The sequence below is a fragment of the Streptomyces sp. VRA16 Mangrove soil genome, from assembly GCF_017377775.1.
In the GTDB taxonomy this organism is placed as follows: domain Bacteria; phylum Actinomycetota; class Actinomycetes; order Streptomycetales; family Streptomycetaceae; genus Streptomyces.
This window is the reverse complement of the sequence record NZ_JAFVLN010000012.1, coordinates 1-112771: the sequence shown is the minus strand read 5'-3', so window position 1 is coordinate 112771 and position 112771 is coordinate 1. Positions and strand designations below refer to the sequence as shown.

General features: G+C 72.0%; 111 protein-coding genes, 2 pseudogenes and 1 riboswitch (1 of these 114 cut by a window edge). Of the genes and pseudogenes, 69 read left to right on the top strand and 44 right to left on the bottom strand.

Annotation, left to right across the window (positions count from 1 at the left end):
• The 17 genes and pseudogenes from J3486_RS28980 to J3486_RS28900 all read left to right on the top strand — a co-directional run.
• Nucleotides 1-463: the 3' portion of a TIGR03086 family metal-binding protein gene (locus tag J3486_RS28980; protein WP_207825527.1), read on the top strand. It extends 122 nt beyond the left edge of the window; 463 of the gene's 585 nt are visible here — the last part of the coding sequence; the start codon falls outside the window, past its left edge; the stop codon is at nt 461-463.
• An 843-nt stretch (nt 464-1306) separates the two neighbouring features.
• A complete protein-coding gene (locus J3486_RS28975; protein WP_207825525.1) occupies nt 1307-1978 on the top strand; it encodes a GntR family transcriptional regulator in 672 nt (223 codons plus the stop codon).
• On the top strand, nt 1975-2883 hold the full coding sequence (locus J3486_RS28970) for a dihydrodipicolinate synthase family protein (protein WP_207825523.1): 909 nt from the start codon (nt 1975-1977) through the stop codon (nt 2881-2883). The genes J3486_RS28975 and J3486_RS28970 overlap by 4 nt, the downstream gene beginning before the upstream one ends.
• A complete protein-coding gene (araD, locus tag J3486_RS28965; protein ID WP_207825521.1) occupies nt 2880-4616 on the top strand; it encodes an L-arabinonate dehydratase in 1737 nt (578 codons plus the stop codon). The genes J3486_RS28970 and araD overlap by 4 nt, the downstream gene beginning before the upstream one ends.
• Nucleotides 4617-4770: 154 nt before the next feature.
• The gene (locus tag J3486_RS28960; RefSeq protein WP_207825519.1) at nt 4771-5712 is read left to right on the top strand and encodes a carbohydrate ABC transporter permease; all 942 of its coding nucleotides are present in this window, start codon (nt 4771-4773) and stop codon (nt 5710-5712) included.
• Nucleotides 5709-6623, top strand: coding sequence for a carbohydrate ABC transporter permease (locus tag J3486_RS28955; protein WP_207825518.1), 915 nt, complete (start codon nt 5709-5711; stop codon nt 6621-6623). The genes J3486_RS28960 and J3486_RS28955 overlap by 4 nt, the downstream gene beginning before the upstream one ends.
• Nucleotides 6620-6811, top strand: a complete 192-nt coding sequence (locus J3486_RS28950) for a hypothetical protein (protein ID WP_207825516.1) — start codon at nt 6620-6622, stop codon at nt 6809-6811. The genes J3486_RS28955 and J3486_RS28950 overlap by 4 nt, the downstream gene beginning before the upstream one ends.
• On the top strand, nt 6808-8022 hold the full coding sequence (locus J3486_RS28945) for a Gfo/Idh/MocA family protein (protein ID WP_207825507.1): 1215 nt from the start codon (nt 6808-6810) through the stop codon (nt 8020-8022). Before J3486_RS28950 ends, J3486_RS28945 begins: the two co-directional genes overlap by 4 nt.
• A complete protein-coding gene (locus J3486_RS28940; protein WP_207825506.1) occupies nt 8019-8873 on the top strand; it encodes a PmoA family protein in 855 nt (284 codons plus the stop codon). Before J3486_RS28945 ends, J3486_RS28940 begins: the two co-directional genes overlap by 4 nt.
• A complete protein-coding gene (locus J3486_RS28935; protein ID WP_207825504.1) occupies nt 8870-10453 on the top strand; it encodes a glycoside hydrolase 43 family protein in 1584 nt (527 codons plus the stop codon). The genes J3486_RS28940 and J3486_RS28935 overlap by 4 nt, the downstream gene beginning before the upstream one ends.
• Before the next feature lie 155 nt (nt 10454-10608).
• Nucleotides 10609-10902, top strand: a pseudogene (locus J3486_RS28930) (pectin esterase); the annotation flags it as partial.
• A 67-nt stretch (nt 10903-10969) separates the two neighbouring features.
• Nucleotides 10970-12319, top strand: coding sequence for a sugar ABC transporter substrate-binding protein (locus J3486_RS28925; protein WP_207825502.1), 1350 nt, complete (start codon nt 10970-10972; stop codon nt 12317-12319).
• Nucleotides 12320-12472: 153 nt separating this feature from the next.
• Complete coding sequence (locus tag J3486_RS28920) at nt 12473-13297, top strand: rhamnogalacturonan acetylesterase (RefSeq protein WP_207825500.1); 825 nt, start codon at nt 12473-12475, stop codon at nt 13295-13297.
• A gap of 68 nt (nt 13298-13365) precedes the next feature.
• Nucleotides 13366-14682, top strand: a complete 1317-nt coding sequence (locus tag J3486_RS28915) for a polysaccharide lyase family 1 protein (RefSeq protein WP_207825498.1) — start codon at nt 13366-13368, stop codon at nt 14680-14682.
• 158 nt (nt 14683-14840) lie between these two features.
• The gene (locus J3486_RS28910; RefSeq protein WP_207825495.1) at nt 14841-15962 is read left to right on the top strand and encodes a pectinesterase family protein; all 1122 of its coding nucleotides are present in this window, start codon (nt 14841-14843) and stop codon (nt 15960-15962) included.
• Nucleotides 15959-16315 (top strand): hypothetical protein, encoded by a 357-nt coding sequence (locus J3486_RS28905; RefSeq protein ID WP_207825493.1) that lies wholly within the window; start codon nt 15959-15961, stop codon nt 16313-16315. Before J3486_RS28910 ends, J3486_RS28905 begins: the two co-directional genes overlap by 4 nt.
• A gap of 42 nt (nt 16316-16357) precedes the next feature.
• Nucleotides 16358-17473 carry a chondroitinase-B domain-containing protein gene (locus tag J3486_RS28900; RefSeq protein WP_207825491.1) on the top strand — a complete coding sequence of 372 codons (1116 nt, stop codon included), beginning with the start codon at nt 16358-16360 and terminating at the stop codon, nt 17471-17473.
• Between the two features lie 54 nt (nt 17474-17527).
• Here the strand turns inward: J3486_RS28900 and J3486_RS28895 are convergent, their stop codons facing one another.
• Nucleotides 17528-17851, bottom strand: a complete 324-nt coding sequence (locus tag J3486_RS28895; protein WP_307804971.1) for a hypothetical protein — start codon at nt 17849-17851, stop codon at nt 17528-17530.
• 255 nt (nt 17852-18106) lie between these two features.
• Here J3486_RS28895 and J3486_RS28890 point away from each other — a divergent pair, with 255 nt between their 5' ends.
• A complete protein-coding gene (locus J3486_RS28890) occupies nt 18107-18901 on the top strand; it encodes an HAD family acid phosphatase (RefSeq protein ID WP_207825489.1) in 795 nt (264 codons plus the stop codon).
• A 106-nt stretch (nt 18902-19007) separates the two neighbouring features.
• Here J3486_RS28890 and J3486_RS28885 read toward each other — a convergent pair whose 3' ends face one another.
• From J3486_RS28885 to J3486_RS28875, 3 genes are all read right to left on the bottom strand, one after another.
• On the bottom strand, nt 19008-19841 hold the full coding sequence (locus J3486_RS28885) for a pectate lyase (RefSeq protein ID WP_207825487.1): 834 nt from the start codon (nt 19839-19841) through the stop codon (nt 19008-19010).
• Between the two features lie 68 nt (nt 19842-19909).
• Complete coding sequence (locus J3486_RS28880) at nt 19910-20740, bottom strand: hypothetical protein (protein ID WP_207825484.1); 831 nt, start codon at nt 20738-20740, stop codon at nt 19910-19912.
• A complete protein-coding gene (locus J3486_RS28875) occupies nt 20737-21327 on the bottom strand; it encodes a SigE family RNA polymerase sigma factor (RefSeq protein WP_207825482.1) in 591 nt (196 codons plus the stop codon). The genes J3486_RS28880 and J3486_RS28875 overlap by 4 nt, the downstream gene beginning before the upstream one ends.
• Nucleotides 21328-21530: 203 nt before the next feature.
• Between J3486_RS28875 and J3486_RS28870 the strand changes: the two genes are divergently transcribed.
• Genes J3486_RS28870 through J3486_RS28860 form a run of 3 tightly spaced genes read left to right on the top strand, consistent with a single transcriptional unit; the run spans nt 21531 to nt 23313 of the window.
• Complete coding sequence (locus J3486_RS28870) at nt 21531-22262, top strand: type II CAAX prenyl endopeptidase Rce1 family protein (protein WP_207825479.1); 732 nt, start codon at nt 21531-21533, stop codon at nt 22260-22262.
• A complete protein-coding gene (locus tag J3486_RS28865; protein WP_207825478.1) occupies nt 22259-22594 on the top strand; it encodes a PadR family transcriptional regulator in 336 nt (111 codons plus the stop codon). Before J3486_RS28870 ends, J3486_RS28865 begins: the two co-directional genes overlap by 4 nt.
• A complete protein-coding gene (locus J3486_RS28860; RefSeq protein WP_207825476.1) occupies nt 22591-23313 on the top strand; it encodes a hypothetical protein in 723 nt (240 codons plus the stop codon). The genes J3486_RS28865 and J3486_RS28860 overlap by 4 nt, the downstream gene beginning before the upstream one ends.
• A 28-nt stretch (nt 23314-23341) precedes the next feature.
• On the opposite strand, the gene J3486_RS28855 is transcribed toward J3486_RS28860, so the two are convergent.
• Both J3486_RS28855 and J3486_RS28850 read right to left on the bottom strand, forming a co-directional pair.
• Complete coding sequence (locus J3486_RS28855) at nt 23342-24799, bottom strand: penicillin-binding protein 2 (protein ID WP_207825474.1); 1458 nt, start codon at nt 24797-24799, stop codon at nt 23342-23344.
• Between the two features lie 149 nt (nt 24800-24948).
• On the bottom strand, nt 24949-25734 hold the full coding sequence (locus tag J3486_RS28850; protein WP_207825473.1) for an IclR family transcriptional regulator: 786 nt from the start codon (nt 25732-25734) through the stop codon (nt 24949-24951).
• 129 nt (nt 25735-25863) lie between these two features.
• Here J3486_RS28850 and J3486_RS28845 point away from each other — a divergent pair, with 129 nt between their 5' ends.
• The 11 genes and pseudogenes from J3486_RS28845 to J3486_RS28795 all read left to right on the top strand — a co-directional run bounded on the left by J3486_RS28845 (nt 25864) and on the right by J3486_RS28795 (nt 35597).
• On the top strand, nt 25864-27396 hold the full coding sequence (locus tag J3486_RS28845) for an aldehyde dehydrogenase (NADP(+)) (RefSeq protein ID WP_207825471.1): 1533 nt from the start codon (nt 25864-25866) through the stop codon (nt 27394-27396).
• A 4-nt stretch (nt 27397-27400) separates the two neighbouring features.
• Nucleotides 27401-28009 (top strand): DUF1349 domain-containing protein, encoded by a 609-nt coding sequence (locus tag J3486_RS28840; RefSeq protein ID WP_207825469.1) that lies wholly within the window; start codon nt 27401-27403, stop codon nt 28007-28009.
• Between the two features lie 491 nt (nt 28010-28500).
• A complete protein-coding gene (locus tag J3486_RS28835) occupies nt 28501-29004 on the top strand; it encodes a GNAT family N-acetyltransferase (protein WP_207825466.1) in 504 nt (167 codons plus the stop codon).
• 70 nt (nt 29005-29074) lie between these two features.
• The gene (locus J3486_RS28830; protein WP_207825461.1) at nt 29075-29794 is read left to right on the top strand and encodes a DsbA family oxidoreductase; all 720 of its coding nucleotides are present in this window, start codon (nt 29075-29077) and stop codon (nt 29792-29794) included.
• Between the two features lie 82 nt (nt 29795-29876).
• Nucleotides 29877-30935 carry an aminotransferase class V-fold PLP-dependent enzyme gene (locus J3486_RS28825; protein WP_207825459.1) on the top strand — a complete coding sequence of 353 codons (1059 nt, stop codon included), beginning with the start codon at nt 29877-29879 and terminating at the stop codon, nt 30933-30935.
• A gap of 45 nt (nt 30936-30980) precedes the next feature.
• Entirely contained in the window at nt 30981-31580 is a 600-nt protein-coding gene (locus tag J3486_RS28820; protein ID WP_207825457.1) for an RNA polymerase sigma factor, read from the top strand.
• Nucleotides 31577-31690, top strand: a pseudogene (locus J3486_RS45260) (zf-HC2 domain-containing protein); the annotation flags it as partial. The gene J3486_RS28820 and the pseudogene J3486_RS45260, both read left to right, overlap by 4 nt.
• Before the next feature lie 555 nt (nt 31691-32245).
• A complete protein-coding gene (locus J3486_RS45030) occupies nt 32246-33043 on the top strand; it encodes a maleylpyruvate isomerase family mycothiol-dependent enzyme (protein WP_307804970.1) in 798 nt (265 codons plus the stop codon).
• A gap of 96 nt (nt 33044-33139) precedes the next feature.
• Nucleotides 33140-33832 carry a VanZ family protein gene (locus tag J3486_RS28805; RefSeq protein ID WP_207825455.1) on the top strand — a complete coding sequence of 231 codons (693 nt, stop codon included), beginning with the start codon at nt 33140-33142 and terminating at the stop codon, nt 33830-33832.
• 9 nt (nt 33833-33841) lie between these two features.
• Nucleotides 33842-34525, top strand: a complete 684-nt coding sequence (locus J3486_RS28800) for a response regulator transcription factor (protein ID WP_207825453.1) — start codon at nt 33842-33844, stop codon at nt 34523-34525.
• Nucleotides 34518-35597 (top strand): HAMP domain-containing sensor histidine kinase, encoded by a 1080-nt coding sequence (locus J3486_RS28795; RefSeq protein WP_207825452.1) that lies wholly within the window; start codon nt 34518-34520, stop codon nt 35595-35597. The genes J3486_RS28800 and J3486_RS28795 overlap by 8 nt, the downstream gene beginning before the upstream one ends.
• 4 nt (nt 35598-35601) lie before the next feature.
• On the opposite strand, the gene J3486_RS28790 is transcribed toward J3486_RS28795, so the two are convergent.
• Entirely contained in the window at nt 35602-36090 is a 489-nt protein-coding gene (locus tag J3486_RS28790) for a MarR family winged helix-turn-helix transcriptional regulator (RefSeq protein WP_207825450.1), read from the bottom strand.
• A 141-nt stretch (nt 36091-36231) separates the two neighbouring features.
• Between J3486_RS28790 and J3486_RS28785 the strand changes: the two genes are divergently transcribed.
• Nucleotides 36232-37296 (top strand): alkene reductase, encoded by a 1065-nt coding sequence (locus J3486_RS28785; RefSeq protein WP_207825448.1) that lies wholly within the window; start codon nt 36232-36234, stop codon nt 37294-37296.
• 56 nt (nt 37297-37352) lie between these two features.
• On the opposite strand, the gene thpD is transcribed toward J3486_RS28785, so the two are convergent.
• The 5 genes from thpD to J3486_RS28760 form a co-directional block, all read right to left on the bottom strand.
• Complete coding sequence (gene thpD / locus J3486_RS28780) at nt 37353-38240, bottom strand: ectoine hydroxylase (protein ID WP_207825446.1); 888 nt, start codon at nt 38238-38240, stop codon at nt 37353-37355.
• Nucleotides 38241-38245: 5 nt separating this feature from the next.
• Entirely contained in the window at nt 38246-38650 is a 405-nt protein-coding gene (locus tag J3486_RS28775) for an ectoine synthase (RefSeq protein ID WP_188339637.1), read from the bottom strand.
• A 42-nt stretch (nt 38651-38692) separates the two neighbouring features.
• A complete protein-coding gene (ectB, locus tag J3486_RS28770; protein WP_207825444.1) occupies nt 38693-39964 on the bottom strand; it encodes a diaminobutyrate--2-oxoglutarate transaminase in 1272 nt (423 codons plus the stop codon).
• 67 nt (nt 39965-40031) lie between these two features.
• Complete coding sequence (gene ectA, locus J3486_RS28765) at nt 40032-40541, bottom strand: diaminobutyrate acetyltransferase (RefSeq protein ID WP_207825442.1); 510 nt, start codon at nt 40539-40541, stop codon at nt 40032-40034.
• A gap of 374 nt (nt 40542-40915) precedes the next feature.
• Nucleotides 40916-42016, bottom strand: coding sequence for an aminotransferase class V-fold PLP-dependent enzyme (locus J3486_RS28760; RefSeq protein WP_207825440.1), 1101 nt, complete (start codon nt 42014-42016; stop codon nt 40916-40918).
• A gap of 77 nt (nt 42017-42093) precedes the next feature.
• Between J3486_RS28760 and J3486_RS28755 the strand changes: the two genes are divergently transcribed.
• On the top strand, nt 42094-43188 hold the full coding sequence (locus J3486_RS28755) for an amidohydrolase family protein (protein WP_207825439.1): 1095 nt from the start codon (nt 42094-42096) through the stop codon (nt 43186-43188).
• Nucleotides 43189-43277: 89 nt separating this feature from the next.
• On the opposite strand, the gene J3486_RS28750 is transcribed toward J3486_RS28755, so the two are convergent.
• The gene (locus J3486_RS28750) at nt 43278-44708 is read right to left on the bottom strand and encodes an arylsulfatase (protein WP_207825432.1); all 1431 of its coding nucleotides are present in this window, start codon (nt 44706-44708) and stop codon (nt 43278-43280) included.
• A gap of 377 nt (nt 44709-45085) precedes the next feature.
• Here J3486_RS28750 and J3486_RS28745 point away from each other — a divergent pair, with 377 nt between their 5' ends.
• Together J3486_RS28745 and J3486_RS28740 are read left to right on the top strand one after the other, a co-directional pair.
• A complete protein-coding gene (locus tag J3486_RS28745; protein ID WP_207825429.1) occupies nt 45086-46057 on the top strand; it encodes an SCO1860 family LAETG-anchored protein in 972 nt (323 codons plus the stop codon).
• A 26-nt stretch (nt 46058-46083) separates the two neighbouring features.
• Nucleotides 46084-46449, top strand: coding sequence for a group 1 truncated hemoglobin (locus tag J3486_RS28740; protein ID WP_229378761.1), 366 nt, complete (start codon nt 46084-46086; stop codon nt 46447-46449).
• Nucleotides 46450-46503: 54 nt separating this feature from the next.
• On the opposite strand, the gene cobC is transcribed toward J3486_RS28740, so the two are convergent.
• A complete protein-coding gene (gene cobC / locus J3486_RS28735; RefSeq protein ID WP_374194787.1) occupies nt 46504-47865 on the bottom strand; it encodes an Rv2231c family pyridoxal phosphate-dependent protein CobC in 1362 nt (453 codons plus the stop codon).
• A 383-nt stretch (nt 47866-48248) separates the two neighbouring features.
• Nucleotides 48249-48641: a cobalamin biosynthesis protein gene (locus J3486_RS28730; RefSeq protein ID WP_207825424.1), complete on the bottom strand. Its 393-nt coding sequence runs from the start codon at nt 48639-48641 to the stop codon at nt 48249-48251.
• Between the two features lie 39 nt (nt 48642-48680).
• Between J3486_RS28730 and J3486_RS28725 the strand changes: the two genes are divergently transcribed.
• A complete protein-coding gene (locus J3486_RS28725; protein WP_207825422.1) occupies nt 48681-49412 on the top strand; it encodes a ZIP family metal transporter in 732 nt (243 codons plus the stop codon).
• Between the two features lie 41 nt (nt 49413-49453).
• On the opposite strand, the gene J3486_RS28720 is transcribed toward J3486_RS28725, so the two are convergent.
• The 8 genes from J3486_RS28720 to J3486_RS28685 all read right to left on the bottom strand — a co-directional run bounded on the left by J3486_RS28720 (nt 49454) and on the right by J3486_RS28685 (nt 58872).
• Nucleotides 49454-50812 (bottom strand): cobyrinate a,c-diamide synthase, encoded by a 1359-nt coding sequence (locus J3486_RS28720; protein ID WP_207825412.1) that lies wholly within the window; start codon nt 50810-50812, stop codon nt 49454-49456.
• On the bottom strand, nt 50806-51414 hold the full coding sequence (gene cobO / locus J3486_RS28715; protein ID WP_207825410.1) for a cob(I)yrinic acid a,c-diamide adenosyltransferase: 609 nt from the start codon (nt 51412-51414) through the stop codon (nt 50806-50808). Before cobO ends, J3486_RS28720 begins: the two co-directional genes overlap by 7 nt.
• Entirely contained in the window at nt 51414-53471 is a 2058-nt protein-coding gene (locus J3486_RS28710; protein WP_207825408.1) for a putative cobaltochelatase, read from the bottom strand. The genes cobO and J3486_RS28710 overlap by 1 nt, the downstream gene beginning before the upstream one ends.
• 149 nt (nt 53472-53620) lie before the next feature.
• Nucleotides 53621-55129, bottom strand: a complete 1509-nt coding sequence (locus tag J3486_RS28705; RefSeq protein ID WP_207825405.1) for a cobyric acid synthase — start codon at nt 55127-55129, stop codon at nt 53621-53623.
• Nucleotides 55126-56094 (bottom strand): cobalamin biosynthesis protein, encoded by a 969-nt coding sequence (locus J3486_RS28700; protein ID WP_207825404.1) that lies wholly within the window; start codon nt 56092-56094, stop codon nt 55126-55128. Before J3486_RS28700 ends, J3486_RS28705 begins: the two co-directional genes overlap by 4 nt.
• 58 nt (nt 56095-56152) lie before the next feature.
• Nucleotides 56153-56224, bottom strand: a riboswitch (cobalamin riboswitch).
• A gap of 171 nt (nt 56225-56395) precedes the next feature.
• Nucleotides 56396-56617 (bottom strand): hypothetical protein, encoded by a 222-nt coding sequence (locus tag J3486_RS28695; protein WP_207825401.1) that lies wholly within the window; start codon nt 56615-56617, stop codon nt 56396-56398.
• Nucleotides 56618-56633: 16 nt separating this feature from the next.
• On the bottom strand, nt 56634-57914 hold the full coding sequence (locus tag J3486_RS28690) for an inorganic phosphate transporter (RefSeq protein ID WP_207825399.1): 1281 nt from the start codon (nt 57912-57914) through the stop codon (nt 56634-56636).
• Between the two features lie 214 nt (nt 57915-58128).
• On the bottom strand, nt 58129-58872 hold the full coding sequence (locus J3486_RS28685) for a lysozyme (RefSeq protein ID WP_207825398.1): 744 nt from the start codon (nt 58870-58872) through the stop codon (nt 58129-58131).
• 179 nt (nt 58873-59051) lie between these two features.
• On the opposite strand from J3486_RS28685, the gene J3486_RS28680 reads away from it, so the two are divergent.
• The 3 genes from J3486_RS28680 (at nt 59052) to J3486_RS28670 (ending at nt 62904) form a co-directional block, all read left to right on the top strand.
• On the top strand, nt 59052-59741 hold the full coding sequence (locus J3486_RS28680) for a class II aldolase/adducin family protein (RefSeq protein WP_229378759.1): 690 nt from the start codon (nt 59052-59054) through the stop codon (nt 59739-59741).
• 549 nt (nt 59742-60290) lie between these two features.
• The gene (locus tag J3486_RS28675; RefSeq protein ID WP_207825393.1) at nt 60291-61418 is read left to right on the top strand and encodes an alpha/beta fold hydrolase; all 1128 of its coding nucleotides are present in this window, start codon (nt 60291-60293) and stop codon (nt 61416-61418) included.
• Between the two features lie 100 nt (nt 61419-61518).
• Nucleotides 61519-62904 (top strand): hypothetical protein, encoded by a 1386-nt coding sequence (locus J3486_RS28670; RefSeq protein ID WP_207825391.1) that lies wholly within the window; start codon nt 61519-61521, stop codon nt 62902-62904.
• A gap of 4 nt (nt 62905-62908) precedes the next feature.
• On the opposite strand, the gene J3486_RS28665 is transcribed toward J3486_RS28670, so the two are convergent.
• On the bottom strand, nt 62909-63796 hold the full coding sequence (locus J3486_RS28665; RefSeq protein WP_207825388.1) for a neutral zinc metallopeptidase: 888 nt from the start codon (nt 63794-63796) through the stop codon (nt 62909-62911).
• 200 nt (nt 63797-63996) lie between these two features.
• On the opposite strand from J3486_RS28665, the gene J3486_RS28660 reads away from it, so the two are divergent.
• The 4 genes from J3486_RS28660 (at nt 63997) to J3486_RS28645 (ending at nt 68083) form a co-directional block, all read left to right on the top strand.
• Complete coding sequence (locus J3486_RS28660; protein WP_229378758.1) at nt 63997-64824, top strand: hypothetical protein; 828 nt, start codon at nt 63997-63999, stop codon at nt 64822-64824.
• Between the two features lie 94 nt (nt 64825-64918).
• Nucleotides 64919-66517 carry a ribosomal protection-like ABC-F family protein gene (abc-f, locus tag J3486_RS28655; protein WP_207825386.1) on the top strand — a complete coding sequence of 533 codons (1599 nt, stop codon included), beginning with the start codon at nt 64919-64921 and terminating at the stop codon, nt 66515-66517.
• Nucleotides 66518-66890: 373 nt separating this feature from the next.
• Nucleotides 66891-67112: a helix-turn-helix domain-containing protein gene (locus J3486_RS28650; RefSeq protein WP_018533414.1), complete on the top strand. Its 222-nt coding sequence runs from the start codon at nt 66891-66893 to the stop codon at nt 67110-67112.
• Nucleotides 67113-67285: 173 nt separating this feature from the next.
• Nucleotides 67286-68083, top strand: a complete 798-nt coding sequence (locus tag J3486_RS28645) for an enoyl-CoA hydratase/isomerase family protein (protein ID WP_374194786.1) — start codon at nt 67286-67288, stop codon at nt 68081-68083.
• A 19-nt stretch (nt 68084-68102) separates the two neighbouring features.
• Here J3486_RS28645 and J3486_RS28640 read toward each other — a convergent pair whose 3' ends face one another.
• On the bottom strand, nt 68103-68834 hold the full coding sequence (locus J3486_RS28640; protein WP_207825384.1) for a nucleopolyhedrovirus P10 family protein: 732 nt from the start codon (nt 68832-68834) through the stop codon (nt 68103-68105).
• Nucleotides 68835-68944: 110 nt separating this feature from the next.
• Here J3486_RS28640 and J3486_RS28635 point away from each other — a divergent pair, with 110 nt between their 5' ends.
• The 5 genes from J3486_RS28635 to amaP all read left to right on the top strand — a co-directional run bounded on the left by J3486_RS28635 (nt 68945) and on the right by amaP (nt 71286).
• Nucleotides 68945-69418 (top strand): Asp23/Gls24 family envelope stress response protein, encoded by a 474-nt coding sequence (locus J3486_RS28635; RefSeq protein ID WP_207825380.1) that lies wholly within the window; start codon nt 68945-68947, stop codon nt 69416-69418.
• A 97-nt stretch (nt 69419-69515) separates the two neighbouring features.
• Entirely contained in the window at nt 69516-69701 is a 186-nt protein-coding gene (locus J3486_RS28630; protein WP_026246397.1) for a hypothetical protein, read from the top strand.
• Between the two features lie 3 nt (nt 69702-69704).
• The gene (locus J3486_RS28625; protein WP_207825378.1) at nt 69705-70043 is read left to right on the top strand and encodes an iron-sulfur cluster assembly protein; all 339 of its coding nucleotides are present in this window, start codon (nt 69705-69707) and stop codon (nt 70041-70043) included.
• Nucleotides 70040-70702 carry a DUF6286 domain-containing protein gene (locus tag J3486_RS28620; RefSeq protein WP_207825376.1) on the top strand — a complete coding sequence of 221 codons (663 nt, stop codon included), beginning with the start codon at nt 70040-70042 and terminating at the stop codon, nt 70700-70702. Before J3486_RS28625 ends, J3486_RS28620 begins: the two co-directional genes overlap by 4 nt.
• Nucleotides 70699-71286: an alkaline shock response membrane anchor protein AmaP gene (amaP, locus tag J3486_RS28615; protein WP_207825374.1), complete on the top strand. Its 588-nt coding sequence runs from the start codon at nt 70699-70701 to the stop codon at nt 71284-71286. Before J3486_RS28620 ends, amaP begins: the two co-directional genes overlap by 4 nt.
• An 81-nt stretch (nt 71287-71367) precedes the next feature.
• Here the strand turns inward: amaP and J3486_RS28610 are convergent, their stop codons facing one another.
• From J3486_RS28610 to J3486_RS28585, 6 genes are all read right to left on the bottom strand, one after another.
• Entirely contained in the window at nt 71368-72123 is a 756-nt protein-coding gene (locus J3486_RS28610; protein ID WP_207825371.1) for an SDR family oxidoreductase, read from the bottom strand.
• Between the two features lie 4 nt (nt 72124-72127).
• Entirely contained in the window at nt 72128-73921 is a 1794-nt protein-coding gene (locus tag J3486_RS28605) for a glycoside hydrolase family 15 protein (protein WP_207825369.1), read from the bottom strand.
• Nucleotides 73922-74034: 113 nt separating this feature from the next.
• Complete coding sequence (locus J3486_RS28600) at nt 74035-74832, bottom strand: SURF1 family protein (RefSeq protein ID WP_307804988.1); 798 nt, start codon at nt 74830-74832, stop codon at nt 74035-74037.
• A gap of 77 nt (nt 74833-74909) precedes the next feature.
• A complete protein-coding gene (locus tag J3486_RS28595) occupies nt 74910-75143 on the bottom strand; it encodes a hypothetical protein (RefSeq protein WP_078506612.1) in 234 nt (77 codons plus the stop codon).
• Nucleotides 75144-75235: 92 nt separating this feature from the next.
• The gene (locus J3486_RS28590; RefSeq protein WP_207825364.1) at nt 75236-76222 is read right to left on the bottom strand and encodes a DEDDh family exonuclease; all 987 of its coding nucleotides are present in this window, start codon (nt 76220-76222) and stop codon (nt 75236-75238) included.
• A gap of 57 nt (nt 76223-76279) precedes the next feature.
• A complete protein-coding gene (locus tag J3486_RS28585) occupies nt 76280-76912 on the bottom strand; it encodes a TetR/AcrR family transcriptional regulator (protein ID WP_207825362.1) in 633 nt (210 codons plus the stop codon).
• A 131-nt stretch (nt 76913-77043) separates the two neighbouring features.
• Here J3486_RS28585 and J3486_RS28580 point away from each other — a divergent pair, with 131 nt between their 5' ends.
• The 8 genes from J3486_RS28580 to J3486_RS28545 all read left to right on the top strand — a co-directional run bounded on the left by J3486_RS28580 (nt 77044) and on the right by J3486_RS28545 (nt 84951).
• Nucleotides 77044-77841, top strand: coding sequence for an acetoacetate decarboxylase family protein (locus J3486_RS28580; RefSeq protein WP_207825360.1), 798 nt, complete (start codon nt 77044-77046; stop codon nt 77839-77841).
• Between the two features lies 1 nt (nt 77842).
• Nucleotides 77843-78727: an SDR family NAD(P)-dependent oxidoreductase gene (locus tag J3486_RS28575; protein ID WP_207825358.1), complete on the top strand. Its 885-nt coding sequence runs from the start codon at nt 77843-77845 to the stop codon at nt 78725-78727.
• 13 nt (nt 78728-78740) lie between these two features.
• The gene (locus tag J3486_RS28570; protein WP_207825350.1) at nt 78741-80030 is read left to right on the top strand and encodes an amidohydrolase family protein; all 1290 of its coding nucleotides are present in this window, start codon (nt 78741-78743) and stop codon (nt 80028-80030) included.
• Nucleotides 80027-81277 carry an amidohydrolase family protein gene (locus J3486_RS28565; RefSeq protein ID WP_207825348.1) on the top strand — a complete coding sequence of 417 codons (1251 nt, stop codon included), beginning with the start codon at nt 80027-80029 and terminating at the stop codon, nt 81275-81277. The genes J3486_RS28570 and J3486_RS28565 overlap by 4 nt, the downstream gene beginning before the upstream one ends.
• 25 nt (nt 81278-81302) lie before the next feature.
• A complete protein-coding gene (locus tag J3486_RS28560) occupies nt 81303-82025 on the top strand; it encodes a VIT family protein (protein WP_207825346.1) in 723 nt (240 codons plus the stop codon).
• Between the two features lie 298 nt (nt 82026-82323).
• Nucleotides 82324-83214 (top strand): sterol desaturase family protein, encoded by an 891-nt coding sequence (locus J3486_RS28555; RefSeq protein ID WP_207825344.1) that lies wholly within the window; start codon nt 82324-82326, stop codon nt 83212-83214.
• A complete protein-coding gene (locus J3486_RS28550; RefSeq protein ID WP_207825342.1) occupies nt 83211-83885 on the top strand; it encodes a lysoplasmalogenase in 675 nt (224 codons plus the stop codon). Before J3486_RS28555 ends, J3486_RS28550 begins: the two co-directional genes overlap by 4 nt.
• A 22-nt stretch (nt 83886-83907) precedes the next feature.
• Entirely contained in the window at nt 83908-84951 is a 1044-nt protein-coding gene (locus J3486_RS28545) for a zinc-dependent alcohol dehydrogenase family protein (protein WP_207825340.1), read from the top strand.
• Between the two features lie 24 nt (nt 84952-84975).
• Here J3486_RS28545 and J3486_RS28540 read toward each other — a convergent pair whose 3' ends face one another.
• The 5 genes from J3486_RS28540 to J3486_RS28520 form a co-directional block, all read right to left on the bottom strand.
• A complete protein-coding gene (locus J3486_RS28540) occupies nt 84976-85995 on the bottom strand; it encodes a CopD family protein (protein WP_374194779.1) in 1020 nt (339 codons plus the stop codon).
• Nucleotides 85996-86079: 84 nt separating this feature from the next.
• Nucleotides 86080-87432 carry a CoA transferase gene (locus J3486_RS28535; protein WP_207825339.1) on the bottom strand — a complete coding sequence of 451 codons (1353 nt, stop codon included), beginning with the start codon at nt 87430-87432 and terminating at the stop codon, nt 86080-86082.
• Between the two features lie 64 nt (nt 87433-87496).
• On the bottom strand, nt 87497-89020 hold the full coding sequence (locus J3486_RS28530) for a S8 family serine peptidase (protein ID WP_207825338.1): 1524 nt from the start codon (nt 89018-89020) through the stop codon (nt 87497-87499).
• A 45-nt stretch (nt 89021-89065) separates the two neighbouring features.
• Nucleotides 89066-90574, bottom strand: coding sequence for a S8 family serine peptidase (locus tag J3486_RS28525; RefSeq protein WP_207825337.1), 1509 nt, complete (start codon nt 90572-90574; stop codon nt 89066-89068).
• A gap of 13 nt (nt 90575-90587) precedes the next feature.
• The gene (locus J3486_RS28520) at nt 90588-92111 is read right to left on the bottom strand and encodes a S8 family serine peptidase (protein ID WP_207825336.1); all 1524 of its coding nucleotides are present in this window, start codon (nt 92109-92111) and stop codon (nt 90588-90590) included.
• Between the two features lie 338 nt (nt 92112-92449).
• On the opposite strand from J3486_RS28520, the gene J3486_RS28515 reads away from it, so the two are divergent.
• The 3 genes from J3486_RS28515 to moaA all read left to right on the top strand — a co-directional run bounded on the left by J3486_RS28515 (nt 92450) and on the right by moaA (nt 95592).
• Nucleotides 92450-92818, top strand: coding sequence for a DUF485 domain-containing protein (locus tag J3486_RS28515; protein ID WP_207825335.1), 369 nt, complete (start codon nt 92450-92452; stop codon nt 92816-92818).
• Entirely contained in the window at nt 92815-94437 is a 1623-nt protein-coding gene (locus J3486_RS28510) for a cation acetate symporter (RefSeq protein ID WP_207825334.1), read from the top strand. The genes J3486_RS28515 and J3486_RS28510 overlap by 4 nt, the downstream gene beginning before the upstream one ends.
• A gap of 165 nt (nt 94438-94602) precedes the next feature.
• Nucleotides 94603-95592 carry a GTP 3',8-cyclase MoaA gene (moaA, locus tag J3486_RS28505; protein ID WP_207825333.1) on the top strand — a complete coding sequence of 330 codons (990 nt, stop codon included), beginning with the start codon at nt 94603-94605 and terminating at the stop codon, nt 95590-95592.
• 4 nt (nt 95593-95596) lie between these two features.
• Here the strand turns inward: moaA and J3486_RS28500 are convergent, their stop codons facing one another.
• On the bottom strand, nt 95597-95851 hold the full coding sequence (locus J3486_RS28500; protein WP_207825331.1) for a hypothetical protein: 255 nt from the start codon (nt 95849-95851) through the stop codon (nt 95597-95599).
• Nucleotides 95852-96093: 242 nt separating this feature from the next.
• Nucleotides 96094-96444 (bottom strand): DUF3099 domain-containing protein, encoded by a 351-nt coding sequence (locus J3486_RS28495; RefSeq protein WP_207825329.1) that lies wholly within the window; start codon nt 96442-96444, stop codon nt 96094-96096.
• A 228-nt stretch (nt 96445-96672) separates the two neighbouring features.
• Here J3486_RS28495 and J3486_RS28490 point away from each other — a divergent pair, with 228 nt between their 5' ends.
• Entirely contained in the window at nt 96673-96945 is a 273-nt protein-coding gene (locus J3486_RS28490; protein WP_207825327.1) for a GlsB/YeaQ/YmgE family stress response membrane protein, read from the top strand.
• Nucleotides 96946-97042: 97 nt separating this feature from the next.
• Here the strand turns inward: J3486_RS28490 and tyrS are convergent, their stop codons facing one another.
• The 3 genes from tyrS to J3486_RS28475 form a co-directional block, all read right to left on the bottom strand.
• Nucleotides 97043-98308 (bottom strand): tyrosine--tRNA ligase, encoded by a 1266-nt coding sequence (gene tyrS / locus J3486_RS28485; RefSeq protein ID WP_207825325.1) that lies wholly within the window; start codon nt 98306-98308, stop codon nt 97043-97045.
• Between the two features lie 63 nt (nt 98309-98371).
• The gene (locus J3486_RS28480; RefSeq protein WP_207825323.1) at nt 98372-99772 is read right to left on the bottom strand and encodes a metallopeptidase TldD-related protein; all 1401 of its coding nucleotides are present in this window, start codon (nt 99770-99772) and stop codon (nt 98372-98374) included.
• Nucleotides 99769-101292 carry a TldD/PmbA family protein gene (locus J3486_RS28475; RefSeq protein ID WP_207825321.1) on the bottom strand — a complete coding sequence of 508 codons (1524 nt, stop codon included), beginning with the start codon at nt 101290-101292 and terminating at the stop codon, nt 99769-99771. Before J3486_RS28475 ends, J3486_RS28480 begins: the two co-directional genes overlap by 4 nt.
• A gap of 206 nt (nt 101293-101498) precedes the next feature.
• Here J3486_RS28475 and fabG point away from each other — a divergent pair, with 206 nt between their 5' ends.
• The 3 genes from fabG (at nt 101499) to J3486_RS28460 (ending at nt 103462) form a co-directional block, all read left to right on the top strand.
• Entirely contained in the window at nt 101499-102215 is a 717-nt protein-coding gene (gene fabG / locus J3486_RS28470) for a 3-oxoacyl-[acyl-carrier-protein] reductase (protein ID WP_207825318.1), read from the top strand.
• 5 nt (nt 102216-102220) lie between these two features.
• Entirely contained in the window at nt 102221-102997 is a 777-nt protein-coding gene (gene fabI, locus J3486_RS28465; RefSeq protein WP_207825315.1) for an enoyl-ACP reductase FabI, read from the top strand.
• Nucleotides 102998-103111: 114 nt separating this feature from the next.
• Nucleotides 103112-103462, top strand: coding sequence for a hypothetical protein (locus J3486_RS28460; RefSeq protein ID WP_307804969.1), 351 nt, complete (start codon nt 103112-103114; stop codon nt 103460-103462).
• Here the strand turns inward: J3486_RS28460 and J3486_RS28455 are convergent.
• Complete coding sequence (locus J3486_RS28455; RefSeq protein ID WP_207825311.1) at nt 103437-104132, bottom strand: FadR/GntR family transcriptional regulator; 696 nt, start codon at nt 104130-104132, stop codon at nt 103437-103439. The two genes, J3486_RS28460 and J3486_RS28455, sit on opposite strands and share 26 nt — an antisense overlap.
• Nucleotides 104133-104282: 150 nt before the next feature.
• Between J3486_RS28455 and J3486_RS28450 the strand changes: the two genes are divergently transcribed.
• From J3486_RS28450 to J3486_RS28440, 4 genes are all read left to right on the top strand, one after another.
• A complete protein-coding gene (locus J3486_RS28450; protein ID WP_374194785.1) occupies nt 104283-105524 on the top strand; it encodes a CynX/NimT family MFS transporter in 1242 nt (413 codons plus the stop codon).
• Between the two features lie 29 nt (nt 105525-105553).
• Entirely contained in the window at nt 105554-105673 is a 120-nt protein-coding gene (locus J3486_RS44765; RefSeq protein WP_267878242.1) for an SGM_5486 family transporter-associated protein, read from the top strand.
• A 164-nt stretch (nt 105674-105837) separates the two neighbouring features.
• Entirely contained in the window at nt 105838-106059 is a 222-nt protein-coding gene (locus J3486_RS28445) for a hypothetical protein (protein WP_207825298.1), read from the top strand.
• A gap of 74 nt (nt 106060-106133) precedes the next feature.
• Nucleotides 106134-106652, top strand: coding sequence for a histidine phosphatase family protein (locus J3486_RS28440; protein ID WP_207825296.1), 519 nt, complete (start codon nt 106134-106136; stop codon nt 106650-106652).
• A gap of 108 nt (nt 106653-106760) precedes the next feature.
• Here J3486_RS28440 and serB read toward each other — a convergent pair whose 3' ends face one another.
• Both serB and J3486_RS28430 read right to left on the bottom strand, forming a co-directional pair.
• On the bottom strand, nt 106761-108008 hold the full coding sequence (gene serB, locus J3486_RS28435; RefSeq protein ID WP_207825294.1) for a phosphoserine phosphatase SerB: 1248 nt from the start codon (nt 108006-108008) through the stop codon (nt 106761-106763).
• 200 nt (nt 108009-108208) lie between these two features.
• Nucleotides 108209-109888 carry a streptophobe family protein gene (locus J3486_RS28430; RefSeq protein WP_229378756.1) on the bottom strand — a complete coding sequence of 560 codons (1680 nt, stop codon included), beginning with the start codon at nt 109886-109888 and terminating at the stop codon, nt 108209-108211.
• Nucleotides 109889-110187: 299 nt separating this feature from the next.
• Here J3486_RS28430 and J3486_RS28425 point away from each other — a divergent pair, with 299 nt between their 5' ends.
• Nucleotides 110188-112719 (top strand): FHA domain-containing protein, encoded by a 2532-nt coding sequence (locus J3486_RS28425; protein ID WP_207825292.1) that lies wholly within the window; start codon nt 110188-110190, stop codon nt 112717-112719.
• Nucleotides 112720-112771 lie beyond the last annotated feature (52 nt).

Genomic DNA, 112771 nt, shown 5'->3' with positions numbered 1-112771 from the left:
CCTCGGCCACTTCCTGGGGCTTTCCGAGGGGCTGCGGGCGACGGCCCGCAAGGAGCGCGACACCAGGAACGAGGCGACGCCCGGCAGTGCGCTGCCCGATCTCGCGCCGGACTGGCGGGCGGCCCTGCCCAAGGCGCTGGACGCTCTGGTCGAGGCCTGGCAGGACCCTGCCGCGTGGGACGGCATGACGCACGCGGGCGGCGTCGACCTGCCGGGTTCCGTCGCGGGACTCGTCACCGCCGACGAGCTCGTCGTCCACGGCTGGGACCTGGCCCGCGCCACCGGCCAGGAGTACACCCCCGACGAACCGGCCCTGTGGGCCGCCCACGCCCTGCTCGCCCCCGCCGCGGACGACAGCGGCGGAGGCGGCCTGTTCGGGCCGGTCGTCCCCGTGCCGGCCGAGGCGTCCTTCGTGGACCGGGTCGTCGGGCTCAGCGGGCGGGACCCGGGGTGGCGGCCCTGAAAAGCGCGTCCGGGGGCTGAGCCCGGCCCGGGTTCGGCCCCGCCCGATCCGCCACGCGTCAAGACGCACCGCCCACGCCGGAACCGGGCCGTGCGGCCTGCCCAGGACGATCCAGAACGTGCCCTCCGGGCCCGGGGCCGCATTGAAGTCCTGGGTGAGCACGTGCCCTCCGGGCCCGGGGTCGCATTGAAGTCCTGGGTGAGGAGGGCGAGTTCGGCGCGGCCGCCCGGACCCGGACTCGCCGAACCGCCCAGAACCAGGGCGAGTTGGGCCTCTCGCAGTGCGCCGGGCCTCCTGAAGTCGGCCTTCAGCAGCAGATCGTGGTGGCCGTCGCCGTCGAAGTCGTCCACGCTCGGCGGGCGCCGGGGACCCGAGGGGGCGGGCGCCGGCGCCGGGGGCGCGGCCGCCGGTGTCGCGCAGCGGCCCGCCCGCCCGCGCCCGGTCGGCGTCGCCGCCGCCCCCCGCCGCCGTCGGTGCAGGGCCCGAAGGGCAGGACGAACGCGCAGGTCGCCGCGCGGGAACGCGGTGATGCGCGGGAGATCGGGTCAGGCCATGCAGTCAACCCCCGCACGCAGAAGCCGCGTTGGGCTCACGGGGCGATGACCATCGGGCCCCACACGCGCGCGGCCGGGTCGCCCGTGCGGATACGTGAAGGGATCAACTGACTTCTTTTGCCGGAAGCGTTGACGAAACAAGGCTGTGCTTCTAGCTTCAACGCGTCGTACTTCGTACGTCATATATGAGACGCGATACGCGGTACGCCAGACATCAGATGCCCCACACCGGACATCAGACGCGAGACAGGCCCCGCCGGGCCGGCCAAGACCAGACCGAGAGGCGCGCATGACCTCTGTGCCCACCCCGATCCCCTCCCGCACCCAGTACGTCCAGGAGGAGATCAAGCGCCGCATCCTGACCGGGCAGCTCAGACCCGGACAGGCCCTGGTCGAGACCGACCTGGCCGCGCAGTTCGGTGTCTCCAAGACGCCGGTGCGCGAGGCGCTCAAGACACTGGCCGGGACCGGGCTCGTCGTGATGAGCCAGTACAAGGGCGTCACGGTGCGGATGGTGGACGCCGACATGGCCCGCGAGGTCTACGACGTGCGTCTGCTGCTCGAACCGGAGGCGCTGCGCCGCACCGTGCGGCGCCGGGCCTCCCTCGACGCCGCCCGCGACGCCCTGCGCGCCGCCGACACCGCGGGAGACACGGCCCAACGCTCCCTCGCCAACCGGGAGTTCCACCGCGCCCTCTACGTCCCGTGCGGCAACCCGCTGCTCGGCAAGATGCTCGACGAGGTCCGTGACCAGGCCGCCCTGGTCTCCGCGGTGGCCTGGGCCGCCGATCCGTCCTGGGAGCGGGAGGCGGCCGAGCACCGGGAGATCCTGGAGCTCGCGCTCGCCGGCGACGCGCAGGGCGCCTCGCGCGCGCTGCGGGACCACATCGCGTCGTTCGTACAGCGGGCCTTCCCCGAAACGGCGGAGGACCGGGAGGAAAAGGGTGAGCAGCTCTCATGACAGCCACGTTCGAGACCCAGCGGGCCGCGCTCGCCGACGTCGTCGCGATCCCGGTGACGCCGTTCGCCGAGGACGGATCCGTCGCGGAGGCGACCTTCAGGTCCCTGCTGCGACGGCTGCTCGACGGCGGCGTGCGCATCCTCACCCCGAACGGCAACACCGGTGAGTTCTACGCACTGACCCCCGGCGAACGCCGCCGGATCACCGAGCTGACCCTCGACGAGGCGGGCGACGCCGCGGCGGTCCTCGTCGGCGTCGGCCACGACCTGCCGACCGCGATCGACGCCGCCCGGCACGCCCGTGAGCTCGGCGCCCACATGGTGATGGTGCACCAGCCCGTGCACCCGTACATCTCCGAGGGCGGCTGGGTCGACTACCACCGCGCCATCGCCGAGGCCGTGCCCGAGCTCGGCGTCGTCCCCTACATCAAGAACGCCTCGCTGTCCGGCGCCCGCCTCGCCGAACTGGGCGCGGCCTGCCCCAACGTGATCGGCGTGAAGTACGCCGTGCCGGACGCCGCACGCTTCGCCGGCTTCGCCCGGGACGCGGGCCTCGACCGCTTCGTGTGGGTGGCCGGGCTCGCCGAGCCGTACGCCCCGTCCTACTTCTCCGCGGGCGCCACCGGCTTCACCTCCGGCCTGGTGAACGTCTCCCCGAGCGTCTCGCTGTCCATGATCGAAGCGCTTCGATCCGGCGACTACCCGGCCGCCATGAAGGTCTGGGAGCAGATCCGCCGCTTCGAGGAGCTGCGCGGCGCCGACGCCTCCGCCAACAACGTCTCCGTCGTCAAGGAGGCCCTCGCCTCGCTCGGCCTGTGCCGCCGCGAAGTCCGGCCCCCGAGCCAGGAGGTGCCGGAGGCGGAGCGCGCCGAGGTCGCCGAGATCGCGGCGGGGTGGGCCATATGACCGGCCGGCCCCGGCTCGCCCCCGAAGAGCTCCGCTCGCACCAGTGGTACGGCACCGAGGGCGCCCTGCGCATCTGGTCGCACAACGCCCGGATGCGTCAGCTCGGCTACGAGGCCGAGGAGTACAAGGGCCGCCCGGTCGTCGCGGTGCTCAACACCTGGTCCGACATCAACCCCTGCCACGTCCACCTGCGCGAGCGCGCCGAGGCCGTCAAGCGGGGCGTGTGGCAGGCCGGCGGTTTCCCGCTGGAGTTCCCCGTCTCCACGCTCTCGGAGACGTATCAGAAGCCGACCCCGATGCTGTACCGGAACATGCTCGCCATGGAGACGGAGGAGCTGCTGCGCTCCTACCCGGTCGACGCGGCCGTGCTGCTCGGCGGCTGCGACAAGTCCACGCCCGCGCTGCTCATGGGCGCCACCTCCGCCGACGTGCCCTCCCTCTTCGTGCCCGCGGGCCCGATGCTGCCGGGGCACTGGAGGGGTGAGACGCTCGGCTCCGGCACGGACATGTGGAAGTACTGGGACGAGCACCGCGCCGGGAATCTGACGGACTGTGAACTGCGGGAGCTACAGGGCGGGTTGGCGCGTTCACCCGGTCACTGCATGACCATGGGGACCGCCTCCACCATGACGGCGGCCGCCGAGGCCCTCGGCATGACCCTGCCCGGCGCCTCCTCCGTCCCCGCCGTCGACTCCGCGCACGAGCGGATGGCCGCTGCGTCCGGGCGCCGCGCCGTCGACCTGGCGTGGACCGCGCTCAAGCCGTCCGAGATCCTCACCCGCCAGGCCTTCGACGACGCCGTCACCACCGTGCTCGGCCTCGGCGGATCCACCAACGCCGTCATCCACCTGATCGCGATGGCCGGCCGCGCGGGCATCCCGCTCACCCTCGACGACTTCGACCGCATCGCCCGCACCGTACCGGTGCTCGCGAACGTACGGCCCGGCGGACAGACGTACCTCATGGAGGACTTCCACTTCGCCGGCGGCCTGCCCGCGTTCCTGTCCCGCATCACCGACCTGCTGCACCTCGAACGGCCCACGGTGAACGGGACGTTGGGGGAGCAGATCGAGGGTGCGGTCGTGCACGACGACGACGTCATCCGTCCCCGCGAGAACCCGGTCGCGGCCGAGGGCGGGGTCGCCGTGCTGCGCGGCAACCTCTGCCCCGACGGCGCCGTCATCAAGCACATCGCCGCCGAGCGGCACCTGCTCAAGCACACCGGCACCGCGGTCGTCTTCGACGACTACAAGACCATGCAGCGCACCATCGACGACCCGGAGCTCGGCATCACCGCCGACAGCGTCCTGGTGCTGCGCAACTCCGGTCCCAAGGGCGGCCCGGGGATGCCCGAGTACGGCATGCTGCCGATCCCCGACCACCTGCTCAAGCAGGGGGTGCGGGACATGGTGCGGATCTCCGACGCCCGGATGAGCGGCACCAGTTACGGGGCGTGCGTGCTGCACGTCGCGCCCGAGTCGTACATCGGCGGTCCGCTCGCCCTGGTGCGCACCGGCGACAGCATCACCCTCGACGTCTCGGCCCGGGCACTGCAACTGAATGTCTCCGAGGACGAGTTGGAGCGGCGGCGGGCCGAGTGGACCGCTCCGCCCGAGCGGTACGAGCGCGGCTACGGCGCGCTCTACAACGAGCAGATCACGCAGGCCGACACCGGCTGCGACTTCGCCTTCCTGGCCAGGCCGGGCAAGGTGCCGGATCCGTACGCGAGCTGAGCCGCCACCGTGCGGGGCGGTACCCGCCCCGCATGCCCGAGATGTCGAACCGCGTCTGCGAAGCGCTTCAAGATCGCCGATGGGACAACGGTCGCCCTCGTAGAAAGCGCTTCCTCCAGCATCAACCTGAGCCACCGAGAACGGAGTTCACGTCATGGCCCAAGCCGCTGCCGTGGCCAAAGCCCCGCCGGCCACCCCGCCCGCCCGGCGCCGCAGGTCGGCCACCCCGCGCAGGCTCCCGTACCTGCTGATCGCGCCCGCCGGTCTGCTGATGCTGGGCTTCATCGCGTACCCCGTCATCAGCGTCTTCTACTACAGCCTGCAGAACTACAACCCCACCAAGCCGTGGCGCAACGGATTCGCGGGCCTCGACAACTTCGTCACCGCGTTCACCAGCGACCCCGACTTCTGGCGGACGCTGGGCTTCAGCCTCCAGTGGGTCGTGGTGCAGGTCGTCCTGCAGCTGCTGCTCGGTCTCGGGCTCGCCCTGGTCGTGAACCAGACCTTCATCGGCCGCGGTCTGGCCCGTGCGCTGGTCTTCTCGCCGTGGGCCGTCTCGGGTGTGCTCACGTCCTCCATCTGGATGCTGCTCTACAACTCCCAGACGGGCATCACCCGTTACCTCGCGGACGCCGGCATCGGCTCGTACGGCACGTCGTGGCTCTCCGACACCGCGACCGTCTTCCCGGCCGTCGTCACCGCCGAACTCTGGCGCGGTGTCCCCTTCTTCGCGATCCTCATCCTCGCCGACCTCCAGTCCGTCTCGAAGGACCTGTACGAGGCCGCCGAGGTCGACGGCGCGAGCCGGCTGGGGCAGTTCTTCCACATCACGCTGCCGCACCTGAAGGACGCGATCGTCCTCTCCACGCTGCTGCGCGCCGTGTGGGAGTTCAACAACGTGGACCTGCTCTACACCCTCACCGGCGGCGGACCCGCGGGTGAGACGACCACCCTGCCGCTGCGCATCGCCTCCATCGCCGTCGACAGCCACGACTTCGGCTACGCGTCCGCGCTGACGTCCATCGCCTTCGTGATCCTCCTGTTCTGCTCGATGATCTATCTCCGCCTGAGCAAGTTCGGGGGCGAGGACAAGTGACCGTCAAGGAAGCCCAGTTGACCGCCACCGCCACCGCACCCGTGAAGCGGGCTCCCGGCCGCCACCGCATCGACGTCAAGCCGTCCAAGGAGGGCAGCTCCTGGGAGCATGTGCCGCGCTGGCAGATCTACGTCCCGCTCTGCGTGTACCTGCTGTTCACGCTGGTCCCCTTCTACTGGATGCTGCTCTTCGCGTTCCGCCCCGCGGGCTCCACGTCCCTCGTGCCGTGGCCGCTCACCTTCGAGCACTTCGACAAGGTGTGGAACGAGCGGGCCTTCGGCACCTTCTTCCAGAACAGCCTGCTCGTCGGCGTCGCCTCGATGTTCATGACGACCGTCGTCGCCCTGGCGGGCGGCTACGCGCTCGCCCGCTTCAACTTCAGGATCAAGCGCGGCTTCATGCTGGCGCTGCTGTGCTCGCAGTTCATCCCGGGCGCCCTGATGCTCGTACCGCTCTTCGAGATCTTCGCCAACCTGAAGATGATCAACTCGCTGGGCAGCGTCATCATCGCCGAGACCGTCTTCCAGCTCCCGCTGACGATGATCCTCATCAGCGGCTTCATCAAGAACGTGCCGGCCTCCCTGGAGGAGGCCGCCTGGGTCGACGGCTGCGGACGGTTCCGCGCCTTCTGCGCCGTGGTGCTCCCGCTGCTGCGGCCGGGACTCATCGCCGTCGGCTCGTTCGCCTTCGTGCACAGCTGGAACCACTTCCTGTTCGCCCTGATGTTCCTCTCCGACCAGAGCAAGCAGACGATCCCGGTCGGCCTCGCCACCCTCATGGGCGCCGACTCCGTCGACCTGGGCGCGCTCGCCGCCGGCGGTGTCGTGGCCGCGCTGCCCGTCGTCATCGTCTTCGCCTTCATTCAGAAGTGGCTGGTCACGGGGTTCAGCGCTGGGGCGGTGAAGGGATGAGAACCGTACGCGGCAGAGTCCTCCAGGGCGCCGTCGTCCGCGGGCTGCTCGCCGGCGGGCTCGTCGCCTCCGGCCCGGCCGGGGCCGCGCCCCGCGACATCAGCCGCGACGTCCTCGCCGCGAACGACGGCTGGGCGCGCGCCGACCGGGACGTGGCGCGCGGCGCCGGGGCGGGGAGGATCCGGTGAGCGCACGCACACCCCACGCAAGGCCGGCCGAGCCGGTGCCCGTCGTCCTCGCGGGCGCCCGCGGCCACGGCCACTGGCACCTGAACAACCTGCGACGGCTGGCCGACGCGGGCCGCGTCACCCTCGCCGGCGTCTGCGAACTGAAGCCGCTGGACGACAGCGAACTGCAGGGCTTCACCGGCGTCGCCCAGTGCGCCGACTTCGGTGACCTGCTCGACCGCACCGGCGCCCGGGTCGCGATCATCTGCACCCCGATCCCGACCCACACCGACCTGGCGCTCACCGCCGCCGCGCGCGGCGTCCACCTGCTCCTGGAGAAGCCGCCCGCGCCGTCGTACGCGGAGTACGAGCGGATGGCGGCCGGGGTGGCCGAGGCCGGAACCGCCTGTCAGGTCGGCTTCCAGTCGCTCGGCTCGCACGCGGTGTCCCATGTCCGCGATCTCGTACGGGACGGACTCATCGGCGAACCCCTCGGCATCGGCGCCGCCGGAGCCTGGGCCCGCGGCGAGGCCTACTTCCGGCGCGCCCCCTGGGCGGGCCGGCGCCGGCTGCCCGGCGGCCGGGGCGGCAGCGTGGACGTCGTCGACGGCGTCCTCACCAACCCGCTCGCGCACGCCGTCGCCACCGGCCTCGCCCTCGACGGCGCGACCGGTGCCGACGACCTCGCCGACATCCGCCCCGAGCTGTTCCGCGCCAACGACATCGAGGCCGACGACACCTCGTACCTCGGCCTGACCACCCGCACCGGCTCGCGCGTCACCGTCGCCGCGACCCTGTGCGCGGAGCGGGCCGACGAGCCGTACGTCATCGTGCACGGCAGCCGCGGCCGGATCACCTTCTGGTACAAGCAGGACCGCGTCCTCGTGCAGCGCGCGGGCCACGGCCCCGAGGAGACCGTGCACGGCCGCACGGACCTCCTGGAGAACCTCCTCGACCACCTCACCGACCCGGCCGGCGCCACCGAGCTGCTGGTCACGCCCGCGTCGACCGGTGCCTTCATGCGCGTCGTCGAGGCGATCCGGCTCGCCCCCGAACCGGTCGCCCTGCCCGACGAGGCGTGGAGCGCGCGCCCCGTCGACGGCGGCGACGGCGGCGTACGCCGTGTCGTGCACGGCATCGACGGGCTCGTCGCCGCCAGCGCCGACTCCCTCACCGGCTACACCGAGCTCGGCGCGTCCTGGGCCCGGACAGGACAGGAGGCCGCCACATGAACCGTCTCGCCACCGCACCCCTGACCCTGCGCTGCGCGGGCCGCCCGGTCGCCCGCTACGAGATCCGCCCGGACGTCGAGCGGCGGCTCTCCAGCCGCCCCTACCTGCACCCGGTCGCGACCCTCTCCGGCACCCCCGTCACCGAGCGCGCGCCCGCCGACCATCCGCACCACCTCGGGGTGAGCGTCGCCGTGCCCGACGTCGAGGGCCGCAACTTCTGGGGCGGCCGCACCTATGTGCGCGACCAGGGCCCGACCGAGCTCGACAACCACGGCGAGCAGCGGCACCGCGAGTTCAAGCTCTGCGACCCCGACGGCTTCGTCGAGGACCTGGACTGGGTCGCCGGAGCGAGCGTGCTGCTGCGCGAGCGCCGCACCGTCGCCGCGACCCGGCTCGCCGACGACAGCTGGGCGTTGGACGTCACGTTCGCGCTCACCAACCCCTCCGCCGCCGAGCCCGTCACCCTCGGCAGCCCCGCCACCAACGGCCGCCCCGGCGCCGCCTACGGAGGCTTCTTCTGGCGGGCGCCGAGGGAGACCACGGCTCCCGCCGTGTTCACGGCCACCGACGAGGGCGAGGAGGCGGTGCACGGCCGCCCCGCCGACTGGCTGGCGATGGCCGGCGGCGGCTGGACCCTCGTCTTCGCCGGGGCCACCGCCGAGACCCGCCGCGACCCCTGGTTCGTGCGGGCCGCCGAGTACCCGGGCGTCGGCTCCTCGCTCGCCCCGGCCGAGCGCCTCGCGATCGCCCCCGGCGACACCGCCGTGCGCCGCATCGTCACGGTCGTCGCCGACGGCCGGCTCGACCGCAAGCGGGCTTCGGCCCTGGTCAGGAAGGCAGTGTCCGCATGAGCCGCGCACCACGCACCGGTGACCTCGGGGACGGCACCTACCGCAACCCCGTCCTCGCCGCCGACTGGTCCGACCCCGACGTGTGCCGGGTCGGCGACGACTTCTACCTCACCGCGTCCAGCTTCGGCCGGGTCCCCGGGCTGCCCCTGCTGCACTCCCGCGACCTCGTCAACTGGACCCTGATCGGCCACGCCCTCGACCGCCTCGAACCCACCGAGGCGTTCGCGACCCCGCGCCACGACTGCGGCGTGTGGGCGCCCGCGATCCGTCACCACGACGGCCGCTTCTGGATCTTCTGGGGCGACCCCGACCACGGCGTCTACCAGATCAACTCCACCTCCATCAGGGGACCCTGGAGCGCGCCGCACCTGCTCAAGGCGGGCAAGGGCCTGATCGACGCCTGCCCGATGTGGGACGAGGAGACCGGCGAGGCGTTCCTCGTGCACGCCTACGCCAAGTCCCGCGCCGGCATCAAGAACCGCCTCACCGGCCACCGGATGAGCGCCGACGCCACCGAACTCCTCGACGAGGGCAGCCTGTTGATCGACGGGGACACCCTCCCCGGCTGGTTCACCATCGAGGGGCCCAAGCTCCATCAGCGCGACGGCTGGTACTGGATCCTCGCCCCCGCCGGAGGCGTGGAGACCGGCTGGCAGGGCGCCTTCCGCTCCCGCTCCTTCTTCGGCCCCTACGAGGAGCGCGTCGTGCTCGAACAGGGCGACACCGACATCAACGGCCCCCACCAGGGCGGCTGGGTGGACACCCCCACGGGCGAGGACTGGTTCCTCCACTTCCAGCAGCGCGGACCGTACGGGCGTGTCGTGCACCTCCAGCCGATGCGCTGGGACGCGCAGGGCTGGCCGGTGCTCGGCGAGGCGAGCGAGCCCGGAATCCCCGGCACCCCCGTGCACGTGTACAAGAAGCCGGCGCTCCCCGCGCAGCCGGTCGCCGCGCCCGCCACCGACGACGACTTCCCCGGCGGCCGGTTCGGACGGCAGTGGCAGTGGACCGCCAACCCCCGCGACGGCTGGGCCACTTCGCACGCCGGGGACGGACTGCGGCTCACCTGTGTGCGCTCCGCGGACGGGGTGCGCGACCTGCGCAAGGTCCCGCACCTGCTCACCCAGCGCCTCCCGCTGCTGCCCTCCCGCGTCGAGGTCGGCCTCCGGCTCAACTCGACGACCCCCGGCGCACGGGCGGGACTCGTCGTCCTCGGCGACGCCTACTCCTGGATCGGCCTGGAGTGCGGCACGGACGGCACCGCCCACGTCGTGCACCGGTTCGTCGAGGGCCCGGTCGCCGAGGCCGAGCGCGACGCCGCCCACCCGCGCCCGGCGCCCGAGGGGACCGCCCGGCTGCGCATCGACATCTCCGACGGGGCGCGCTGCCGCTTCTCCGTCGACACCGGCGACGGATTCCGGCCCTCGGGCCAGGTGTTCGCCGCACTGCCGTGGCGCTGGGTCGGAGCACTGCTCGGCCTGTTCGCCGCGGCCCCCGACGGGGCGGTTCCCGGCGGTACGGGACCCGCCGGGACCGCCCTCTTCACCCACTTCCGCCACACCGATCCGCCCACCGACTGACCTTCACCGCACGCCTGTCGGGAGCCGCAATGTCGCACCTCCAGCACAGCAGCAAGCGTCACGGAAAGCGGGCCGCGCTCGCGGCGCTCGTCACCGCGGTCGGCCTCACCACCATGGCCCCCTCCGCCCGCGCGGAGCAGGACCCCGGCCGCCTCCTGTCCGAGCAGCCGACGGACGGCGACCCCGTGCGGGCGTACGGGAACTGGTCGCGCGGCCGGACCGAGATGGTCATCGAGAACAGCTACTGCGACGGGCTCCAGCACCCCTACCAGGCCGACGACACGGCCGAGTTGGTGCAGCGCGGCTCGATCCTGAAGCACACCACCGGGCGCACCGACGCCCACGGCGCCGCCTTCGACCCGCGCGCCCTCTACCGCTACCACCTCGACCCGGCGGCCGCCGTGCCCGCCCTGGTCACCCACTTCTCCGGGCCCCAGCCGTCCATCGGCCGGCTGCCCTCGCCCGGATGACCCTCCCGCACCACCTCCCGTTGGATCCAGAAGAAGAGAGCCGATCATGAACATCCGTATGCGCAAAGGCGCGCTCCGCACCGGTTCCGCCGTGGCGCTGACCACAGCGCTCGCCCTCACCGCCACCGCCTGCGGCGACGACGGCTCCAGTGCCGGCGGGGACAAGGGCGACGAGGGCTCCGGCAAGGGCACGATCACCTTCTGGGACAACAACACGGCCGTGCGCCGGGATGTCTGGATGGAGATCATCAAGGACTTCGAGAAGAAGTACCCCGACATCAAGGTCAAGTACGTCGGCATCCCCGCCGAGAACGTGCAGTCCAAGTACGACACGGCGATCCAGGGCGGCGGCCTGCCCGACGTCGGCGGTGTCGGCACCGCGATGCTCGCCACCCTCACCGCGCAGAACGTCCTCGAACCGGTCGAGGACCGGATCGCGTCCGGTCCCCTCAACGGCAAGCTGAACAGCAAGTTCGTCGAGTCGGTGAAGGCGGCGGGCGGCACCCACGACCTGTTCACCGTCCCGACGTCCGCGAACAACGGCGTCCTGTACTACCGCACCGACCTGTTCAAGAAGGCGGGCCTGGACGCGCCGACGACCTGGTCGAAGTTCTTCGACGCGGCGACCAGGCTCACCGACTCCTCGAAGAACCGGTTCGGTTACACCATCCGCGGCGGCGAGGGCTCCATCGCCCAGGCCCTCGACGCGATGTACGGGCAGAGCGGCATCACGTCGTTCTGGGACGCGAACAGCGAGAAGACCACGGTCAACGACCCCAAGAACGTGGCCGCCCTGGAGAAGTACGCGGGCCTGTACAAGAAGGCCACCCCGTCCGCCGACGTCAACAACGACTTCACCAAGATGGTCAGCCAGTGGGACAGCGGCACCATCGGGATGCTCAACCACAACCTGGGCTCCTACGCGGGCCATGTGAAGGCGCTGGGCGAGGAGAAGTTCAAGGGCCTGCCGAACCCGACCAGTGACGCGGGCATCCGCGTCCAGGTCTCCAACCCGGTCGACGGCCTCGGCCTGTTCAAGGCGAGCAAGAACAAGACCGCCGCCTGGAAGTTCATGGAGTTCGCCGCCTCGCACGCGGAGAACAGCAAGTGGAACGAGTCGGCCGGCCAGATCCCGGCCAACACCGAGGCCGCCAAGGACGTCTGGGTGCAGAAGGCCGAGCCTACCAAGCTCGCCGCCGAGGCACTGGAGTCCGGCTCCACCAAGATCGTGCAGCTGCCGTACTACCTGCCCGACTGGAACACCATCTCCAAGACCGACAACGAGGCCAACTTCCAGAAGGTCCTGCTCGGCAAGGAGAGCGCCAAGAAGTTCCTCGACACCATGGCCGACCAGCTCAACAAGGCCCAGGCGGAGTGGAAGCAGCAGGCCGGCTGAGCCCACGGGCCGTACCCGGCCACCCCTGACCGGGCCGGCGGCGGGACGACATCCGTCGCGCCGCTCCCGCCGCCGGCCCGCACCACCCCCACCACCCCGCCATCCCCATCGGTGCCATCCCACCCGCACTTCACGAAAGGACGGCACACCGCCGTGTCGACCACTCGAAGAGCAACGCTGGCCGCGCTCGCGGCCCTGCCGCTGGCTGCCTCGTTCGCCTCGCCGGCCGCCGCCCGGTCCCACCGCACGGACCGCCGCACCCTCTACGTCGCCGGTGACTCCACCGCCGCCCAGAAGTACGTGGACGCCGAGCCCGAGACCGGCTGGGGCATGGCCCTGCCGTTCTTCCTCGCCGACCGCATCGAGGTCGCCAACCACGCGGTCAACGGCCGCAGTTCGAAGAGCTTCGTCGACGAGGGCCGCCTGGACGCCGTCCTCGCCACGATCCGCCCCGGCGACTTCATGCTGATCCAGTTCGCGCACAACGACGAGAAGCGCGCCGACCCCACGCGCTACACCGAGCCCTGGTCGACGTACCAGCAGTATCTGAAGCTCTACATCGACGGGGCCCGCGCCAAGGGCGCCCGGCCGGTCCTCGCCACTTCCGTCGAGCGCCGGAAGTTCGACGCCGACGGCAACGCCGTGCCCACGCACGGCGACTACCCGGCGGCGATGCGCGCGCTCGCCGAGGAGGAGGGGGTCGCGCTGCTCGACGTCGAGGCGCTCTCGCTCGCGCTGTGGCAACGACTGGGCGTGGAGGAGACCAAGGTCTACTTCAACTGGACCGCCACCGAGCAGGACAACACGCATTTCAATCCGCCCGGCGCCATCGCCGTGGCCCGGCTCGTCGCCCGCGAGCTGCTGCACGCCGGGGTGCTGCCCGCCCGTGACGTGCGCCGCATCGGCGACGAGATCGACGAGCTCGCGGACGTCTGGGCCTCCCGGCTCACCTGGCTGCCCGGCACGACGCCCGCCTGACCGCTGCCCCGACTCACCTCTGAACACCCGTCCGAACACCCGCACTTGCACGGTTTGAGGAGCGCACAGTGAGCACACAGAAATGTCATGGACGCGTCATAGCGAGCCTGGTCGGCTGCACCGCGCTGGTTCTGGCCGTCACCGGAATGTCCGGTACCGCCCAGGCCCACGGCCGGGACGCCGCGCGCCGGACCCTCGCCGCGAACGACGGCTGGGCCTCGTCCGGCACCGGCACCACGGGCGGCGCCGCCGCCGACGCCGACCACGTCTCCACCGTGACGACCTGGGACGAGTTCCAGCGGGCCCTCGCCGACGGCGGCACCGCACCGAAGATCATCAAGGTCAGGGGGACGCTCGACGCCGACGGCTCGACCTGCGCCGACTTCGCCGTCGACGGCTACGACTTCGACCAGTACCTCGCCGACTACGACCCCGCGGTGTGGGGCTGGGACGAGGACCTGGAGGGCCAGAAGAAGATCCCCGGCACCCAGGAGTACCTGCGCAACCTCTCCGCCGCCGCACAGGCCAAGGCCATCAAGGCGACGATCCCCGCCAACACCACGATCATCGGGGTCGGCAAGGACGCCGGCATCGTCGGCGGCAGCCTCCAGATCACCGGCGTCGACAACGTCATCGTGCGCGGCCTCACGATGGAGTCCCCGCTCGACTGCTTCCCGCAGTGGGACCCGACCGACGGCGACACCGGCAACTGGAACTCCGAGTACGACGCGGCCGTCGTCCACGGCTCCACGCACGTCTGGCTCGACCACAACACGTTCACCGACGGCACCCACCCGGACTCGACCCTGCCGTCGTACTACGGCCGGATCTTCCAGCAGCACGACGGCGAGCTCGACATCGTCAAGGGCGCCGACCTCGTCACCGCGTCCTGGAACGTCTTCGAGGACCACGACAAGACCCTCATGATCGGCAACAGCGACAGCGCCGCCGCCACCGACGAGGGCAAGCTGCGCGTCACCCTGCACCACAACCTCTTCAAGAACCTGGTCGAGCGGGCGCCGCGGGTGCGGTTCGGGCAGGTCGACGCGTACAACAACTCGTACGTCGGGAACGCCGACTACAACTACTCCTTCGGCATCGGCTACAAGTCCCGGCTCTTCGCCGAGAAGAACTCCTTCACGCTGCCCGAGGGGATCGGGGCCGGGGCGATCCTGCACCGCTGGAACGACTATCCGCTCACCGCGAAGGGGAACGTCGTCAACGGTGTGGCGACGGACATCATCGCCGCGTACAACGCCGCGAACGCGGCCGCGCCGCTGCAGTCGGGCGCCGGGTGGACGCCCACGCTCCGGCTCCGCGTGGACCCGGCCGAGGCGGTGGGCCCGATCGTCGCCCGGGGCGCCGGGGCCACGCGGCTGCGCTGAGGGACACGGCCCCGCGCCCCTGAGCGAGCACAGCTCGCTTCGGGGGCGCGGGGAACCGCGCGAGAAGCCCCGCCGGGCCCGCAGACACCCACCAACCGCGACCCGGCGGACGAGACGGCACCCCACCCGCACCGAGCCGCACCCCAAGGAGCACCCGCATGACCCCACCCCTGACGCGCCGCAGGTTCCTCGCCGCGAGCGCGGGCGCCGCGCCGGCGCTCGGCCTGAGTGCCACCCCGGCCCTCGCCGACGACCGCCGCTCCCGCCCCTTCGGCCCCTACGGCGACCCCGCCCGCAGACGCGACCCCCTCACCCTCTACGTCGACCAGCGGGGCCGCGGCGACTTCACCACCGTCCAGGCCGCGGTGACCGCCGCGACCGCCGCCGGGCAGACCCTCGTCATCGCCCCCGGCGTCTACCGCGAGACCGTCTCCGCCCCCGCCACCGCCACCGGCATGACCTGGATCGGCGCCGGCGGCGACGCCCGCGACACCGTGATCGTCCACGACAACGCGGCCGGCACGCCGAAGCCGGACGGCTCGGGCACGTACGGCACCACCGGCTCCGCCACCGTCACCCTGCGCGGCGACGGCTTCACCGCGCAGGGCATCACGTTCGCCAACGACTGGCTGCGCGCCGACCACCCCGGCATCAGCGGCACCCAGGCCGTCGCCCTGAAGGTGATGGGGGACAGGTCCGCGTTCTTCGGCTGCCGGTTCCTCGGCCACCAGGACACCCTGTACGCCGACTCGCTCGCGCTGACCGCCTTCGCCCGCCAGTACTTCCGCGACTGCTACGCCGAGGGCGACGTCGACTTCGTCTTCGGGCGCGCCACCGCCGTCTTCGACCACTGCCACTTCCGCACCCTGGACCGCACCGACCTGGCCGCGGCCCCGTACGGCTTCGTCTTCGCCCCCTCGACCGCCGCCGCCGACCCGAACGGCTACCTCGTCACCCGGTCCCGGTTCACCAGCACCGCGCCGGACGCGTCCTACAAGCTGGCCCGCCCCTGGGTGCCCAGCTCCGACACCACGGCCAGGCCGTCCCTCGTGGTCCGCGACAGCCAGCTGTCCGCGGGCATCGACGCGGTCGCGCCCTACACGAACATGTCGGACAGCTTCCCGTGGCAGCGGCAGCGGTTCGCCGAGTACCACAACAGCGGGCCCGGCGCCGCCGTCTCCGTACCGGAGAACCGGCCCCAACTCACCGACGCGCAGGCCGAGTCGGCGACCCGGACCGGCTACCTCGGCGACTGGACACCACGGCCGGTGCGGCCATGACACCCAGCCGCCGCCCCCTGCTCGCCGCCGCCGGCGGAGCCCTCGCCGCGCCGGCCTTCGCCGCCACCCCGGTCCGCCCGCGCACCCCGCACGTACGCCCCGGCGACTCCGTCCAGGCCGCGACCCCCTCGGTGGTGTGGGCGGGCGGCGGCACCGCCTTCCACGACCGTGGCTCCTGGATCGACGGCCGCCGCGCCGACCTGGACGCGCAGGCCGCGTCCGCCATCGGCGCCGCGTACACCTCCGACGCCGGCTGGGACCCGGCCGAACTCCCGGGCTGCACCTACCGGTTGTTGCCGAGCGCCGCCTCGGTCACCTCGTACGTCACCCGTCACACGGGCCCGCGCCACTGACCCGCATCCCCCCATGTACCCCCTCGACGAAAGGACCCGCACATGCTTCGTCGTACCACTCGCCTCGCCCTGGCCTGCGCGACGGCCGCCGGCGCGGCCGTGCTCGTGCTGCCCGCCCCGGCGCAGGCCGCCACCGTCACGGTCTCCACCACGGCCGCCCTGGACGCGGCGATCTCCGGCGCGTCCGCCGGCGACGTCATCCAGGTCAGGGCGGGCACGTACTACCCGACCGAGACCCTGCAGTCGACGGCGAACGGCACCTCCTCGTCGCCCATCACGCTCAAGCCGTACGGCTCGGAGACCGTGAAGATCGACGGATCGTCGCTGCCCTCGGGCGACTGGATCTTCAAGCTGACGGCCGACTACTGGAACGTCTCCGGCATCACCTTCCAGAACTCCCCGGACAGCGCCGTCGTCTGCCAGTCCTGCACCGGCACGACCTGGAACAACATCAAGACCGTCGACAACGGCGACTCCGGCTTCACCCTCACCGGGGACGCGACCGTGAACAACACGGTCAGGAACATCGACTCCTACGGCAACTACGACGCCGCCAACCACGGCGAGAACGCCGACGGCATCGCCATCAAGTACGGCTCCGGCACCGGCAACCTGGTCACCGGCGCCCGGATGTACAACAACTCGGACGACGGCATCGACCTGTGGTCCTTCGCCTCGCCCGTCACCATCGAGCACTCCTGGTCCTTCGGCAACGGCCAGAACCGCTGGTCCGACTCGGCCTTCGCGGGCGACGGCAACGGCTACAAGCTGGGCGGCGACGGCGACACCGTCGCCCACGTCGTCAACAACTCCGCGGCCTGGGACAACGAGGGCAACGGCTTCACCGAGAACTCCAACACCGGTGCCATCGTCATCAACCGCACCACCGCCTACGCCAACGCCAAGTGGGGCTACTACTTCGCCACCGGCTCCGCGAAACTCGGCAAGAACCTCGCGGTGAGCAACGGTTCGGGGCTGGTCAGCAAGAGCTCCGCGGTCACCTCGGCCGGAAACAACTGGGACGCGGGCATCTCGACGCCGTCGTTCGTCTCCACGGACGCGTCGACGACGTACAACGCCCGCTCGTCGAGCGGCACCCTGCCGGCGACGACGTTCCTGACGACGGGCTCGACGACGATCGGCGCCACGATGAACTGACCGAGGCGCAGCGGGAGGTGGGGTGGGGGGGGAGGGGGCGAAGGGCTGCGCGCCTTACCCCAGTTCCCACAGCGCGTACGTGACCAGGATCAGCAGCAGTCCCGCCACCGCCATCACCGCGCCCAGGAACCGCAGGTATCCGGGGCGCGCCAGCAGGTTCCCCGACGCGTCCAGGCCGTTCGCCGCGTCCGGCGTCACGTCCCAGGTCTCCGCGCGCCGCTGACGGATCCGGACGCAGCGCCGGGTGGTGAGGCCGCGGAGGTCGAACGCCCAGTGCATCCCGGTCCAGATCGCGATGACGCCGCCCACGAGAAAAGCGCCCAGGATCACGGGCGAGGGGCCGTGTCCCGCGGCGGCGAGGGGTGATCCGGCAGTCACGGCGGTCCATCCTTGCTCCATCGGCGGTACGTGTGTCAGACGACCCTATGGCTACGGGTTCAACACCAGGTCAAGCGAGGTTCACACCTGGGCAATGGCCATGAATGCGGCGGAGTCGGAAGAGGGCGGGCGCCGGAGGGCTGTGGATCGGATATCGATCGAGTAAAGCTGCTCGCTCTCCGTGTGTGATGCGCGTAGACAGTGCGTGACCTGGCGCGCTCCCTGCGTGCCCCGGCCAGATTCCGGAGACATCACATGCGGAGATCCATCCAGATCACGGGCCTCGCCGCGGCCTGCGCCCTCGCCGGCGGAGTCCTGTACGGAGCCGGTGCGGCCAGTGCCGGTCACCCGGACGGGACCACGACCGCCGAACCGCACAACATCGGGCTCCTCGTCAAGGAGATCAAGAGCTACTACGGCGCCACCCAGGACGCCGAAGGCGTCTGGCAGGCCTCGGCGGACAGCGCGTACGCCGACGACATGGCCCACATCGAGGCCGCCGCGAAGAAGGACATCGACAAGGCCGCCAAGAAGGCGAGGAAGCACGGCGAGAAGCCCGCCGTCGTCTTCGACATCGACGACACGCTGCTGCTCAGCCTCGACTACGAGATCAAGACCAACTACGTCTACAACAGCGCCAGCTGGGCCTCCTACGTCGCCCAGGCCGACCGCCCGGCCGTGCCCGGCACCCCCGGTCTCGTCGACTACGCCACGCGCAAGGGCGTCGAGGTCTTCTACAACTCGGGCCTGAAGGAGTCGCAGCGCGCCTCCGCCGTCGAGAACCTGAAGAAGGTCGGCATCGACGTCAACCTCGACGCCGACCACATCTTCCTCAAGGACACGGCCAACCCGCCCGCGTACCTGAGCGCGTGCGCCACCGCTGCCGCCTGGAACTGCACCACCGTGCAGTACAAGTCGGGCACCCGTCAGCACATCGAGGACCAGGGCTACGACATCGTCGGCAACTTCGGCGACCAGTACTCCGACCTCCAGGGCGGCCACGCCGACAAGACGTACAAGTTCCCGAACCCCACGTACTACGTGGAGTAGAGCGCGCGGCGACAGGGCGCACAGCCTGGGCACAGCGGTGAAATGGAAGCCCCCTCCGGGTCCCGCCGGAGGGGGCTCCGTCCGTTCCGCGCTGATGGCTCAGGATTTAGTCGTACGTCAGATCAGAGGCCGTGTAACGGCAGTACGTGCCGTCCGGGCCGCTGCCGAGTTCGGAGGGCTCGGCGCCGGTGTCGTTGCCCTGGTAGCGGACGCACGGCTTGATCTTCTTGCTGCTGTCGCCGTGGATGCGGACGTTGCGCAGGGCCGCCGTGTCTCCGTAGTTGGAGTTGATCCCGACGATCGCCTTGCCCGGCGCGGTGACGTCCACGTCGTTGATGATGATGTTGCGGTTCTTGTACTGCGTCGAGCAGTTGCCGCACGACCGGACCAGCTTGCCGAAGTTCTCCACCTGGAACTTGGTGACGACGAGCTTGCCCGCGCCGTTGAACTGGAACACCTTGTCCGAGGCCGACCTGGCGCCACCGCCGTACACCGTGTACACGGACGACGAGGACTTCCCCTTGAAGGTGGCCGCGTCCTCGCCGACGTCCTCCCACCACACGTTCTGCAGCGTGCAGCTGCCCGCGCAGTGGATGCCGTCGGCGGCGGGGGAGCCGATGATGACGTTCTTGAGGACGGCGCCGTCCTTCAGGCTGAAGATCGGGTCCTGGCCCTCGTCCTGGCCGTCGCCGCCCAGGTCGCCGGAGCCGTAGTAGCGCTTGGACCCGCCGTCCAGCGTGCCGGACACCGAGATCGTGCTGCTCACCGCCTGCTCGCCCTTCGCGGTCGGCCAGGCGGACGCGGCGCCGGCGGAGCCGATCAGGCTCGTCGTGGCGAGAGCGCCGCCGGTGAGGGCGAGCGCGGCGACACCGCCGATGGTGGTGCGCCTCCTGGCGATTCGGCGACGGTGGCGTGGGGGTTGTCGGGGCTTTCTTGTCATGCCCCGTAGTGGTCGCCCCGCGCGCGAAGGTTGCCGGGCGGCCGGAGAATCTTCCGGCCCGCGCCGACCTACGCGAAGTCGCCGCCCACCGCGGCCCGTTCGCCCTTCTTCGTGCGCGCGGTCACCGTGTACGTGTCGTCCTGCGCGTCCCGCCCGCCGTCGGCGTGGTTGTACTGCCCCGCGAAGACGAACTCGCCCGTGGGCACCGTCTTCCCCGGCTTCAGCTCCCAGCGGTACACCAGGAAACCGTCGTGCTCGCCGACGGAGACCGTGAAGTCGTCCGCGGGCAACGAGCGCCAGTTGCCGGTGTCGGCGACCTTCCCGGTCTGCGCGATGCGCAACTCGACGGTGAGGGAGGTGAGTTGTTCCCTAGTTCTGAACGTGACGTCGCTCTGGCCCCAGTAGTCGTTGGACCCCGGGTCGACCGAGCCGTCCGACCACAGCGGACCGTCGGAGGTGTCCTGCGGGTCGGGGGCGGCCGGGGGCTTGGCGTCGGAGCTCTTCGACGGCGTCGCCGACGGCGAGGGGGAGCTCTTGTGCCCCTCGGGCGCCGGGCGTGACGGCGCGCCGCTCGCCGGGGCCGACGGCGCCGGCTCGCGCGACGTGGCGGCGGGCGACGGGGTGCTGGGCGTCGGCGAGGCGGCGACGGTCTGCCGCGGCTTCTCGTCGGGGCGCAGCGCGGCGCCGACCGCGAACCCGCCCACGGCGAGCACTCCGGCGACCCCCGCGGTCACCCCGGCGATCCGGGTCCAGCCCACGGCGGGCCTGCGCCGCGCGGGGCGCACGTCGGGCGACGGGGGCTGGGCCATGCCGCGCTCGATCCGGGCCAGCATCCGCGCACGGTCGGGCTGGTGCGCGTCGGCGGCCTCGCGCAGCCGCTGCCGCAGATCGTCGCTCATCGTCGCCCCCCTTCCGCGGCATCAAGGGCCGTCGCACCGACCGTCCTCACGCGCCGCGGCGCGATGCCGTTCACTCCGTCCTGGCCGAGCCGGCGCTCCAGCTCGGCCAGGCCCTTCGACGTCTGGCTCTTCACCGTACCCACCGAGATCCCGAGGGCCAGCGCGGTGTCCTTCTCCGACAGATCGAACGCGTGCCGCAGCACGACACACGCACGCTTGCGGAACGGCAGTTCCCGCAGGGCGCCCTGGACGTCGACGACGGCCAGTATGTCCGGGCCGTCCGTGCGGTCCTCGCGGCCCGACCAGAAGAGCGCCACCCGTCGCCGCTCACGGACCGCGCTTCGGATACGGCTGCGCGCGAGATTGGCGACGACTCCCCGCGCGTACGCCACCGGGTGCTCGGCCGCGCGGACCCGGTCCCAGCGGTGCCAGAGCGCCAGCAGCGCATCGGCGGCGAGGTCGTCCGCGGCGTCCGCCTCGCCTGTCAACAGGCGTGCCAGGCGGGCGAGTTCGGCATGATGGCGTTCGAAGAAGGCATGGAACTCGGCGGAGGCCGTGCCGTCCTCGGCGTCCACGACGATGCCCACGCTGCTTCCTCCCTCGCTGTGCGGCCCGGCGGGATGCGAGAGCGTACCAGCGTTACGTACGGCGGTTCGAAGGGCGTCCGTGGCGCCGGACATGTCGGAGGGCGGGATTCCGCCAAGGTCGCGTTCGGCGGCGCGACCTAGGTTGTAATCCTGACTAGGTAGCCTTACGGTCTAGAGGACCAGCAGCAACAACAGGGGGACTCATGGACGTACTGGCCGTCTCGCCGGAATTCACCGCGCCCGCGCTCGCGCTCTCCGCCGCGGCCGCGCTCTGGCTCGCCGTCGGTGAACCGTTCGCCGGGCGCCGCATGTACGCCTCGCTCGCCCGTCGTCGCGAGACCCAACCCCGCGCGCTGGTGCGGTACTTCAGGGTGACGCTGCTGTTCTGGGCAGCGGCCGCCGCGCTGGTGTGGGGCGTGTGGGCGCTGTCGCCGGGGATCACCGCGGCCGACCTCGGCCTCACCGCGGGGGACCGCTCCGTCGCGGCGGTGGGCGCGGTCGCCGCGGTCGCCGCCGGGGTGCTGTGGAGCCGCCGCCTGGGCGCCCTGGCCCGTGAGGGCAGGCATGTGCCCGGCCTGGACGAGATCGCGGCGATGCTGCCCCGCACCCGCCCCGAGCGCCGCTGGGCCGTCGCGGTCGCGGTCGCCGACGCGCTCGGCTCCGAACTGCTCTACCGCGGCCTGCTCATCGCGTTCGGTGTCGGCGCGCTCGGCCTGAACCTGTACGGGGCGGCCGCCCTCGCCCTGCTGATCTACGCTGGGGCGGGTCTCTACCAGGGACGCGCCGGCTGTGCGGCCTTCGGGGCCGTCGGGTTCATGACCACGTGGCTGTATCTGTTCACGGGCAGCCTGCTCCTCCCCGTGGTCGTCCACCTGGTGCTGTCCCTGCGGGACCTCGTGTACGTACCGACTCTCCTGAAGGGCACGACCGCGTGACCGACCGCCGCGCCAGCTGGTTCAAGGGCGTTCTCGACCTGCTCGTCCTCGCCGCGCTCACCGACGGCGAGAGCTACGGCTACGAGATCGCCAAGACCCTCGACGGCGCGGGCTTCGGGCAGATCAAGGGCGGCACCCTCTACCCCGTGCTCAACCGGCTCGAAGAGGCCGGCCTGGTCGCGGCCGAGTTCCGCGCCACGGAGAAGGGGCCCGGCCGCCGCTACTACACGCTCACCGGCGACGGCCGCGCCACCCTCGCCGAACAGGGCTCCCTGTGGCTGGAGTTCGACGGGTCCGTGCGCCGGATGCTGGGCCAGGGAGGAGTCCGATGACGACGTACTGGGGTGAACTGTCCGAGCTGCTGCGCGCCCGCGGCCTGCCGGACGACCATGTCACGGCGACGATCGCGGACCTCGCCGCGCACGCCGCCGAGAGCGGCGCCACCGACCCGGCCGACGAGTTCGGGCCGGCCGGGGAGTTCGCCCGGCATCTGGCCCCCGAGCCGGCCGCGGCCGACGGGCCGCCGGACGAGCACGTCGAGACCTGGCGCTGGACCGCCGACACCTACGCCGACGAGGCGCTCCTCGACCGTTTCGGCGACGAGGGCTGGGAGGTGGAGCGCATCGACGCCCTGGGCCGCTTCGTCAGTCACCGTGACCCCGAGAATCCCCAACGCTGGGAGTACCGGCGGGAGTTGGTGACCCGAGGCCGGGCCGCGGTGGACGCGAAGCTGGCCCCCGAGGGGTGGGAGCCGTGCGGCACCTGGGTCGTGTACGGCTGGTACAAGCGGCCCAGGGCGGCGACGCTCGGCCCGGCGGCGCGACTGGCGAGCACCCCGCCGGTCCCCGCCCGCAGCACGTTCCTCAGCCGCCGCTTCTACGTGACCGTGGCGGTGGCCGTGCTCGCCCTGGTGACGGTCGGCCTGCTCATGGCGGTGTCGGAGGGGGATGCGAGCACGGGCGCGGGCTTCATCACCGGCGCCCTGGCCGGGGCGATCGTGCCGATCCTGCTGATCTGGCTGGTGAAGGTGGTGGGGGACAGGCGCCGCTGAAGCGCCCGCCCCCACCGGCGTCGGGGCCTCAGCCCTTCAGTGCGGCCTGCATCATCGCCTTGGCGATGGGCGCCGCCAGACCGTTGCCGCTGACCTCGGAGCGCGCCGCGTCCGACTGCTCCACGACCACCGCGACGGCGACGGACTTCCCGGTCGAGTCGTCCTTCGCGTACGACGTGAACCAGGCGTACGGCGTCTTGCTGTTGTTCTCGCCGTGCTGTGCGGTACCCGTCTTGCCGCCGACCGTGGCTCCGCTGATCTTGGCGTTCGTCCCCGTGCCCTCGTTGACCACCGTCTCCATCGCGGACTGCAGCTGCGAGGCCGTCGACGAGCTGATCACCTGCGTGGTGTCGGAGTCGGCGTACGACTTGACGGTGTCGCCGTCCGCGTTCGTCACCTGGGAGACCATGTGCGGCGCGGCCTGCTTGCCGCCGTCGGCGATCGTGGCCGAGACCATCGCCATCTGCAGCGGGGTGGCCGTGACGTCGAACTGGCCGATGCCGGTCAGCGCGGTCTGCGCCTGGTCCATGTCGGACGGGTAGACGCTCTGCGCGGCCCGCACCGGTACGTCCTGCGTCGCGTCGTTGAAACCGAACTTCTCGGCCATCGCCTTGACCTTGTCCTGCCCCAGCGTGGCGGCGATCTTGCCGAAGACGTTGTTGCAGGAGTACTGGAGCGCGGTCCTGAGCGACGCGTTCTCGCACGGCGCCGTCGAGCTCTCGTTCTTCAGGTACGTGCTGGTGCCGGGGAGCAGATACGGGTTCGGCGAGTCGGTCTTCTCGTCCACCGACGCGTACAGCCCGTTCTCCAGCGCCGCCGCGGCGACCACCAGCTTGAAGGTCGAGCCGGGCGGCAGCGCCTGCTTCAGGGCCCGGTTCAGCGTCGGCTGGTCCTTGTCCTGCGCGAGCGCCTTCCACGCCGAGGCGTCCGATGAGCCCGAACCGCTGATCGTCGACGGGTCGAACGAGGGCGTCGACACCATGCCGAGGATCTTCCCGGTGTCCGGGTCGATGGCGACCGCGGCGCCCTTCTTGTCGCCGAGCGCCTGGTACGCGGCCTTCTGCACGCCCGGGTCGATCGTCGTGATCACGTCACCGGGATCGGTGCTCTTGCCGGTGAGGGCGTCGACGGGGTTCTTCAGCTTGTTGTCCGTGCCGTCCAGCACGTCCTGGTAGATCGACTCCAGCTGGGTGGAGCCGTACACCTGTGAGGTGTATCCCGTCACCGCCGAGTACAGTGAGCCGTCCTTGTAGCTCCGCTTGTACGCGAGGTCACCGCCACTCGTTCTCTTGGAGCCCGTCACCGCCTCTCCGCCCACGATGATGTCACCGAGCGGGTTGGCGTACTGCGCCATCACGTTCCGCCGGTTGTTCTTGTCGTCCGCGAGGGCCTGGCCGTCGTAGAACTGCACCCATGTCACCCTGACCAGCAGGGCGAGTATGAGCAGCAGACTGAAGACCGAGGCGCGCCTGATCGTCTTGTTCATCCCGCTCAGGAGACGAGCGGGGCGCAGCGATTCGTTCCATTGGTGGGCCTTTTCACAGGTTTTCTCAGGAAGCTCTCATCCCTCACCGTCAGGAGCCGGACCGCAGGAATCCGCACCCGGGCGGCGATCGCCGCCCGATCTTGAGGTGCTCAGAGCCGGCGCGTGGCCAGGGTCAGCCGGTCCCTGGCGTCGAACAGGGCGTCCTTCACCATCTGCTCGTGCGCCGGCGTCAGGCGGGCCACCGGGACCGAGCAGGAGATCGCGTCCCGGGCCGGGGTCCGGTAGGGGATCGCCACGCCGAAGCAGCGCAGCCCCAGCGTGTTCTCCTCACGGTCCACCGCGAAGCCCTGCTCGCGCACCGTGTGCAGCTCCTCGATGAGCTTCTCGCGGTCCGTGATGGTGTGCTCGGTGAGCGCCGGCAGCGTCTCCGGGAGCATCTTGCGGACCTGCTCGTCGGTGTGGGTGGCCAGCAGCGCCTTGCCGAGCGAGGTGGAGTGCGCGGGGAGGCGGCGGCCCACCCGCGTGAACGGGCGCAGGTAGTGCTGCGACTGCCGGGTGGCGAGATAGACGACGTTCGTGCCGTCCAGGCGCGCGAGGTGGATGGTCTCCGTGGTGTCGTCGGAGAGCCGGTCCAGGGTCGGCCGGGCCGCGACCACGACCTCGTCCCCGTCGATGTACGAGGTGCCGACGAGCAGCGCCCGCACCCCGATCCCGTACCGCGTGCCGGTCGCGTCGGTCTCCACCCAGCCCAGCTCCACGAGCGTGCGCAGCAGCATGTACAGGCTCGACTTGGGGTATCCGACGGCCTCCTGGACCGCCGCGAGGGAGTGCATTCCGGGGCGGCCCGCGAAGTACTCGAGCAACTCCACCGTCCGTACGGCGGATTTCACCTGCGCGCCGCCGCCCGCAGCGGCCCCCGTCTCGCCAGCCGACATCGCCCTTGACCCCTTCGTTCGACGAGAAATAGTCTCCGTAGAGTTCATCATCAGAGACAGCGTTCAGTATATCGAACGACTCTTGCCGCTCGTCCGTCGAGCTGCGAGAAAAGCTGGAGGAAATCCGTCGTGGCAGCAGCACCAGTCTGGAGTGTGGACCCCCGAACCGGGAAGCAGCGGGAGCAGGTTGCGGTCGAAGCCACGGCCCAGGAGGTCGACCAGGCGGTGCGCGCCGCCGAGGCCGCCCGCCCGGCCCTCGCCGACCGCGCCGTGCGCGCCGCCTTCCTGCGCACCGCCGCCGACCGGCTCGACGAGGCCAAGGACCACCTGGTCGAGGCCGCCGACGCCGAGACGGCCCTCGGCCCGGTCCGGCTCACCGGTGAACTCGCCCGTACCTGCTTCCAGTTGAGGAAGTTCGCGGACATCGTCGACGAGGGCGCCTTCCTCGGCGTCGTCATCGACCACCCCGACGACACGGCGACGCCGCCCATCCCGGACCTGCGCCGCTACAAGATCCCGCTGGGCGTCGTCGCGGTCTACTCCGCCTCCAACTTCCCGTTCGCCTTCTCCGTCCCCGGCGGCGACACGGCGAGCGCCCTCGCGGCCGGCTGCCCGGTCGTCGTCAAGGCGCACCCCGACCACCCGGCCACCTCCGAGCTGGTCGCCTCCGTGATCCGCAGGGCCGCTGTCGAGCACGGCATCCCCGAGGGCGTCCTCGGCCTGGTCCACGGCTTCGAGGCGGGCGTCGAGCTGGTCAAGCACCCGATCGTCGCGGCGGCCGGTTTCACCGGTTCCGTGCGCGGCGGCCGCGCCCTCTTCGACGCGGCGGCCTCGCGCCCGGTGCCGATCCCGTTCCACGGCGAACTGGGCTCGCTCAACCCCGTCGTGATCACCGAGGCCGCCGCCACCGAGCGCGCGGAGGCCATCGGCGCCGGGCTCGCGGGCTCCATGACGCTGGGCGTCGGCCAGTTCTGCGTCAAGCCGGGCCTGGTCTTCGCGCCGGCCGGCGAGGCGGGCGACAGCCTGGTCAAGTCCCTCACGGCGGCCGTCAGCGACACCGCCGCCGGGGTCCTGCTCGACCACCGGATGCGCGACAACTTCATCGCCGGGGTCGCCGAGCGCGCCGGGCTCCCGGACGTGGAGGCGCCGGTGACGCCGGGCGCGGGCGGCGAGCACACCGTGTCGCCCGGCTTCCTCACGGTCCCGGCCGCGCGCCTCGCCGTCGAGGGCGGCGCGCACGACCTGCTCCTGGAGGAGTGCTTCGGCCCGGTCACCGTCGTCGCCCGGTACTCCTCGGCCGACGAGATCACCGCCGTCGTCTCCCGGCTCCCCGGCAACCTCACCGCCACCGTCCAGCTCTCCTCCGCCGAGGCGGCGGGCGAGGGGCGCGGCGCCGAGCTGCTCACCGAGCTGACCCCGATCGCGGGCCGCGTCCTGGTCAACGGCTGGCCGACCGGCGTCGCCGTCGCCCCGGCCCAGCACCACGGCGGCCCGTACCCGGCCACCACCTCCACCTCCACCTCGGTCGGCGGCACGGCGATCGAGCGCTGGCTGCGCCCGGTCACGTACCAGACGACGCCGGAGGCGCTGCTGCCGCAGGAGCTGCGCGACGACAACCCCCTGGGGCTCCCGCGGCGCTACAACGGCCGCCTGGAAAACTGACCTCATGGACCTTCAACTCCCCGAGCTCCCCTTCTCGTTGCGCACCTACGGCCCGGACGGGCACTGGACGTACGAGGAGGGGGTGCTCACCGGCTGGGCGGGCGCCCGGCAGGATCGCTTCGTGCCGCCCACCGGCGACGCCCTCGACCCCGCCTCCGACGCGCCGCGCCTGCTCGGTGCGCCGGAGGGCGACTTCCAGCTGATCGCGCGGGTCACGGTCGGCTTCGAGGCGGCGTTCGACGCGGGTGTGCTCTATCTCCATGTGGGGGACCGGGAGTGGGCGAAGCTCTGCTTCGAGCGCTCCCCGGACGAGCCGACCATCTGCACGGTCGTCACGCGCGGGCACTCCGACGATGCCAACGCCTTTGTGGTGGCGGGGCGTTCGGTGTGGCTGCGGATCAGCCGTACGGGTTCGGCGTTCGCGTTCCACGCCTCGACGGACGGGGCGACGTGGACCTTCGTCCGTATCTTCTCCCTCGGGGACGAGAAGTCCGCGGGGGCGGCGCTGGTCGGGTTCCTCGCGCAGTCGCCGGTCGGCGAGGGCTGCGTCGTCACCTACGACCACATCGAATTCCGCCCGAACTGGCCCAAGGCCCTCCGCGACGGCTCCTGACCCATCCCGCCGGGGCCACCCAGCCCCGGCACCCTGCCGCCCCGCCCGGCCTTGGGCAATCCGCCGCCGCCCGCCACGGCCGCCTTGGGCAATCCGCCGCCTTGGGCTTTCCCGCCCTGGTCGGCTGCCGCGCCGCCTTGGGCAATCTGCCGCCTTGGGCTTTCCCGCCCTGGTCGGCTGCCGCGCCGCCTTGGGCAATCTGCCGCCATGGGCTTTCCCGCCCTGGTCGGCTGCCGCGCCGCCTTGGGCAATCTGCCGCCTTGGGCGGCAGGGTGGGCAAGGCGGCACCCCGGCGCGGGGTGAGCGCTCCCGGGCGGCGTCCAGCTCGGTCCCGGGCGCGCCATCGCCGGGTGCAGCGCCGTGTCGGCTGGTCGCGCAGTTCCCCGCGCCCCTACGGGGCACGACCACCATCGGCGGAGCCGTAGATTGATACAGCCCCGCGGCGAGATCGCCCAGGGAACCGGCGCGCCCGGCGTGCCGTCTTCCCGTTCATGATCCGCAGCGCCGTCCTCGCCGACGCCCCCGCCGTCACCGCCCTCCACCAGCGCGCCCGCGCCACCTACTACCCCGACGGCTTCCCCGAGGGCGACCTCCCCGAGCTCTGGCTCGACCGGTGGGCGCAGGTCATAGCGCGGCCCCGCGCCCACGTCCTGGTCTGCGTACGGAACGGCGAGATCGTCGGCCTCGCCTCCTTCCGCCGCCCCGACGAGGCCCCGGACGACAGCAGCACGGTCAAGCTCTTCCAGTTCCACACCGACCCCGCCCACTGGCGCCGCGGCATCGGCACGGAGCTGCACGCCGCCTGCGTCGAACAGTGGCAGGCGGACGGCATGACCGAGGCCGTCCTGGAGGTGCACCGGGACAACACCCGGGCCCAGGCCTTCTACGCCGCCCACGGCTGGCGCGGCCGGCCCGGCGCAGGCGCAGGCGCAGGCGCAGGCGGAGAGAGTGACGACCACCACCACGAGCTGCGGCTCGACCTGCCCCGGGAATGACCGGAGGCGGCATCCGGTTGTACTCCGGGAACGCCCACACGCACGTCATCAGCCGGAACGAGAGAACCCCATGCGCGTCGAGATCTGGACCGACATCAACTGCCCCTTCTGCTACATCGGCAAGTCCCGGTTCGAGCAGGCCCTCGACGCCTTCCCGCACAAGGACGAGGTCGAGGTCGTCCACCGCTCCTTCGAGCTGGACCCGACGATCAAGAAGGGCGACACCGGCCCCGTGATCGCGAAGATCGCCCAGAAGTACGGCATCAGCGAGGCCCAGGCCGCCGCCAACGAGCAGGGCCTCGGCCGGCAGGCCGGCGCGCTCGGTCTGCCGTACCTCACCGAGGGCCGCGACTACGGCAACAGCTTCGACCTGCACCGGCTGCTCCACCTGGCCCAGGAGAAGGGCCTGCAGAACGCGCTGATCGACGCCCTCTACAAGGGCAACTTCGTCGACAAGGAGTCGGTCTTCGCCGATGACGAGCACGTCGTACGGCTCGCCGTCGAGGCGGGCCTGGACGAGGCCGACGTACGCGGCGTCCTGGCCGACCCGGACGCGTACGCCGACGCCGTGCGCGCCGACGAGCGCGAGGCCGCCGAGCTGGGCGCGACCGGCGTGCCGTTCTTCGTGCTCGACCGCAAGTACGGCGTCTCCGGCGCCCAGCCCGCCGAGGTCTTCACGCAGGCCCTCACCCAGGCGTGGGGCGCCCGCTCCCCGCTGACCGTCATCGACACGGCGGGCGAGGGCGGCGACGTCTGCGGCCCCGACGGATGCGCGGTCCCGCAGGCCTGAGCGGCACTTATAAGCGTTCCTTAGCGGTACTGCTCAAACATCCGCAATAGACGGGTAGTTGGCGGTCCGGCACAGTGATGTCATGGAACTCGACCTGGACCTCGTCCGTGCTCAGTACCGTCCGGCCGTCACCTACCTGAACACCGCAAGCTCGGGTCTGCTGCCCGAGCGGGCGGCGAGCGCCATGCGTGACGCGATCACCGCGATGACCGAGGGCCGCCCCATCGACTCCCTCTTCACCGACGTGGAGGAGGCGCGGGCGGCCTTCGCGCGTCTCGCGGGCGTCCCGGTGGCCCGGGTCGCGACCGGCTCGTCCGTCGCCGTGCACACCGGACTGATCGCCGCCTCGCTGCCCGACGGCGCCGAAGTCCTCGTCGCCGAGGGCGAGTTCAGCTCCACCATCAACCCCTTCCATGTGCGCGGGAACCTCAAGGTGCGCACCGTCCCGCTGGAGGCGCTGGCCGAGTCCGTGCGCCCCGGCACAGCGCTCGTCGCGGTCAGCGCGGCCCAGTCGGCGGACGGCCGGGTCACCGACCTCACGGAGCTGCGGGCCGTCACGCGCGCACACGGCGCCCGGCTCTACGTCGACGCGTCCCAGGCGGCGGGCTGGTTCCCGCTCGCCGAGCATGCCGCGGCGGCCGACTACGTCTCCTCCGTCGCCTTCAAGTGGCTCACCTGCCCGCGCGGCGCCGCCTTCTTCATCGGCCCGGACGACCCCGACGAGCTGACGCCCGTCTTCGCCGGCTGGGTCGCGGGGGAGAAGCCCTGGGACAGCTGCTACGGACCGGTCACCGAGCCGGCCCGCTCCGCCCGCCGCTTCGACGAGACCCCCGGCCTCATCGCGTTCGCCGGCGCCCGTCGATCCCTCGCTCTGGTGGAGGAGTTGGGTGTCGACGCGATCCGCGCCCACGACCTGGCGCTCGCCGACCGGTTCCGCGCGGGCCTCGCCGGACTCGGCCGCGAACCGGTTCCGTCCCCCGGCTCCCCGATCGTGTCCGTGCCCGGACTCGGCGTCCGGCAGGGCGAGTTGCATGCCGCGGGCATCGAACTCTCCAACCGCGCGGGCAATCTGAGGGCGTCCTTCCACCTGTACAACACCGTCGACGACGTCGACCGCCTCCTGGACGCCCTCTCCGGCTGACCCCTGGCGTCCGGGCCCGTCGGCCGCTAGGAAAGGCACTACGAGGTGGTGGTGCCAGTGGCTCGCACGGACCCGACCGCGTCCGACGCGGAACTGCACCGACGCCTGATCTACGGCGACGAGACGGCGCTCACCGAGGTCTACGACGCCTACGGCGGACTCGTCCGGCACGTCGCCGCCCGGGTGACCCGTACGACGGGCGCCGCCGACGACGTCGCGCAGGAGGTCTTCGCCCAGCTGTGGGCCAGGCCGTACGCCTTCGACGCGCGCCGCGGCACGCTGCGCACCTGGCTCGGCATGCTCGCGCACCGGCGCGCCGTCGACTGGGTGCGCAGCGAGGCCCGGCACCGCAAGGCGGGCGCGGCGGACGACGAGGTGCTGCACGCCATCCCCGCCGAGGAGCCGGGCCCCGACGAACGCGTCGTCGACCGCGAACGCTCCCTGCTGCTCCACTCCGCCCTCGCTCAACTCCCGCCGCCGCAAAGGGAAGTGGTGCACCTCGCCTATTTCGCGGGCCGCACCTATCGTCAGGCGGCACAGGAGCTCGGCATCCCCGAGGGCACCGCCAAGACCCGGCTGCGCACGGCCCTGCACCGGCTGGCCGAGGCCCTGGACGACGACACGGCGAAAGGGGCGCGCGCATGACACCGGACCCGCACGACCACGAGTCGGTACGCGACCTCCTCGGGGCCTGGGCCGCCGGCGCGCTGCCGCCCGGCGAGGAACGGCTGGTTCCCCGCCACCTGGCCGACTGCGAGTCCTGCGCGACGGAGGCGGAGCGGCTGCGCGCGGTGGTGCGCCTACTGAACGGCCCACCCGGAGCCCCGGAGACCTCTGGTGCCCCGGAGGCCCCTGGCTCCCCGGACAGCTCTCGCGCCCCGGGGGTTCCTGGCGTTCTGGAGACTCCTGGCTCCCCGGACAGCTCTCGCGCTGCGGAGGCTTCTGGCGTTCTGGAGGCCCCTGGTGCCCCGGGCAGCTCTGGTGCCCCGGAGGCTTCTGGCGTTCTGGAGACTCCTGGCTTCCCGGACAGCTCTCGCGCCCCGGGGGTTCCTGGCGTTCTGGAGACTCCTGGCTTCCCGGACAGCTCTCGCGTCGCGGAGACTCCTGGTGCTCCGGAGACTCCTGGCTCCCCGGACAGCTCCCGCGCCCCGGAGGCCCCTGGTGCTCCGGAGGCCCTTGGTGCCCCGGAGGCCCCTGGCTCCCCGGGCAGCTCTCGCGTCCCGGAGTCCCCTCGCGTTTCGGACGCCCCTGGTACCCCGGGCGCATCGGCGGCCCTGGACCTCTCCCGGATCCTGGCCGGCCGCGCCCCGGTGCCCCGCGTCACCACCCCGCACGCCGAGCCGTACGCCGCCGCCGTCAGCGCGCTGCAGGCCCTCCTCGCCGAGGCGGACGCCCAGGAGGGCTCCTGGCACACGCCGGTGATCCACGACTGGAGCGTGCAGGACACCGTCGCCCACCTCATCGCCGCCGATGAACACCTCGCCGCGCACCTGGGCCTGCCCCCGGCCGGGGCCCCGGCGCCGGCCGAGCCGCCGGAAGACACCCGCTGGCGTGCCGCCTGGGCCGGCCGCACCCAGGCCGTGATCACCCGTGAACGCGGCCGCGCCCCGCAGCAGACGATGGCCTCCTGGCGCGCCCAGGCCACCGCCCTGCTCGGCACCGAAGCCGCCCGCGACCCCGAACTGGCCGCCCGCGCCACGACGTTGCTCGGCCTCCGGCTGCCCGTCGCCGACCACTTCCTGATCCGCGCCTTCGAGACCTGGATCCACGCCGACGACATCGGCCGCGCCCTGCGCCATCCCGTGCCCCCGCCGCCCGCGGCGCACCTGTGGCGCCTGGTCCGCCTCGCCGTGCGCATGCTGGGCCTGGCCCTGGGGCCCGAGGCCCCGCCGGTCGCGCTCACGGTCACCGACGACACGCACAGCACCGAGTGGATCCTCGGCTCGGAGGACGAACCGGTCCGCGGTGAACTCGCCCTGGAAGCCGTCGACTTCTGCCTCCTGGTCGGCGGCCGCGCCGCCGCCGACACCGTGCCGCGCGGCACCGGCGGCGACGCACGGACCGTGCAGGACGTACTCGACCGCGCCGCACGGCTCGCCTGGCTGTGACGCCGGCGGGCGGCGCAGGATACGCCGCGGGGCATATCGCGGGTGTATCGAAAACCGGATACGCGCGGGCAACGGCCCGTCGTCTTCCCTGGGCGCATGGACCACAGCACCTCCCTGCCCGCGCCCCCGCCGCACCGCGCGCGCCGCACCGTGATCACCGCCCTGGTGGTCCTCGCCTCGGCGGCAGCCCTGCTCGTGCCGCGCCGGATGCTCCTCATGCCGGCGTCGAGCTGTGTGGCGGGGCGCTGGCACGGCTGCTTCGACACGTTCAACGGCGTGGTGCTGATGACCCTGGTGACGATGCCGCTGTCCGCGCTCGTCGTGGCCGCGCTCGCCCTGTGGCGGCGGTCCACGGGCGCCGTCGCGCCGTGGCGCAGGTCGCTGGCCGAGGTGGGCATGGTGCACGGCACGGTGCCGTTCCTGTGGCTGACCCTGATGCCCGGCGCCGAGCCGGGCGTCGCGCCGCCCCGGGTGAGCCTGGTGCCGCTGCGCGACCTGGTGACCATGGGCACGCTGGGGATCGTGGGCAACCTGCTGGTCTTCGCCGCACTCGGCGCCTTCGCCCCGGTCCGCTTCCCGAAGCTGGCCTCCCTGCCCCGGATCCTCGCGCTGGGGGCGGGCTGCTCGGTCCTGGTTGAGACGGCGCAGTACGTCTTCCGCCTGGACCGGGTCTCCTCCGTGGACGACGTCCTGGTCAACGCCGCCGGCGCGCTGCTCGCCGGCCTGGCCTCGCGCCCCTGGTGGCGGGGGACGGCGCCGCACGCGTCGCCGCCGCGGACCGCTGCGTAGGGTGCTGACATGCGCGTACTGATCGTGGAGGACGAGCCCTACCTGGCCGAGGCCGTCCGGGACGGACTGCGGCTCGAAGCGATCGCCGCCGACATCGCGGGCGACGGCGACACCGCCCTGGAGCTGCTCGGCGTCAACACGTACGACCTCGCGGTCCTCGACCGGGACATCCCGGGCCCCTCCGGCGACGAGATCGCCCGCCGCATCGTCGCCTCCGGCAGTGGCATCCCGATCCTCATGCTCACCGCCGCCGACCGGATCGACGACAAGGCCTCCGGCTTCGAGCTCGGCGCCGACGACTACCTGACGAAACCGTTCGAGCTGCGTGAACTGGTGCTGCGGCTGCGGGCGTTGGACCGCAGGCGCGCGTACGCCAGACCTCCGGTCAGGGAGCTCGCGGGGCTGCGCGTCGACCCGTTCCGCCGCGAGGTGTTCCGCGACGGCCGCTATGTCGCGCTGACCCGCAAGCAGTTCGCCGTCCTCGAAGTCCTGGTGGCCGCCGACGGCGGGGTCGTCAGTGCGGAGGAGCTCCTGGAGCGGGCCTGGGACGAGAACGCGGACCCGTTCACCAACGCCGTCCGGATCACCGTCTCCGCCCTGCGCAAACGGCTCGGCGAACCCTGGATCATCGCCACCGTGCCCGGGGTCGGCTACCGGATCGACGTCACCGCCCCCGGCGACCCCCGTGGATAGGCGCCCGGGCCTCAGCGTCCGGCTCAGGCTCACCCTCAGCTACGCCGGTTTCCTCGCCGTGGCCGGTGCGCTGCTGATCGCCGTGGTGTGGCTGTACATCCTGCGGTACGTGCCCGACAACCCGAAGGGCCTGCTGGGCATCTCGCCCAACCGCTATCTGCTGGTGCACACCTTCTTCCCCGCCGCGGCCGTGGCGATGGCCTTCCTGCTGGTGTTCGGGCTCGTCGGGGGCTGGCTGCTGGCCGGCCGGATGCTGGCGCCGCTGCACCGGATCACGGACGCGGCCCGGCTCGCCGGGGCCGGATCGCTGTCCCACCGGATCCGCCTCGAAGGCCGCGGGGACGAGTTCCGGGAACTCGCCGACACCTTCGACGCGATGCTGGAGCGCCTGGAGTCGCACGTCGCCGAGCAGCGGCGGTTCGCCGCCAACGCCTCCCACGAACTGCGCACCCCGCTGGCCGTCCTGCGTACGCTCCTGGACGTCGCCCGCAAGGACCCGCAGCGTGATCAGGGAGAACTCATCGAGCGCCTGGACGCCGTCAGCACGCGGGCGATCGACCTCACCGAGGCGCTGCTGATCCTCGGCCGGGGCGAGCGCGGGGACTTCCCCCGCGAGCCCGTCGACCTCTCCCTGCTCGCCGAGGAGGCGGGGGAGACGCTGCTCCCGCTCGCCGAGCAGCGCCAAATCGCGCTCGACGTCGACGGCACGGCGGCCCCCACCACCGGCTCCCCGGAACTCCTGCTGCGGATGGTGACGAACCTCGTCCAGAACGCCGTCGTGCACAACCTCCCCGCCGGTGGCACCGTGACGGTGCGCACCGAGGAGCACGGCGCGACGAGCGTGCTCCGGGTCGAGAACACCGGCCGCCCGCTCCCGCCCGACCTGGTGCCCACGCTCACCGAGCCCTTCCAGCGCGGATCGGAGCGCATCCGCACCGACGAGCACGCCGGGGCGGGCCTCGGCCTCGCCATCGTGCACAGCATCGTCCGTGCCCACGACGGCACCCTCGACCTCACGCCCCGCCCCGGCGGCGGCCTCACCGTCACGGTCCGGCTGCCCGTCGGCACATAGCCGATCAGAGGCAGTCCTGCGCCGCCTCGGCGCAGAGATTCCCCTCCACCATGCCGAGCAGCCGGACGAACTCCGCCTGCTCCGACGCGGAGAGCCCGGTGAGAGTGCGCTCCTCCAGGGTGACCCACGCCGCGGCCACCTCCTCCAGCAGACCGCAGCTCTTCTCGGTCGCCTCGACGCGCACCGCGCGCCGGTCGTCCGGGTCGGGGGAGCGGCGCACGTGCCCGGCCTGCTCCAGGCGCTGGAGCATCTTGGTCACCGTCGACGGATCCAGCTCGACGGCCTTGATCAGCTCCGACTGCCGGACCGGCCCCTTGTCCCACAGGTGCATCATCACGAACTCCTGCCCCGGGTAGAGTCCGGCTCCGCGCAGCAGCCGGCCCGCCGCGATGCGGTGCAGCCGGGCCACGCGCGCCAGCGCCATGCTGGCCGGGCCGCCGCGCGCGGCCGTCGGCACATGGGCGGTACAGAGGGGCTCTGCGTCGTCGGTCATGGGGCGCTCCCGCGGCTCGTCCTGCTGATTCCCCGAGATTACCTTGGCCGGCCAAGTAATGAGCTACAGTGACATCGCGCAATTGATTGGCCGACCACATAAACCCCCGGCGGTTCTGCACCGCCGTTGATGGGAGTAGTCATGACCACCGCATTCGACGCGCTCGACCTGTCCGGCAACCGCCTCGCCAACCGCATAGCGATGGCCCCGATGACCCGCAGCCGGGCCGGTGACGGCGGCACCGCCACCGATCTGACCGTCGAGTACTACGCGCAGCGGGCCTCCGCGGGCCTGATCGTCACCGAGGGCATCCAGCCCTCCGAGGTGGGCCAGGGCTACGCCTGGACGCCGGGTCTGCACAGCGCCGAGCAGATCGCGTCCTGGCGCAGGGTCACCGACGCCGTGCACGCCGAGGGCGGCGTGATCTTCGCCCAGCTCATGCACGCCGGCCGGATCAGCCACCCCTCGCTCCAGCCGGACGGCGGCCTTCCCGTGGCGCCGTCCGCCGTGGCCCCCGAGGGCAAGGCCTTCACGAACGACGGCTTCCAGGACTTCGTCACGCCGCGCGCCCTGACCGGCGACGAGATCCGCGCCACGATCACCGACTTCGCCGACGCCGCGCGAGCCGCGATCGAGGCCGGCTTCGACGGGGTCGAACTGCACGGCGCCAACGGCTACTTGATCCACCAGTTCCTGGCCCCGGGCTCCAACGAGCGCACCGACGAGTGGGGCGGCAGCGCCGAGCACCGCGCCCGGTTCGCCGTCGAGACGGTCAAGGCCGTCGCCGAGGCCGTCGGCGCCGAGCGCACCGCGCTGCGCATCTCGCCGCAGAACCCGTACAACTCCATGTCCGGCGCCGACACCGTCGAGGTGTACGAGGCCCTGCTCGCCGGGATCGAGCCGCTCGGCATCGCCTACCTGCACGTTCTGGAGGCCGCCGACGGACTCCGGGACATCACCACCGACCTGCGCAAGCGGTTCGGCGGCACCTTCCTGCTCAACGCCTTCACCGAGACCCCGACCGACCACCGGGCGCTCGCCCTCGTCGAGGACGGCGTCGCCGACGTCATCACCTTCGGCGCCCTCTTCCTCGCCAACCCGGACCTGCCGGCCCGGCTGCGCACCGAGGGTCCGTACAACACCCCGGACCCGTCCTCGTTCTTCGGCGGCGACGCGAAGGGCTACACGGACTACCCCTCCCTGTGACACCGGTCGGGGCGGAGCCGATCACGGCCCCGCCCCGACTCACCGGCGTAGGAAGGTCACTTCACCGGGGTGAAGTCCCGCGCCCCGATGAACTCCGGCCGGCGCACCGGCGCCGCGAACGGCTCCACCGCCGTGTTCTCCACGCTGTTGAACACGATGAAGACGTTCGAGCGCGGGTACGGGGTGATGTTGTCCCCGGAGCCGTGCATCGCGTTGCAGTCGAACCAGGTCGCCGAGCCGGCCCGGCCGGTGAACAGCTTGATGCCGTGCCGGTCGGCGAACTTGGTCAGCGCCTCGTCGCTCGGCGTGCCCGCGTCCTGCATCTGCAGCGACTTCTTGTAGTTGTCCTTCGGCGTCTCGCCCGCGCAGCCGAGGAACGTCTTGTGCGAGCCGGGCATGATCATGAGCCCGCCGTTGGTGTCGTAGTTCTCCGTCAGCGCGATGGAGACGGACACCGTCCGCATGTTCGGCAGCCCGTCCTCGGCGTGCCAGGTCTCGAAGTCCGAGTGCCAGTAGAAGCCGCTCGCCCCGAAACCGGGCTTGACGTTGATCCGCGACTGGTGGACGTAGACGTCCGAGCCGAGGATCTGGCGGGCCCGGCCCACGACGCGCTCGTCGCGGACCAGGTTCGCGAACACCTCGCTGATCCGGTGCACCTCGAAGACCGAGCGGATCTCCTGGGACGTCGGCTCGACGACGGAACGCTCGTCCGCACGCATCGCCGGGTCGGAGACCAGCCGGTTCAGCTCGGCCTGGTAGACGCCGATCTCGTCGGGGCCGATCAGCTCCTCGATGGCGAGGAAGCCGTTCTGCTCGAACGAGGCGAGGTCCGACTCCCGGATCGGGCCGCGCTCACCCGGCTTCGACCAGACGACCGGGTCGACCCGCGGGGTGGCCACCTCGGAGGCGCCGCGGGTGGGGTACAGATCGGTGACGGTGCTCATACGGTTCAGACCTCCTCGGGCTCGGTCAGCAGCGGGTAGACGCCGTTCTCGTCGTGGTCCTCCCGTCCGGTCACGGGCGGGTTGAACACGCACACACAGCGGAAGTCCGTCTTGGGGCGCAGCGTGTGCCGCTCGTGGCCGTTCAGGAGGTACATCGTGCCCGGTTCGATCCAGTGCTTCTCCCCGGTCTCCCGGTTCTCGAGCTCGGCCTCGCCCTCCACGCAGAGCACGGCCTCGATGTGGTTGGCGTACCACATGTCGGTCTCCGTGCCCGCGTAGAGGATCGTCTCGTGCAGGGAGAAGCCGACCTTCTCCTTCGCGAGGACGATGCGCTTGCTCTCCCAGGTGCCGGACGCGGACTTCACGTGCCGGTCGGTGTTCTCGATCTCCTTGAACGAACGGACGATCACGGTGAGTTGCTGCCTTTCGTTGCTGAACGGTGTGGTACTCCGTCAGGCCGTTTCGCGCACGGCTCGGGTGAGCGTGCGCAGACCCTCCTCCAGCTCCTCGGAGGTGATCGTCAGCGCCGGAAGCAGCTTGACGACCTCGCTCTCGGGGCCGGACGTCTCGATGAGCAGGCCGAGCTCGAAGGCGCGCTTGGCGACCTTGCCGGCCCGCTCCTTGTCGCGGAACTCGATGCCCCAGACCAGGCCGCGGCCGCGGTACTCGACGATCTCCTCGCGGTGCTCGTCGTGGAGCGCGCCGAGGGCCTCGCAGACCTGCTGCCCGCGGGCCAGGGTCTGCTTCTCCATGGCCGGGCCGTCGGTCCAGTACGTCTCCAGGGCGGCGGCGGCCGTCACGAACGCGGGGTTGTTGCCGCGGAACGTGCCGTTGTGCTCGCCCGGCTCCCAGATGTCGAGCTCCGGCTTGAACAGGCACAGGGACATGGGAAGCCCGTACCCGCTGATGGACTTCGAAACGGTCACGATGTCCGGTGTGATGCCCGCCTCCTCGAAGGAGAAGAAGGCGCCGGTGCGGCCGCAGCCCATCTGGATGTCGTCGACGATCAGCAGCATGTCCCAGCGCTCGCAGACGTCGGCGAGCTTGCGCAGCCACTCGGCGCGGGCCACGTTGATGCCGCCTTCGCCCTGCACCGTCTCGACGATCACGGCCGCCGGGGTGTTCAGGCCCGAGCCCGAGTCCTCCAGGAGCCGCTCGAACCAGATGAAGTCCGGGGTGCGGCCGTCGAGGTAGTTGTCGAACGGCATCGGGGTGCCGTGCACCAGCGGGATACCGGCCCCCGCGCGCTTGAACGCGTTGCCGGTCACCGCGAGCGAGCCGAGCGACATGCCGTGGAAGGCGTTGGTGAACGAGATGATCGACTCGCGGCCCTTGACCTTGCGGGCGAGCTTCAGCGCGGACTCCACCGCGTTGGTGCCCGTCGGGCCCGGGAACATGACCTTGTACGGCAGATCGCGCGGGCGCAGCACGATGTTCTGGAACGACTCCAGGAAGTTGCGTTTGGCCGACGTCGACATGTCGAGGCCGTGGGTGACGCCGTCGCGCTCCAGGTAGTCGATCAACGCACGCTTCAGCACGGGGTTGTTGTGGCCGTAGTTGAGCGATCCGGCGCCCGCGAAGAAGTCCAGGTACTCGTGGCCGTCCTCGTCGTACATACGGCTGCCCGAGGCCCGGTCGAAGACGGTGGGCCAGCCGCGGCAGTAGCTGCGCACCTCCGACTCAAGGGTCTCGAAGACGCTCAGGTCAGGCTGGGTGATGGTCACAGCGAAAAGCTCCTCTGGGGAAGCGAGTTGAGGGGGGTGGGAGAGTGGGTGGCGGTGGTGGATCGGCTCAGGCGGCCAGCGGCCCGATGGTGTACAGCTCCTCGGGCAGATGCCCGTCGTCCGGGAACAGGCCCGCGTCGAACAGGACTTCACGCGCCACACCGGCGCCGTGCCGGCGGGCGTAGGACAGGAACAGCGCCTGGGACGCCGAGTTGTCCGGGGTGATCGTCGTCTCGACGGTGGTGACCGGCCGCCCGGCCGCGAGGACCTTGGCGGTCAGTCCGTCCAGGAGCTCACCGGCGAGACCGCGCCCGCGATGGGCGTGGTCCACGGCGACCTGCCACACGACCAGCGTGTGCGGCCGCTCCGGCCGGATGTAACCGGTGACGAACCCGGCGACCTCGCCCCGCTCGTCGCGCGCCACCACCGAGGTGGCCGCGAAGTCGCGGCACCACAGCAGATAGCTGTACGAGGAGTTGAGGTCGAGCACCTTCGAGTCACGTGCGATACGCCAGATCGCGGCGCCGTCGGCGACACCGGGATGGTCGAGCTGGAATTGCGCTTGTGCGGCGGTCATGCGAATTCAATTTACCGAGCAATTTCTGGGATTGCACGTGGGGGAGGGGTTACGGAATCAGATCTTCCGTGTTATCGCGCGCGGGTGAGCCTGCGCGCGAGCAGTGTCCGCTATAGGGAGATTTATGTGGGTCAAAAGGTGTGTATCACTCGCGATGTGGAGTGCGTCACAGGCCCGTAACCCCGACGAAGTCCGCCCGAATTACGGCGGTTTCCGTTGTTGAAATCTTAGTGTTTACGCCCTCGAAAAGCGGGCAGAAGCAATACGGGAAGCTGCTTTCGATAAACGCATGAAGAATGCTTGAGAATACTTCGGGGAAAAGGAAAGGCGCCGCCCGGAATGGGCGGCGCCTGGATCGGTGTGCGGATGCGGGACTACACCCAGGCCGCCGCGACGGCCTTGCGGGCACCTTCGAGGTCGACTTCAAGGCCGGCCTCCGCGAGCGCCCCGCCGAGGGCGGCGAGCGAGGACTGCACGACGCCGCGCGTGGCCTGCGGGCCGTAGTGGTTGACGCGGATCATCTCGTGCGCGAGCGCCCCGCCGCCGGCGACCAGCGGCAGCACCGGGTCCACGGCCAGCGCCTTGGCGACCAGGTCGCGGGCGTCGGTCCCGGCGGGCGCGCGCAGCGTCGTGGCGACCGGCGCGGCGTCCTTCGCCGCGTGCACGTACGGCTCAAGTCCCCCGCCGAGCGCGAGAGTTCCGGCCCGGGTCGCGGCGGCCGCGCTCGCGTGACGCGCCATCAGGGCGTCGAGCCCCTCGCTCTCGATGCGCTCCACGCACGCCTCCAGGGCGAGCATCTCCAGCTGCGCCGGAGCGTGCAGCAGTGCCTTGCGGCCGCCGTCGACCCAGCGCTGCTTCCAGTCCAGCAGCGAGAGGTAGGAGTGGCGCGGCGCCTGCGGGTTGGCGGCCATCCGCTCCCAGGCGCGGGCGCTCACCGACACGGCCGACACACCGGCCGGGCCGCCCATCGCCTTCTGCGCGCCGATCACGCACAGGTCCACGCCCCACGCGTCGGGCAGCACCGGCTCGGCCGCGATGGAGGCGACGGCATCCAGGTAGAACAGCGCGCCGTGCTCGCGCACCACCTCGCCGATCTCCGCGACCGGGTTGGTGTTGCCCGTCGCGGCCTCCGCGTGCACCAGCGACACGAAGTCGATCTCCGGGTGCTCGGCGAACGCCTCCCGGACCTGCTCGGCGGTGACGGCCGTGTGGAACGGCACGGCCAGGTCGTACACCGTGGCGCCGCAGTCACGCAGCCAGTCGCCGAAGGTCTGCCCGTACGGGCCGGTGATCACGTTCAGCGCGACGGTGCCGGGCCCGGCCGTCCCGCGGATCGCGCCCTCCAGCGGCAGCAGCGCCTCGCCCTGCATGATCACGACGTCCTGCGAGGTGTCCATCAGCCGGGCCACACGGTCCTCGATGGAGGCGAAGTGCTCGGCGCTCAGGGGGGCCAGATCGAGAAACGGATGCGTCACGGTGGTGCTCTCTTCGCTCACGGGTTCGGACGGGATGCCGATGACGAGCGTACCCACCGCCCTCATAGGCTTCGCGCATGAGTGAGCGAGGGGTGCTGCACGTGAAGGGCCGGGTCCTGGCCGGACCCGACGACGTACGCGACGAACTGTGGGTGGTGGACGGCCGCATCACCTACGACCGCCCGGCCGCCCCGGGCACGGACGTGACCACGGTCGACGGCTGGGTGCTCCCCGGCCTGGTGGACGCGCACTGTCACGTGGGCCTGGACACCCACGGCCCGGTCCCCGCCGAGACCGCGGAGAAGCAGGCGCTGACCGACCGCGACGCGGGCACGCTGCTGCTGCGCGACGCCGGCTCCCCGTCCGACACCCGCTGGATCGACGACCGCGAGGACCTGCCCCGCATCATCCGGGCCGGCCGCCACATCGCCCGCACCCGCCGCTACATCCGCAACTACGCGCACGAGATCGAGCCCGAGGACCTCGTCGCGTACGTCGCCCAGGAGGCCCGGCGCGGCGACGGCTGGGTCAAGCTGGTGGGCGACTGGATCGACCGCTCCACCGGCGACCTGGGCGCGTGCTGGCCGCGCGAACCGGTCGAGGCGGCGATCGCCGAGGCGCACCGCCTGGGCGCCCGCGTCACGGCCCACTGCTTCGCCGCCGACTCCCTCCGGGACCTGGTCGAGGCGGGCATCGACTGCGTCGAGCACGCGACGGGCCTCACCGACGACCTGATCCCGCTCTTCGCCGAACGCGGCGTCGCGATCGTGCCGACCCTGGTCAACATCGCCACGTTCCCGGACCTGGCGGCGGGCGGCGAGCAGAAGTTCCCCCGCTGGTCGGCCCATATGCGCCGGCTGTACGAGCGCCGCTACGACACGGTGCGCTCCGCCTACGACGCCGGGATCCCGGTGTTCGTCGGCACGGACGCGGGCGGCGCCCTGGCGCACGGCCTGGTGGCGGGGGAGGTCGCGGAGCTGGTCCGCGCCGGGATCCCGCCGGTCGAGGCGCTCTCGGCGACGGCCTGGGCCGCCCGCGAGTGGCTCGGCCGCCCCGGCCTGGAGGAGGGCGCCCCGGCGGACCTCGTCGTCTACGGGGCGGATCCGCGGGCCGATGTGGCGGTGCTGGGCGCTCCGCGGCGGATCGTGTTGCGGGGGCGGGTGGTGGGGTAGGCGGGGGCGTCCGAAGGCATGCGCTGCGCGCAGCGGGACCACCGGCCCGCACCCGGCAGCGCATCCGCACCCCGCAGCCGAGGCCGCCGTCACCGACCGCCCGGCAACGTGTCCAGGGGCGCCCGCCCGGTGACGAGTACGCCGTCCGCGACGTAGCCCTCCGGCCGCCCCGCCAGCTCGGCGACGAGCCGTTCCCGCCACGCGATGACGTCCTTGGGGGCCTCCGGTGCCAGGTCGTGCAGCTCCCGCGGGTCGGCGTCGAGGTCGAAGAGCTGCTCGCGGCCCGCGCCCGAGAACCAGATGTACTTCGCCCGGCCGTCCGTCAGCCAGTGCATCGACTCACCGAACAGCACGTGCTCGCCGTGCAGGTACGGCCGGGGGCGCGGGAGCCGGCCGCCGCGGGCCGCCGGGAGGAGGCTGTGCCCGTCGAGCCCACCCGGCACCGGGAGGCCCGCGCACTCCAGCAGCGTCGGCAGCACGTCCCGGAGTTCGGCCACCGTGTCCGGGCCCACCACCGTGCCGCCGGGCAGCGCGCCGCGCGGGCCTGTCAGGATCAGCGGGACCCGGGCCGATCCCTCGTACGGATACGCCTTCCGCCACAGCCGGTGCTCCCCGAGCATCTCGCCGTGGTCCGAGGTGAAGCAGATCCAGGTGTCGTCGGCGAGCCCGAACTCGCCGAGCGCCTGCACGAACCGGTTGATCTGCTGGTCGATGTGGGACATGTGGCCGTAGTAGCCGGCCCGCGCGCGATGCACCGTACGGGCGTCGTACGAGGCGTAGTTGGCGTCGGCGCGCGTGTCGTCCCGCCAGCCTTCCAGGGCGTCCGCCCAGTCGCCGACGGCCGGCTCGTGGGCGGGCGCGTCCAGGTACTGCTCGAAGGCCCAGGCCGGCGGGTCGTACGGCGGATGCGGGCGGTGGAAGGAGAGGTGCAGGAGGAAGGGGGCCGTCGGGTCGCGCCGGTAGAGGAAGTCGACGGCCTCGCTCACCACCCAGTTCGTCGGGTGCAGCCGCTCGGCCCGGTCCCACGGCCGCGCCACCACGCTGTTGCAGTCGAGCCCGTGGTCCGTGTAGTCGCCGCCGCCCGGCTGCCGCTCCAGCCAGGCCGCGTAGTCGTCGTGGAAACGGGGATCCGTGCGCCGGTCGCGGGCGACGTGCAAGTACCCGTCGTGCAGGGTGACTTCGTCGAATCCGATGCGGTTGCGCTCCGGGTACGCGTGCAGCTTGCCGATCGCCCGCGTCTGGTACCCGTGCCGCCCGAACTCGCCCGCCAGCGTCACCGGGTACTCCCACGGCACCCCGTCCCGGTACCCGGTGCGGCCGTGCGAGGTCTGCGCGAGGCCCGTGTGCAGCGCGGCCCGCGCCGGGATGCAGGAGGGCACCGCCGAGTACGCGCGCTCGAACCGGGCACCACGGCCCGCGAGTTGGTCCAGATAGGGAGTACGGACGACAGGGTGCCCGGCGCCGGAGAGGCAGTCGCCGCGCCATTGGTCGGCGGTGATCAGTACGACGTTGCGCGGCATGGAACGCGTGACTCCCCGATTCCGGACGGCAGTTGACACGCAGCGTGACCTGCCGATCAGGCTGCTCGTTGCACACAACTTGGCCGCGCCCGCGCTGTCAACCGGCGGGTTGGGGGCGCGCGGGCGACAAGTGGGGCGTCAGGGAAGAACAGCGGCAGAGGATTCGAAGAAATGCGCGGAAACCCCACTTTGGGGTGAACTCACGCCTGGTTGCCGCCTGTTCACTCTCAGTGCGTAAAGATTCCCTCGTCGGCAACGGTGATCGGCATCCCGCCGGAACCGTCGGCGGAGCCGTGCGCGATGTCCCCATGGCGCTCGGCCGCACCGGCACACGTCCCGTTTCTCTTGTCTGTCCCGACCCTGGGGGTCCCACCAGCATGTCCAGCACCAGCTACACCGCGGCCCGACGAGCCCGCCGAGCCCACCGTGCCGCCGCGACGGCCACCGCCGCTGTCCTCGCCGCCGGACCCGCCGTGCTCGCGACGGCGGTCCCGGCGGCGGCCACCGGCGACCACGGCGGCCGGGCCAGTGCCGTCGTCCTGCGCACGGGCCTGGACGTCTCGCTCCTCAACAAGACGGTCAACGTCCCGCTGAAGGTCGCGCTGAACGAGGTGCAGGCCCCCGCGAGCGCGGAGAAGACCGCGCTCACCGCCACCCTCGACGGCGTCGACCGCGGGCAGCCGTTCAGCGTGCTGCGCGCCGACGTGGCCAAGGCGAAGGCGACCGTCGACGACAAGAAGGCGGAGGGCTTCACCCAGCTCGTCCACGCCAAGGTCCACGTCCCCGGGCTGCCGCTGCTCTCCCTCGTCGAGGTCGACCAGGTCACCTCCAAGGCGACGTGCGAGGCGGGCCACAAGCCGGTCGCCGAGTCGAACCTGCTGGGCTCCGTCACCGTCCTCGGCAAGAAGATCACGCTGACGACGGGCGGCACGACCCGCGTCGAGGTCCCGGGCGTCGGCGAGGTCTCCCTCGCGCTCTCCGACACCTCGACCACCTCCACGACCGCGGCGGCCGCGGCGCTCCGGCTCAAGGTCTCGGTCAACCCGCTGAAGCTGAACGTGGCGGAGGTCAACGGCGAGGTCACCCTGGCGGGCGCCACCTGCGAGGCCCCGAAGGCGGCCCCCGCCGAGGACCCGAAACCGCAGGGCGGCACGGCGGACAAACCGGTCAAGGAGGCCGAACCGGCGACCTCGGCCGCCCCGGCCGGCGACACGAAGGCGGCCCCGAAGGCCGACCTCGCGGAGACCGGCGGCAGCTCGCTCACCCCGTACATCGCGGGTGGCGCGATCGCCCTGCTGCTCGCGGGCGCCGGCGGCGTGGCGATGGCGCGCAGGAGCCGTTCTGAATGACTGGTTCCGTAGATACGTTCGAGTGCATGAGTGACTCGAGTGTCTACGAAGCAGTGGGTGGCGCCCCCGCGGTGGCGGCCGTGGTCGACCTCTTCTACGCAAAGGTCCTGGCCGACGATCAGCTGGCTCCCCACTTCCGCACCACCGACCTGCCCGCCCTGAAGGCCCACCAGCGGACCTTCATAGCGGCGGCCCTGGGCGGCCCCGAGGCGTACCGGGGCCGCCCTCTGTCGGAGGCGCACGCTCAACTGGCGCTGACCGGCGAGGACTTCGACAAAGTGGTGGGCCACCTGGCGCAGTCCCTGAAGGAGGCGGGGGTGGGGGACGACCTGATCACGGTGATCGCGACCCACCTGGCACCGCTCAAGGACCAGGTAGTGAAAGCCCCGTAAAAAGCCCCGTAAAGGGGGCGGGGGCGACTCCTCGGAACGCGAACCCCGCCCCGCTCACCCGGCGGCGAGAACCTCCCGCAGCGCGGCGACGAACGCCGCCCCGGTGGCCTGGTCCCGCACGGCGACCCGTACCCAGTCCGCCCCGAGCCCCGGGAACGTGTCCCCGCGCCGCACCGCGAACCCGGCCCCCCGCAGCCGCTCCCGCACCACCCCCGCATCCGGCACCCGCACCAGCAGGAACGGCCCCTCCGCGGGCCCGGCCACCCGCACTCCGTACCCGGCCAACTCCCCGAGCAGCCCCACCAGATGGGCCCGGTCACCGGCGACGACCCGCGCCGCGGCCGCCGCCTCCGCGACCCCGCGCTCCGACACGCACGCCTCGGCCGCGACCAGCGCCGGCGACGACACCGGCCACAGCGGCTGCGCCCGCTCCAGCGCCGCCACGATCTCCGGCTCGGCCAGCACGTACCCGATCCGCAGACCGGCGAGCCCCCACGTCTTCGTCAGGCTGCGCAGCACCACGAGCCCCGGCACATCGGTCCGCCCCGCGAGGGACTCCCGCTCACCCGGCACGGCGTCCATGAACGCCTCGTCCACGACGAGCACCCGGCCGGGCCGCGCGAGCCGCGCCACGGTCTCGGCCGGGTGCAGCACGGACGTCGGATTGGTCGGATTGCCGACGACCACCAGATCCGCGTCGTCCGGCACCAGCGCAGGATCGAGCCGGAACGCGTCCCCCTCCGCGCCGTCCCGCAGCAGCACCCGGCGCACCGCGTGCCCGGCGTCCTCCAGGGCCGCCTCCGGCTCGGTGAACTGCGGATGCACCACGACCGGCCGCCGCACCCGGAGCGCCCGCGCGAGCAGCACGAACGCCTCGGCGGCGCCCGACGTCAGCAGCACCCGGTCCACCGGCAGCCCGTGCCGCGCGGCCACGGCGGCCCGCGCCGACCGCCCGTCCGGGTACGCGGCGAGCCCCTCCAGCGAACCGGCGATGTGCTCGCGCAGCCAGCGCGGCGGCGTCCCGGTACGGACGTTCACCGCGAGATCCGTCAGCTTCTCGCCGTCGTCGCGGACCTCGGCGTCCCCGTGATGGCGCAGATCGGGCCCGTCGGCGCCGCCGTCCGGCTCCCGCGCGCACTCCGCCCGCACCACGGTCACCTCGGGATGCGCGGCGTTCCAGCCCTCGGCCTGTGACCGGCAGCGGGCCGCCACCGACGCGTCGTACGGCAGCAGGACGACGCGCCGCGCCCCGAGCGCCGCGCACCGGCCGAGCCCCGCCGGCACATCGGGCGCGGCCCCCGACACGAACGCGGTCTCCACCGCGGCGCATCCGCTGCCTTCCCACAACAGCCGTGCGGCGGCGACGAGTTCGGCGTTCGCGACCGGATCCCCCGAGCCGTGCCCGACGAGCAGCACCGTCACGTCGGCCCGGTCGCCCGGGGAACGGGCACCGCCGCCCAGGACATCGTCGAGCCGCCGCTCCAGGGCGGCGAGCAGGGCCGGGGGAGGGGTGTGCACGGACGGGCTCCTCAGGTGGGGATGGACGGACGAAGGATGAGGGACGGGGGGGGTCGGTCGCTCGGGATGGGTGGGCGAACGATGAGGGACGGGGGTCGGTCGCTCGGGATGGGTGGGCGAACGATGAGGGACGGGGGGCGGTCGCTCGGGACGGGCGGGCGAACGATGAGGGACGGGGGATCGGTCACCCGGTACAGGCGGGCGAACGATGAGGGACGGGGGATCGGTCACCCGGTACAGGCGGGCGAACGACGGCGAAACGACGGAGAAGGGCCGGGCGGTCACCCGGTGCGGGCCAGCGCGCACGTGACGCGTCCGCCCCGGCCGCCCGCCCCCCGCTTGGGCACGAGCAGTGCGCCCCCGCCGACGAGCGCGGCGGCCTCGGCGACGGACGGGGTGCCGACGGCGCCGCGCACCCCCTCCGAGGGATGCGGCACCGGCACGGCGGCGAGCCGCGCCGCCGGATACGTCACGAGCGGCACCCCGAGCACCTCGGCGGCCCGCACCAGACCCGGCTCCCGCCCCTTCGCGTCGACGGTCGCGAGCGCGGCGAGCGCCGACGCGAGGACTCCGGCCTCGGCGAGCACCTCCTGGACGAGCGCGAGCACCTCCTCCGCCACGGCTCCGGCCCGTGCGCCGACCCCGGCGACGACACGCTCGGGCGCACAGGTCATGATGTGCGACGCGGGGGTTGGATGAGTTAGCAAGGGCTTATGGCGGTGTTCGTGGCGCTCGGCGCCTTCTTGATGACCCTGATCGGCGGCTGGACCGCGCAACGGGTCACCGACCGGCGCCATCTGGTGCTCGGTCTCGCGGGCGGTCTCATGCTCGGCGTGGTCGGACTCGACCTGCTGCCCGAGGCCCTCGAAGCGGCGGGCGGCCCGGTCTTCGGGGTGCCCGCGGCGCTGCTGCTGTTCGTCGCCGGGTTCCTCGGCGCGCACATCCTGGAACACCTCCTCGCCCAGCGTCAGGCCGCGCACGGCGCCGATGAGCACGCGAACGGCCGGGTTCCCGAGGTCGGCCTCACCGCCGCCTCCGCGATGGTCGGGCACAGCCTGATGGACGGCATGGCGATCGGCGCCGCGTTCCAGGTGGGCGGCGGCATGGGCCTCGCCGTCGCGCTCGCCGTGATCGCCCACGACTTCGCCGACGGCTTCAACACGTACACGCTCACCAGCCTGTACGGGAACGCCCGCCGCAAGGCGCTGATGATGCTGTTCGCCGACGCGGTGGCCCCGGTGGTGGGCGCGGCGTCGACGCTGCTCTTCACCATTCCGGAGCAATTGCTCGGCGGTTATCTGGGCTTCTTCGGCGGCGTGCTGCTGTATCTCGCCGCCGCCGAGATCCTCCCCGAGGCCCACCACGACCACCCGGCCCGCTCCACCCTGGCGTGCACGGTCGCGGGCGCGGCCTTCATCTGGCTCGTGGTGGGCATCGCGGGCTGAGGGCCGGCTGGCGCACCCCTCTCCGGCCCCGGACCCTGACCTCACGGCGTCGCGCACCGCTCCACCAGGCGCCGCGCGACGTCCGGCCGCGCCGCCCAGTGCGTGTGCAGATAGCTGGCGTGCACACCCTGCTGCACGAAGCCCTCGACGCGCCGCTCGGGCAGCCGCACGCCCCACGCCGGGGCCGGGCCCGCGCCCGGCTCCATCACCGTGCGGTGGAACTCGTGGCCGCGCATCCGGGCGCCCGCGGGGGCCAGCACGCTGTCGCTGACGGCGACCGCGTCGCGGTAGCCGAGCGTCAGCCGCCCCGACATCCGGGCGTCGGCGTCCAGGACCCCGCACATCGCCTTCCCGTCGAGCGAGCGGGACAGGTACAGCAGGCCCGCGCACTCCGCGACGACCGGGGCGCCCGACTGCGCGAGCTGGGCCACGGCCTTGCGGAGCTGTTCGTTGGCGGCGAGCTCGGGGGCGTAGACCTCGGGGAAGCCGCCGCCGACGACGAGCGCCGCCGTGTTCTCCGGGAGGGACTCGTCGTGCAGCGGGTCGAAGGTGACGACTTCGGCGCCCGCGGCCCGCAGGAGTTCCGTGTGCTCGGCGTAGGAGAAGGTGAAGGCGGCGCCGCCCGCGACGGCCACCACGGGACGGGCGGCGGGAGCGGCCTGCGCGGGCGGCGGGCTCCACGCCGTCACCGCCAGCGGGGGAGCGGTGCGCGCCAGCGCGAGCAGCCCCTCCAGATCGCAGCCCTCGCGCACCATCGCCGCGGCCGCCCGCACCGAGTCGACCGCATCCGAGCTCCGCTCGGCGACCGGGACGAGCCCCAGGTGCCGCGACGGGGTGGCCACCTGAGGAGTCCGGCGCAGCGCCCCGTGAACGGGGACGCCGACCTCCTCCAGTGCCTCGCGCAGCAACTGCTCGTGCCGGTCGGAGCCGACCTTGTTGAGGATGACGCCCGCGAGCCGCACCTGCGGGTCGAACGACGCGAAACCGTGCACCAGCGCCGCCACCGACCGGGACTGCGACGAGGCGTCGACGACGAGCACGACGGGAGCCTTGAGCAGCTTCGCGACATGCGCGGTGGAGGCCAGCTCGCCCTCTCCCGAAGCACCGTCGAAAAGCCCCATCACGCCTTCCACGACGGCCAGTTCGCACCCCGCGGCACCGTGCGCGAACAGTGGCGCGACGAGCTCGGGACCGCACATGTACGCGTCCAGGTTGCGGCCGGGGCGGCCGGTCGCGAGCGCGTGGTAGCCCGGGTCGATGTAGTCGGGCCCGACCTTGTGCGGGGAGACGGCGAGCCCGCGCTCGGCGAACGCCGCCATCAGACCGGTCGCCACCGTCGTCTTGCCCGACCCGGAGGCCGGCGCGGCGACGACCAGGCGAGGAACGTCGAACGTCACCACTCGATGCCCCGCTGGCCCTTCTGCCCGACGTCCATCGGGTGCTTCACCTTCGACATGTCGGTCACGAGATCCGCGAACTCGACCAGCTTCTTTGGGGCGTTGCGCCCCGTGATGACGACGTGCTGGGTGCCGGGCCGGTCGCGCAGCACCCGCACCACCTCGTCGACGTCGATCCAGCCCCAGTGCAGCGGGTACGCGAACTCGTCGAGCACGTACAGCTTGTACGTCTCGGCGGCCAGGTCACGCTTGACCTGCTCCCACCCCTCGCGGGCCTTCTCCTCGTTGTCCGTGTTGTCACCGTGGAGATCACGCTGCACCCACGACCAGCCCTCGCCCATCTTGTGCCAGTCGACGGTGCCGCCCTCGCCGGAGGCGCCGAGCACCTTCAGCGCGTTCTCCTCGCCGACCTTCCACTTCGCCGACTTGACGAACTGGAACACCCCGATCGGCCACCCCTGGTTCCAGGCGCGCAGCGCGAGCCCGAAGGCGGCCGTCGACTTGCCCTTGCCGATGCCCGTGTGCACGAACACCAGGGGACGGTTGCGACGCTGACGTGTCGTCAGCCCGTCGTTCGGTACGACACTCGGTTGTCCCTGCGGCATTAGGCGGCCCTCCTGGCGGTCCGGTCGATCCGGTGGGTCCGGTCGGTTCCCTGTACGTTCTTGACGAGTCCGGCGATGGCGTCGGCCCGCAGCTCCTCCAACGTCACGGCCGTGCCGCCGAGTCGGGCGGCGAGCTGCCCGGCGAGACCGAGCCGCACCATGCCGGTCTCGCAGTCGACGACCACGGAGGCGATGCCCTCGGCGGCGTGCAGCCCGGCGGCCCGCCCGGCCAGCTGCACCGGCTCGGGCCCGCCGGTGGCACGCCCGTCGGTCACGACGACCATCAGCGGCCTGCGCGCCGGATCCCGCAGCCGCTCCACGCGCAGCACCTCGTGCGCCTTGAGCAGCCCGGCGGCCAGCGGTGTACGCCCGCCGGTGGGCAGCGATTCGAGCCGGGCGGCGGCCGCGTCGACGGACGAGGTCGGCGGCAGCGCGACATCGGCGCCCGTGCCCCGGAAAGTCACGAGCCCCACCTTGTCCCGCCGCTGGTAGGCGTCGAGCAGCAGCGACAGGACGGCCCCCTTCACGGCGCCCATCCGCTGCCGGGCGGCCATCGAACCGGAGGCGTCGACCACGAACAGCACGAGATTGCCCTCGCGCCCCTCCCGCGTGGCCTGCCGCAGATCGTCACGGCGCACGACGAGCCCCGGACCGCTGCGGCCCCTGGCCCGCTGGTGCGGGGCGGCGGCCTGCACGGTGGCGGCCAGATGCAGTTTGGTCAGGGCGCCGCGGGGCCGGGTGGCGCCCGTGGTGCGCCCGTGCTCGGTCCGTGCCCGGGACCGCCGCCCGGCCGCGCCCTCGCCGAGCCCCGGCACGCTCAGCATCTTCGTACGGAACGGCTCACCGGCGGAGACGGCCTTCTGCTCCTTCGGCGCCCCGCCACCGGACGCGGGCGCCTCGGCGGGGGCCTCCTCCGGGGCGTCCGGGGCCTCGGGGGTCTCCGGGGTCTCCGGGGTGCCGCCCCCGTCGCCCTGCGGCGGAACCCCACCGCCACCGCCGCCGTCGGGACCGTCGGGGCCCGGGTCCTCGGGGTCGGGCTCGTCGTCGGGCCCGAACTGCTCCAGGGTTTCGTCGAGCTTGTCCTCGTCGAGGCCCGGCGCGTCGAAGGGATTGCGGCGGCGCCGGTGCGGCAGCGCGAGCAGGGCGGCCTGCCGCACGTCCTCCGCCAGCACGTCGGTCCGCCCGGCCCACGCGGCGAGCGCGGTGGCGGTGCGCGCCATCACGATGTCGGCGCGCATCCCGTCGACCTCGAACGCGGCGCAGGTCGCGGCGATCTGCGTCAACGCGCCGTCGCCGAGCCGGACTCGGGGCAGCAGCTCGCGGGCGGCGACGATCCGCGCCCGCACCTCGGCCTCGTCACCGGCCCACCGGGCCGTGAAACCCTCGGGGTCGTCGTCGTACGCGAGGCGCCGCTTGACGACCTCGACGCGCTGCTCCGGTTCCCGGGACGCGGCGACCTCCACGGTCAGCCCGAACCGGTCGAGCAACTGCGGCCGCAGCTCGCCCTCTTCGGGGTTCATGGTGCCGACGAGCAGGAAACGCGCGGCGTGCCGCACGGAGACGCCCTCGCGCTCCACGTACGAGGCGCCCATCGCGGCGGCGTCGAGCAGCAGGTCGACCAGGTGGTCGTGGAGCAGATTCACCTCGTCGACGTACAGGATCCCGCGGTGCGCGTCGGCGAGCAGCCCCGGCTCGAAGGCCTTCACGCCCTCGGCGAGGGCCCGCTCGATGTCGAGCGCGCCGACGAGCCGGTCCTCGGAGGCGCCGACGGGCAACTCGACCATGCGGGCGGCCCGTTGATCCCCGGCACCGGCCTCGTGCGGCCCGTCGGGGCACTGCGGGTCGGGACCGGCCGGATCGCAGGAGAACCGGCACCCGGCGACGACGTCGACGCCCGGCATCAACGCCGAGAGCGCGCGCACGGCGGTCGACTTGGCGGTCCCTTTCTCACCGCGCACGAGCACCCCGCCGACGGCGGGTGACACGGCGTTGAGCAGCAGGGCGAGCCGCAGGTCGTCCTGTCCCACGACAGCGGTGAACGGATAGGGAGCAGCCATTCAACAGCCTTCCTTCAGGCGCCCCGTAAGGGGCGCGGGGAACGGCGCGAGCAACCACACGAAACCCGCACGCGAGAAAAAACCCAGGGGGGTCCGGGGGCGCAGCCCCCGGGGACGGGACGGGAAGGGGAGGAGGGGGCGACTTCCCGTCACGGCGCCCCCGGCGGCACGAACGGCAACCCCACCGGCGCACCCCCCTCGATCAACCGCCACAGTGCATCGGTGTCGGCGTACCGCTCGATGAGATCCCCGAGCTTGTCCAACTGCTCCTCCCGCAGCTCGGCGAACGAGGTATCCGCCGCCGGAACGAACCGCCGCCCCGCATCCCGAGCGACCTCCCGCAGAAACGCCCGCCGGAACCCGTCCGACTCGAGCGACCCGTGCCAGTGCGTGCCCCACACGGCCCCCACCCGGCACCCGTCCAGAAACTCCCGGCCCCCCGTCACGTCGGCGACCCCGTGATGGATCTCGTACCCCTCGACGTACTCCCCGAGGGCCTTGCCCACGGGCCGCGCAAGCGTCTTCTCGCGGGCGAACCGCACCCGTACGGGCAGCAGCCCGAGCCCCTCGACGACACCGGCCCGGGACTCGACCTCGTCCTCGATCCGCTCGCCGAGCACCTGGAACCCGCCGCAGATCCCGAGCACGGGGCGCCCCTCGGCGGCCCGGCGCACGATCGCGTCGGCGAGCCCGCGCTCGCGCAGCCACTCCAGCGCCTTCACCGTCCCGCGCGTCCCCGGTACGACGACCAGGTCGGCGTCGGCCAGTTCCTCGGCCCGGTCCACGAACCGCACCACGACGCCCGGTTCGGCGGCCAGCGCGTCGACGTCGGTGAAGTTCGACATCAACGGCACCGCGCACACGGCGACCCGCAGCACGTCCTCGCCCACCGGGGCGGCGACGACGGACTCCCGCACGGTCCCCCGCAGGGAGACGCGCAGCCCGTCCTCCTCGTCGATGCCGAGCCCGTGCTGATACGGAAGAACGCCGTAAGTGTCGCGCCCGGTCAGGGACTTGAGCATGTCGAGCCCGGGTTCGAGCAAGGTCACGTCGCCGCGGAACTTGTTGACGAGATACCCCGCGAGCAACTCCTGGTCCTCGGGCGCGAGCAGCGCCGTCGTCCCGAAGAACGAGGCGAAGACGCCGCCCCGGTCGATGTCGCCCACGACGAGTACCGGCAGTCGCGCGGCCCGCGCGATGCCCATGTTCACGATGTCGGTGCGCCGCAGATTGATCTCGGCGGGCGACCCGGCGCCTTCGCAGATCACAGCGTCATGACTGCCCCGCAACTCCTCCAGACACCCCACGACGGTGTCGAGCAGCGCGGCCTGCCGCCCCCCGTGATAGCCACGCGCACTCAGCTCACCCACGGGCTTGCCCATGAGCACGACCTGACTGCTGCGGTCACTGCCCGGCTTGAGCAGCACCGGGTTCATCAGCGCGCTCGGCTCGACCCGGGCGGCCTGCGCCTGCATGGCCTGGGCGCGGCCGATCTCGGCGCCCTCCCGGGTCACGAACGAATTGAGGGACATGTTCTGCCCCTTGAACGGCGCGACCTTCACGCCCTGCCGCACCAGCCACCGGCAGATACCGGCGGTGACGACACTCTTCCCGGCGTCGGAGGTGGTCCCCGCGACGAGGAGCCCGCCGCCCGTCATCGACGACCCCGAACCCGAACCCGTACCAGTCGCGCACCCACACAGACTCCCCACGCCAGCAGACTCACGCGCCGCGACAACCGCGCGGCCCGCTCGACATCGGCCGTGCGCACCGCACGGCCCTCCTCGTTCAGCACGGGCCGGTGCTCGACCCGCCCCGCGTACGACAACGTCCCCCCGAGCCGCACCCCGAGCGCCCCCGCGAAGGAGGCCTCGACGACGCCGGCGTTGGGGCTCGGGTGCCGTCCGGCATCGGCGCGCCACGCCCGTACGGCGTCGCGCGGCCGTCCACCGCCGAGCACGGCGAGCGCTCCGGTCAGCCGGGCCCCCGGCCATCCGGCGACATCGTCGAGCCGGGCCGAGGCCCACCCGAACCGCCGGTACCGCTCGGACTTGTGCCCGACCATCGCGTCGAGCGTGTTCACGGCACGGAAGGCGAGCAGCCCCGGCACCCCGCCCACGGCGCCCCACACCAGCGCGCCCACCACGGCGTCCGAGGTGTTCTCGGCGACGGACTCCACGACGCCGCGCGCGATCCCGTCGGCGTCCAGCCCTTCCGGGTCGCGCCCGCACAGCCGCGGCAGCAGCTCCCGCGCCAGCTCCACGTCCCCGGCCTCCAGGGCGGACCCGATGGCACGGGCCTCCCGGCCCAGCGAGGTGCCGCCGACCACGGCCCAGGTCGCGGCGGCGGTCAGCGCGACGGAGGCGGCGGGGGAGCGGCGTACGGCGTACGAGGCGAGGGCTCCGGCACCGGCGGCGCCCCCGGCGCACACGGCGGTGTGCAGCGCGCCCCATCCACGGTGGTCCCGCCACAGCACCCGCTCGACGGCGCCCGCGGCGCGGCCGAACCCGGCGACGGGATGCCCACGGCGCGGATCACCAAGCAGAAGATCGGCAAGCAGTCCGGCAGCGGCCCCGTACGCGAACACGCGCCCGGACCGCCGTACGCCGCGCGGGGCGAACATGGCGGTAGTTGTCCTCACTCAGGGTGTCCACGCCCTGGTTCGACGAGACCGGCAGCGAGAGTTCCTGGCTCGACCTGCGCTCGCAGATCTGACAGTGGCGGGACCGCGCCGGATTCGCACCGGCTTCCTCAACTGCTGCCGTATATGGCGGGGGAAGTCCATCACGGGCCGCGAAGGGGCGTCAACTCGCTGTTGACCTGGGACGGGAGAGTGTGGGCAGCCCCACACGGAGCCCCGTACGGCCCCGGAACGCACCGCGGGCCCGGACCGTGGAGGTCCGGGCCCGCGGGGGCGATCGCGGTCAGGCCACGATCAGAAAGATCCCGTACGCCACGGCCGCTGCGCAGGCCGCGAAGCACGCGTACGCGCCCGACACGGCGAGGGCCGCCGAGTCGCCCCGCTGCGCCGCGGCCTCCTTCTTGGAGAGGCCGATGATGCCCAGGGTGAACAGGCCCACCAGGCCCACGGTGACCACGAGGCTGACTCCGAAGACGGAGCCGAGGGCCGCCCAGTCGATCTTCATAGCTGGTCCTGCTTCCTTACAGCGTGGCGCCGGCGGGGCGCGCGGGGTCGGCCGGGGCCGGAGCCGCGATGGTCGCCTTGACCGGGGCCTCGGACTCGTCGGTGGTCAGCGTGCCGGCGGGCGGCGGGGTGACCGCGGCGATGGCCGCCGTCACGACGCCCGCGGGCTCCTCGGCCGGCTCCGTGGCGGTGCCGATCTCGTCGTCCGTGACGTTCGTGTGGTCGATGGAGTTGCGGCGCGACAGCTTCCAGATGACGCCGGAACCGGCGACCAGGAGAGCGGCCGTCAGGCCGACGCCCCACGGGCCCTGCTTGGTCAGGAACTCGGCGCCCGCGCCCACCAGACCGGCGGCCGGCAGGGTCAGGCCCCACGCGACGAACATCCGGGTCGCGGTCGACCAGCGCACGACACCGCCCTTGCGGCCGAGGCCCGAGCCCATCACGGCGCCGGAGCAGACCTGCGTGGTGGAGAGCGAGAAGCCGATGTGCGAGGAGGCGAGGATCGCCGTCGCGGCCGACGTCTGCGCGGCGAAGCCCTGCTGCGGCGCGAGGTCGGTGAGGCCCTTGCCCATGGTGCGGATGATCCGCCAGCCGCCCAGGTAGGTGCCGAGCGCGATGGCCGTACCGGCCGAGACGATGACCCACAGCGGCGGGTCGGCGTCGTGCTGCAGCACACCACCGGTGATCAGGGCGAGCGTGATGATGCCCATCGTCTTCTGCGCGTCGTTGGTGCCGTGCGCGAGGGAGACGAGGCCCGCCGAGGCGATCTGCCCGGCGCGGTAGCCCTTGGAGGTGGCCTTCTCGTCGGTGTTCTTGCTGATCCGGTAGGTCAGGCGCGTCGCGAACATCGCGGCGAGGCCGGCGACGATCGGTGCGGCGACCGCGGGCAGCAGCACCTTGGTGACGACCGTGCCGCCGTTGACCGCGTCCCAGCCCATCGACATGACCGCGGCGCCGATGAGGCCGCCGAACAGGGCGTGCGAGGAGCTGGACGGCAGGCCGAGCAGCCAGGTCAGGAGATTCCAGAGGATGGCACCTACGAGCGCCGCGAAGATGACCTCTGTCTTGAGGCCGTCCTCGTTGATGATGCCGCCGGAGATGGTCTTGGCGACCTCCACGGAGAGAAACGCTCCGACGAGGTTCAGCACGGCGGACATGGCCACCGCCGTCTTCGGCTTGAGGGCGCCTGTCGAGATGGTCGTCGCCATCGCGTTGGCGGTGTCGTGGAAACCGTTGGTGAAATCAAAAACCAGCGCGGTAACGATCACGATCGCAAGGAGCAGCGTGATGTGTTCCATTTACCCAGGCTTCGGTTGGACGTCAGTGGCAGTTCGAACGTAAGCACGTCGGGTGAACGGAAGATGAACTGGGGCGGGCGCGAGAGTGACCCGATGCGGAGTACCGCCGCCCCGCTTGTCGCGGGACGGCGGCAAAGACTCCGTTTGACCCCCGGGGCGACCCCCGCGGAGCCCCGGAATCACGGGTTCCGCGGGACTTTGGTCCCGGTCCCGGCTACCCCCGGGCGAACTTCCTCAACTGGGCCATGGATCCGTTGAAGAGATTCTGGTCACCCGGCAGGCTGCCGCTGTTGTCGTACTGCCAGAACGTCCAGTACGACCACCCCCTGGGCAGCGCCCCCGCACTCTCGTCGTAGCGCGCGAGCCACAGGGCGTGGTTGGCGGCGAAGGCCCCGCTGTTACCGGTGCAGGTCTTCCACCAGTGGTAGTTCGTGTAGATCACCGGGCGCCGCCCGGTCCTGCGCTTGATCTCGTTGCTGAAGGACTTGATCCACGACACCAGCCTGCCCTTGCTCATGCCGTAGCACTTCTTCTTGCTGTACGGGTTGTACTCGATGTCGAGCGCGGGCGGCAGCGTCCAGCCGTCCCGTGACCAGGCCCCGCCGTTGCGGACGAAGTACGCGGCCTGGGTCGCGCCGGACGACTTGTTGGGCAGCGCGAAGTGGTAGGCGCCGCGGATGATGCCGGCGCTGCGGGCGCCGTTGTACTGCTGCGAGAAGTACGGGTTCTTGTAGTTCGTCGACTCGGTCGCCTTCACGTAGACGAACCGGGCCCCCCGGTTCTTCGCCTTCGACCAGTTGACCTTCTTCTGGTGCGACGAGACGTCGTGCCCCTTGGGCAGCGCCGCCGCCTGGGCCGGCAGCTCCGCCAGTACGGTTCCCCCCACGGTCAGAGCGGCGACGGATGTTGCCGCGATCATGCGGACACGACGACGGGACGGTTTGTGGTCACGAGCCATATTTCCCCCCGGATGGCGACGTGCATGACAAATCCCCCAGAGGTTACCGGAAGATCCCTTCTTGCCCGTCGAACCCCAGCCAATCGCCCTTGGTGGGTGATCCCTGCCCATATGTGAGCTTCCGGACGCCTGCCTTCCGCACTAACCTGCCCCGCTCCGCGGCTGGCAGGATGCGCGCCATGACGAGCCACGGAGCGATCTCCGGACAGACATCGGAACGAGCCTGGGCGCAGGCATGGGACGAGTTGGTGGCGACGGCCCGCAGGACGGTCGCCGACGGACTGGTCGTCGGTACCTCCGGCAATGTCTCGGTGCGGGTGGGGGACCATGTGCTCGTCACCCCGAGCGGCGTCCCGTACGACCGGCTCGGCCCGGACGACCTCGTCGCCGTCGACCTCGACGGCGGGCGGTGCGCCGGTCGCCTCACGCCGACCAGCGAGCTGCCCATGCACCTCGCGGTCTACCGGCACACGACCGCGCGCGCCGTCGTGCACACGCACGCCGTGCACGCCACGGCCGTCTCCACGCTCGTCCCCGAACTCCCGCCCGTCCACTACATGGCGGCGGCCCTCGGCGGTCCCGTCCGTGTCGCCCCCTACGCGACGTACGGCACCGAGGAGTTGGCCGAGAACATGCTCAGCGCGCTGACCGACCGCACCGGATGTCTTCTCCAGAACCACGGCACGGTCACATACGGCGCATCCCTTCACCAGGCCTACGACCGAACCGCCCAACTGGAATGGATGTGCCGCTTGTGGCTCACGGCCCACTCCGTCCCCGGCCTGAACCCGTCGCTCCTGACCGAAACCCAGATGTCCGCGGCAGCCACCCGCCTCGCCGGCTACGGCCAACCCCACCCCGACAACTGAACCCCGCGCGCCCCGAAGCCTTGGGCAAGCCGCCGCCGGTCGCCCCCGCCTTGGGTAATCTGCCGCGCGCCGCGCCGCCTTGGGCAATCTGCCGCCTTGGGCGGCAGGCTGGGCAAGGCGGCGCCCCGGCGCGGGGTGAGCGCTTCATCCGGCGTCCAGCTCGGTCCCGGTCGCGTTCTCGCCGGGTGCGGCTCCGGTGGGGGCTGGTCGCGCAGTTCCCCGCGCCCCTACGGGGCCCGACCGCAGCCGCAGATCGATACAGCCCCGCGCCCCTACGGGGCCCGACCGCAGCCGCGGATCGATACAGCCCCGCGCCCCTACGGGGCCCGACCGCAGCCGCACACCGACACAGCCCCGCGCCCCTGCCGGGCACGATCCCGCGGGAGGCAGGCGTACAGCGCCCCCCGCGGAGCACTCGTACCGGACCCACCCCGACAAGGAGGCCCGGTGAGCAGAACCCGTACGCCGAATCCGACCCGCCCGGCGCCGACGTCACTCCTGCCCCGCGCCCCGCTGGCCGGGGCGCCCCGGGCCCCCGACACTGGACGAGTGCGCACCGCCAAAGCGACGGCCGCTGCCGTCACCGCCGTGATAGGGGCCTCGGCCGCCGCGATCGCCGCAGGCCGCCTGGCCAGCGACGCCGCGCTCAAGGCGCCCGCAGGCCGCCCCCTGCCCACCGAGCCCCGGCTCACCGTCCACGCCATCGCCGCGGGACACATCACCCTGACCCGGGACCTGGCCTCCCAGTACCCGGGCACGTACGGACTCGCGGGTGACGGCTTCCACGCCGTCGTGGGACCGGTCGTCGCATCGGCCCCGCACCCCGCGGACACCGTCGTGCGCCGCCTGGAACGGGTCACCCACGGCACCCTCGAACCCGGTGCCAGGGCCTGGCTCACGCCCCAGGTCCACATCGGCGACCCCAAGTCCGCGCTCGGCCTCGACCACGCCGACGTCGACATCCCCGGCGAACTCGGCACGCTGCCCGCCTGGTTCCTGCCCGGCGCCCGCGACACCTGGGTCATCGCCGTGCACGGCCTGGGCACCACCCGCGAACACCCCATGAACCTCATGGAGTTCCTGCACCACCAGCAGTTCCCGGTGCTCGACCTCGGCTACCGCGGCGACCTCGGCGCGCCCCGCTCCCCGGACGGCCTCAGCCACCTCGGCGAGTCGGAGTGGCGCGACCTGGACGCCGCGCTGCGCTACGCCGTGCGCTACGGCGCCCGGCGCGTCATCGTGCTCGGCTTCTCCACCGGCGCCGCGATGGCCCTGCACGCCGCCGCCCACTCCGCGCTGCGCGACCGCATCGCGGGTCTCGTCCTGGACAGCCCGGTGCTCTCCTGGGAGGCCACGCTGCGCGCCCTGGCCGTGGCCCGCCGCACGCCCTCGCCGCTGCTGCCGCTCGCGGTGCGCGCCGCGCAGGGCCGCACGGGGCTGACCGGCGACCGGCTCGCGGAGACCATGGGCCCCGACGCCCTCAAGATCCCCACGCTGGTGGTCCACGGCCCCGAAGACGAGGTCGCCCCCTGGGCCTTCTCGCGCCGCCTCGCCGCCCGCCGCCCCGACCTGGTCTCCCTGCACACCGTGGACGAGGCCCCGCACAACGGGATGTGGAACGCGGACCCGGCGACGTACGAGGAGACCCTGCGCCGCTTCCTGACCCCGCTGATGTGAGCTGATGTGACCCCTGAGGCCAGTGCCCCGCACCCGGTCGCGACCTCCGAACACAGGGCCGCGTTTGGGAATTCGCGGGGTCACCCTGGAGACTGCTCCAGTGACGTCCCGTACCCCGCGCGACTCCAGGCTTCGACTAGTCCGCCCTCGCCGCCAGCCGCTGACCCCCGCTGCCCCGCGCCGAGCGCCCCGCCCCGCCCCGCGCCCCCCGGAGGGCACCCCGCCCCCGGCCGAACTCGCCCGCACCGCCCGTGCGGGCCTGGCCGCCGCCGTACGCGTGGCGCGCTGGGCGGACGCCACCCTCAGCCCCGGTAACGAGACGGCCACCCGGGACGGCAAGGGCACCCTCTCCGACGCCACCGCGCGCCGCGCCGCCGACGACCTCGGTCTGACCGTGGACCGGGTCCGTGCCGACTGGGACACCGCCCGTCTCGCGGGCCTCGTCGAGGTGCACGGCGACAGCGCGCGCCCCGGCTGGCGGCTGCGGGTCTGGGACCGCGACGAGACCGCCGTGCTGCGCGGCTGGGTCGCGCTCTTCGACGCCTGGTCCCTCGTGCACCCGGCGCCGGACTCCCTGGAGGCCGCCGCGGTCGCCGAAGTCGTCGAGGCGATGCCGCAGTTGCTCTCCTTCCTGCAGCTGATGGCCGGCCCGGTCGCCGCGGCCCAGCTCCTCGACCTGCTCGACCAGCGCGTCACCGAACTGCGCACGGAACGCTGCGAGATCCCCTTCGGGCCGCAGCCCGAGCCGGTCTCCCCGAAGGACACCCCGCTCCTCCCGCTCCTCGACTGGGCCCTGCACGGCCTCGCCTCCGTCGGCGCGCTCACGTACGCCGACGAGCACGCCACGCTCACCCCGCTGGGCAGCTGGGCGGTCTGGGTCAAGCTGGAGCAGATCTGCGTCGCCGCCCAGTCCCCGGCGGGGAACATCGAGGTCAGCGCCGAGGACATGTTGCGCGGCTGCGCCCGCCTGCGGCCCAACGCGGCGCGCGCCGAGTACCGCGCCTGGCTCGCCGCCCGGGATGTCGGCAACGCGGTCGTCGAGCTCCTCGACGCCGCCCGCGGCGAGGACGCCCTGCTGCGCGGCCTCGCCTTCGAGGCGCTGCGTGTCGTCGGCGGCCCCGCCGAACCCGAGGTGCGCCGCGCCGCCGACGAGCCGGGCCTGCGCCCCTACGCGCTGATCTGGCTCGCCGAGGCCGAGGGCGCCGACCCCGAGGACGTGCACACCGTCCTCACCCGCGAGGAGGCGACCTGGCTGTGGGTCGACACCGCGGCGGCCGTCGCCGACCACGGTGAAGCCCCGCTCCTCGTCCGGCACTTGGAGTCCGCGGTGCAGCCCACCGTGCCCCAGCTGATCGAGGAGGTCCGCGCCGTCGGCCACCCGCGCACGGTGCAGGTCCTGGTCGCGCTGGCCGCCGCCCATCCCGACCCGGCGCTCGCGAAGGCGGTGCGCAGGGCGGCCTTCCAGGTCCACACGGGCGGCGCGTGACGCCTCACCTGAAGGTGTTGCACTGCGCCATGTCGCCGCTCTTGAAGCCCTGGTAGAACCACTGCTGGCGCTGCGCGGCCGAGCCGTGCGTCCATGACTCGGGCGTCACCCGGCCCTGGTAGCGCTCCTGGATCCGGTCGTCGCCGACGGCGGCGGCCGCGTCCAGACCGTCGCGGATGTCGGCGTCGGTGAGGCGCGTGATCAGCGGCCGGCCCGTCGACTCGTCGGGCGTGCGCGTCGCGTTGCGGGCCCACACGCCCGCGTAGCAGTCGGCCTGCAGCTCGACCTTGACTGCGTTGCTGTTCTGCCCGGTCCGCCCGTCCTGCGAGCGCGACAGGGTGCCCATCAGGTTCTGCACGTGGTGCCCGTACTCGTGGGCCACGACGTACGCCTGCGCGAACGGCCCGCCGGACGAGCCGAACTTGGTGCGCAGCTCGTCGAAGAAGCCGAGGTCGAGATAGACCTTGCGGTCGCCTGGGCAGTAGAACGGGCCGACCGCCGACGTCGCCGCCCCGCACGCCGTGCTCACCCGGTTGGTGAAGAACACCGTGGAGGCGGGCGTGTAGCGGGCGCTGCGGCGGGCGAACTCCTGGCGCCAGAAGTCCTGCACGCTGTTGACCACCGCGACGGTCCTGCAGTCGTCCTTGGCGTTCGCGTCCGCCCCCGTGTGGCACTGCTGCTGCACCTGGGCCGCGCTCGACACGGTCGTCGCGGGGGAGTCGCCGCCGTCCGAGGAGAGCCCGAACTCGTTCGTGCCGAAGAACAGGCCGATCACCAGGGCGAGCAGCCCGGCGAGACCGCCGCCGATGGTCGCCCTGCCGCCGGGGACCCGGCTGCTGCGCACGTCCTGGACCTCCGACGTGTCCAGATCGGCGTCGTCGTCGAACTGCATGCCCGTACCGCCCTCTCACCGGGAAACACCCAGTTCATCCTGTTACGTGCCTGACTGGAGAGCCTTGATCCGGCGGCCGAACGGGGGACGCGCGCGCCCGCGCGCGCCGTGTCGCCGCCGCCCGAGGGTCCGCTCGTACGGCCTCACCGCTACGCTCTGCGCCGGATTCGTGGCAGAAGGTGACAGGCGGGGGGTTCGTGATGGCGGTGGTGCCGCTCGACGTGACGGCCGAGGCGGGTCCGGTACGGCCCGCGGCCGTGCGCCCCCTGGGCCTGCCGCAGCCACCGCCCCGCAGGGCCCGCGCCGGACTTCTGCGGCCCGCGCTCGCCGCCCTCCTCGCGGGCCTCCTGTTCACCGCCGCCCACTTCCTGCGCCCCGCGCCCTACGGGGACCACCTCGCGCGCGTGGCCGCGCACCCCGGCGCGGCCGCCCCGCTGCTGCGGGCCGGGGGCGGCGGCGTCGAGGCGTACGACGCCGAGGGGCTCCGCTGGCGGCACACCCGCGAAGGGCGGCGGGCGCTCGCCGTGCTGCCTGCCGCCGGGCACGCCTTCGCGCTGTGGAGCGACGGCCTCGTCACCGACACCGCGCGTACCACCGGCCGCACCGTGCGCTGGCACCGCGCGATCCCGGACGCGGCGCCCTGGCTGCGCACCCCGGGCGCGCACGCCGGCCGCGGCGTCCTCCAGCCGCTCGGCCCCGACGCCCGGATGCTCGCCGTCGTCACCCCGCGGCGCATCGCCGCCTACCGCGTCGCCGACGGGGACCTGCGCTGGGTGCTGCCCGCGCGCGCGGGTTGCGCGTTCGAACCGGCCACCTACATGCGGCGTGAAACGGCGCTGCTCGTGGCCCAGCCCTGCGCCGACCCGGCCGTCGACTGGACCGAGCGGATCGTGGCCGTCGACGACCTCGGCAGGATCGTTCCGCGCCGCACTCCGCTGGGCAACGAACTGCCGGGACAGGGGGCGGCGCACGAAGCGGAGGGCGAGCGGCCGGGACGCCCGGCAAAAGCGCTTGCCCCTCACCGGTAAACTGGCCTGTATGACGTTTCTTCTCTGGGTGCATTAGCGGCACAGACCGGCCCCCGCCCCGTCAATCAGCCGTTTCTGCCCTGGAGACCCACCCGTGATCACCGCATCCGGTATCGAACTGCGCGCCGGCGCCCGCATCCTCATCGAGAACGCCAACTTCCGAGTCGCCAAGGGCGACCGCATCGGCCTCGTGGGCCGCAACGGCGCGGGCAAGACCACCCTCACCAAGTGCCTGGCCGGTGAGGGCATCCCGGCCGCCGGCACCATCGCCCGCTCCGGCGAGGTCGGCTATCTGCCGCAGGACCCGCGCACCGGCGACCTCGACGTGCTCGCCCGCGACCGCATCCTGTCCGCCCGAGGCCTCGACGTCCTCATGCGCAAGATGCGCGAGAACGAGCAGCGCATCGCGAACGGCACGGGCGCCACGCAGGCCAAGGCCCTCAAGCAGTACGAGCGCCAGGAGACCGAGTTCCTCACCAAGGGCGGGTACGCCGCCGAGGCCGAGGCCGCCACCATCGCCGCCGCGCTCAACCTCCCCGACCGTGTGCTCGGCCAGCCCCTGCACACGCTCTCCGGCGGTCAGCGGCGCCGTATCGAGCTGGCCCGCATCCTCTTCTCGGACGCCGACACGCTCCTGCTCGACGAGCCCACGAACCACCTGGACGCGGACTCGATCGTCTGGCTGCGCGACTACCTGAAGACGTACAGCGGCGGCTTCATCGTGATCTCCCACGACGTGGACCTGGTCGAGACGGTCGTCAACAAGGTCTTCTACCTGGACGCCAACCGCTCCCAGATCGACGTCTACAACATGGGCTGGAAGCTCTACCAGCAGCAGCGCGAGGCCGACGAGAAGCGCCGCAAGCGCGAGCGCCAGAACGCCGAGAAGAAGGCCGCCGCGCTCAACGCGCAGGCCGACAAGATGCGCGCCAAGGCGACCAAGACGGTCGCCGCGCAGAACATGGCCAAGCGCGCCGACAAGCTCCTCGCGGGCCTGGAGGCCGTGCGCCAGAGCGACAAGGTCGCCAAGCTGCGCTTCCCCGAGCCCGCGCCCTGCGGCAAGACGCCGCTCATGGCCGAGGGCCTCTCGAAGTCGTACGGCTCCCTGGAGATCTTCACCGACGTCGACCTGGCCATCGACAAGGGCTCGCGCGTCGTCATCCTCGGGCTCAACGGTGCGGGCAAGACCACCCTGCTGCGCCTGCTCGCCGGTGCCGAGAAGCCCGACACCGGCCAGGTCGTCGAGGGCCACGGCCTCAAGCTCGGCTACTACGCCCAGGAGCACGAGACGCTCGACCCCGAGCGCACCGTCCTGGAGAACATGCGCTCGTCCGCACCCGACCTCGACCTCGTCGAGGTCCGCAAGGTGCTCGGCTCGTTCCTGTTCTCCGGCGACGACGTCGACAAGCCGGCCGGGGTCCTCTCCGGCGGTGAGAAGACCCGTCTCGCGCTCGCGACCCTCGTGGTCTCCGCCGCGAACGTGCTCCTCCTCGACGAGCCGACGAACAACCTCGACCCGGCCTCCCGCGAGGAGATCCTCGGCGCGCTGCGCACCTACAAGGGCGCCGTCGTCCTCGTCACGCACGACGAGGGCGCCGTCGAGGCGCTCCAGCCGGAGCGGATCATCCTGCTGCCCGACGGTGTCGAGGACCTGTGGGGCCAGACCTACGCGGATCTCGTCGCGCTCGCCTGACCGGCCCCGGGGCTTCCCTGAGCGTCAGCACGGCTTGATCGAATGGCTGATCCACTCCGTATGGATCATTCGGCCGATCCGTGATCCTTCATCTGAGTGAGATCGCCTCGTACCGAGGTGTGTCCTACACGGAATTCGGGCCGCTCTCGGCGGCGGAGCCCTTGCGGCGCCTGGGGAGTCGCTGACCTGCCGGTTTTTTAGAACCGATGGTTCCGGTGGCCGCGAAAAGCCTCCGGAACCTCATGTTCCACTCGTGTGGATCGCCGCCGGGCCCGGAATTCCGGGCCTACAGACCTTGCCGAATGGGTGGCCAGGAAGCCCGCAAGGGGTGATCATGGGAAATCCAGAGCGCACTTCCCATGAGGAGGCACGGGTGGCCGAGACTCTGAAGAAGGGCAGCCGGGTGACCGGCGCCGCGCGCGACAAGCTCGCGGCAGACCTGAAGAAGAAGTACGACTCCGGTGCGAGCATCCGGGCACTGGCCGAGGAGACCGGCCGCTCGTATGGCTTCGTCCACCGGATGCTCAGCGAATCCGGGGTCACGCTGCGAGGTCGCGGCGGGGCCACGCGAGGCAAGAAGGCCGCGGCAAGCTGACGCGGCCGGCCCGTCCGCCCTGCGCACCATCCTGAGCGGCGGGCCGCACCGGCTCCGGCGGTGACCACCCGGTCGGTTCCCCGATCGGCCGGGTGGTTACTGTGCAGTCACTTACGTCGTTCGCGATCGCTGGTGAGCGACCGCTCGACGACTGCGCAGACTCGGAGGCCCAGATGATGGCGGACACCCCCGCACCCCTGCTCGACAAGGACGGGGTCAAGCTCACCGTCGACGACGCCGTCGCCACGGTGACCCTGACCAACCCGGACAAGCGCAACGCCCAATCTCCCGCTCTGTGGCGGGCGTTGGCCGATGCCGGGCGCGCCCTGCCGGGCTCCGTGCGGGTCGTCGTGGTGCGCGGTGAGGGCAAGTCCTTCTCCGCGGGCCTGGACCGTCAGGCGTTCACGCCCGAGGGCTTCGACGGCGAGCCGTCCTTCATCGACCTGGCACGCGGAGACGACGAGTCCCTGGACTCCACCATCGCCGAGTACCAGGACGCTTTCACCTGGCTGCGGCGCAGCGACATCCTGTCCGTCGCCGCGGTCCAGGGGCATGCGATCGGAGCGGGCTTCCAGCTCGCCCTCTCCTGCGACCTGCGCGTCGTCGCCGACGACGTGCAGTTCTCCATGCGCGAGACCAGCCTCGGACTCGTACCGGACCTGACCGGCACGCACCCGCTCGTCTCGCTCGTCGGCTACGCGCGCGCCCTGGAGATCTGTGTCACCGGGCGCTACGTGCACGCGGACGAGGCCGTCGCCAGCGGCCTCGCCAACGTCGCCGTGCCCGCCGAGCAGCTGGCGGAGGCGACCTCCGACCTGGTCGGCGCCCTGGTCGCCGCCCCGCGCGACGCCGTGATCGAGACCAAGGCGCTGCTGCAGGGCGCCGCAGGCCGCACCCTCGACGAGCAGCGCGCGGCCGAGCGGGCCGCGCAGGGACGCCGACTGCGGGACCTGGCGGGCGTCGGCGAATGAGCTGACGCCGGCGGGCCCCCTAGGCGTCCACGTCCGTCACCAGTACGGCGACCGTCGGGCCGTCCGGGAGTGCCGTCGTCACGGCCTCGCGGACGGCCCGCGCCACGTCCAGCGCGCGCTGCCCGGAGGCCACCGCCAGTTCCAGCCGCACATGGCGGCGCGGCAGGGTGGCCGCACCCGCCGTCTCCGTGATGTGGACGGCGCGGCCCATGCCGCCCAGCGCCCCCGTCAGCCGTGCCACCCCGGCCACCCCGAGCGCGGCCCGCGCGGCGCGGCCCGCGTCGCCGGTCGGAGCGGACTCCTCGGCCGGGGCCGGGGCCGGTCCCGGCTCCGGTTCCTGCTGCGGCCGCGGGGCCTCGTCGAGCAGCGCCGTCACCTCCAGGTCCACCTCCGCCACCACCAGGCCGAGCCGCTCACGCGCCGCATCGGTGAGCGCCGCGCGCAGCCGCGCCGCGGTCTGCGGCAGCGGCTCGTCCGCCGTCACCTCGCACTGCGCGTCGATCCGCAACGGCCCCGGCGGCAGCGCGCTCGGCGGCGCCGGAACCGCCGGCTCGTCCGCGGTCCCTGGGTCGCAGAGGGCGAGACGCAGCGCCCCTAGGCGCACGCCGGGCATCGTGGCCACCGCCCGGCGCAGCGCACCACGCGCCGCGCCCTCCGTGACCCACGCCCCGTCACCCGCTTCGCCCAACGGCAGCACCCTGCCGAGTCCGAGCTGCTGTCTCACTGCCTGTGCCCATCGGTCAGCCGTCATTGACCCAGGCTGCCTCATCCGGGGCGCGGCTTCGGGTAACCGCACATAGTGTGGGCAAAAGTAAGCAGGACCCCGCAGGGAGACCGCACCTCACAGAGGGGACACCCCCGATGAGCGACACCGTACAGAAGCCGGGCGACACGTCCGCAGCCGCCCAGTCGGCCAAGACCAGCGTGACCAAGAGGGGCGGCGGCGACCCCGCGTCCCGCGGCCGTACCACCATCGCCGACGGCGTCGTCGAGAAGATCGCCGGAATGGCGGCGCGCGACGTGGACGGTGTGCATGCGATGGGCAGTGGCCTCTCCCGCACCTTCGGCGCCGTGCGCGACCGAGTGCCGGGCGGCTCCAAGTCCGTGACGCGCGGCGTGAAGGCCGAGGTCGGAGAGGTCCAGACGGCCCTCGACCTGGAGATCGTCGTCGAGTACGGCGTGTCGATCGCGGACACCACACGTGCCGTACGGGAGAACGTGATCGCGGCGGTCGAGCGCATGACGGGGCTCGAGGTCGTCGAGGTGAACATCGCCGTCAGCGACGTGAAGCTGCCGGACGAGGAAGAAGAGGAGCCGGAAGGCCGCCTTCAGTGAGCACCGCGCGCACCCGCGCCCGGCGCCCGGCACTCCCGGCCCGTTGAACTGCTGACCCGTAGCTCGTTGCACTCGTAGCTCGTAGAAGGAGCACACGATGAATCTGGCCGTGATCGGCATGATCGCCGGCATGGCTCTCGGATTCGCCGGATACTTCGGCGGCTTCGGGGCCTTCCTGCTGGTGGCGGCGCTCGGCGCCATCGGCTTCGTCGCGGGCCGGTTCCTGGAAGGGGACCTGGAAGTCGGCGAGTTCTTCCGTTCGCGCGGCGATCGGCGGGGCTGACCCATGGCGGCACAGGTCGCGCCGGCCGAGCGCGGCGCGACCCGGATCGCCGACCGGGTCGTCGCGAAGATCGCCGCACAGGCGGCACGTGAGGCACTGGACGCAGCTCCGCAGGACGGCGCGCCGCCGCACGCCGCGGTCACCGTCCACCAGGACACCGCGCGCGTTCGGATCAGCCTTGAGCTGGGCTTTCCGGGGGACATCGGCGCCCAGTGCGGCGCCGTGCGTCGCCAAGTCGCCGAGCGGGTAAGGACGTTGGCGGGAATGGAGGTGCCGGAGGTGGCCGTCCAGGTGGAGCGGCTGCACCCGGCGCAGGCGCGCGGCGCGGGGAGGATCCGATGAGCGAGCCCACCCAGCGGCTGCCCGTGGTCGAACGCGAGCCCGACGCGGAAGGCCCTCTCGGCCAGTCGGCGTCCGCGGCCGACTACGAACCGCAGCCCACCCTGGAGGGCGAGGAGAAGCCCGCCCGCTTCTGGTCGGGCCGCCGGGTCCCCGCGGCGATCGCGGCCCTGGTGTTGCTCGGCGGCTTCGGCATCCTGCTCTACGACGTCGCCGCCGTGCGCGCCGGGCAGCCGGCCATGCAGTGGCGTCGCAGCCTCGCCGACCACCTCGCCCAGTGGCACCTCGACGACACCGCCGTGCTGATCGGCGCGGGCGTCGCCGCCGCGCTCGGCCTGTGGCTGATCGTGCTCGCGCTGACCCCGGGACTGCGCGCCGTCCTGCCGATGCGCCGTACGCACACCGACGTGCGTGCGGGCCTGCACCGGGACGCCGCCGCGATGGTGCTGCGCGACCGGGCCATGGAGGTGTCCGGCGTGCAGTCCGTACGCGTCCGGATGAAGCGCAAGAAGGTGGAGGCGCGGGCCGTCTCGCACTTCCGTGAACTCGACGACGTACGCGCCGACCTGGACGCCACGCTCAGCGACGGCATCCGGGAGCTGGGGCTCGGCTCCGCGCCCGGACTCTCGGTGCACGTGGCGCGGCCCGGACGGAAGGGGTGAGCGGCGTGCTCAGGACCGTGAACCGGATCGTGCTCGGACTGATCGGGCTGCTCCTCGTCCTCGGCGGCGGCTCGCTGCTCGCCGTGGGGCTCGGGGTGAAGCCGCCGTCCTGGTGGGTCTACGACAGCAAGGACGACGTCCTGCTGAGCGCGGCCGACCGGCACCGCTGGCAGGACGAGGGCTGGTGGTGGCCTACGGTGATCGCCGTGCTCGGTGTCGTCGTGCTGCTCGCCCTGTGGTGGCTGGTCGCCCAGCTCCGGCGTCGCCGCCTCGGCGAGGTGCTGGTCGACACCGGCGACGGCGAGGGCGCCCTGCTGCGCGGGCGGGCCCTGGAGAGCGTCCTGGTGAGTGGCGCCGAGGGACTCGACGGAGTGGAGCGGGCCGGCGTCCTGCTGACCGGCCGCCGCTCCACGCCCCAGGCCCGCATGGGCCTCACCCTCGCCTCGCACGCCGCCCCCGGTGCGGCCCTCCAGCGCCTCAGCGACGAGGCCCTGAAGCAGGCACGGGACTCCGCGGGCCTCGCGTCCCTCCCCGCGGAGGTCCGGCTCCGGGCGGTCAAGCACCGCGCGGAGAGGGTGAGTTGAGGCTCACGAACACGGCCGTCCAGCGGCGGGCCCGCACCTCGACGAGGTGCGGGCCCACCGCACGAAGCAGCCCTCTGCCGGTCAGAACCCGTGCCGGAAGCCGCCGTCGACCGGCAGCATGACCCCGGTCAGATAGGACGCGGCCGGGGACAGGAAGAACGCCGCGGCCTTGCCGAACTCCTCCGGCGTGCCGTAGCGGCGCAGCGGGATGCGGGACTCCTGTGCGGCGCGCGTCGCCTCCGGGTCCGCCGACATCCCGTCCAGCTCCCGTACGCGGTCGGTGTCGATCCGGGCGGGCAGCAGGCCCACGACCCGGATGCCGCGCGGGCCCAGCTCGTCCGCGAGGGACTTGGCGAATCCGGCGAGGCCGGGGCGCAGCCCGTTCGAGATGGTCAGCCCCGGGATCGGCTCGTGCACCGAGCCGGAGAGCACGAAGCCGATGACGCCGCCCGCGCCGAGCTCGGCCGCCGCGGCGCGGGCGAGCCGCACCGCGCCCATGAACACCGAGGAGAACGCCGCCTCCCACTGCTCGTCGGTGTTGTCCGCGACGAACCCCGGCGCGGGCCCGCCCACGCTGACGAGAATCCCGTCGAACCCGCCGAACTGCTCGCGCGCGGCGCCGATCACCCGCTCGGCGATCGCCGGATCGGCGTTGTCCGCGGCGACCCCGAACGCGTTCGGGCCGAGCTCGGCCGCCGCGTTCTTCACCTTCTCCTCGTCGCGCCCGGTGATGACGACCTTCGCGCCGTCGCCGATGAGCTGGCGCGCCGCGGCGTTGCCGAGGCCCCGGGTGGCGCCGGTGACTACGTAGACACGGTCCTTCAGTCCAAGATCCATGGCTCTATCCTGCCTCTTTGTCCGGGTCCGCCGCGAACAGGGTCAGCGCGGTCCCGACGAGCCCGATGTGGCTGAAGGCCTGCGGGAAGTTGCCCAGCTGACGCTCGCGCGCCGGGTCGTACTCCTCGGCGAGCAGCCCCACGTCGTTGCGGAGCGCCACCAGCCGATCGAACAGCTCGCGCGCCTCCTTCGTCCGGCCCGTCAGATGCAGCGCGTCGGCCAGCCAGAACGAGCAGACGAGGAAGGCGCCCTCGTCCCCTGGCAGCCCGTCGACCGCGTTGCCCTCGGTGCTGTAGCGGCGCACGAAGCCGTCCCGGGCCAGTTCGTCGCGTACCGCGTCGACCGTACCGACGATCCGCGGATCGTCCGCCGGGAGGAAACCCACCCGGGGGAGCAGCAGCAGGGCGGCGTCGAGCTCGCGCGAGCCGTAGTACTGGGTGAACGTGCCGCGCTCGGCGTCATAGCCGTGCTCGCACACATCACGGTGGATCGTGTCGCGCAGCTCCCGCAGCCGGCCGATGTCGCCGGGCAGCTCCGGGTCGTCCTCCAGGGCGCGCACCGTGCGGTCCGCGGCGACCCACGCCATCACCTTCGAGTGCACGAAGTGGCGGCGCGGCCCGCGCACCTCCCACAGCCCCTCGTCGGGCTCGCGCCACGCGCCGTGCAGGAAGTCCAGGAGCGCCAACTGCAGCTGCCACGCGTGCGGTTGGGCCTTCAGACCGGAGCGGCGGGCCAGCGCGAGCGAGTCGACGACCTCGCCGTACACGTCGAGCTGCAGCTGCCGTACGGCGTCGTTGCCGGACCGTACGGGACGGGAGTCGCGGTACCCCTTCAGCCAGTCCAGCTCCTGCTCGGGCAGCCGCCGCTCGCCCGCGAGCCCGTACATGATCTGCAGGTCGTCGGGGTTGCCCGCGGCCGCCCGCAGCAGCCAGTCGCGCCACGCCTCGGCCTCCTCCAGATAGCCCGCCGAGACCAGCGCGCCGAGCGTGAGCGTGGAGTCCCGCAGCCAGCAGTAGCGGTAGTCCCAGTTGCGTACGCCGCCGATCTCCTCCGGCAGCGAGGTGGTGGGGGCGGCCACGATGCCGCCGGTCGGCACGTACGTGAGGGCCTTGAGGGTGAGCAGGGAACGGATCACGGCGTCGCGGTGCGGCCCGTCGTAGCGGCAGCGGTCGGACCACGCCCGCCAGTCCTCCAGGCTGTGGCGCAGCGACTCGTACGGGTCGACGAGCGCCGGGCGCACCTCGTGCGAGGGGTGCCACGTCAGCACGAAGGCCACCTTCTCGCCCTCCTCGACCGTGAACTCCGCGTACGTGCAGAAGTCCTCGCCCCAGGTACGCACCTCCGGCTCGCTGCGCAGCCACGCCGAGTCGGGGCCCGCGACGGCCACCCGGTGCCCGTCGACGCGGCGCACCCAGGGCACCGCGGAGCCGTAGTCGAAGCGCAGCCGCAGCGCGCTGCGGACGGTGACGCGGCCGCCGGTGCCCTCGACGATGCGGACGAGGTCGGGGGCCCGGTCGCGCTGCGGCATGAAGTCGGTGACCCGGACGCTGCCGTCGTCGGTCTCCCACTCGGTGTCGAGCACGAGGGTGCCGGGCCGGTAGGAGCGCCGGGCGCACTCCTCGGCGCCCTGCGGGGCGATCCGCCAGTGCCCGTTCTCCTCGTCGCCGAGCAGCGCGGCGAAGCAGGCCGGCGAGTCGAAGCGCGGCAGACACAGCCAGTCGACGGAGCCGTTCCGCGCGATCAGGGCGGCCGTCTGCTCGTCGCCGACGAGCGCGTAGTCCTCAATGGGGCGATGCATATCTGTCCGGTTGCCCCCTCAGGGGCGCGGCGAACTGCGCGATCAACCACACACAACCGGTACGCGCGAAGCGGCATCAACCAGGCAGCCGAACGGGCACCGGCCTGCACCGCCTAGACCGCGGCCGGGGTCACCTCGTCCACGGCCTCGTCCTCCTCCTTGCGGCGCCGGTCGCGCAGCTCACGCCGGAGCAGGACCACCCAGCCCACCGGCACCGCGGCGGAGAACAGCCACCACTGGTACGCGTACGCGAAGTTCAGCGCGGCGTCCTCCTTGCCGGGGTCGCCGAGCAGCTCCGGGGTGTCGTTCTTGGTGTCGGGCGCGGTCTGCTGGACGTACCCGCCGAGCACCTGCGCGCCGCCGCCGAGGCGCTTGGCCTCCTGCTTGCTGTTGATCAGCATGACCTGGCGGTCGGGCAGCCCCTGCACGTTCTTGATGCCGCTGGCCTCGGTCGTCTCGTCCGGCATCAGCCGGCCCTTGATCGTGACTTCGCCGCGCGGCGGGGCGGGGACCTTCGGGAACGCGGTCTGGCTGCCGCTGTCGGCCACCCAGCCCCGGTTGACCAGCAGGATCGAGCCGTCCTTGAGGACGAACGGGGTCAGCACGTGATAGCCGACCTCGTCGTTGGAGTTGGTGCGGCGGCGCACCACGACCTCGTCGTCGGTGTCGAAGCGGCCCGTCGCCGACACCGTGCGGTAGCGCTCCTTGCTGGTGACGATGTGCCCGACGGACGCCAGGTCCTCGACGGGCACCGGCTTCGCCTTCAGTGCGTCGGTGACCAGCTGGTTGCGGGCGGCCCGCTCGTCATGGCGGTGCATCTGCCAGATGCCCAGCCGGATCATCGTGGGGATGAGGACGAGGGCGACCAGGGTGAGGATCACCCACTGCCGGGTCAACAGGAAGCGGTACACCCCATGACCGTACTCCGTGGGCATGGGGTGTTTTCAGGGGGGTGCGCCCGATAGCGGCGCCGTGCTGCGGTATGGGGTCAGACCTTGTCGACGATCCCCACCCTCCCCTCCGCACGGGAGCAGTGCGCCCCGCAGTACCAGTGGCCCTCGACCTCGACGCCCTGGCCGATGATGCGCGAGCGGCAGTGCTCGCAGATGGGCGCCATGCGGTGGATGGCGCAGGAGAAACAGTCGAAGACGTGCACCGCGCCCTGCGCGTGCACCTCGAACGACATGCCGTAGTCGTTTCCGCAGACCTCACAACGTGCCATGCGCCACAGGGTGAGCGCGCGGGCTCCCGCTGGCGAGCGGGCGCGGGGCGAGTCGCCCCGCAATCACCCGTCTGTCGCTCCTCGATGCACCTCTAGTGGTCGGCCGGGGCCACGTCCTGGAGCAGTTGTCCGAACGCCGCCTCGTCCACGACCGGCGTCCCGAACTGCTTCGCCTTCACGGCCTTCGACGTGTACGAGTCCGGGTCATTGGTGACCAGCAGGCTGGTGAGCCGCGACAGGCTCGTCGCCACGTGCAGGCCCGCCTCGACCGCCCGGTCCTCCAGGAGCTCGCGCTCGACCGAGGTGTCCCCGGAGAACGCGACCCGCATCCCCTGCTTGAGCGGCTTGCCCGGCTCGTAGCGCCCCGGGTTCGGGTACGGGCACGCCGGGCGCTTGCGCGAGGGACGCCAGGTGCCCCCGCCCCCGCCGCCCCGGTACGAGGACTGCGGCTGGCGCGGCACCGAGGAGGAGTCGGTCCACTCGGTGAGCGGACGGCACTCCAGGAGCGGAAGCCGCAGATTCCGGCCGGCCGCCGCGAGCAGGCTCGGGCGGAACGCCTCCGCGAGCACGCGCGCGTCGTCCAGCGCGTTGTGCGCGTGCTCCTGTACGACGCCGAAGTGCGCGGCCAGCGACTCCAGCTTGTGGTTGGGCAGCGGCAGGCCGAGCTCCTTGGAGAGCGCGATGGTGCACAGCCGCTGCCGGACCGGGGCGGTGCGCTGCGCCCGCGCGTACTCACGGGAGATCATCGACCAGTCGAAGACCGCGTTGTGCGCGACCAGGACGCGGCCGTCCAGGCGCACGGCGAACTCCTCGGCGATCTCCGGGAAGAGCGGCGCCCCTTCCAGGACGTCGCTCGTCAGACCGTGGATCCAGACCGGGCCCGGATCGCGCTCCGGGTTGACCAGCGTGTACCAGTGGTCCTCGACCTCGCCGCGGGTGTCCAGACGGTAGACGGCAGCCGAGATTATCCGGTCGTCCCTGGAGAGGCCGGTGGTCTCCACGTCGACGACCGCGTATCCCTTCGGATACGCGGCCGGCCAGAGGGCTGCGGACGCTGCGGTCGGTCGGTCTTCGAGCATGGTCCCTGAGGATACGGGCCGTGACTGACACTCCGGTCGCCGCCGTCCCCTTCCGGGTCAAGTGGCAGGCCCGAGGAGAGACTTCGTCAGGGCCCGTACGGAGGTCGTGAACAGCCGGTCCGGATCCACCGGAGAGGCCAGGGCCCGGGCCAGCTCCCGGTCGTCCTCGGCGGCGGCCGCCTGCTCCCCGGCCCACAGCTCCTCCTCGCCGGGCCGCTGCACCGGCGAGCGCTCCCGGTTGCGCTCCACGAGGACGTGCCCGACGACCTGGAAGAGGACGGCCCGCACGGCCTCGGCGGCGGGCACCCCGCGCAGCCCCGCCGCGTGCACCTCGTGCACGAGGGCCTGCTGCACCGGCAGGAACATGTGCTCGGTCAGGCCGCGCTCGTGCACCATCGCCACCAGATGGGGATGCGCGCGCAGCTGTCGGCGCAGAGCGCGGGCGACCGAGACGACGCGCTCCTGCGGGCTGCTCCCGCGCGGCCTGATCGTGCCGAGATCGGCGATGGTGCGCCGGACGAGGGCGTCGAGCAGCGACTCGCGATTGCCGACGTGCCAGTAGATCGAGGTCACGGCCGTGCCGAGCTCGGCGGCCAGCTTGCGCATCGTCAGCGCCTCGGGTCCGTGCAGCTTGACCAGGTCCCCGGCGACGGACAGCACCTCGTCGCGGGTGAGCGGTGTACGCGTCATCGCTTCGCCCCTCAACTCCCGTAGGTGCACGTCTCTTTACCCTTCATCGCCGCCGGTGTAACTGTGTTACAGGCGCCGAGCGAACGACCCCCGACACGTCACGACACATCACGGACGAAGGGCGGTACGACATGGCACGCGTACGGTACGGAGCGCGCACCGAGGCGGAGATCGCCGCCGCGCGCACCGCGAGCAGCAAGCTTCCCGACATCTGGTCCACCGGCGTGGTCGCCGTGTGGGAGTCCGACCCGGACGCGGTGGCCGCGGTGCTCCCGCCGCCGCTCAAGCCCACCGCGCGGCCCCTGGTGCGGGCCAACATCAGCAAGGTCGACCTGCCGGGCTACCCGCTGGGCGCGGGCTCGGTCGCCGTCGCCGCCGAGCACGGGGGAGTGGAGGGCTGGTATCCGCTCGTCATGCCGATGACCCACGAGCGGGCCCTGATCGGCGGCCGTGAGGTCTTCGGCGAGCCGAAGAAGCTCGGCGAGGTCACCGTGGAGCGCGACGGGCTCGTCGTCCGGGCCGCGCTCGCCCGGCACGGCATCGCGTTCGTCGAGGTGCGCGGCGCGGTCAGCGGGAGCCTGCCGCTGCCGGAGCCGACGCAGAAGACGGACTTCTACTTCAAGTTCCTGCCCGCGGTGGACGGTTCGGGCTTCGACGCGGACCCGGTGCTCGTGCACTGCCTGCGCAACGAGAAGGTCAGGAAGCTGGAGCGGATCACCGGCGACGTCGTCCTGCGCGAGTCGATGTACGACCCGGTCGCGGACCTGCCCGTGCGTACGCTCGTCGAGATCACCATCGGCGAGAAGACGACCGACCAGAAGGGCAGGGTCGTCGAGCGGGTCAGCGCCCAGGCCCTGCTCCCGTACATCCACCAGCGCTACGACGACCCCCAGCAGATCCTCGACGGCCCGCCCGAGGGGAGCGTGTGACATGGAGTTGCGCGAAGGACAGGTCGCCGTCGTCACGGGCGCGGCGAGCGGCATCGGGCTCGCGATGGCACGCCGGTTCGCGGCGGACGGCCTGAAGGTCGTCCTCGCCGACGTCGAGAAGAGCGCCCTGGAGGCGGCAGCGGCCGACCTGCGCGACGCCGGGGCCACCGTGCACGCGCGCGTGGTCGACGTCGGCGAGCGCGAGCAGGTCATGGACCTCGCCGCGGACACGTACGCGAGGTTCGGCGGCTGCCATGTGCTGTGCAACAACGCGGGCGTCGGCTCGGGCGCCGAGGGCCGCATGTGGGAGCACGAGCCCAACGACTGGAAGTGGGCGTTCGACGTCAACGTGTGGGGCGTCTTCCACGGCGTCCAGGCGTTCGTGCCGCGCATGATCGCGGGCGGTGAGCCGGGCCACGTCGTCAACACCTCGTCCGGGGACGGCGGCATCGCGCCGCTGCCGACGGCCTCCGTGTACGCGGTCACCAAGGCGGCCGTCGTCACGCTGACCGAGTCGCTGTACGCGCATCTGAAGGCGGAGCACGCGCGCGTGGGCGCCTCCGTGCTCTTCCCCGGCCCCCACATGCTGCGGACCGGGCTGTGGGAGTCGCACCGCAACCGGCCCGACCGGTTCGCCAAGGAGCGCCCCCGCAAGACGCCCTACCGCAGCCTGGACCAGTGGGAGGCGGCGATGAAGGCGGCCGGCAAGGAGGTCGCGTTCACGCCCGTGGAGGAGGTCGCCGACCTCGTCGCGGAGGGCATCGCGGCCGACCGGTTCTGGCTGCTGCCGGCCAGTGAGCACAGCGACCGGCAGATCAGGGCGCGTTCGCAGTCGATGCTGGACCGGGCGAACCCGGCGTATCTGGAGAGCTTCATTCTCGACTGAGGGGTGACTTTCGATGACGGCTCAGCGGAACGACCCGTACCTGATCATCTCCTCCGACTGCCACGCCGGACTGCCCACCGAGGAGTACCGGCCCTACCTGGACCGCCGTTTCCACCGCGCCTTCGACGAGTTCCTCGGCGAGCGGGACAAGCGGCGCGAGGAGGCGACGCGGCTCGGCATCCGCAACGACGCGTTCGCCGCGAAGTGGTTCCAGGACAACGAGGAGGGCCTGCGTGGCGGCTGGGACGCCGCGCAGCGCCTCAAGGAGCTCGACGGCGACGGGGTGGCCGCCGAGGTCGTCTTCCCCGACGCGGACGCCGTGGACAGCCAGACGGCGGCGCCGTTCGGCGTCGGGCTCGGCCTCTCCGGCGACCAGGACCCCGAACTCGGCATGGCGGGCGCGCAGGCGCACAACCGCTGGCTCGCCGAGTTCGTCGGCCAGAATCCCGAACGGCACTGCGGCGTCGCCCTGTTGCCGATCACGGCCGATCCGCAGAAGGTCGTCGCCGAGGTGCACCGCGCCAAGGAGTCGGGGCTCGGCGCCCTGATGATCCCGTCGATGTGGGTCGACAAGGACCCGTACCACGCGGCGCGTTACGACCCGGTGTGGGCGGCCGCCGCCGAGTGCGAGATGCCCGTCGTCACCCACTCCGGAGCGGCTCCGCGCCACGAGTACGGCGACCATCTCGGCATCTACGTCAGCGAAGTGACCTGGTGGCCCGCGCGCCCGCTGTGGTTCCTGCTCTGGTCCGGCGTCTTCGAACGGCACCCGGGCCTGAAGTTCGGCGTCGCCGAGTCGGGCTGCTGGTGGCTGCCGAACCTGCTCTGGTTCATGGACCGCCTCTACCTGGGCGCCCACGGCGGCAAGAAGCTGTCCCCGTTCGCCGAGCTGAAGCGCGCCCCGCACGAGTACCTGGACCGGCAGGTCTTCGTCTGCGCCACCAACACCAAGCGCCGCGAACTCGCCCAGCGCTACGAGATCGGCGTCGACAACATCCTGTGGGGCAGCGACTTCCCGCATCCTGAAGGCACGTGGCCGGACACGCGCGCGTGGCTGAAGAAGACCTTCCACGACATCCCGGTCGCCGAGACCCGGCGGATGCTGGGGCTGGCCGCGGCCGAGGTCTTCGGCTTCGATACACAGAAGCTGGCCCCGCTCGCGCGGCGCATCGGCCCGACCCCCGCCGATCTCGGCCAGGACGCCGACCAGAGCGCCGTCGAGGCGTCCTGGGCGCGCTCGCGCGAGGTGGGCCGGCACTGGCTGACCGACCACGACTTCCCGACGCTTGGGGTGACCCCATGAGCGCTTCTCAGGACAGGTACACCGTCATCTCGGCGGACTGCCACGCGGGCGCCGATCTCCTCGACTACAAGCCGTACTTGGAGACGCGGCACCACGACGCGTTCGACGCGTGGGCCGCGACCTACGTGAACCCGTACGAGGACCTCCTCGCCGACACCGCCGACCGCAACTGGAACTCCGACCGCCGCGTCGAGGAGCTGGAGCGGGACGGCATCGTCGCCGAGGTCGTCTTCCCCAACACCATCCCGCCGTTCTTCCCGTCCGCCTCGCTGATGGCGCCCGCGCCCACGCGCGAGGAGTTCGAGCAGCGCTGGGCGGGTCTGCGCGCCCACAACCGCTGGCTCGCGGACTTCTGCGCCGCCGCCCCCGGCCGCAGGGCGGGCGTCTTCCAGATCCTCCTCAACGACGTCGAGGAGGCCGTCAAGGAGATCCGCCGGGCCGCCGACGCGGGCCTCAAGGGCGGCCTGTTGCTGCCCGGCACGCCACCGGGCTCCGGTCTTCCCGAGCTGTACTCGTCCACGTACGACCCGATCTGGCGGGCCTGCGCCGAACTGGGCGTCCCGGTCAACCACCATGCGGGCTCGGCCTCCCCGCCGCTCGGCGAGGAACCCGCCGCCCGCGCGGTCTTCATGGTCGAGACGACGTGGTTCTCGCACCGCGCGCTGTGGCACCTCGTCTTCGGCGGCGCCTTCCGCAAGCACCCGGACCTGAAGCTCGTCCTCACCGAGCAGGGATCGGGCTGGATCCCCGGCGTCCTGGACATGCTGGACTACTACCACGGACGTCTCGTGCGGGCCGCCACGAAGGCGACGGCCACGACGGCGAAGACTGCCGAGTCCAAGTTCGGCGCGGGCCTGGCCGAGTCGATGGGCAAGGGCCCCTCCACCGTGTGGCGCGAGAACTGCTATGTGGGCGCGAGCTTCATGCGCCCCCACGAAGTGCCCCTGCGGGACCGCATCGGCCTCGACAAGATCATGTGGGGCAGCGACTACCCGCACGACGAGGGCACGTACCCGTACACGCGCGAGGGTCTGCGCATCGCGTACGCGGGCCTGCCGCGCGACGAGGTCGCGGCGATGGTCGGCGGCAACGCGGCCCGCGTCTACGGCTTCGACCTCGCCCTTCTGGACCCGATCGCGGCCCGCGTCGGCCCCACGGTCGCCGAGATCGACGAGCCGCTCAAGGAGCCCCCGGCGGACGCGACGAGTCCCGTCTTCGCGCCCGGAGCGTCGGTACGGGTGTGGTGAGCGCGCGGGGTGTCATGCTCGCCCCGTGACTGAACCAGGTACGCGACCGGAACACGACGAAGCACACGGCGGCGCGCTCGGCTCCCGCCTCAACTGGCTGCGCGCCGCCGTCCTCGGCGCCAACGACGGCGTGGTCTCCACCGCGGGCCTCGTCGTCGGTGTCGCCGGGGCCACCGACGACCGCTCCGCCCTGCTCACCGCCGGACTCGCGGGACTGCTCGCCGGGTCGATGTCCATGGCCGCGGGCGAGTACGTCTCCGTGTCCACCCAGCGCGACTCGGAGAAGGCCGCGCTCGCCCAGGAGAAGCGCGAGCTCAAGGAGCAGCCGGAGGCCGAACTCCAGGAACTCACCGACCTGCTGATGGACCGCGGCCTCAGCCACGACGTCGCCCGCGAGGCCGCCGAACAGCTCACCGAACGCGACGCGCTGCGCGCCCACGCGCGCGTGGAGCTCGGTATCGACCCCGACGAACTCACCAACCCCTGGCACGCCGCCTGGGCCAGTTTCCTCGCGTTCACGGCGGGCGCCCTGCTCCCGCTGCTCGCCATCGTCCTGCCGCCCCCCGGCTGGCGGCTGCCCGTCACGGTCGGCTCCGTCCTGGTCGCCCTCGCCTTCACCGGCTACAGCAGCGCCCGCATGGGCAGCGCCGAGCCGCGGCCCGCGGTGTGGCGGAACATGGCCGGGGGAGCGCTGGCGATGGCGGTCACGTACGGGGCCGGCTCGCTGCTGGGCGCCGCGGGCGTGTGAGCGGCGGTCGGATCAGAGGCGTCGCACCGCGCGCCTCCATCACGGTCAGCCGACCGGTCGGCGGCGAACAGACGGTCGGCGGTGAACGCGCCCGCCCGCGCGAACGCGTCCCGCACGCCCTCGGCCGCTGCCGGCCGCCCGGGGCGCCTCCGGACGGGCCATCCGGAGCGCCGCCTTCCGTCCGGGGCCGTCGTTCCCCACTTGGTGGAGACCGCCGGCAACGCCCCACGTACCGGCGGTAATACTTGTCGGTAACAACCCCTAGTCGCAGCCCGGCCCCCGCCCTTACGGTGCACGCATGTCGACGCCCAACCTGCCCGATGTCGTGCTCTGGTCGATTCCCGCGTTCGTGCTGCTCACGGTCGTGGAGATCGTGAGCGTACGGATCCATCCCGACGCCGAAGGGGCCGCCGCCGGATACGACACCAAGGACGCCGCCACCAGCGTCACCATGGGCCTGGGGAGCCTCGTCTTCGACTTCCTGTGGAAGATACCGATCGTCGCGATCTACACGGCGGTCTACGAACTGACGCCGCTGCGCGTTCCCGTGCTGTGGTGGACCGTGCCGCTGATGCTGCTCGCGCAGGACTTCTTCTACTACTGGTCGCACCGCGGGCACCACGTCATCCGGATCCTGTGGGCGTGCCACGTGGTGCACCACTCCAGCCGCAAGTTCAACCTCACGACCGCGCTGCGCCAGCCCTGGACCAGCCTCACCGTGTGGCCGTTCTACCTGCCGCTGATCGCGTGCGGGGTGCACCCGGCGGCACTCGCGTTCTGCTCGTCGGTCAACCTCGTCTACCAGTTCTGGATCCACACCGAGCGCATCGACAAGCTGCCGCGCCCCTTCGAGTTCGTCCTCAACACGCCCTCGCACCACCGCGTCCACCACGCCTCCCAAGGCGGCTACCTGGACCGGAACTTCGGCGGGATCCTCATCGTCTGGGACCGGTTGTTCGGGTCGTGGGTGGCGGAGGTGGAGCGCCCCGTGTTCGGGCTCACCAAGAACATCAGCACGCACAACCCGCTGCGCGTGGCCACGCACGAGTACGCGGCCATCGCCAGGGACCTGAAGGCGGCGGGCAGTTGGCGCGAGCGGGCCGGGAGGGTCTTCCGGGGACCCGGCTGGCAGCCCCGGCCCACCGCCGCCCCGAACGTCCCGCAGAAGGTCACCGAGGGCGCCGCGTGAGCCTTCCCCGGGTGCTGCGCACCGCCTTCTTCGCGGTGTGCGCCGCCGACCTCGTCGCGCTGCTCGCCGGGGCGGACCTCGCGCACACCGTCCTCAAACCGCTGCTGATACCCGTCCTCCTGGCGTACGTCGTCATGCGCGGCGGGCCCCGGCTGCTGTGGGGCGCCCTGCTGTGCGGCTGGGCCGGCGACGTCCTGCTGCTGTTCGACCAGGACGCCGCCTTCCTCGCGGGGATGGGCTGCTTCGCCGCCGGACACGTCTGCTACCTGGTGCTGTTCCGCCGGTACGGGCAGCCACGCGCGCGTGGCTCGCTGCTCGGGATCGTGTACTTCGTCGTGCTGACGAACACGGTCGCCGCGCTCTGGACCGATCTGCCGGCCGGCATGCGCGTACCCGTCGCCGCCTACAGCGTGCTGCTGACCGCCATGGCGTTCGGCGCGTCCCGGCTCGGCCGCACGGCGGGCGTCGGCGGCGCGCTGTTCCTGCTGTCGGACTCGCTCATCGCCCTGGGGGTCGCCGACTGGCCGGCGCTGCCGCAGGCCGATTTCTGGATCATGCTCACGTACGTGGCGGCCCAGTTCCTGCTGGCCCAGGGGGTGCTCGAGGAGCGGCCCGCGCCGGGGGCGGCGTACCGTGAGGAGAGCGCCGCGACCCGGCGCACCCCTCACTGACCTGCACAAAGGAACACCCCCCATGCGCGCCACCACCATTCACGCCCCGTACGACATGCGTGTGGAGGACGTCCCCGAGCCCGTCGTCGTGCTCCCCACGGACGCCGTCGTCCGCGTCCTGCGCGCCTGCATCTGCGGCAGCGACCTGTGGGCCTACCGGGGCGAGGCGGCCCGGCAGCCGGGGCAGCGCATCGGGCACGAGTTCCTCGGCATCGTCGAGGAGACCGGCTCCGAGGTGTCCGCCGTCAAGCGCGGCGACCTGGTCGTGGCGCCCTTCATGTGGTCCGACGGCGTCTGCGACTACTGCCGCGAGGGCCTGACCACCTCCTGCGAGCACGGCGGCTTCTGGGGCGCGGTCGGCTACGACGGCGGACAGGGCGAGGCCGTGCGCGTCCCGTTCGCCGACGGCACGCTCGTGCAGCTGCCGTCCGACGCCGCCTCCGACGACCACCTGCTCTCCGCCCTCCTGACGCTCTCCGACGTCATGGGCACCGGCCACCACGCGGCCCTCGGCGCAGGCGTGCGCAAGGGCGCCACGGTCGCCGTCGTGGGCGACGGAGCGGTCGGCCTGTGCGGCGTCCTCGCGGCCAAGCGGCTCGGCGCCGAGCGGATCATCGCGCTCGGCCGCCACGAGGTGCGTACCGACATCGCGCGCACCTTCGGCGCCACCGACGTCGTCGCGGAGCGCGGCGACGCCGCCGTCGAGGCGATCCGCGAGCTCACCAAGGGCCAGGGCGCGCACTGCGTGATCGAGGCCGTCGGCACCGAGCAGTCCATGAAGACCGCGGTGAACATCACCCGCGACGGCGGCGCCATCGGCTTCGTCGGCGTTCCGCACGGCAGCGGCACCGGACTCGACCTGGGCGTCATGTTCGACCGCAACATCGCGCTGCGCGGCGGCGTCGCCCCCGTCCGCAGCTACATCCCCGACCTGCTGCCCGACGTCCTGGACGGCACGATCGACCCGTCGCCGGTCTTCGACATGACCGTCGACATCGAGGGCGTCCCGGGCGGCTACAAGGCGATGGACGAGCGCACCGCGCTGAAGGTGCTCGTCACCAACTGAGCGCCCCGCAGGGGTCAGGTCACCTCAGGTCCAGCGGATCGGCAGCGGCAGCGCCGTGAGCACCGCCGACACCGTGACCACGACGGCAAGCACCGCGACCTCCGCGCGCGCGGGAACGTACGCCCGTGTACGGTCCCGCGCGCCGCGCAGCCGCAGCCGCGCCACCAGGGCGAGCACCGCGACGACCACGACGAGCAGCACCTTCGCGAGGAGCGTGCGCCCGTACGCCGTCGAGGTGAGCTGGTCGAGAACGGTGCTCGCCGGCATCCGGCGCAGCGTGCTGCACACCCCGGTCGCGGTGATCGCGGCGAGCAGGACCGCGGCCACGCGCGCGTAGAGGCCCAGAAGCGCCGTGCCCGCCCCGGGGGCGCGCGTCCGCCACGCGTGCGTGGTGCGCAGGACGTACAGCAGTCCGCCCACCCACAGGGCGGCGCTCGTCAGATGCACCAGGGTGAGGCCCGAGCCGACGAGCGGGGTGTCCTCGGCCGGCGGGTGCGCGCGCAGCGCCTCCGCCACGACCACGGCGGCGAGCGGCAGCAGCGCGCTGCCCGGGCGGCGCGAACGGGCGCACAGGGCCGCCACCAGGAACGCGTTCACCTCGACGAGCGCCAGGGTGCCGTCGCGCGTCCCGTACAGGCCGCCGATGTCCAGAGCCGCGAGGCTGTGCGGGATCAGGTTCCCGGACGCCACCACGGAGGCGAGCCCGAGCGCCGCCGCGAAACCGGCCCAGGGCGCGTACCGCGACCAGGGACGCGGCAGCTCGCCCAGCGGCTCCACCCGGCGCGCCAGGAACCCGGCGAACACCTCGCCCGCCTGCACGCACAACGCCCCGAACAGCACGGTCCGCAGCAGCGCGATCCCGCCCACGCCCGGCGCCGCGGCCTCACCCGTGCCGTCCAGCGCGGCATCAGGACCGAACATCGGGATCAGGGCCGCCGCGGCGACGAGCACGACGACGGCGACGGCGCGCCCGGCACCGCCCGATCTGCGGACGGGCACGTCCGCGGGCGCGGACAGCTCAGTGGTCGGTGGTATGGAGCTCACCGTTGGATCTTCGCCAGTGCGGGCAGACCGGGGCAAGTGCACAGGGACAAGTGGAGCAAAGCGATCCGGACGTTCCGCCCGGCTTCAGGAGTTCTTGACCCACACCGGGGCGTCCGTCCCCCACATCCCCGGCGGGCGCGCCCAGTCGGCGGGCCCGCCGTCGAACGACACCGGGGACGGCGCGTACCGCAGCCGCCCCATCGCGCTGTCGGTCTCCAGGAGCCGGGGCGCGGGCACCTGCTCCCCGGACGGGACACCCCGCTCCCCGCCGAGCAGCCAGTGCGCCGTCTGCGCCAGCGCGAACCGCAGCACCCGCGAGCCGCCGTCCCGCGTCTGCTCGGTCAGCGAGCGCAGCGCACCCGCCGCGATCAGATAGCCCGTCCCGTGGTCCAGCGCCTGCGCGGGCAGCGCGCCCGGCCGGTCCGGGGCGCCCTCGACGGCGGCGATGCCCGTGGCCACCTGGACGAGGCTGTCGAAGCCGCGCCGCTCGCCCCACGGCCCGTACGCGCCCCAGGCCGACAGCGACGCGACCACGAGCCCGGGGTGCCGCTCCACGAGCGCCTCCGGAGCGAGCCCGAACCGGTCCAGCGCGCCGGGCCGGTACCCGGTGACCACCACGTCGGCGCCGTCGAGGAGTTCCTCGAAGGTGCGCCGGTCCGCGCCGTCGCCCAGGTCCAGGCGCGTCGAGCGCTTGCCGAACCCGGTGTCGGCGTGCGCGTCCGGGTCCTCCGCGAGCTGCGGCGCGTCCACCCGCAGCACGTCCGCGCCGAGCAGCGCGAGCGTGCGGGTGGCGACCGGGCCCGCGATGACCCGGGTCAGATCCAGGACCCTCGGCGGGCCGTGCGGGGCGCGCGGCGGCGCCGCGTCGAGCCGCTCCCGCGTCAGCAGCGGTCGCCGGGCGATCTCGGCCCCCTGGGGATGCGCGGCCCACTGCTCGGGCGTGCGCAGCGCGACGGCCAGGCCCCCGGCCGCGTACACGGCCGACTCCACCTCCTCGGCCGACCGCTCCGCGAGCAGCGCCGCCACGTCCTCCACCGTCGCGTCCTCGCCCACGCCGAGGGCGGCGCGCAGCCGGGCCCGGTGGTGCGGATAGTTCGCGTGGGTCCGCAGCCAGCCGTCCTTCGTGCGCCAGAAGCGCGACAGGGGTGCGAAGTTGACGGGTGCGCGCCCGTCGATGAGCAGATGCCGCTCGCTGACGAAGGCGGTGCCCACGGTCGCGTCGTCGATCCGTACGCCGCCCACTTCGCGCCCCGCGCGCGTGGCGGCCAGTTCCGCCGCCGCGAGGGAGCAGGCGCCGACGCAGGCGGCGGCCAGTTCGCGGACGGGCAGGCGGGCGGGCAGCGCGCCCGCGTGCGGGGTGGACGAGAGATGGGACAGCAGGGCGGGATCGCCGCCCAGCGCCTCCCAGGGTGCCGCGACGCCGGGTGTCTGTGTCATGCGGGCACTATGCCGGAGCGGTACGGGGAGGCGCTGGGCGGCCCCTCCCCGTACGCGCGTTGCCCTACTTGGTCACGGCGGCCAGCGCGTCCGCCGTCCCGGCACCGTAGAAACTGTTGCTGTTCCTGCTGCCCGTGCACACCGCGTCGACCTTGCCGTCGCCGTCGATGTCGTACGGGTCGGTGCACGGCGTCGCGTCGGCCTCCGCGTACAGCAGCGCCTTCACCTGCCCCGCCGTGGCGTGCGGATGCGTCGACCTGATCAGTGCGGCGACGCCCGCGACGTGCGGCGACGCCATCGACGTACCGGCCTTGTAGCCGTACCTGCCGCCCGGCAGCGTCGACAGGATCAGGCCGCTGGTCGCCGGGGGAGCGGGCGTCTGGTACGCGGTGCTGTCGCCGCCCGGCGCCGCGATGTCGATGACGCCCTTGCCCCAGTTCGAGTACGAGGACTTGATGCCCTTGGCGCCGGTCGCCGAGACCGTGACGACGCCGGGGAGCTGCGACGGGATGTCGAAGCAGTCCTTCGTCTTGATGGTGCGCGTCACCGGGGTCGTGTCGTCGGGCGAGGAGTCGTCGACGATCTCGTCCTGGGCGAGGTCCGTCTTCGCGTTCCCGGCCGCCGCGACGTTCACGACACCCTTGTGCTCGGCGTACTGCGTGGCCCGCGTGACGGCCGTGACGAGCGCCTTCTGGTCGGCGTCCGTCTTGCAGTTGAACAGCCACGGGTCCGTGTAGTAGCTGGAGTTGGTGACGTCCACGCCATGGTCGGCGGCGAACATGAAGCCGCACACCACGGCCTCCGTGTAGTACATGCCGGTGGCCGGTTCGGCCACCTTCAGGCTCGCCACCTTCACGCCCGGCGCGACCCCCGTGACGCCGACGCCGTTCTTCGCGGCGGCGATCGTGCCCGCCACGTGCATGCCGTGGTCGGACTCACCGGCCACCGGACGCCACGCGTCGTCCTTCTGCACCGGCACGCCGCCCAGGCAGTTGGCCGACGCGTTCTTGTCGAAGTTCGGCGCGATGTCCGGGTGCGTGTCGTCCACGCCGGAGTCGAGCACGCCGACCGTCACCTTCGGGCTGCCCAGCGACTTCTCGTGGGCCTGGTCCGCCTTGATGGCGGGCAGGTCCCACTGCAGCGGCTCCAGCGGGTCCTGGCCCGGAGCCGCCTCCGCCGCGGCCTTCTCGGCCTCGTCCGCGGTGAGCGTGCGCTGGGTGGCGACGTCGTCGCTGGACTGCGCGGCCAGCGGCGCGGTGCGCGTGGCACCGGCCGACTCGACGCCGCGCACGGCCCGGATCGTCCGCGCGAAGTCCGGGTTCTTGGAGTGGACGACGATGACACCGATCTTGTCGTACGCGATGACGACCGTGCCGCCCGCTCGGCCGATGGCCCGGGCTGCCGACACCGAACTCGCCTTGCCGGGAAAGACGTTGACCACATAACTGAGGTCGGGCCCGTCGGCGCCGGGCGTGGCGGCCGTCGCCGTGGTCTGGGGCAGCAGCGCCAGGGCGGTCACCGCCGCGATGCCGAGCGGCACCGCTATGGAGCGGCGTGCGCCCCGGGGACGCTGATGAGGCGTCGTCATGAAGTCTCCTGTTCGCTCATGGAAGCAACTCGCTGACTCGATGCACTACTTGACCGCCCGGAGCGCGTCGACGATCCCGTAGCCGTAGAAGCCGTTGTGCTGGGCGCCGCCCTCGCAGACCGCGTCGACGACACCGTCGCCGTCCCCGTCGTACGAGGCCGGGCAGGCGTGCGCGTCGGCCTGCGCCTTCAGGAGCGCCTCCAACTGGCCCGGAGTCGCCCGCGGGTGCTCGGACTTGAGCAGCGCCAGCACGCCCGTCACGTGCGGGGCCGCCATCGACGTGCCCTGCTTGTAGCCCCAGCCGCCGCCCGGCAGCGTCGACAGGACCCGGCCGTTCCTGTCCGGGGTGTCGGCGGGCCTGAGGCTGTCGCCGCCGGGGCCGGCCACGTCGATGACGCCGTTGCCGTAGTTGGAGTAGAACGCCTTCTCCTTGGTGACGCCCACCGACGACACCGTCACGATCCCGGGCAGCATCTCCGGCGCGATCGGACACTGTGACGGATCGACGGTCCGGTCGACCGGCGTGCCGTCGTCGGGACTCGACGTGTCGACCACCGAGTCCGACGCCAGGTCGTCGTTGAAGTTGTGCGCGCTCGCGACACTGGTGACGCCCTTGTCCCGGGCGTACCGGATGGCCCGCGTGATCGAGTCGACCAGGGCCTTCTGGTCGGCGTCCGTCACACAGTTCATGTACCAGGGGTCGGAGTAGTAGCTGTTGTTGGTGATGTCGATGCCGTGATCGGCGGCGAACACGAACGCGCAGACCACGCTCTCCGTGTAGAAGAGCTGCGTGCCCGGGTCGGCGACCTTGATGGCCGCCAGCCGCACGCCCGGCGCGACGCCCGCGACGCCGATCCCGTTGCGCGCGGCGGCGATGGTGCCCGCCACGTGCGTGCCGTGGTCGGCCGCCGCCTCGGACGGACGCCACGCCCCGTACGACGTGTCGGCCTTGCCGCCCACGCAGTTCGCGGACTGCGACGGCGAGAAGTTCGGCGCCAGGTCCGGGTGGGTGTCGTCGACGCCGGTGTCGATGACGCCGACGGTCACCTTGCGGCTGCCGTCGTCGATCGCGTGGGCCCGGTCGGCGCCGATGAGCCGCATGTCCCACTGGTTGGGTTCGAGCGGTTCCTGCGCCGCGGTCGACCCGGCGGCGACGCGCGCCTGCTGAGCGGCCGTCAGGGCCTGGGTCGTCCCCGTCTCGTCCGTCGCCGACGCGGCCAGTGGCGCGGTCCGGGTCACGCCCGCGCTCTGCACCCCGCGCGCACTCCGGATCGCCGGGCCGAAGTCCGGGTTCGTGGAGTGCGCGACGATGACGCCGATCCTGTCGTACGCGGCGACGACACTGCCGCCCGCCCCGGCGATCTCCCGCTGCACGGACGCCGAAGTGCCGTGCCCCGGACGGATGTTGACGACATAACTGAGCAGGGGGCCGTCCGCCGGGGCGGAGGCGGCGGCCACCGCGTTCGGGGCCGCCGCGAGCGCCGCCAGTGTCGCGAACCCCGCGGCCGCCGCGAGGGAGCGGACCAGGCGTGATCTCAACTGTCTGCCAGACATGGAGGATCCGCTCCTACTTCTTGACGGCGTCGAGCGCGTCGACGATGCCGTGGCCGTAGAAGCTGTTGTTGCGCACGCTGCCCGTGCAGGTCGCCTTGTACGTGCCGGTGCCGTCCGGGTCGTAGGAGGCCGGGCACGCCTGCGGGTCGGCCTGCGCCTTCAGCATCGCCTGGAGCTGCGCGGGGGTCGCCCGCGGGTGCGCCGACTTCAGCAGCGCGGCGACGGCCGCGGCGTGCGGCGACGCCATCGAGGTGCCCTGCAGATAGCCGTACGCGCCGCCCGGCAGCGTCGACAGGATGCGGCCGTTCTGGTCCGGGGTGTCCGGGATCTGGAGCTTGTCGCCGCCCGGCGCGGCGATGTCGATGACGTTCCTGCCGTAGCTGGAGTAGTACGACTTGGCCTTGTTCACGCCGGTCGCGCTGACCGTGACGACGCCCGGCAGCTGGGTCGGCACGTCGAAGCACGTGTGCGGGTCGATGGTGCGGGTGACCGCCGTCGAGTCGTCCGGGCTGGAGGCGTCGACGATCGCGTCCGCGTCGAGGTCGTCGTGCGAGTTGCCCGCCGACGCCAGGTTCAGCGTGCCCTTGCTGGTGGCGTACAGCTGGGCCCGGTTCACCGCGTCGACGATGGCCCGCTGGTCGGGGTCGTCCGTGCAGTTGTAGAGCCACGGGTCCACGTAGTAGCTGTTGTTGGTGACCTCGATGCCGTGGTCGGCGGCGAACACGAAGGCGCAGACGACGCTCTCCGGGTAGAACAGCTCGCTGACCGGGTCGGCCACCCTGATGCCCGCGACCTTCACACCGGGCGCGACGCCCGCGACCCCGATGCCGTTGCGGGCCGCCGCGATCTCACCGGCGACGTGCGTGCCGTGGTAGTGGTCCGGGTTCGCCGGCCGCCACGCGCCGTACGAGGTGTCGGCCTTGCCGCCGACACAGCTCGCCGACTGGGAGGCGGAGAAGTTCGCGGTGAGGTCGGGGTGGGTGTCGTCGACGCCGGTGTCGATGACACCGACCGTGACGCTCCGGCTGCCCGGGTTGATCTTCGCGGCCTTGTCGGCGCCGATCGCCCGCAGGTCCCACTGGTTGGCCTCCAGCGGCTCCTCACCCGAAGCGGCCTTCGCGGAAAGGGACGTGACCTCGGCGGCCGACAGCTTCTGGACGCCGCCCTCGTCGGTCGTGGCGGCCGCGTCGAGCGGCGCGGTGCGCGTCGCACCGGCCGAGGCGACGCCCCGCGCGGCACGGACCTGCCGGCCGAAGTCCGGGTTCGAGGAGTGCACGACGATGACGCCGATCTTGGCGTACGTCTCGACGACGGAACCTCCGGCCGCGGATATCGCCCGGGTCACCGAGGCGATCGTGCGGGCGTCCGTGCTGCGCGTGTTGACGACGTACGCGAGCGACGACGCCGAACTCGCGGTAGCCGTGGGCGAGTCGGCGGGTGCGGCGACCGCGGACGGCAGGAAGCCGAACGAGGCCGTGAGAGCGATGCCGATCGGCAGGGCCAGGGCCATGCGGCGTCTGGCGGGCAGATGAGCCATGGGATCTCCACATCATCCGTCATACGTGGCGAGTACGGAAAAGCCCGAGGCACGTGTGGTGCTCGGGCAGGTACATGACGTGTGGTGCGGTGCGAACGTATCCCTGGTAGCCGCAGGTCAGCAACGAGTTCCGAAAGAAATCAAGGGAGTTGAACCACTCTGCGCGTGACTCCGTGACGTTGTGCAGGGGGCAAGGGCCGGATCCGGCCCCCTGTCGGATCACGTCGGGAAGCTCTACCATCGCGACCCGCGTAGACGTGATCCACGTCACTACGAGGTTCAGAACAGACATGCGTACACCCCCGTCCCCACCAGCATCCGCACCACGAGGAGACTCCGTGGCCACCGACGCACCACCACCGCAGAAGGGCAGTCCGGACACGCGCCCCGCGATGCCCTCCACCGAGGAGTTCGTGGAGGTGCAGCAGAGCGCGGAGTTCGGTGAACTGCGCCACGCACACCGCTCGTTCGCCTTCCCGCTCACGATCGCGTTCATCGCCTGGTACCTCGTGTACGTCCTGCTCTCCAACTACGCGGGCGACTTCATGGGCACCAAGCTCTTCGGCAACATCAACGTGGCCCTCGTGCTCGGCCTCGCCCAGTTCCTGACCACGTTCCTCATCGCCTGGTGGTACTCGCGGCACGCCGCCGCGAAGCTCGACCCCAAGGCCGAGGCCATCAAGTCCCGTATGGAGGGCGGCGCATGAGCCCCGCACTGCACGTACTCGCCGCCGACCCGGTCGGCGATCACCGCACCCTGATCATCAGCCTGTTCTCGGTGTTCGTCGTCGCCACCCTCGTGATCACCGTGTGGGCGGGCCGGCAGACCAAGAGCGCGGCCGACTTCTACGCGGGCGGACGCCAGTTCACCGCGTTCCAGAACGGCCTCGCGGTCTCCGGCGACTACATGTCCGCCGCCTCGTTCCTCGGCATCGCGGGCGCCATCGCGCTCTTCGGCTACGACGGCTTCCTCTACTCGATCGGCTTCCTGGTCGCGTGGCTGGTGGCGCTCCTCCTGGTCGCCGAGCCGCTGCGCAACTCCGGCCGCTACACGATGGGTGACGTCCTCGCCTACCGGATGCGCCAGCGTCCGGTGCGCACCGCCGCCGGCACCTCCACCATCGTCGTCTCGATCTTCTATCTGCTTGCGCAGATGGCGGGCGCGGGCGTCCTGGTCTCGCTGCTCCTCGGTATCACCTCCGACGCGGGCAAGGTCGGCATCGTCGCGCTGGTCGGCGTCCTGATGATCGTGTACGTGACGATCGGCGGCATGAAGGGCACCACCTGGGTGCAGATGGTCAAGGCGGTCCTGCTCATCGCCGGCGCCATCCTCCTCACCTTCCTGGTCATGCTGAAGTTCAACTTCAACATCTCCGACCTGCTCGGCACGGCCGCCGAGAACAGCGGCAAGGGGTCACCGTTCCTTGAGCCGGGCCTCAAGTACGGCGCCACGGCCACCTCGAAGATCGACTTCATCTCGCTGGGCATCGCCCTGGTCCTCGGCACGGCGGGGCTGCCGCACATCCTGATCCGCTTCTACACGGTCCCGACCGCCAAGGCCGCCCGGAAGTCGGTCAACTGGGCCATCGGCATCATCGGCGCCTTCTACCTGATGACGCTCGCGCTCGGCTTCGGCGCCGCCGCCCTGATCAAACCGGACGAGATCATCGCCTCGAACAAGGCGGGCAACACGGCGGCACCGCTGCTCGCCCTCCATCTCGGCGGCGTCGACTCCAACTGGGGCGCGATCCTGCTGGCCTCCATCTCGGCGGTCGCCTTCGCCACGATCCTCGCCGTCGTCGCCGGCCTGACCCTCGCGTCGTCCTCCTCGTTCGCGCACGACATCTACGCGAACGTCATCAAGAAGGGGAAGGCGACCGAGAAGGAGGAGATGCGGGCCGCCCGCTGGGCCACGGTCTTCATCGGCATCGTCTCCATCGCGCTCGGCGCGCTCTCCCGCGACCTGAACGTGGCCGGTCTGGTGGCCCTGGCCTTCGCCGTCGCCGCCTCCGCGAACCTGCCGACGATCCTCTACTCCCTCTTCTGGAAGCGCTTCAACACCAGCGGAGCCCTGTGGTCGATCTACGGCGGACTGTTCACGGCGGTCTTCCTGGTGCTCTTCTCGCCGGTCGTCTCCGGCAAGGAGACGTCCATGTTCAAGAGCGCCGACTTCGACTGGTTCCCGCTGGAGAACCCGGGCCTCATCTCGATCCCGGTCGGCTTCCTGCTGGGTGTCGTCGGCACGTACCTGTCCAAGGAGAAGGCCGACCCGGACAAGTACGCGGAACTTGAGGTGCGCTCGCTCACGGGCACCGGCGCCCACTGAGCGTCACGCTCGTACGTTCCTCACGTGCCCCCGTCGCAGAGCGCTGGTAGCTCTCTACGACGGGGGCGCGGCACGCTCGTGGGATCACCGCCCTGTCAGTGTCGTACCGGTCACGTAGGCTCGGCGGTACAAGGCAGTGCATGCAGCAAGAGGGAGGGGGCCCACGTGCTCATCGACACCTACGGCCGAGTGGCCACCGACCTGCGGGTCTCGCTGACCGACCGGTGCAATCTGCGGTGTACGTACTGCATGCCCGAGGAGGGCCTGCAGTGGCTGGCCAAGCCCGACCTGCTGACCGACGACGAGATCGTCCGTCTCATCCGGATCGCCGTGACCCACCTGGGCATCACCGAGGTCCGCTTCACCGGCGGTGAACCCCTGCTGCGGCCCGGCCTGGTCGGGATCGTCGAGCGGGTCGCCGGTCTGGAGAAGCGCCCCAAGATGTCCCTGACGACGAACGGGATCGGGCTCAGGCGCACCGCGCAGGCACTCAAGGAAGCGGGCCTGGACCGGGTCAACGTCTCGCTGGACACCCTGCGTCCCGACGTCTTCAAGACATTGACCCGCCGCGACCGGCACAAAGACGTCATCGAGGGCCTCGCCGCGGCCCACGAGGCGGGCCTCACCCCGGTGAAGATCAACTCGGTCCTGATGCCGGGCCTGAACGAGAACGAGGCCCCGGAGCTGCTCGCCTGGGCCGTCGAGCACGACTACGAGCTGCGCTTCATCGAGCAGATGCCCCTGGACGCCCAGCACGGCTGGAAGCGCGAGGGCATGGTCACCGCGGGCGACATCCTGGCTTCCTTGCGTACGCGCTTCGAGCTCACCCCCGAAGGAACCGACGAGCGGGGCTCGGCCCCGGCCGAGCGCTGGGTCGTCGACGGCGGCCCGCACCGTGTCGGCGTCATCGCCTCGGTGACCCGCCCGTTCTGCTCCGCCTGCGACCGCACCCGCCTCACCGCCGACGGCCAGGTCCGCACCTGCCTGTTCGCCACGGAGGAGACGGACCTGCGCGCGGCCCTGCGCTCCGACGCCCCGGACGAGAAGCTGGCCGACATCTGGAAGACCGCGATGTGGGGCAAGAAGGCAGGCTCGGGCCTGGACGACCCGTCGTTCCTCCAGCCCGACCGCCCGATGTCGGCGATCGGCGGCTGAGCCGCTACTCGGCCGCGGGCCGTGACTCCCACTCCGCCAGCGTCACGACGTCCTTGAGGAAACCCCGCACACCCAGGAACTGGGAGAGATGCTCGCGGTGGTCGTCACACGCGAGCCATGTCTTGCGGCGGTCGGGCGTGTGCAGTTTCGGGTTGTTCCACGCCAGGACCCAGACCGCGTCGGCACGGCAGCCCTTGGCCGAGCACTGGGGGGTCGTGGGGGACGGGGGCGTGGGTCCGGACAGGTTCGCGAGGTTCACGCCTCAACCCTAAACGGCCCGGAAAACCCGCTGGACACCCCGGGAAAAGGCGACGCCGAGCAGCCACGGGGGGAGCTGCCCGGCGTCGGTCCGTCGCTCCGACGGGGGATGCGGAGCGCGTACGCAGTATGTCACGGGCGACCCCGCACCCGGCACCAGAACTACATATTGCTCTGAGCTTTTCTTGAGGTTTGCCGACCAGTGTGATCGCCTGATCGCGGAGCGGTACGGAGCGCCGCCGGCTACACCCGGTCTTCCGGGACGGATTCCGCGGCACCGGCCGCGGACGTCGGCGCGATCATGGGCCGCGACGGCGCCGGCACGAACGTCGAGGGCAGATTCGGCGCGTTCTCGCGCCCCGCGTTGGCGATGACCACGGCGACGTAGGGGAGGAAGGCACCGAGTACCAGAGTCACGATGGCGACGTGCCGCTCGACGTTCCAGAGCACGGCCGTCGCGATCACCGCGAGGGTGCGGATCCCCATCGAGATGACGTACCGCCGCTGCCGCCCGCGCACATCCTCGGCGAGCCCCTGCCGGGCCCCAGTGATCCGGAAAACCTCTGCTCCGCCGTTGCTTCCGCGCTTCCGCATCACATTCCACCGCCTGCCAGCTCGCCGGACTCTCCCCGGACCGGACTTCCATCACGTTACGCCGGGGCTGCGCCGGCTACGAGACCGGGGGCGCCCTGACCTGGGCGCGCCTTCTGCGCCTTACCACGTATGAGCCTCCCCGACGTGCGCCGTACGGAGTACGGCCGGAGACTGATCGCACGGGCGCGTCCATGAGCCGCGCACCCCTCGCCGCGAGGAGGCGACGACATGAGTTGGTTGTGGGCAATCATCGTGGGCTTCGTGCTCGGTCTGATCGCACGCATGATCCTGCCGGGCAAGCAGAACATTCCGCTGTGGTTGACGACGGTCTTCGGGATCGTCGGTAGCGTCCTGGGCAACTGGATGGCGACCGCCATCGGTGTCAACGACACCCGTGGCATCGACTGGACCCGCCACCTGCTGCAACTGATCGGCGCCGTGGTCGTCGTCGGCGTGGGCGACATGGCCTGGGTGGCGCTGCGCGGGAAGAAGAAGGCGTAACGGGGCCACCGCACCCCTATCGAGTACGGCGCACTGAAACCGAAAGGGGCGGTCCCGGACGGGACCGCCCCTTCAGGCGTGCGCGGGCGCGCGGACGTCAGCCCTTGAGCTCCACCGCGGCCAGGTTCTTCTTGCCGCGGCGCAGCACCAGCCAGCGGCCGTGCAGCAGCTCGGCGGTCTCCGGGACGGCGTCCTCGGAGACGACCTTCACGTTGTTCACGTAGGCGCCGCCCTCCTTGATGGTGCGCCGGGCGGCCGACTTGGAAGCGACCAGACCGGTCTCGGCGAGCAGGTCCGAGACCGGGGCCAGGGCGTCCACCGTGACGTGCGGCAGCTCGGACAGGGCCGCGGCCAGCGTGCCCGCGTCCAGGTCGGACAGCTCACCCTGGCCGAACAGCGCCTTGGAGGCGTCGATCACGGCCCGGCACTGGTCCGCGCCGTGCACCAGCGTGGTCAGCTCCTCGGCGAGCGCCTTCTGCGCGGTGCGCAGGAACGGCTTCTCGGCCGTGAGCGCCTCCATCTCCTCCAGCTCCTCGCGGGACTTGAAGGACAGGATGCGCATGTACGTCGAGACGTCCCGGTCGTCCACGTTCAGCCAGAACTGGTAGAACGCGTACGGCGTCGTCATCTCCGGGTCGAGCCAGACGGCGCCGCCCTCGGTCTTGCCGAACTTGGTGCCGTCGGCCTTCACCATCAGCGGCGTCGCGATGCAGTGCGCCGACGCCTCCGGCTCCAGGCGGTGGATCAGGTCGAGCCCGGCCGTCAGGTTGCCCCACTGGTCCGAGCCGCCCTGCTGCAGCGTGCAGCCGTAGCGCCGGTACAGCTCCAGGAAGTCCATGCCCTGCAGGAGCTGGTAGCTGAACTCCGTGTAGCTGATGCCCTCCTGCGACTCCAGGCGGCGGGCCACGGAGTCCTTGGTCAGCATCTTGTTGACCCGGAAGTGCTTGCCGATGTCCCGCAGGAACTCGATCGCGGACATGCCCGCGGTCCAGTCCAGGTTGTTCACCATCGTCGCCGCGTTCTCCCCCTCGAAGTCGAGGAAGGGCTCGATCTGCGAACGCAGCCGGGTCACCCAGTGAGCGATCGTCTCCGGGTCGTTCAGCGTGCGCTCGGCCGTCGGGCGCGGGTCACCGATCTGGCCCGTGGCGCCGCCGACCAGCGCCAGCGGGCGCAGGCCCGCCTGCTGGAGGCGGCGCATGGTCAGCACCTGCACCAGGTGGCCGACGTGCAGGGAGGCGGCGGTCGGGTCGAAGCCGCAATAGAACGTGACCGGACCGTCCGCGAGCGCCTTGCGCAGTGCGTCCTCGTCAGTGGACTGGGCCCACAGGCCGCGCCACTTCAGCTCGTCGACGATGTCCGTCACGGTTCTGGTTCTCCTTGAACAGTTCTGTTGGGGCCCGACCAGTCTATGGGCGAACCGAAGGGCTCAGACGCCCTGGCTGACCGAGCTCATGTTGAAGTCCGGCACCCGCAGCGCCGGCATCGCAGCCCTAGTGAACCAGTCGCCCCACTCGCGGGGCAGCGTCTTTTCCGTCCGGCCGGCCTCCGTGGCGCGGGCCAGCAGGTCGACGGGCGACTCGTTGAACCGGAAGTTGTTCGCCGCGCCGACGACCTCCCCGTTCTCCACGAGGTAGACGCCGTCCCGGGTCAGCCCGGTCAGCAGCAGCGTCGCCGGGTCGACCTCGCGGATGTACCAGAGACAGGTGAGCAGCAGCCCGCGCTCCGTCGCCGCGACCATCTCCTCCAGGGACTTCCGCGAGCCGCCGTCGAGGATCAGGTTGTCCCCGGCGGGCGCGACGGGAAGGCCCGTCAGGGCCGCGCTGTGCCGGGTGGTCGTCAGATGCTTCAGCTCACCGCGCGCGATCCACTCCGTGGCCGAGACCGGCAGCCCGTTGTCGAACACGGACGCGTCGTCCCCGGAGGAATGCGTCAGCACGAACGGCGCGCACTCCAGGCCCGGCGCGTGCGGATCGCTGCGCAGCGTCAGCGGCAGCTCGCTCAGCCGCTCCCCGACGCGCGTACCGCCACCGGGCTTGGAGAACACGGTCCGCCCCTCGGCGGCGTCCCGCGCCCCGGCCGACCACAGCTGGTAGATCAGCAGGTCGGCGACGGCGGTCGGCGGCAGCAACGTCTCGTACCGCCCGGCCGGCAGGTCGATGCGGCGCTCGGCCCAGCCGAGCCGGGTGGCGAGGTCGGCGTCCATCGCGGCCGGGTCGACGTCCTTGAAGTCCCGCGTGGACTGCCCCGCCCACGCCGACCGCGTACGGTCCGGCGACTTCGCGTTCAGCTCCAGGGTCCCGTTGGGCTGGTCGTGCCGCAGCCGCAGCCCCGTCGACGTACCGAGATAGCTGCTGGTCAGCTCGTGGTTCGCGAAGCCGTACAGCTCGCGCCCGCCGCTCCTGGCCCGCGCGAACGCCTCGCCCAGCGCGGGCGCGAAGTCCGCGAACACCGCCGACGAGGTCTCGGCCGGGGCGTCCGTGAAGCCGGGGGAGTGCGGTACGCCGTCGACCAGCGGCTGCGCGTCCTCGGCGGGCCCGGCCTTCGCGGCGGCCTCCTCGGCGGCGCGGACGAGCGGTTCGAGATCGTCCGCGGTCACCGCCGACCGGGACACGACACCGCTCGCCGTGCCCTCCTTGCCGTCGACCGTCGCGATGACGGTCAAGGTGCGCCCGCGGGTGACCCCGTTCGTGGTGAGCGCGTTGCCCGCCCAGCGCAGATTCGCGGTGGACGTCTCGTCGGCGATGACGACACAGCCGTCGGCCCGCGACAGCTGCAGCGCGCGCTCGACGATCTCGTACGGCTTGGTCCCGGGCGTACGGGGGCTCATCGACCCGCCTCCTGCGTGGTGTTGAGGATGTTGACGCCCTTGAAGAGGGCGGAGGGGCAGCCGTGCGAGACCGCGGCGACCTGGCCCGGCTGGGCCTTGCCGCAGTTGAAGGCGCCGCCCAGGACATAGGTCTGCGGCCCGCCGACCGCGGCCATCGAGCCCCAGAAGTCGGTGGTCGTCGCCTGGTAGGCGAAGTCCCGCACCTGTCCGGCGAGCCGCCCGCCCCGGACGGCGTACGCCCGCTGCGCCGTGAACTGGAAGTTGTACCGCTGCATGTCGATGGACCACGACCGGTCGCCGACGAGGTACAGGCCGTTGTCCACGCCCGAGATCAGATCCTCGGTGGAGAGCCCGCCGGGATCGGGTTGCAGCGACACATTGGCCATCCGCTGCACCGGCACATGCCCGGGGGAGTCGGCGTACGCGCACCCGTTGGACCGCTCGAACCCGGTCAGCCTCGCGATCCGCCGGTCGAGCTGGTAGCCCACCAGCGTCCCGTCCTTGACCAGGTCCCAGGACTGCCCGGCCACGCCCTCGTCGTCGTACCCGATGGTGGCGAGCCCGTGCTCGGCGGTCCTGTCGCCCGTCACATTCATGATCTCGGAGCCGTACTTCAACTTCCCGAGCTGGTCGAAGGTGGCGAAGGAGGTGCCCGCGTACGCGGCCTCGTAGCCGAGCGCGCGGTCCAGCTCGGTGGCGTGCCCGATGGACTCGTGGATGGTGAGCCAGAGGTTCGACGGGTCGACGACGAGGTCGTACGAGCCCGCGCGCACGCTCGGCGCCCGCATCTTCTCGGCGAGCAGCCCGGGAAGCTCCGCCAGCTCGCTCTCCCAGTCCCAGCCGGTGCCCGTCAGGTACTCCCAGCCCCGGCCGGCCGGCGGCGCGAGCGTGCGCATCGAGTCGAACTCGCCGCTGGAGTCGTCCACCGAGACGGCGGTCAGCTGCGGGTGCAGCCGCACGCGCTGCTGCGTCGTCACGGTCCCCGCCGTGTCCGCGTAGAACTTGTTCTCGTGCACGGACAGCAGCGAGGCGTCCACATGGGAGACGCCGTTCGCCGCGAGCAGTCGCGCGCTCCACCCCGCCAGCAGCGCGAACCGCTCCTCCTCCGGCACCGAGAAGGGATCGATCTCGTACGACGAGACCCACGTCCGGTCCGCGTGCACGGGCTCGTCGGCGAGCTCCACCCGCTCGTCGGACCCGGCCGCCCTGATCACCTGGGCGCTCAGCTTGGCCATCGCCACGGCCTGCGACGCCACCTTCGCGGCGGCGTCCATCGTCAGATCGACCCCGGAGGCGAACCCCCAGGTCCCGCCGTGCACCACCCGCACGGCATAGCCCAGGTCCGTGGTGTCCGAGGAACCGGCGGGTTTGGCGTCCCGCAGCCGCACGGCGGCACTGCGCACCCGCTCCAGGCGGAAGTCCGCATGGTCGGCGCCCAGCGCGCGGGCGCGGGCCAGGGCCGCGTCGGCCAGGGCCCGCAGGGGCAGCGCCGTGAAGCCTTCATCGATCGTATGAGGCACGAAGATCTCCCTGTTCGTCGCGGTCGTCGCGGTCTTCGCCACAGGTGGGATCCGATCATGTCGCGCGACGGGGGTGCGCGGCCAGACCTTTCTGTAGGGACCCGACAGCGAGTCGAGTACGCCACTGTCGGTGCTCGATTCTCCGTACCCCGGGTCGTACCGATAGGTTTTCGAGGTACCACCACCGCTATCGAAAGGGTGATCCGTTGAGCCGCTCGGTTCTCGTCACCGGAGGAAACCGGGGCATCGGCCTCGCCATCGCCCGCGCGTTCGCCGAGGCGGGCGACAAGGTCGCGATCACGTACCGCTCGGGTGACCCCGCGGAGCTCGAAAAGCTGGGCTTCCTCGCCGTCAAGTGCGACATCACCGACACCGAGCAGGTGGAGCAGGCCTACAAGGAGATCGAGGAGAAGCACGGCAACGTCGAGGTCCTCGTCGCCAACGCCGGCGTCACCAAGGACCAGCTCCTCATGCGCATGTCCGAGGAGGACTTCACGTCCGTCCTCGACACCAACCTCACCGGCACCTTCCGGGTCGTGAAGCGTGCCAACCGCGGCATGCTGCGCGCCAAGAAGGGCCGCGTCGTGCTGATCTCCTCCGTCGTCGGCCTGCTCGGCTCGGCGGGTCAGGCGAACTACGCCGCTTCGAAGGCGGGCCTGGTCGGCTTCGCGCGCTCCCTCGCCCGTGAGCTGGGGTCGCGCAACATCACCTTCAACGTCGTCGCACCGGGCTTTGTCGACACCGACATGACCCAGGCGCTCACGGACGAGCAGCGCGCGAACATCGTGTCGCAGGTGCCGCTCGGCCGGTACGCGCAGGTCGAGGAGATCGCCGGTGTGGTGAAGTTCCTGACCTCCGACGACGCTTCTTACATCACTGGAGCCGTCATCCCGGTTGACGGCGGACTGGGAATGGGTCACTGAACATCATGGCTGGAATCCTCGAGGGCAAGAAGATCCTCATCACCGGCGTCCTGATGGAGTCCTCCATCGCCTTCCACGCGGCGAAGATCGCGCAGGAGCAGGGCGCGGAGATCATCCTGACCGCCTTCCCGCGTCCGACGCTGACCGAGCGGATCGCGAAGAAGCTCCCGAAGCCGGAGAACGTCAAGGTCATCGAGCTGGACGTGTCCAACCAGGAGCACCTGGACCGCCTGGAGGGCCTGGTCCGCGAGCAGCTCGGCGACCGCCTCGACGGTGTCGTGCACTCCATCGGTTTCGCTCCGCAGGACGCGCTCGGCGGCAACTTCCTCAACACGCCGTTCGAGTCCGTCGCGACCGCGATGCACATCTCGGCCTTCTCGCTGAAGTCGCTCACCATGGCGCTCAAGCCGCTGATGACCGAGGGCGGCTCCGTCGTCGGCCTCACCTTCGACGCGCAGTTCGCCTGGCCGCAGTACGACTGGATGGGCCCGACCAAGGCCGCCCTGGAGGCCACCAGCCGTTACATGGCGCGTGACCTGGGCAAGGACGAGATCCGCTGCAACCTGGTCTCGGCCGGCCCGCTCGGCTCGATGGCCGCCAAGTCGATCCCCGGCTTCGACGAGCTGGCCAAGGTCTGGGACAGCCGCTCCCCGCTGACCTGGAACCTCACCGACCAGGAGCCGGCCGCCAAGGCCATCGTCGCGCTGCTCTCGGACTGGTTCCCGAAGACCACCGGCGAGATCATCCACGTCGACGGCGGTCTGCACGCCATCGGCGCCTGACGCCCGAAGCTCCCCCGTTCGGCCCACCGGCCGGGCGGACCGAAGGGACCTCCCCGCACGCTGGTGCGAGGAGGTCCCTTCGTGCGTGTCCCGCCTCGCAGAGTCCCCGCAACCGTGTCCGCCGCCATAGCCCTCGCCGCCGCCCTGCTCCTGCTCGTCGTCCTGGCCTGCGACGCGATGTCCGACGACAAGGACGGCAAGGACGACCACCCCGCCCCGAAACGCGAACTCTTCGGCGCCCAGTGCCGCACCGAGACCGACGGCTCACGGGTGCGCGCCTACTGCCACAACCCGTACCCGGGCGCCGACGCCGTCGCCCTGCACATCGAGTGCGCCCGCTGGTGGGACATCGACACCGACACGAAGCCGCGCGAGGTGGACCCGGCCGAGACCGTGCGGCTCGACGGCCGGTGCTGGAAGGACGTGGCCCGGGTCTGGGTCAGCCACCGGAAGGTGAGGGACTGAGCCGTCCCGGACGGCACAGGAACGGATAGCCCGCCGCCTGGGTAGCGGCGCCCTCCGCGTCCCCGTCCCTGATCGCGTCCACGAGGCCCGCGTGGTCCATGTGGTTCTCGGCGCTGAGCTTCTCGCCGACGTCCTCGCGCAGCCAGTCCCGCAGCACCTCGCCCAGATCCGCGTACATCGCGGTCATCACGTCGTTGTGGGACGCCGCCACCACGGCCATGTGGAACGTCGCGTCCGCCGCCACGAACGCCTCCGCGTCGCCCGACTCCCACGCCTGCTCACGGCGTACGAGCAGCGCGTCCAGCTGCTTGAGATCGCGCTCGGTGCGCCGCTCGGCCGCAAGCTGCGCCGCGCTCGACTCCAGCGTGGAGCGCAGTTCGGCGATGTGCCGCGGATCGGCGTCCGCGAACCGCCGCTGCATCACACCCGCCAGCTCGCTCGTCGCCACGACGTACGTGCCCGAGCCCTGCCGGATGTCGAGCAGCCCGTTGTGCGCGAGGGCGCGCACCGCCTCCCGCACCGTGTTCCGTGCCACGCCCAGCTGCTCGACGAGCTCCGGCTCCGTCGGGATGCGGGAACCCACCGGCCACTCGCCCGAGGAGATCTGGGCGCGCAGGGCGGAGATGACCTGCTCGGACAGGGCCGAGCGGCGGGGGGAGGTCAGCGGCATGGCGGTCCTTCGCGACGGGGTACCGGGTGACTTCAGTGTGACGCAAAGCGATTGGACAACCAATCATCCCATGATTCTAAGATGGGCCTCATGGCTAGTGAGGAAACCCCGACGATGGCAGCGCCGCCCGCCGAGAAGCCCGTACGCGACATGGACCGGCCGGAGCAGCGGCAAGCCGCCCCGAGCGTCTGGGCGATACGCCTCGTCACCGTCGGCATCGTCCTCGCGGCCCTGAACCTGCGACCGGCCATCACCAGCCTCGGCGCCCTCCTCGAAGAGGTCCGCGACGGGCTCGGCATGAGCGGCAGCGTCGCCGGACTGCTCACCTCCGTACCGCCGCTCTGCTTCGCCGTGTTCGGCGTGATGGCGCCCCGGTTCGCCAAGCGGTTCGGGGCGAGCGCCGTCGTCTGCTTCGGCATGGCCGCGATCGCCGCCGGTCTGATCATCCGCCCCTACACCGGCGGTACCGTCGGGTTCCTGGTCGCCAGCGCCCTCGCGCTCATGGGCATCGCGGTCAGCAACGTGCTGATGCCGGTGATCGTCAAGCGCTGGTTCCCCGACCGGGTCGGCTCGATGACCGGTCTGTACTCCATGGCGCTCGCCGCCGGCACCTCGCTCGCCGCCGCCGCGACGGTCCCCATGACCGATGCCCTGGGCGGCAGTTGGCAGACCGGACTCGCCGTGTGGTCGGGGCTCGCCGTCGCCGCCGTGCTGCCCTGGATCCCGCTCGCGCGTGCCAAGGCCCCCGCCGAGCCGGTGCGGGCGCGGGGCGGTGCGGGCGACGACGGACTGCGCATCACCCGCAGCCGCACCGCCTGGGCGCTCGCCGTCTTCTTCGGGCTCCAGGCCACGGCCGCGTACATCACGATGGGGTGGATGGCGCAGATCTTCCGCGACGCCGGGGTCTCCGCGTCGTCCGCCGGAGTGCTGCTCGCCGTCACGATGGTCATGGGCGTGCCGCTCGGCTTCGTCATCCCACGCGTCGCCTCCCGGCTGCCCAGTCAGGGCCCGATGGTGATCGCGCTCGGCCTGTGCGGCCTGGCCGGATACGCGGGCCTCTGGCTCGCCCCGGCCTCCGGCGCCTGGGCGTGGGCGATCCTGCTCGGCATCTCCAACTGCGCCTTCCCGCTGGCCCTCACGATGGTCGGCATGCGCGCCCGCACCGGCGCCGGCGTCGCCAAGCTGTCCGCGTTCGCCCAGTCCACCGGCTATCTGATCTCGATCCCCGGCCCGCTGCTCGTCGGCGTCCTCAACCAGTCCACCGGCGGCTGGGGCGTGCCGATCGCGTTCATGGCCGCGCTGATGGTGCCGCAGATCGTGATCGGCGTCCTCGCCGGCCGCAACCGCACGGTGGAGGACGAGGTCGCCGCCCGAACGGCCCCCGCGTCCTGACGGCAGGGGACGGGTGCGACACTTGCCGCATGTCGCCTGTGCTCGAACCCAATCCGCAGAACAGCCAGAAGAAGCTTCTCGCCGTGCTCGGCGCGATGCTGGCCGTCACCGTGATCGTCGCCGTCATCGCGACCATCGCCGCGCCCTGACCCCGCTCTCCGCCCTGGGGGTGGGGGTAACTCCACCATCCCCTAGGGGGCCAGGGTCAGGGTCAAGTGGGTGGATCACCGGATGGGCCGCGGCCCGTTCGCTCCGTACCGTCGAAGTACCGGTCGGACCTGCCGACCGGACCCGGACCGCGGAGGCACCAGCCATGTCAGCCCTGTCGAGGTACGCCCCCTCGGACACCCGGACCGCCCCGGCGCCCACGAGCGGCGTCGACATCCGGCTTCCCTGGTGGGCGATCGTGCTGCCGGCCGTCGCGTTCGTGGCCCTGCTCCTGCTGATCCTCAATCCGGCCGACGGACAGACCGCTGCCGCCGATCCGAGCGTCGCCCACCTCCTGGAGCGGGCCCGCGCACTGCTGCTCCCCTGAGGCCGTTCACCCGTGCCGGGTGAGCCCGCCAACTCCCTGCGCCCCACGGCGCGTTTCGTGCGAAGCTGGGACCCATGAGCGTCGCAGATCCCCGCAGGATTGTCCTTTTCCGGCATGCCAAGGCGGACTGGCCCCAGGTCTCCGACCACGAGCGGCCGCTCGCCGAGCGGGGCCGCAGGGACGCCCCCGTCGCCGGCCGCAAGCTGGCCGACTCCGGCATCCCGTTCGACCTGGCCCTCTGCTCGACCGCCACCCGCACCCGTGAGACCTGGAAGCTCGCCGTCGCCGAACTGCCCGAGCGGCCGAAGACCGTCTACGAGGAGCGGATCTACGAGGCGTCGCCGGGCGAGCTGATCGCCGTGCTGAACGAGACGCCGGACGACGTGCACAACCTCGTCATGATCGGCCACAACCCCGGTGTGCAGGCCCTCACCGAGATCCTCGCCGCGGACGCCGAGGGCGACGCCCGCGAGCGGCTGAACCGGCGCGGCTTCCCGACCTCCGCGTTCTCCGTGCTCACCTTCTCCGGCCCGTGGAAGAGCCTGGAGCCGGGCACCGCGACCCTTGTCGACTACTGGGCGCCGAGCGAGTAGACCTCCGTACGCGTACGAGAAGGGCCCGGCGATGATCACCTCTCATCGCCGGGCCCTTTGTCGGCCTTTGTCAGCCGCTGTCAGCCGCTGTCATCCGTGTACGGGGGTCTACGCTCCCTGCGCGTCCGCCGCCTCGACCTCTTCGCGGGTGATGCCGAGCAGGTAGAGCACCGTGTCCAGGAACGGCACGTTCACCGCGGTGTGCGCGGCCTCGCGGACCACCGGCTTGGCGTTGAAGGCGACACCGAGCCCGGCCGCGTTCAGCATGTCCAGGTCGTTGGCGCCGTCGCCGATCGCCACCGTCTGGGAGAGCGGGACGCCCGCCTCCGCGGCGAACCGGCGCAGGAGCCGCGCCTTGCCCGCGCGGTCCACGATCTCGCCGGTGACCTTGCCGGTCAGCTTCCCGTCGACGATCTCCAGGGTGTTGGCCTGCGCGAAGTCGAGGCCGAGCCGATCCTGCAGATCGTCCGTGACCTGCGTGAACCCACCGGAGACCACGCCCACTTGGTAGCCGAGGCGCTTGAGGGTACGGATCAGGGTGCGTGCGCCCGGGGTGAGCCGGACCTCGCTCCTGACCTTGTCGACCACCGACGCGTCGAGCCCTTCGAGGAGCGCCACGCGCGCGTGCAGCGACTGCTCGAAGTCCAGTTCGCCGCGCATCGCCGCCGCCGTCACCTCGGCGACCTTGTCCTCGCAGCCCGCGTGCGCCGCGAACAGCTCGATGACCTCGTCCTGGATCAGCGTCGAGTCGACGTCCATCACGACGAGCCGCTGGGCCCGCCGGTGCAGCCCGGCCGCGACGACCGCCATGTCCACTCCCCACCGCGCCGCCTCTATGGCGAGCACCGTGCGCAGCTTCTCCGTCTCGGTGCCGGAGACAGCGAACTCGACGGCGGTGACGGGGTACTTGGCGAGCCGGAAGATACGGTCGATGTTGCCACCGGTACCGGTGATCGCCGCGGCGATCGCGGCGGTGGACTCGGCGGTGAGCGGGTGCCCGAGCACGGTCACGTGGGAGCGGCCGAGCCCGCGCGGCCGGTTGTCACCGAGGCCGGAGATGATCTCGGCCTGCATCTTCATGGACTCCGCCCAGCTGTGGACGGTGGCGCGCAGGTCGCCTTCGAGGCCGGCCGGCGGCTCGGTCACCAGGGCGCACAGGACGATGCGCCCCCGGGTGACGACCTGCTCGATGTCGACGACGTCCACGGAGTAGGCGGCGAGGGTGTCGAAGAGCCCGGCGGTCAGACCGGGCCGGTCCTTGCCGAAGATCTTGACGAGAAGGGTCGGGACGTCGGCCGGCACGGTGGAGGTGTCGGTCGGGGCATCAGCGGGGTGCTGGGGCTGCGAAGCGCTCATGATGCCCTTACGTTATCGGGCTCGTGTACGGGAACGCTCCGCTGGTCCGAGTACCGGACAGGGGGGTGGTCATGGGGGCGCGTTGCACGGGTGCGTGGGGGCTGGTCGCGCAGTTCCCCGCGCCCCTGAAGGCATGCGCCGGCGCGCAGCCTTCCTCGTCGGGGAGATGCCGCACCGGCCCGCACCCGCACGACAGGCCCTCAAGAATCCTCGCGCCGCCGCTGCTCCCGGTTCGACCCCGGAGGGGGCGGTGGCGGGGGAGGCGCCGGCCACTCGCGGCTGGTGCTGCCCCTGCCGCGCGGCCGGCGCGGCGGTTCGGGCCGGATCGGGCTCGCCACCGTCGGTGCCGCGTTCACCGAACCCCCGTGGCTCTGGCTCCGCTCGTCGTAGGGGTTCTTCAGATACGGGTTCGTGTCCGGGTTGGACGGCCGGTACGGGCTGCTGGGCCGGTACGGGCCCGCCGCCTCGCCCGCACCGGGCGCACCCGCCACCGCGGCCACCGCGGCCGGCGGCGCCACCCTGCTCCCCGCGGCGCGGGTCGCGCACGCGAGCAGCGCCCCGAGCGCCCCCGCGCCCGCACCCCAGGCCGCGCCGAGCAGCAGCGCCATCCCGAGATGACCGTGCACCTCGATCCCGGCGCCGAACGCGTCGAAGCCCAGTACGGACAGGGACGCGTCCGCCGAGACGTCCGTCAGCCAGACGAGCAGCGGCAGCGCGAGCGCCGTGGCGACCCCGAGCCGCAGCGCGCACCGCCCGGCGAAGCCCCAGGGGGCCCGTACCACGGGGGAACGTACGGCGGTCAGCACCCCGGCGAACAACATCATCAGCGCCATCGCGACGGCCAACAGCCATACCCTGCCGTCGAGTTCGGCCAGCCGGCCCAGCGTCATCGGCTGGTCCGACGACACCCGCGCCAACTCGTCCAGCGGATGCGGCAGCACCTTCGTCAGGGCGCCGCTCGCCTTCGCGTCCCACGGCACGAACAGGCCGAGGGGGACCCCGATCCAGACCCCGTTGGGCGCCCCGAGCAGGGCCGCGCCCGCGATCCGCTTCGGGTGGTCGTCGCCGATCATCGCGTAGAGCGCCGCCGCGAGACCGGCGAGAACCGCCACCAGCACCACGGTCACCAGGGCCGACGCCGCGGGCCGCACCGTGCGGTGCACCGCTTCCCAGCCGCGCGGCAGCGGCGTACGGCGCGACGCGAGCAGCGCGATCACCAGCACGCCGGCCACGAACGCGGCGCCGCCGAGCAGTGTCGCCCCCGTCTGCACCGTGAAGCCGACCTTCGCCTGCGCGTGCACCAGATCGCCGAGCCGGTCGGGCAGCGCGTCGCCGAGACCGCCCGGCAATTTGTCCGCGATGCCGCCCGGCAGGCTCCCGGCGCCCGGAATGTCGTTCAGTCCGAGCTTCGAACCGTCAATCGTGATGATGTCGTGACCCGCCCAGGCGAGCCCGCCCAGCATCGCCACGAACAGCACCACCACGGCGCCCGCGCGGGCGAGAAGTTCACCCGGCGAGATCTCAACTCCCGCTCCCCGCAAGGACCTTAGGAAGAACCAGCTGAGCAGCAGCGCCCCCACCAGGCCCACGCCCAGCGGTGCGACATCGATCGCGGTGTGCGCCTGCGCGCTGTCCAGGCCGAACGCGGAGACGTCCCCGGACGGCGTCACCCGCCCGCCCGCGCCGATCGCCACCACCGCGGCCGTCATCGGGCCCAGCGATCCGGCCGCATCCGCCTCCAGCAGGTGCAGGCCGAGCGCCGCGACGCCCGCCATCCCGATGAACGCCCAGCTCACCGCGGCAACGGCGGACAACAGCACATCGCCCCACCTGATGGCGGGCGCGCCGTCGCCCCGCATTCCCTGCCGGCCGCTCTCCATCAGGCCCCCCCGATCCGTACCGCTCCGCCCCTGATATCCCGTATGAGCATGATCCGTTGCATGCAGGGGGAGTTGAGGGCGTTATGGGCACTCACCACTCTCCGGGTGCGGGCTCCACCACGTCAACGGGGCGGCAGGCGGCGCTCCCCGGGAGGCGCGGTGGAGTCTTCACAACCCCCGACGCAAGGCCCGACTTTCGGTCACGGGGGCGTTCCTGAAATAGTTCCTCACGATGTTCGACATCCCTAGACTCCCCATGTCGGGGGAAATACTCGGGGGACAACTCAGTGGGGCATGGAGTGCCTGAACTCGTACTGGAATTGAATGGCAGGACCTGGACGCTCGATCCGTCCAGGCCGTACACCCTCGGGCGTGACCCGGGAGGTGACATCGTGGTCGATGACGCCCGTGTGTCGTGGCGTCACGCCACGATCAGCTGGGGCGGCCGCAGTTGGGTCATCGAGGACCACGGCTCGACGAACGGCACGTTCGTGCAGGGGCAGCGGATCCATCAGATGGAGATCGGCCCCGGCTCGTCGGTGCACCTGGGCAACTCCACGGACGGGCCGCGCCTGAACGTGCAGGGCAGCGCCCAGGCCGCGGCCGTCGCCTCGCCGCACCAGGCGCAGCAGCAGGCAGCGGGTCTCGCCCAGCAGCCGCCGCCGCAGCAGCAGTACCAGCAGCAGCCGGGCTGGCCCCAGCAGCAGGCGCCGCAGCAGCAACAGGCGCCGCAGCAGTACCAGCAGCCGCCGGCGCAGAAGGTCCCGCAGCAGCAGGGCCCGGGCCCCGGCGGAGTCGCGGGGGCCCCGCCGGTCTACGGCGACCGCAGCCCCACCACGTTCCACCAGCTGGCCCTCGGCCGCGTGATGCGCATCGGCCGTGCGCTGGAGAACGAGCTGGTGGTCTCCGACCTCCAGGTCTCCCGCCACCACGCCGAGTTCCACGCGACGCCCGACGGCCGCTTCGAGATCCGCGACCTCGGCTCGCACAACGGCACGTACGTCAACGGTCAGCCGATCGCCAAGAGCGGCTCCCAGCTGCTCGGCCCGAACGACATCGTCGGCGTCGGCCACTCGACGTTCCGCCTCGTCGGCGACCGGCTCGAAGAGTTCGTCGACACCGGTGACGTCTCCTTCTCCGCACGCCACCTGACGGTCACCGTCGACGGCGGCAAGCAGATCCTGAAGGACGTCTCCTTCGGTGTCCCGGAGAAGTCGCTGATCGCCGTCATCGGCCCCTCGGGCTCCGGTAAGTCGACGCTGCTCAAGGCGCTCACGGGCTACCGCCCGGCCAACCAGGGCGACGTCCTCTACGACAACCGGAACCTGTACAAGCAGTTCGCCGAGCTGCGCCAGCGCATCGGTCTGGTCCCGCAGGACGACATCCTGCACAAGGAGCTGACCGTCAAGAAGGCGCTCAAGTACGCCGCCAAGCTCCGCTTCCCCGCGGACACCAGCGAGCAGGAGCGCCAGCAGCGCATCGACGAGGTGCTGCGCGAGCTGAAGCTGGACATCCACAAGGAGAAGAAGGTCACCTCCCTCTCCGGTGGCCAGCGCAAGCGCGTCTCCGTCGCCCTGGAGCTCCTCACCAAGCCGTCGCTGATCTTCCTGGACGAGCCCACCTCGGGCCTCGACCCGGGCATGGACCGCGACGTCATGCAGCTCCTGCGTGGTCTGTCCGACGACGGCCGTACGGTCCTCGTCGTCACCCACTCCGTGGCCGAGCTGGCGCTGTGCGACAAGCTCCTCGTGATGGCGCCGGGCGGCTCCGTCGCGTACTTCGGCCCGCCGGAGGAAGCGCTCAACTTCTTCGGCTACGAGACGTGGGCCGACGTCTTCTCGGCGTTCGAGAACTACCGCGACTACGACTGGGCGGGCCGCTGGAAGGGCTCGCAGCACTACCAGATGTACGCGGCCGACATCGACGCCGTCGCCCCGCAGTCCGTGCAGATGCCGCCGCCCGCGGCCGTCAAGCCGCCCAAGCCGCAGCCGTGGGGCTCCCAGCTCATCACGCTGATCCGCCGGTACGTGTCGGTGATCGCCTCCGACAAGGGCTTCATGGGTCTGATGGTGATCCTGCCCGCGGTGCTCGGCCTGGTCTCGGTGGTCATCCCGGCCGACTTCGGCCTGGCACCGCCCAAGCCGCCGTCGCGGTTCAACGGCGACGCGGGCACGATCATGCTGATCGTCGCCGTCGGCATGTGCTTCTCGGCCGCGGCCAACTCGGTCCGTGAGCTGATCAAGGAACGGGTCATCTACGAACGGGAGCGCGCGACGGGCCTGTCCCGCTCCGCGTACCTGATGTCCAAGGTGATCGTCCTCGGCTTCATCACGGCCATCCAGGGCGTCATCATCTGCGCCATCGCCTTCACGCCGCGCGACCTTCCCGAGGAAGGCCTCGTGATGCCGCCGGCGATCGAGCTGTGCATCTCGATCATCGCGCTCGGCTTCACGTCGATGATGTTCGGCCTGGTCATCTCCTCGCTGGTGAAGACCTCCGAGAAGACGATGCCGCTGCTCGTCATGTTCGCGATCGTCCAGGTCGTGTTCACCGGTGTGCTCTTCCAGATCTACGGCACCGTGGGCCTGGAGCAGTTCGCCTGGCTGATGCCGTCCCGCTGGGCGATCGGCGCCGCCGGCGCCACGCTCGACCTGGCGCACCTGATGCCGCCGTGGGACCAGAAGAACCCGAACGACCTCGACCCGCTGTGGGAGCACTCGGTCGGCCAGTGGGGCACCGACCTCGCCATCCTGATCGCCCTCGGCGTCATCTGCGGCTTCGTGGTGGCACGTCTGCTGCGCCGCCACGAGCCCGAGGTCATGCGCAAGTAACCGGGCACGTACGAAGACGGAGAAGGGCGGCCCCCCCCGGGGTGGCGGGCGT

Bases quoted from the DNA above. Each gene is read 5' to 3' on its own strand.
- J3486_RS28570 (WP_207825350.1), top strand. From the start codon at position 78,741: ATGACGGCTCAGCGGAACGACCCGTACCTGATCATCTCCTCCGACTGC.
- J3486_RS28890 (WP_207825489.1), top strand. From the start codon at position 18,107: ATGCGGAGATCCATCCAGATCACGGGCCTCGCCGCGGCCTGCGCCCTC.
- J3486_RS28745 (WP_207825429.1), top strand. From the start codon at position 45,086: ATGTCCAGCACCAGCTACACCGCGGCCCGACGAGCCCGCCGAGCCCAC.
- J3486_RS28870 (WP_207825479.1), top strand. From the start codon at position 21,531: ATGGACGTACTGGCCGTCTCGCCGGAATTCACCGCGCCCGCGCTCGCG.
- J3486_RS28430 (WP_229378756.1), bottom strand. From the start codon at position 109,888: ATGGAGAGCGGCCGGCAGGGAATGCGGGGCGACGGCGCGCCCGCCATC.
- J3486_RS28940 (WP_207825506.1), top strand. From the start codon at position 8,019: ATGAACCGTCTCGCCACCGCACCCCTGACCCTGCGCTGCGCGGGCCGC.
- J3486_RS28975 (WP_207825525.1), top strand. From the start codon at position 1,307: ATGACCTCTGTGCCCACCCCGATCCCCTCCCGCACCCAGTACGTCCAG.
- J3486_RS28860 (WP_207825476.1), top strand. From the start codon at position 22,591: ATGACGACGTACTGGGGTGAACTGTCCGAGCTGCTGCGCGCCCGCGGC.
- J3486_RS28580 (WP_207825360.1), top strand. From the start codon at position 77,044: ATGGCACGCGTACGGTACGGAGCGCGCACCGAGGCGGAGATCGCCGCC.
- J3486_RS28440 (WP_207825296.1), top strand. From the start codon at position 106,134: ATGAGCGTCGCAGATCCCCGCAGGATTGTCCTTTTCCGGCATGCCAAG.
- serB (WP_207825294.1), bottom strand. From the start codon at position 108,008: ATGAGCGCTTCGCAGCCCCAGCACCCCGCTGATGCCCCGACCGACACC.
- J3486_RS28710 (WP_207825408.1), bottom strand. From the start codon at position 53,471: ATGGCTGCTCCCTATCCGTTCACCGCTGTCGTGGGACAGGACGACCTG.
- J3486_RS28595 (WP_078506612.1), bottom strand. From the start codon at position 75,143: ATGGCACGTTGTGAGGTCTGCGGAAACGACTACGGCATGTCGTTCGAG.
- J3486_RS28885 (WP_207825487.1), bottom strand. From the start codon at position 19,841: ATGACAAGAAAGCCCCGACAACCCCCACGCCACCGTCGCCGAATCGCC.
- J3486_RS28855 (WP_207825474.1), bottom strand. From the start codon at position 24,799: ATGAACAAGACGATCAGGCGCGCCTCGGTCTTCAGTCTGCTGCTCATA.
- J3486_RS28830 (WP_207825461.1), top strand. From the start codon at position 29,075: ATGCGCGTCGAGATCTGGACCGACATCAACTGCCCCTTCTGCTACATC.
- J3486_RS28605 (WP_207825369.1), bottom strand. From the start codon at position 73,921: ATGCATCGCCCCATTGAGGACTACGCGCTCGTCGGCGACGAGCAGACG.
- J3486_RS28530 (WP_207825338.1), bottom strand. From the start codon at position 89,020: ATGACGACGCCTCATCAGCGTCCCCGGGGCGCACGCCGCTCCATAGCG.
- J3486_RS28545 (WP_207825340.1), top strand. From the start codon at position 83,908: ATGCGCGCCACCACCATTCACGCCCCGTACGACATGCGTGTGGAGGAC.
- J3486_RS28645 (WP_374194786.1), top strand. From the start codon at position 67,286: ATGATGGCGGACACCCCCGCACCCCTGCTCGACAAGGACGGGGTCAAG.
- fabI (WP_207825315.1), top strand. From the start codon at position 102,221: ATGGCTGGAATCCTCGAGGGCAAGAAGATCCTCATCACCGGCGTCCTG.
- J3486_RS28525 (WP_207825337.1), bottom strand. From the start codon at position 90,574: ATGTCTGGCAGACAGTTGAGATCACGCCTGGTCCGCTCCCTCGCGGCG.
- J3486_RS28880 (WP_207825484.1), bottom strand. From the start codon at position 20,740: ATGAGCGACGATCTGCGGCAGCGGCTGCGCGAGGCCGCCGACGCGCAC.
- J3486_RS28625 (WP_207825378.1), top strand. From the start codon at position 69,705: ATGGCGGCACAGGTCGCGCCGGCCGAGCGCGGCGCGACCCGGATCGCC.
- J3486_RS28445 (WP_207825298.1), top strand. From the start codon at position 105,838: ATGTCAGCCCTGTCGAGGTACGCCCCCTCGGACACCCGGACCGCCCCG.
- J3486_RS28705 (WP_207825405.1), bottom strand. From the start codon at position 55,129: ATGACGGGCGGCGGGCTCCTCGTCGCGGGGACCACCTCCGACGCCGGG.
- J3486_RS28610 (WP_207825371.1), bottom strand. From the start codon at position 72,123: ATGGATCTTGGACTGAAGGACCGTGTCTACGTAGTCACCGGCGCCACC.
- J3486_RS28660 (WP_229378758.1), top strand. From the start codon at position 63,997: ATGGCGGTGGTGCCGCTCGACGTGACGGCCGAGGCGGGTCCGGTACGG.
- J3486_RS28905 (WP_207825493.1), top strand. From the start codon at position 15,959: ATGACACCCAGCCGCCGCCCCCTGCTCGCCGCCGCCGGCGGAGCCCTC.
- J3486_RS28925 (WP_207825502.1), top strand. From the start codon at position 10,970: ATGAACATCCGTATGCGCAAAGGCGCGCTCCGCACCGGTTCCGCCGTG.
- J3486_RS28535 (WP_207825339.1), bottom strand. From the start codon at position 87,432: ATGACACAGACACCCGGCGTCGCGGCACCCTGGGAGGCGCTGGGCGGC.
- J3486_RS28970 (WP_207825523.1), top strand. From the start codon at position 1,975: ATGACAGCCACGTTCGAGACCCAGCGGGCCGCGCTCGCCGACGTCGTC.
- J3486_RS28825 (WP_207825459.1), top strand. From the start codon at position 29,877: ATGGAACTCGACCTGGACCTCGTCCGTGCTCAGTACCGTCCGGCCGTC.
- J3486_RS28585 (WP_207825362.1), bottom strand. From the start codon at position 76,912: ATGACGCGTACACCGCTCACCCGCGACGAGGTGCTGTCCGTCGCCGGG.
- J3486_RS28950 (WP_207825516.1), top strand. From the start codon at position 6,620: ATGAGAACCGTACGCGGCAGAGTCCTCCAGGGCGCCGTCGTCCGCGGG.
- J3486_RS28450 (WP_374194785.1), top strand. From the start codon at position 104,283: ATGGACCGGCCGGAGCAGCGGCAAGCCGCCCCGAGCGTCTGGGCGATA.
- J3486_RS28840 (WP_207825469.1), top strand. From the start codon at position 27,401: ATGGACCTTCAACTCCCCGAGCTCCCCTTCTCGTTGCGCACCTACGGC.
- J3486_RS28490 (WP_207825327.1), top strand. From the start codon at position 96,673: ATGAGTTGGTTGTGGGCAATCATCGTGGGCTTCGTGCTCGGTCTGATC.
- J3486_RS28665 (WP_207825388.1), bottom strand. From the start codon at position 63,796: ATGCAGTTCGACGACGACGCCGATCTGGACACGTCGGAGGTCCAGGAC.
- J3486_RS28635 (WP_207825380.1), top strand. From the start codon at position 68,945: ATGAGCGACACCGTACAGAAGCCGGGCGACACGTCCGCAGCCGCCCAG.
- J3486_RS28690 (WP_207825399.1), bottom strand. From the start codon at position 57,914: ATGGAACACATCACGCTGCTCCTTGCGATCGTGATCGTTACCGCGCTG.
- J3486_RS28785 (WP_207825448.1), top strand. From the start codon at position 36,232: ATGACCACCGCATTCGACGCGCTCGACCTGTCCGGCAACCGCCTCGCC.
- J3486_RS28575 (WP_207825358.1), top strand. From the start codon at position 77,843: ATGGAGTTGCGCGAAGGACAGGTCGCCGTCGTCACGGGCGCGGCGAGC.
- J3486_RS28695 (WP_207825401.1), bottom strand. From the start codon at position 56,617: ATGAAGATCGACTGGGCGGCCCTCGGCTCCGTCTTCGGAGTCAGCCTC.
- ectA (WP_207825442.1), bottom strand. From the start codon at position 40,541: ATGACCGCCGCACAAGCGCAATTCCAGCTCGACCATCCCGGTGTCGCC.
- J3486_RS28700 (WP_207825404.1), bottom strand. From the start codon at position 56,094: ATGTTCGCCCCGCGCGGCGTACGGCGGTCCGGGCGCGTGTTCGCGTAC.
- J3486_RS28630 (WP_026246397.1), top strand. From the start codon at position 69,516: ATGAATCTGGCCGTGATCGGCATGATCGCCGGCATGGCTCTCGGATTC.
- J3486_RS28935 (WP_207825504.1), top strand. From the start codon at position 8,870: ATGAGCCGCGCACCACGCACCGGTGACCTCGGGGACGGCACCTACCGC.
- cobO (WP_207825410.1), bottom strand. From the start codon at position 51,414: ATGCCGCAGGGACAACCGAGTGTCGTACCGAACGACGGGCTGACGACA.
- thpD (WP_207825446.1), bottom strand. From the start codon at position 38,240: ATGAGCACCGTCACCGATCTGTACCCCACCCGCGGCGCCTCCGAGGTG.
- J3486_RS28755 (WP_207825439.1), top strand. From the start codon at position 42,094: ATGAGTGAGCGAGGGGTGCTGCACGTGAAGGGCCGGGTCCTGGCCGGA.
- J3486_RS44765 (WP_267878242.1), top strand. From the start codon at position 105,554: ATGTCGCCTGTGCTCGAACCCAATCCGCAGAACAGCCAGAAGAAGCTT.
- J3486_RS28640 (WP_207825384.1), bottom strand. From the start codon at position 68,834: ATGACGGCTGACCGATGGGCACAGGCAGTGAGACAGCAGCTCGGACTC.
- J3486_RS28805 (WP_207825455.1), top strand. From the start codon at position 33,140: ATGGACCACAGCACCTCCCTGCCCGCGCCCCCGCCGCACCGCGCGCGC.
- J3486_RS28730 (WP_207825424.1), bottom strand. From the start codon at position 48,641: ATGACCTGTGCGCCCGAGCGTGTCGTCGCCGGGGTCGGCGCACGGGCC.
- J3486_RS28590 (WP_207825364.1), bottom strand. From the start codon at position 76,222: ATGCTCGAAGACCGACCGACCGCAGCGTCCGCAGCCCTCTGGCCGGCC.
- J3486_RS28910 (WP_207825495.1), top strand. From the start codon at position 14,841: ATGACCCCACCCCTGACGCGCCGCAGGTTCCTCGCCGCGAGCGCGGGC.
- araD (WP_207825521.1), top strand. From the start codon at position 2,880: ATGACCGGCCGGCCCCGGCTCGCCCCCGAAGAGCTCCGCTCGCACCAG.
- J3486_RS28740 (WP_229378761.1), top strand. From the start codon at position 46,084: ATGAGTGACTCGAGTGTCTACGAAGCAGTGGGTGGCGCCCCCGCGGTG.
- J3486_RS28790 (WP_207825450.1), bottom strand. From the start codon at position 36,090: ATGACCGACGACGCAGAGCCCCTCTGTACCGCCCATGTGCCGACGGCC.
- J3486_RS28620 (WP_207825376.1), top strand. From the start codon at position 70,040: ATGAGCGAGCCCACCCAGCGGCTGCCCGTGGTCGAACGCGAGCCCGAC.
- J3486_RS28495 (WP_207825329.1), bottom strand. From the start codon at position 96,444: ATGCGGAAGCGCGGAAGCAACGGCGGAGCAGAGGTTTTCCGGATCACT.
- J3486_RS28520 (WP_207825336.1), bottom strand. From the start codon at position 92,111: ATGGCTCATCTGCCCGCCAGACGCCGCATGGCCCTGGCCCTGCCGATC.
- J3486_RS28800 (WP_207825453.1), top strand. From the start codon at position 33,842: ATGCGCGTACTGATCGTGGAGGACGAGCCCTACCTGGCCGAGGCCGTC.
- J3486_RS28685 (WP_207825398.1), bottom strand. From the start codon at position 58,872: ATGGCTCGTGACCACAAACCGTCCCGTCGTCGTGTCCGCATGATCGCG.
- J3486_RS28565 (WP_207825348.1), top strand. From the start codon at position 80,027: ATGAGCGCTTCTCAGGACAGGTACACCGTCATCTCGGCGGACTGCCAC.
- J3486_RS28480 (WP_207825323.1), bottom strand. From the start codon at position 99,772: ATGAGCCCCCGTACGCCCGGGACCAAGCCGTACGAGATCGTCGAGCGC.
- J3486_RS28455 (WP_207825311.1), bottom strand. From the start codon at position 104,132: ATGCCGCTGACCTCCCCCCGCCGCTCGGCCCTGTCCGAGCAGGTCATC.
- J3486_RS28835 (WP_207825466.1), top strand. From the start codon at position 28,501: ATGATCCGCAGCGCCGTCCTCGCCGACGCCCCCGCCGTCACCGCCCTC.
- J3486_RS28850 (WP_207825473.1), bottom strand. From the start codon at position 25,734: ATGTCGGCTGGCGAGACGGGGGCCGCTGCGGGCGGCGGCGCGCAGGTG.
- J3486_RS28510 (WP_207825334.1), top strand. From the start codon at position 92,815: ATGAGCCCCGCACTGCACGTACTCGCCGCCGACCCGGTCGGCGATCAC.
- J3486_RS28960 (WP_207825519.1), top strand. From the start codon at position 4,771: ATGGCCCAAGCCGCTGCCGTGGCCAAAGCCCCGCCGGCCACCCCGCCC.
- J3486_RS28900 (WP_207825491.1), top strand. From the start codon at position 16,358: ATGCTTCGTCGTACCACTCGCCTCGCCCTGGCCTGCGCGACGGCCGCC.
- J3486_RS28680 (WP_229378759.1), top strand. From the start codon at position 59,052: ATGACGAGCCACGGAGCGATCTCCGGACAGACATCGGAACGAGCCTGG.
- J3486_RS28725 (WP_207825422.1), top strand. From the start codon at position 48,681: ATGGCGGTGTTCGTGGCGCTCGGCGCCTTCTTGATGACCCTGATCGGC.
- J3486_RS28750 (WP_207825432.1), bottom strand. From the start codon at position 44,708: ATGCCGCGCAACGTCGTACTGATCACCGCCGACCAATGGCGCGGCGAC.
- J3486_RS28555 (WP_207825344.1), top strand. From the start codon at position 82,324: ATGTCGACGCCCAACCTGCCCGATGTCGTGCTCTGGTCGATTCCCGCG.